Genomic DNA, 115,343 nt, shown 5'->3' on the forward strand with positions numbered 1-115,343 from the left:
ACTGGTGATTCAGGACGTGACCGAGTCGCGCAAAATGCTGCGCCAGCTGAGCTATAGCGCCTCCCATGATGCGCTAACCCGGCTCGCAAACCGCGTCAGTTTCGAGAACCATCTCAAACGTCTGCTGCAAACGGTGCAGGAAACGCACCAGCGCCATGCGCTGGTGTTTATCGATCTCGATCGCTTCAAAGCCGTTAACGATACGGCAGGTCATGCCGCGGGCGACGCCCTTCTGCGGGAACTCTCCTCCCTCATGCTGACCATGCTACGCTCCAGCGATGTTCTGGCGCGACTGGGCGGGGATGAGTTTGGCCTCCTGCTGCCGGACTGCAATCTCGAAAGCGCGCGATATATCGCGGGACGGCTGATTAACACCATCAATAACTATCACTTCACGTGGGAAGGACGGCTGCACCGGATCGGCGCCAGCGCGGGTATCACGCTGATTGATGAGAGTAACCATCAGGCGGCGGAAGTGATGTCTCAGGCAGATATCGCCTGTTATGCCTCGAAAAACAGCGGACGTGGTGTGGTCACGCTCTACGAGCCACAGCAGGAGCGGATCCACAGCAACCGCAGCATGATGTCACTGGACGAGCAGTGGCATATGATCAAAGACAATCACCTGATGATGATAGCCCGCAGCGTCGCCTCCCCGCGCATTCCGGAAAGCGCCAGCTTCTGGCTGCTGTCGCTCCGCCTGTGGACCAGCCAGGGTGAAATGCAGGAAGAGCATGCCTTCCGCTCAGGTCTGGCAGAGCCTGAACTGCTGCACGCCCTCGACAGGCGGATCTTCAACGAGTTCTTCCGTACTTTTGCCGCGCCCGTTGCCGCAAAAGGCATGGGCGTTGCCCTGCCGCTCTCGGAAGCCGGATTAGCCAGCGTCACGCTGGTGGATGAACTGCTCGATTTGCTTGAGAAAAGCCCGCTGCCCGGCCGTCTGCTGCATCTGGTTATCCCGGTTGACGTGGTGCGCAACCCGAATGAAAACGCGCAGCGTAATTTGCAAAAACTCCGCCATGCGGGCTGCCGCGTGGTGTTAAGCCACGTGGGACGCGATATGAATGACGTTAACCACCTGAGCCCCAACATGGCTGATTATCTGATGCTGGATACCGACGTGGTTAACAACGTTCACGGCAATTTGATGGACGAAATGATGGTGACCATTATCCAGGGGCACGCTCAGCGTCTGGGGATGAATACTCTGGCGGGGCCCTGTCATCAGCCGATCGTCATGGATACGCTTTCAGGCATTGGTATCGACTTCATTTACGGCGATACCATCGCTGAAGCGCAGCCGCTGGAGCTACTGCTGAATACCAGTTACTTCGCTATCAATTAAGGGTGACCAGCCGTCGGTATACCAGATGTGTAACAGCGCATAGGAGCGCCACGGCTGCCAGCGTTCGGCATAGCGACGGATTTGCGCGGGCGTCATGCCGGCGAAGCGTTGCTTAATCAGATAATCATCCGGCAGAAAGACATCTTTCGCCTGCCAGCCGCGCAGGGCCAGATAGTTTGCCGTCCAGCGACCAATTCCCGGCCGCTGCTGTAGCGCCTTCATTCCGGCCTCAATATCCGCGGGCGGGGAAAGCGGAAACGTCCCGTCGATCGCCGACTGTGCCAGATGAATCAACGACTCCGCCCGCTTTACCGGCATGCCTAAGGCTTTCAGCGCCATCGGATCCGCTGCCGCCAGCGCGTCCGGCGTGGGGAAACAGAGATAGCCCGGACAATCCGCCACCGGTTCGCCGCACAGCGCCACCACGCGCGACGTCAGTTTCGCCGCCATCGCCACGCTCACCAGCTGTCCAAGAATGGCCCGAACGCCCTGTTCGTAGGCATCCATTGCCCCTGGCAAACGCAAGCCCGGCCGCGCGGCACCGAGATCGCCCAGCGTATCCGCGATGAGCTGTGGATTACAGGCGAGATCGAACAGGCGCGCTATACGCTCAAGGCAGGTCTGCGCAACCGGGATAAGTCCCGGACTGAGCGTCACGACCAGCGTATGGGCCGCGGTATCTGGCGTCACGCGAAAGACACCCCGATGGCCATCGCAGGCGAAACTGCGCTCGTAGTAGTTGCCCGTGACGGTTTCAATGCCCGTGACCGCACGCGCGCCAAGAAAGCTAAACATCCACTGCCAGTCGTAAGGGGGTTGCCAGGTCAGGGTGTACATCATCTCTCCTTTTGGGTTCTCCACAGCATAAACGGAAAGGTCCTGTTTCGCCTTGCTTTCATATTCCTGTTGTCGCCATGAAGACATTTCGTTAAAGTCTCGCCCCTTCTCACTGGCATGGGGATTTATCGTGTTTATTGGATTCGACTACGGTACGGCAAACTGCTCGGTTGCGATTATGCAAAACGGACAGCCGCAGCTCCTGAAAATGGAGAAAGAGAGCACGCTGCTGCCGTCAATGCTCTGCGCGCCAACGCGCGAAGCGGTCAGCGAATGGCTGTTCCGCCATCACCAGGTTCCCGCTACCGCAGCGGAAACCCAGGCGCTGTTGCGCCGTGCGGTCAGCTTTAACCGTGAAGAAGATATCGACGTTACGCCGTCCAGCGTGCAGTTCGGCCTCTCCTCGCTCGGTCACTATATTGAAGATCCGGAAGAGGTTTACTTCGTCAAATCACCGAAATCCTTCCTGGGTGCCAGCGGCCTGAAGCCGCAGCAGGTGGCGATGTTTGAAGATCTGGTGTGCGCCATGATGCTGCACATCCGTCATCAGGCGCAAACCCAGGTGCCGGATGCCATCACCCAGGCGGTGATTGGTCGCCCGATTAACTTCCAGGGGCTGGGCGGCGACGAGGCCAACCAGCAGGCGCAGGGGATCCTTGAGCGTGCGGCGCACCGTGCGGGCTTCCGCGACGTGGTGTTCCAGTATGAGCCCGTTGCCGCCGGGCTGGATTTTGAAGCCACGCTGACGGAAGAAAAACGCGTATTAGTCGTGGATATCGGCGGGGGTACCACGGACTGCTCGCTGCTGCTGATGGGGCCAGAGTGGCATAACCGTCGCGATCGTGAAAACAGCCTGCTGGGGCACAGCGGCTGCCGCGTAGGCGGTAACGATCTGGATATCGCGCTGGCATTCAAGAGCCTGATGCCGCTGCTCGGCATGGGCGGTCAAACGGAAAAAGGCATCGCCCTGCCGATCCTGCCGTGGTGGAACGCGATTGCCATTAACGACGTGCCTGCGCAAAGTGATTTTTACAGCACCGCGAACGGCCGCTTCCTGAACGATCTGGTGCGCGACGCGCAGGACGCCGACAAGGTCGCGCTGCTGTATAAAGTGTGGCGTCAGCGCCTGAGCTACCGCGTGGTACGTACTGCGGAAGAGAGTAAAATTGCGCTTTCCGACCGCGCAGAACATGCGGTCTCGCTGCCGTTTATCAGTGACGATCTGGCTACGGCGATTTCGCAGGATGGGCTGGAAACCGCACTTGCTCAGCCGCTGCAGCGCATCCTGGAACAGGTGCAGCTGGCGCTGGAGAACGGCAAAGAGAAGCCGGACGTGATTTATCTGACCGGGGGTAGCGCAAGGTCGCCGCTGATCAAGAAAGCGCTGGCGGAACAGCTGCCGGGCATTCCGATTGCAGGCGGCGATGACTTTGGCTCCGTTACCGCCGGTCTGGCGCGCTGGGCACAGGTGATGTTTAGGTAGTGCTGCTGTGCCGGGTGCCGGGTGGCGGCTTCGCCTTACCCGGCCTACAAAATCCTCGAACCGTAGGCCGGGTAAGCGAAGCGCCACCCGGCTAAAAAGATCGCCACACTCAGACCATTCCTGACAGTCTTCCATATTTCCTCCATTTTTCCGCTGTGTTAGCTGACTAAACTAGTATCATTCCCCGAAGTGTTTCAGGATGAGAACGTATAACGATGAAAGGCAGTAACAAATCCCGCTGGGCAATCGCCGCTGGCATCATTGTGGTGGTCCTTGCCGCCGCCTGGTACTGGCACAGCCAATCCGCTAACGCCCCGGCACCCGCCGGTGCCACGAGCGCGTCGCAGGGCCCAGCCGCCGGAGGTCGTCGCGGAATGCGCGGCGGTGCGCTGGCACCGGTACAGGCGGCAACGGCGGTAAACAAGGCCGTTCCTCGCTATCTTACCGGCCTCGGGACCATTACCGCCGCCAACACCGTGACGGTGCGCAGCCGCGTCGACGGTCAGCTTCAGGCCATTCACTTCCAGGAAGGACAGCAGGTCAAAGCGGGTGATTTACTGGCGGAAATCGACCCGAGCCAGTTCAAGGTTGCCCTCGCCCAGGCGCAGGGCCAGCTCGCGAAAGACAAAGCTACCCTCGCCAACGCTCGCCGCGATTTAGCGCGCTACCAGCAGCTGGTGAAAACCAACCTCGTGTCACGTCAGGAGCTGGACACCCAGCAGTCGCTGGTCAGCGAAACGCAGGGCACCCTCAAAGCCGACGAAGCCGCCGTCGCCAGCGCACAGCTGCAGCTGGACTGGAGCCGCATTACCGCGCCGATTGACGGACGCGTGGGCCTGAAACAGGTCGATATCGGCAACCAGATCTCCAGCGGCGACACCACGGGCATCGTAGTCATCACCCAGACTCACCCTATCGATTTGGTCTTTACCCTGCCGGAAAGCGAAATTGCCACCGTGGTGCAGGCGCAAAAAGCCGGAAAGGGGCTGGTCGTGGAAGCCTGGGACCGCACCAACAAGCAGAAGCTGAGCGAAGGTACTCTGCTCAGCCTGGATAACCAGATCGACACAACGACCGGCACCATCAAGCTGAAGGCGCGCTTTAACAACCAGGACGATGCTCTCTTCCCGAACCAGTTCGTCAATGCGCGAATGCTGGTCGCGACCGAAGAGAACGCGGTGGTGATCCCAACGGCTGCGCTGCAGATGGGTAACGAAGGTAACTTCGTCTGGGTACTGAACAGCGACAATAAAGTCAGTAAACATCTGGTGAAAACCGGGATTCAGGACAGCCAGACGGTGGTGATCGCCGCCGGGCTTTCCGCTGGCGACCGTGTGGTGACAGACGGCATCGACCGCCTGACCGAAGGTGCGAAAGTGGAAGTGGTTGAACCCGCGAAACAGGGAGCGAAAGCCTGATGCAGGTGATGCCACCAGGCTCTACAGGTGGGCCTTCACGCCTGTTTATTTTGCGACCTGTCGCCACCACGCTGTTGATGGTGGCGATCCTGCTGGCCGGGATTATCGGCTACCGCTTCTTGCCCGTGTCGGCGCTGCCGGAAGTGGATTATCCAACCATTCAGGTGGTAACGCTCTATCCGGGTGCGAGCCCGGACGTGGTGACGTCCGCCATTACCGCACCGCTGGAGCGCCAGTTTGGGCAGATGTCTGGCCTGAAGCAGATGTCCTCGCAAAGCTCCGGTGGGGCATCCGTCGTGACGCTGCAGTTCCAGCTGACGCTCTCGCTGGACGTCGCCGAGCAGGAGGTACAGGCCGCCATCAACGCCGCCACCAACCTGCTGCCGTCTGACCTGCCTAACCCGCCGGTCTACAGCAAGGTGAACCCGGCGGATCCGCCGATCATGACGCTCGCCGTCACCTCCTCCGCCATGCCGATGACGCAGGTGGAAGACATGGTTGAAACACGCGTGGCGCAGAAAATTTCGCAGGTCTCGGGCGTGGGCCTCGTTACGCTGGCAGGCGGCCAGCGCCCGGCCGTTCGCGTGAAGCTGAACGCGCAGGCCATTGCCGCGCTGGGCCTGACCAGCGAAACCATCCGCACCGCCATCAGCAATGCTAACGTCAACTCGGCGAAAGGCTCGCTGGACGGCCCAACCCGCGCCGTGACGCTTTCCGCCAACGACCAGATGCAGTCTGCCGATGAATACCGTCAGCTCATTGTGGCCTACCAGAACGGTGCGCCGATCCGTCTGGGCGACGTGGCGACCGTAGAGCAAGGGGCGGAAAACAGCTGGCTGGGGGCGTGGGCCAACAAGCAGCAGGCGATCGTGATGAACGTGCAGCGCCAGCCTGGCGCGAACATCATCGACACCGCCGACAGCATTCGCACCATGCTGCCGCAGCTGATCGAAAGCCTGCCGAAATCGGTCAGCGTGAAAGTTCTTTCCGACCGCACCACCAACATTCGCGCGTCGGTTACCGACACCCAGTTTGAGCTAATGCTGGCAATTGCGCTGGTCGTCATGATCATCTATCTGTTCCTGCGCAACGTCCCGGCAACCATTATCCCCGCCGTCGCCGTGCCGCTCTCGCTGGTCGGCACCTTCGCGGTGATGGTGTTCCTCGATTTTTCGATCAACAACCTGACGCTGATGGCACTGACCATTGCCACCGGGTTCGTGGTGGATGACGCCATCGTCGTTATCGAGAACATTTCGCGCTATATCGAAAAAGGTGAGAAGCCCTTATCCGCCGCGCTGAAGGGCGCGGGCGAAATCGGCTTTACCATTATTTCGCTGACCTTCTCGCTGATTGCGGTGCTGATCCCGCTGCTGTTTATGGGCGATATCGTCGGACGTCTGTTCCGCGAGTTTGCCGTGACGCTGGCGGTCGCCATTTTGATCTCCGCCGTGGTCTCGCTGACCCTGACACCGATGATGTGCGCCCGCATGCTGAGCCACGAGTCGCTGCGCAAACAAAACCGCTTCTCGCGAGCCTCCGAGCGCATGTTTGACCGGATCATTGCCGCTTACGGTCGCGTGCTGGCGAAAGTCCTGAACCATCCGTGGGCAACGCTCGGCGTGGCGCTGGGTACCCTGGCGCTCAGCGTGATGCTGTGGATTTTCATTCCGAAAGGCTTCTTCCCGATCCAGGACAACGGCATTATTCAGGGCACGCTGCAGGCCCCGCAGTCGGTCTCGTTCGCCAGTATGGCGCAGCGCCAGCAGCAGGTCTCTGAAATCATTATGAAGGACCCGGCGGTGGAGAGCCTGACCGCCTACGTGGGGGTGGATGGTACCAATCCGTCGCTCAACAGCGCACGCCTGCAGATCAACCTCAAGCCGCTGGATGACCGTGACGACCGCGTTAACGCCGTCATTGAGCGTCTGCAAAACGCCGTCGCGCGGGTGCCGGGCATTGCGCTTTATCTGCAGCCCATTCAGGATTTAACCATTGATACCCAGGTCAGCCGCACGCAGTATCAGTTCACCCTACAGGCGACCACGCTGGATGCCCTCAGCACCTGGGTGCCGCAGCTGGTGGAAAAACTGAAAGCGCTGCCGCAGCTCGCGGACGTCAGCAGCGACTGGCAGGATAAAGGGCTGGCGGCGTACGTGAACGTCAACCGTGACACCGCCAGCCGTCTGGGCATTACCATGGCGGACGTGGACAACGCGCTCTATAACGCCTTTGGTCAGCGCCTGATTTCCACCATCTACACCCAGGCAAACCAGTATCGCGTGGTGCTGGAGCACAACACGGATAACACGCCGGGCCTCGCCGCGCTGGACTCGGTGCGCCTGACCAGTAAAGACGGCGGGATCGTGCCGTTAAGCGCCATTGCCAGCGTGGAGGAACGTTTTACCCCGCTGTCAATCAACCACCTGGATCAGTTCCCATCCACCACCATTTCGTTTAACGTGCCGGACGGATACTCGCTGGGCGAAGCGGTAGAGTCCATTCTGAGCGCCGAAAAAGAACTCAGCTTCCCGTCTGACATTCAGACCCAGTTCCAGGGGAGCACGCTGGCATTCCAGGCCGCACTGGGTAACACCGTCTGGCTGATCGTCGCGGCGGTGGTCGCGATGTACATCGTGCTCGGCGTGCTGTACGAAAGCTTTATTCACCCGATCACCATCCTCTCTACCCTGCCGACCGCAGGCGTGGGGGCGCTGCTGGCGCTGATGCTGGCGGGCAGCGAGCTGGACGTCATTGCCATCATCGGCATTATCCTGCTTATTGGTATTGTGAAGAAAAACGCCATCATGATGATCGACTTCGCCCTGGCCGCCGAGCGCGAGCAGGGGATGTCGCCGCGCGATGCCATCTTCCAGGCCTGTCTGCTGCGTTTTCGTCCGATCCTGATGACAACCCTCGCCGCCCTGCTGGGCGCGCTGCCGCTGATGCTCAGCACCGGCGTCGGTGCTGAGCTGCGCCGCCCGCTGGGGATCGGCATGGTTGGCGGTCTGCTGGTCAGCCAGGTGCTGACGCTCTTTACCACGCCGGTGATCTACCTGCTGTTTGACCGCCTGGCGCTGTGGGCGAAAAGCCGCTTCCCGAAACGTGAAGAGGAGGCGTAAGTGAAGTTTTTCGCCCTCTTCATTTACCGCCCGGTGGCGACAATTTTACTCTCCGTCGCCATCACCCTGTGCGGTGTGCTCGGCTTCCGGCTGCTGCCGGTGGCCCCGCTGCCGCAGGTGGATTTCCCGGTGATCATGGTCAGTGCCTCGCTGCCCGGCGCGTCGCCGGAAACCATGGCCTCGTCGGTCGCCACACCGCTGGAGCGTTCGCTCGGGCGCATTGCAGGGGTCAACGAGATGACCTCCAGCAGCTCGCTGGGCAGCACGCGCATTATTCTGGAATTCAGCTTCGACCGGGATATTAACGGTGCCGCCCGCGACGTGCAGGCAGCGATCAACGCCGCACAAAGCCTGCTTCCGAGCGGTATGCCGAGCCGACCGACCTATCGTAAAGCCAACCCGTCCGACGCGCCGATCATGATCCTGACGCTCACCTCGGACACCTACTCGCAGGGTCAACTGTACGACTTCGCCTCTACGCAGCTGGCGCAGACCATCGCCCAGATTGACGGCGTGGGTGACGTTGACGTCGGCGGCAGCTCCCTGCCCGCCGTGCGCGTGGGGCTGAACCCGCAGGCGCTGTTTAATCAGGGCGTGTCGCTGGACGACGTGCGTTCCGCCATCAGCAATGCCAACGTGCGCAAACCGCAGGGGGCGATTGAGGACGGCAGCCACCGCTGGCAGCTCCAGACCAATGACGAGCTGAAAACCGCCGCGGAATACCAGCCGCTGATTATTCACTATAACAACGGCGCGGCGGTGCGCTTAAGCGACGTTGCCAGCGTCACCGATTCGGTGCAGGACGTGCGTAACGCCGGGATGACCAACGCCAAACCGGCGATCCTGCTGATGATCCGCAAGCTTCCGGAAGCCAACATCATCCAGACGGTCAACAGCATCCGCGAGCGCTTGCCGGAGCTGCAGGAGACCATTCCGGCGGCCATCGATCTGCAGATTGCGCAGGATCGCTCCCCGACCATTCGCGCCTCGCTTGAAGAGGTGGAGCAGACGCTGATCATCTCCGTGGCGCTGGTGATCCTGGTGGTGTTCCTGTTCCTGCGCTCAGGCCGTGCGACGCTGATCCCGGCGGTGGCGGTTCCGGTCTCGCTGATTGGCACCTTTGCCGCCATGTACCTGTGCGGCTTTAGCCTTAACAACCTGTCGCTGATGGCACTGACGATTGCCACCGGCTTCGTGGTGGATGACGCCATCGTGGTGCTGGAGAATATCTCCCGCCATCTGGAAGCGGGCGTGAAGCCGCTGCAGGCGGCGCTGCAAGGGACGCGCGAGGTTGGTTTTACCGTGCTCTCCATGAGCCTGTCGCTGGTGGCGGTGTTCCTGCCGCTGCTGCTGATGGGCGGGCTGCCGGGCAGATTACTGCGCGAGTTTGCCGTCACGCTCTCCGTGGCGATAGGTATCTCGCTGGTTATCTCGCTCACGCTCACGCCGATGATGTGCGGCTGGATGCTCAAGCGCAGCAAGCCCCACACCCAGCCGCGCCGTAAAGGCTTTGGTCGTGTCCTGATGGCGATGCAGGAAGGCTACGGTACATCGCTGAAGTGGGTGCTAAACCATACACGTCTGGTCGGGCTGGTGCTTATCGCCACCATTGGCCTGAACGTCTGGATGTATATCACCATCCCGAAAACCTTCTTCCCGGAGCAGGATACCGGGGTGCTGATGGGCGGTATTCAGGCCGACCAGAGCATTTCGTTCCAGGCGATGCGCGGCAAGCTGCAGGACTTTATGAAGATCATTCGTGAAGACCCGGCGGTAGATAACGTCACCGGCTTTACTGGCGGGTCGCGCGTCAACAGCGGGATGATGTTTATTACCCTCAAGCCCCGCGACGAGCGAAATCTTACCGCGCAGCAGGTGATTGACCGCCTGCGCGTGAAGCTCGCCAAAGAGCCGGGCGCGAATCTGTTTTTGATGGCCGTTCAGGATATCCGCGTCGGCGGTCGTCAGGCCAACGCCAGCTATCAGTACACTCTGCTCTCGGATGATTTAGCCGCCCTGCGCGAGTGGGAGCCGAAGATCCGTAAAGCGCTGGCCGCCCTGCCGGCGCTGGCGGACGTCAACTCGGATCAGCAGGACAACGGCGCGGAGATGGCGCTCACCTACGACCGCGAAACCATGTCGCGGCTGGGCATTGACGTGGCAGCGGCTAACAGCCTGCTGAACAACGCTTTTGGTCAGCGCGAGATTTCTACCATCTATCAGCCGATGAATCAGTACAAGGTGGTGATGGAGGTTGACCCGCGCTACACCCAGGACATCAGCGCGCTGGACAAGATGTTTGTCATCAACAGCGACGGCAAGGCCATCCCGCTGTCGTACTTCGCCAGCTGGCAGCCGTCAAATGCGCCGCTGTCGGTTAACCATCAGGGCCTTTCGGCGGCCTCGACCATTTCGTTTAACCTGCCAACCGGCTCGTCGCTCTCAGAGGCCAGCGATGCTATCAACCGCGCCATGACGCAGCTTGGCGTACCGTCCACCGTGCGCGGCAGCTTTGCCGGCACGGCGCAGGTGTTCCAGGAGACGATGAACTCGCAGGTGATTTTGATTCTGGCGGCGATTGCGACGGTTTATATTGTGCTGGGCGTGCTGTATGAGAGCTACGTTCATCCGCTGACCATTCTCTCGACGCTACCGTCAGCGGGCGTGGGGGCACTGCTGGCGCTGGAGCTGTTCGGCGCGCCGTTCAGCCTCATCGCGCTCATCGGGATTATGCTGTTAATCGGTATTGTGAAGAAAAACGCCATCATGATGGTCGACTTCGCGCTGGACGCCCAGCGCAACGGCAACCTGTCGCCGGAGGAGGCGATCTTCCAGGCCTGCCTGCTGCGTTTTCGTCCGATCATGATGACCACCCTTGCGGCGCTGTTTGGCGCGCTGCCGCTGGTGATTTCGGGCGGCGACGGCTCTGAGCTGCGCCAGCCGCTGGGGATCACCATTGTCGGCGGGCTGGTAATGAGCCAGCTGCTGACGCTGTACACCACGCCGGTTGTCTATCTGTTCTTTGACCGCCTGCGGCTGCGCTTTTCACGTAAAAAGAGAACCACGGTGACCGAGTAAATGACCGACCTCCCCAATAACGTTCGCTGGCAGCTGTGGATAGTCGCGTTCGGCTTCTTTATGCAGTCGCTGGATACGACCATCGTTAATACGGCCCTCCCCTCGATGGCGAAAAGCCTGGGTGAGAGCCCGCTGCACATGCATATGGTGATTGTCTCATACGTGCTGACGGTAGCGGTCATGCTGCCTGCCAGCGGCTGGCTGGCGGACAAAGTGGGCGTGCGCAATATCTTTTTTACCGCCATCGTGCTGTTTACCACCGGATCGCTGTTTTGCGCCCAGGCCAACACCCTCGACCAGCTGGTGATGGCGCGGGTGCTGCAGGGCGTCGGTGGCGCGATGATGGTGCCTGTCGGGCGGCTAACGGTGATGAAGATTGTGCCGCGCGAGCAGTATATGGCGGCGATGACCTTTGTGACGTTACCCGGTCAGGTGGGGCCGCTGCTGGGCCCGGCGCTGGGTGGGATTCTGGTGGAGTACGCCTCCTGGCACTGGATTTTCTTAATCAACCTGCCGGTGGGCATCATCGGCGCCATCGCCACTCTGACGCTGATGCCGAACTACAAAATGCAGACGCGGCGCTTTGATTTCTTCGGCTTTATCCTGCTGGCGGCGGGCATGGCCACGCTCACGCTGGCGCTCGACGGGCAAAAGGGGCTGGGTATTTCGTCCCTGACGCTGGGGATGCTGGTCGTTATCGGCATCACCGCCATTCTGTGGTATCTGTGGCATGCTCGCGAGAATGACAAGGCGCTGTTCAGCCTGAATTTGTTTAAAAACCCCACCTACCGTCTTGGTCTGTTCGGCAGCTTTGCCGGGCGTATTGGCAGCGGGATGCTGCCGTTTATGACGCCCGTGTTTCTGCAAATTGGCATGGGTTTTTCGCCGTTCCACGCGGGCCTGATGATGATCCCGATGGTGCTCGGCAGCATGGGGATGAAGCGTATCGTGGTGCAGGTGGTGAACCGCTTTGGCTACCGCCACGTGCTGGTCGCCGCCACGCTGGGGCTGGCGCTGGTAAGCCTGTTGTTTATGGCCGTGGCGCTGATGGGCTGGTATTACGTCCTGCCGCTGGTGCTGTTTTGCCAGGGGATCATCAACTCCATGCGCTTCTCGTCGATGAACACCCTGACGCTGAAAGATCTGCCGGACGAGCTGGCGAGCAGCGGCAACAGCCTGCTGTCGATGGTCATGCAGCTTTCCATGAGCGTCGGCGTGACCATTGCGGGCTTGCTGCTCGGCATGTACGGGCAGCACCATCTCAGCGTGGACACGCCCGTTGCGCATCAGGTCTTTTTATATACCTATCTCAGCATGGCGGTGATTATCGCCTTGCCCGCCGTCATCTTCGCCAGAGTCCCGAATGACACCACAAAGAACGTCGTGATCCGACGCGGCAAAAGGAGTGCACCATGAAATTCTGGCGTCCGGGTATTACCGGCAAACTCTTTGTGGCGATTTTTGCCACCTGTATCGTCCTGCTGATCACCATGCACTGGGCGGTGCGGGTCAGCTTTGAGCGCGGGTTTATTGACTACATCAAGCACGGCAACGAACAGCGCCTGCAGGGGTTAAGCGATGCGCTGGGCGAGCAGTATACGCAGCATGGCAACTGGCGGTTCCTGCGCAATAATGACCGATTTATCTTCCAGATCCTGCGCTCGCTGGAGCACGATAATGACGACGACCGCCCGGGCCCGGGCATGCCGCCACACGGCTGGCGCACCCAGTTTTGGGTGATAGACCAGGAGATGCGCACGCTGGTTGGGCCGCGCGCACCGATACCGCCGGACGGCACGCGGCGCGCCATCACCGCTAACGGCGCCACGGTGGGCTGGGTGATCGCCTCGCCGGTTGAACGCCTGACGCGCAATACCGATATTAACTTTGACCGCCAGCAGCGTCAGACCAGCTGGCTGATTGTCGCCCTGTCGACGCTGCTCGCCGCGCTTGCCACCTTCCCGCTGGCGCGCGGTTTGCTCGCCCCGGTGAAACGGCTGGTGGAAGGCACGCACAGGCTGGCCGCCGGGGACTTTACCACCCGCGTCGACACCCGCAGCCAGGACGAACTGGGCAAGCTGGCGCAGGACTTTAACCAGCTCGCCAGCACGCTGGAGAAGAACCAGCAGATGCGCCGCGACTTTATGGCCGATATTTCCCACGAGCTGCGCACCCCGCTGGCGGTGCTGCGCGGCGAGCTGGAGGCGATTCAGGACGGCGTGCGTCAGTTTACGCCCGAATCCGTGGCCTCGCTGCAGGCGGAAGTGGGTACGCTGACCAAGCTGGTGGACGACCTGCATCAGCTCTCCATGTCCGACGAAGGCGCGCTGGCCTACCAGAAAGCGCCGGTCGACGTGATTAACATTCTGGAAGTGATCAGCGGCGCCTTCCGCGAGCGCTTTGCCAGCCGCAACCTGAAAATCGACCTCTCCCTGCCGGACAGCGCGGTGGTGTTTGGCGATAAAGACAGACTGATGCAGCTGTTCAACAACCTGCTGGAAAACAGCCTGCGCTACACCGACAGCGGCGGCGGGCTGCATATTTCCGGCAGGCAGGAAAACGGACGCTTCGCCCTCACCTTCGCGGATTCCGCCCCCGGCGTGCAGGATGCGCAGCTGGAGAGACTGTTTGAGCGGTTTTATCGCACTGAAGGATCGCGTAACCGCGCCAGCGGCGGCTCCGGGCTGGGGCTGGCGATTTGCGTCAACATCGTCGAAGCCCACAACGGCACCCTCCGCGCCGCCCATTCGCCTTTTGGCGGGGTTAGCATTACAGTAGAGTTACCTCTGGAACGGGATTTATCGAGAGAAGCATGACCGAGTTACCGATTGACGAAAACACGCCACGGATTTTGATTGTGGAAGACGAGCCTAAGCTTGGGCAGTTACTGATCGACTATTTACGCGCGGCAAGCTATGCCCCGTCGCTGATTAACCATGGCGATCGGGTGTTGCCCTACGTACGCCAGACGCCGCCGGACCTGATCCTGCTTGACCTGATGCTGCCGGGTACGGACGGCCTGACCCTGTGCCGCGAAATTCGTCGTTTCTCCGACGTGCCCATCGTGATGGTGACCGCCAAAATAGAAGAAATCGACCGACTGCTGGGACTTGAAATAGGCGCGGACGATTATATCTGCAAACCTTACAGCCCGCGTGAAGTGGTCGCCCGCGTGAAAACCATTCTGCGCCGCTGCAAGCCGCAGCGCGAGCTTCAGGTGCTCGACGCCGAAAGCCCGCTGATTGTCGACGAAAGCCGCTTCCAGGCAAGCTGGCGCAGCAAGCTGCTGGACCTGACGCCTGCGGAGTTCCGCCTGCTGAAAACCCTCTCCCACGAGCCGGGAAAAGTGTTCTCCCGCGAACAGCTGCTGAACCACCTGTATGACGACTACCGCGTCGTGACCGACCGCACCATCGACAGCCATATTAAAAACCTGCGCCGCAAGCTGGAGGCGCTGGATGCCGACCAGTCGTTCATTCGCGCGGTGTATGGCGTGGGGTATCGCTGGGAAGCGGATGCCTGCAGGATTGTGTAACATATCCCCTCTGAAACCCGCCTCTGGCGGGTTTTTCTTTTCTGGAATCAATCCATGAATCAACCATACTCTTTTTACCGGTTCGCTTATTTATAACTGGTGCTGATAATTTTAACTTCGATAAAGGAGTACCTATGTCTGGTTGGTTCGAATTAAGTAAAAGCAGTGATGGTCAGTTCAGGTTTGTGCTGAAAGCTGGCAACGGTGAGATCATTCTCACCAGCGAGCTTTATACCAGCAAAAGCGCGGCTGAAAACGGCATTGCATCCGTACGCACAAACAGCCCCCTGGACGAGCGCTTTGATAAGAAAACGGCTTCGAACGGTAAGTTCCATTTCAATCTAAAGGCGGGCAACCATCAGGTGATTGGCAGCAGCCAGCTTTATGCAACGGAACAATCGCGTGATAAGGGCATAGCCTCGGTCAAAACCAACGGGTCTGCCCAGACGGTAAAAGATAACACCTGACGGTACGAAGCACGCCGGGAGCGCGGTGACGCGACCCGGCGCTTTACCTCCCTGCCCCACAGCGCTACAATGCCCGCCCTTAAAGTGGGGGATCTCCCCTTACCGCTGCACCAGGTGCACGCGGATCTGACCTGTCATCAGAACGAGAACAATCATGTTTAAACCGGAACTCCTTTCCCCGGCGGGAACGCTGCAAAATATGCGTTACGCTTTCGCCTATGGTGCCGATGCGGTGTACGCGGGCCAGCCGCGCTACTCGCTGCGCGTGCGCAATAACGAATTCAACCACGAGAACCTGCAACTCGGCATCAACGAAGCGCATGCCCTGGGCAAAAAATTCTACGTGGTGGTGAACATCGCGCCGCACAACGCCAAGCTGAAAACGTTCATCCGCGATCTGAAGCCGGTCGTGGAGATGGGGCCGGACGCGCTGATCATGTCGGACCCGGGTTTAATCATGCTGGTTCGGGAGCACTTCCCGGAGATGGATATTCACCTCTCCGTGCAGGCCAACGCCGTCAACTGGGCGACGGTGAAGTTCTGGAAGCAGATGGGGCTAACCCGCGTCATTCTGTCTCGCGAGCTTTCCCTCGAAGAGATTGAAGAGATCCGCACCCAGGTGCCGGATATGGAAATCGAGATTTTCGTCCACGGTGCGCTGTGCATGGCCTACTCCGGCCGCTGCCTGCTGTCTGGCTATATCAACAAGCGCGACCCGAATCAGGGCACCTGCACCAACGCCTGCCGCTGGGAATATAACGTCCAGGAAGGCAAAGAGGATGACATCGGCAACATCGTGCACAAGCACGAGCCGATCCCGGTGACCAACGTTGAGCCAACGCTGGGCGTCGGCGCGCCAACCGACAGTGTGTTTATGATTGAAGAAGCCAAGCGTCCGGGCGAGTACATGACCGCCTTTGAAGACGAACACGGCACCTACATCATGAACTCCAAAGACCTGCGCGCCATCGCGCACGTCGAGCGTCTGACCCAGATGGGCGTGCACTCCCTGAAAATCGAAGGCCGCACCAAGTCCTACTACTACTGCGCACGCACCGCGCAGGTGTACCGCAAGGCTATCGACGATGCCGCTGCCGGTAAACCTTTCGATACCACCCTGCTGGAGACGCTGGAAGGTCTGGCGCATCGCGGCTACACCGAAGGCTTCCTGCGCCGTCATACCCACGATGATTATCAGAACTACGAGCACGGCTACTCCATTTCTGAGCGCCAGCAGTTTGTCGGCGATTTCACCGGCGAGCGCAAAGGCGTGCTGGCGGCCGTGGCGGTGAAAAACAAATTCACCAAAGGCGACAGCCTGGAGCTCATGACCCCGCAGGGCAACATGAACTTCCGTCTGGAGCATCTGGAAAACAAAAAGGGTGAAGCGATTGACGTCGCACCGGGCGACGGACACGTCGTCTGGCTGCCGGTTCCTGAAGAGGTCGAGCTGGAGTTCGCACTGCTGATGCGTAATTTTGAAGGTGAAAACACCCGTAATCCGCACAGCAAATAGTCAATCAGCGGGATTTTTTCATATCGGGATAATTCTTAGAATCGGATCACATACCGCTTCGTTCAATACGGGTATTATCCCCAGCGCTGAAAAACATAACCCATAAATGCTAGCTGTACCAGGAACCACCTCCTTAGCCCGCGTAATCTCCCTTACGTGGGCTTATTTTTTGCCTTCTCTTTCCTCAATCCAGGCGATAAGTTCGGCGATTTGCTCCTCTGAAAACACCGCGATGCCATGTTCTGCGAGCAGCGATGCCGCAACCCCCATGCCCGTCTTGCGTATACCGCTGAAAGAACCGTCATAAATAACCTGGCTGCCGCACGTTGGGCTGCCGTCAGTTAACAACGCGGCGCTACAGCCTGATTCCAGAGCGGTACGCAGCGCGAGCCAGGCTGCAAGCTGGTATTGCTCAGTCACATCCAGCCCTGTATTTTCGATTATCCTGGCTTGCCCATGCATCACGTCTTTACCGTCAGCAGAGATAATCTCTGCCGGTGGACGGGGTACAGGCAATCCGGCAGCAAGCTCTGGACAGTGGATAACCAAACGTTCTTCCTGTTGCCAACGTGCGAGTTGCGCGTTCATTCGGGATTTTTCACTACCGTTATAACGGACTTTGAAGCCCATCAAACATGCGCTTACCAGAATTTTATTTATCATCGCTTTTCTGTGATTACATGAATCTCATCGCTGAATTGTAACGCGCTTTCTTGCCTTTTTTGTCCCTTTCATCCTGTTCTTACCCGCTTTTTTCCTCTCTGCTATACACTCTAACTAACGCTAAAAAAGGGAGCAGCGCGGATGGCAACCTATCCAGACAGTTTATTGATTCTCAACGGCAAAAGTGCGGGCAACGATGTGCTTCGCCAGGCCATTGCCGAATTACGGGAAGACGGTGCGCGCATTCACGTGCGGGTGACGTTTGAAAAAGGCGACGCGGCACGGTACATCGATGAAGGCATCCGGCTGGGCGTCAAAACCATTATTTCCGGCGGCGGCGATGGCACCATCAATGAGATCGCCTCCGCGCTTATCGACCTGTCGACGACAGACCGCCCGGTGATGGGGATTTTGCCGCTTGGCACGGCTAATGATTTTGCCACCAGTGCCGGGATCCCAGAAGACTTCGGGAAAGCGCTACAGCTGGCAATTCTGGGTAAAGCGACCGCCGTAGACATTGCGCAGGTGAATGATAAAACCTGCTTTATCAATATGGCGACGGGCGGCTTCGGTACGCGCATTACCAGCGAAACGCCGGAAAAGCTAAAGGCGGCGCTGGGCGGCGTGTCATACCTGATCCACGGCCTAATGCGCATGGACACGCTGAAGCCCGACCGCTGTGAAATCCACGGTGAGAACTTCCACTGGCAGGGCGACGCGCTGGTGATTGGCATCGGCAACGGGCGTCAGGCGGGCGGCGGACAACAGCTTTGCCCGGAAGCGTTGATCAACGACGGCCAGCTCCAGTTGCGGATTTTCACCGGTGACGGCCTGCTGCCTGCGCTGTTCACCACGCTGACGCAACCGGAAGAGAGTCCAAATATCATCGCCGGGAAATCGGCATGGTTTGAAGTGAATGCCCCACACGGGATGACGTTTAACCTTGATGGTGAACCGCTGAGTGGAGAGCGGTTCCGTATTGAGGTTTTACCGGGCGCGCTGCAGTGCCGATTACCGCCGGACTGTGCGCTTTTGCGCTGAGGTTTTGTCGGGGATGTCATTCTCCCTCTCCCTGTGGGAGAGGGCCGGGGTGAGGGCACCAGACCGCCCCCCCCCCTAATACACCGCCACCTCTCGCGCCATCTCGCGGGAATACTGCTGGCTGGCATTGACCAGCATCCGCGTATAGTCGGTTTTGGCCTGTCCGGCCACCAGCGCGTCGACGGTCAGGCTTTCGAGGATTTTGCCGTACTGCATCACCGCCACCTTCTGGCACAGGTGGGCAATCACGCCCAGATCGTGCGTTACCATCAGGTAGGTCAAATTTGACTCACGCTGAAGCTCCGCCAGCAGGTTGAGGATTTCCGCCTGCACGGAGACGTCCAGCGCCGAGGTCGGCTCATCCAGCAGCAGCACCTGCGGCTCCAGAATCAGCGCTCTGGCAATCGCCACGCGCTGGCGCTGGCCGCCGGAAAGCTGGTGCGGATAACGGTCGCGAAAGGCCCGGTTTAACCCCACCTTATCCAGCAACGTATGAATACGTCTGTCGCGGTCTTTTATGCCGTGGATCTGCAGCGGCTCCTCCAGAATATCCCCGATAGTGTGGCGCGGATGCAGCGAGCCGTACGGGTCCTGAAACACCATCTGCACCCGACGGCACCGTTCCCGGCTGATGCACTTTTCCAACGGCCTGCCGCCAATCGCCAGCTCACCGTCCCAGTGGGTAAACAGCCCGGCCAGACATTTCAGCACCGTGGTTTTGCCCGAACCGGACTCCCCCACCAGGCCATAAATCTCACCCTCTTTCACGCTGATATTCACATCGTCCAGTACCTGATTGCGCTTCTCGCCTTCGCCGAACGCCAGGTTGAGGTGGTTAATCTCGATCATCTCTGCTCCTTACTCGGTGAGCCAGCTGGCCTGACGCTGTAATACCGGCAGCGTCGGACGGCGATGGTTGATTTCAGGCAGCGCGCTGATTAAACCCTGCGTGTACGGATGCTTCGCGTTGTGCAGATCCTTCGCGGCAATCGACTCCACCACGCGCCCGGCGTACATCACCAGCACCCGGTCGCAGAAGCTGCGCACCAGGTTGATGTCGTGGCTGATAAAGATCAGCCCGAGCCCGCGGGACTGCACCAGGTCGTCGAGCAGGCCGAGCACCTGTAAACGCACCGACACGTCCAGCGCCGAGGTCGGTTCGTCGGCAATCACCAGCTCCGGGTCGGTGATCAGCATCATGGCGATCATGATGCGCTGCCCCTGCCCGCCGGAAATCTCGTGCGGATAGAGGTGATACACCCGCCCGGGCTGGCGAATGCGCACCACATCGAGCATTTCCAGCACTTTGGCTTTCGCTTCCGCCTTGCGCCCCGGATGATGGGTCAGCCAGGCTTCGGCAATTTGATCGCCCACGCAAACCACCGGGTTAAGCGAGTATTTCGGGTCCTGCATGATCATCGAGATACGCTTGCCGCGAATGCCGCGCATCTGCGCCTCGCTGACAGAGTGTAAATCGACGTCGCCAAACTGCATCCGCGAAGCGCTGATTTGCGCTTTGGCCGGATGCAGGCGCAGCAGCGCCCGCCCGACGGTGGATTTGCCGGAGCCGGACTCGCCGACAATCGCCAGCTTTTCGCGTCCGAGCTGGAAAGAGACGCCGCGCACCGCGTGGGTTACTGCGCCGCCGTTGATGAAATCGACATGGAGGTCGCGCACGTCGAGCAGCGGGTTATTCGCTACGAGGATCGAGGATGTCACGTAGGCCATCTCCTAAGAAGTTGAACGCCAGGCTGTTGATCAGGATCGCCAGCCCCGGAATAGTCACTACCCACCAGCACTCCATCATGTAGGTGCGACCGCTGGAGATCATTGCACCCCACTCCGGCTCCGGCGGCTGTGCGCCAAGGCCGAGGAAGCCCAATCCGGCAGCGGTGAGAATGATCCCCGCCATGTTCATGGTGATACGGATAATCACCGACGGCAGGCACAGCGGCACAATGTGGCGCCACAGCACGCGCACCGATGACGCCCCCTGCAGACGCACGGCGGAGATAAAATCGGCCTGACGCAGGGAGAGCGTTTCGGCGCGCGCCAGACGGGCAATCGGCGGCCAGGCGGTGAGTGTGATCGCAATAACCACGTGCTCCAGCCCGGGCCCGAGCGCCGCCACAAACGCCAGCGCCAACACCAGGCTCGGAAAGGAGATAAAGATATCGGTCACGCGCATCAGCACGGCATCCACCTTGCCGCCGAAATAGCCTGCAGTGACGCCCAGCAGCAGCCCCAGCGGGCCAACGGTCACGGAGACCAGCAGCACGATATAGAGCGTGATGCGCGAGCCGTACACCAGGCGGCTGAAGATGTCGCGGCCAAACTCGTCGGTGCCGAACCAGTGCTGCGCGTTCGGGGCGACCAGCGCGTTATTAAGGTCCTGTACCAGCGGATTGTATGGCGCGATCAGCGGCGCGAAGGCCGCCACAATCAGCAGCAGCAGGATAATCCCGCCGCCGATGGCGGTGAGCGGGTTGCGCGCCATCTTGCCGACAAAACCGGCGGCGCGGCCCAGCGTACGTTTGATACGCTGGCGGTTTTCTGACGGCTCTGCCCCCAGCGGCGTATCCAGAGAAACGGTCATGATTTCGTCCTCGGGTCAAAGAGTTGATAAAGCATGTCGGAGAGCAGGTTGAGCATCACGAAGATAACCCCCACCAGCAGCACGCAGCCCATGACCGCGTTCATGTCCCCAAGCAGCAGGCTGCCGGTGAGGTACGAGCCGAAGCCCGGCCAGGAGAAGACGGTCTCAATCAGCACCGCCCCTTCCAGCAGCGAGCCGTAGGCCAACGCCACCACCGTCAGCAGTTGTACGAGGATATTGCGAAACGCGTGATTCCAGATCACCTGACGCTCGGTTAAGCCTTTTACTCGCGCGGTGATGATGAACTCCTGCGACAGCTGCGCCAGCATAAAGCTGCGGGTCATGCGGCTGATGTAGGCCAGCGAGTGGAAGCCGAGCAGCGAGGCCGGTAAAACCAGATGGTTAACGGCGTTCCAGAACACCGCGCCGTTCCCGGCCAGCAGCGCATCCACCGTCATCAGTCCGGTGCGGCGTGGGACTACCCCCTCCAGTCCGAGATCCAGACGTCCCGCGCCCCCCACCCAGCCAAGCCAGGCGTAGAACAGCAGCAGCCCCATCATCCCGACCCAGAAAATGGGCGTGGAGTAACCCGCGAGGCTGATGATGCGCACCACGTAGTCGGAAACGCTGTTGCGACGCGCCGCCGCCAGCACCCCCAGCGGGATGCCTAAGCCCGCGCCAACGATAATCGCCATCGTCGCCAGCTCAAGCGTCGCCGGGAAAACGCGCAGGATATCGGCGGTCACCGGTTTGCCCGTCAGCAGCGCGTTGCCCAAATCGCCGTGCAGAAGGTTACTGAGGTAAATGCCGAACTGCGTCAGCAGAGATTTATCGAACCCCAGCTGGTGATAGACCTGCTGGTAGGTGCTGTGGTCGGCATCCGGGCCAACAATCGCCAGCACCGGGTCGACGGGCATCACGCGGCCGATGAAAAAGGTCAGCAGCAGCAGGCCGAACAGCGTTACCAGCACCTGCGTGAGCCGCTTTGAGAAGCGCCGGGTCCGGGAGCCGGGCGCGAGGATCGCCACGCTCATTTTTCACCTCCGGTTTTGTAGACGTCGCGCAGGAAGGTCGTGGCCGACGGGTGCGACTGAAAGTTCTTCACCTCGTTACGCACCACCACCGAATCCACCATCTGCGACAGGGGGATCATCGCCGGGATCAGCGCGTCGTAGCGCACCTGGATCTGCTGGTAGTCGGCGACCTGTTTCTTCGGATCGCGCTCCAGCAGGGCCTTGTCGATCATCTCGTTGAGCGGCTTATCGTAAAAACTGGTGCGCCAGCCCTGGAAATTGGTCAGCCGGGCTTCGTCACTGTTGTCCGGGTTATAGACCAGCGCGCGCAGGCTGGAGTGCGGATGTGGCTCTACCCCGCTGCCCCCGCGCCCGACCAGCATGTCGAACCTGCGCTCGCGCATTGCGCCGTAGATCTGGTTCCCGGTGCCGGTGATGATTTTGGCGTTAATCCCCGCCTGCATCAGCGTTGACTGCACCGCAATGGCAATGTTCAGGAACGGCTGATCCGCCAGCACCCTCAGGGTCGTATCAAATCCGTCCGGATAACCCGCCTCTGCCAGCAGTTTTTTGGCACGAGGGATATCGAGCTTATAGCCCGGGTCCGGCAGCGTTGATGGCATACCCGCCTTGATGGGGCGCTGGTGCAGCACACCGTAGCCCGGCATGAGCGCTTTATTGATGCCCTGATAGTCAATCAGGTAGCGCACCGCTTCGCGCACCTTCGGGTTAGCGAAATGGGCCTCCTTCATGCTCATCGCCACGTAGTAGACCGTGCCTTTTTGCACGGCTTCCACGGTGAGCTGGGGGTCTTTACGCAGGGCGTTGATGTCCGCCACCGCCATATTGTTGGCAATGTCGAGGTCACCCTTTTCAATCATCAGGCGCAGGGTTTGCGACTCCTGGAAATGGCGCAGCACCACGCGGCTCATCTTCGGCGCGTCGCGCCAGTAGTGCGGGTTACGCTGCATGCGCAGCACGTCCTTCGCCTGCCAGGTCTCCAGCATAAACGGGCCGGAACCGGCTTCGTTGGTGGTCAACCAGCGGTTGCCCCAGTCGTTGTTGACCGCATGCTGCTGCACCGTTTTGCTGTCCAGCACGCCGAGGTTGCCGAGCGCGCCAAGGGAGTAAATCACCAGCTGCGGGTCGTTGGCCTTTGGCAGGACAATCTGCACCGTGTTCGCATCGGGTGCGCTAATGTGGCTATCGATGTTTTTCTTTGAAAATCCGTAGGATTTCCACACCGACGCCTGCGCAAGGTTGAGGTGCAGCAGGCGGCGCATCGACCAGACCACGTCCTCCGCCGTGAGCGGGTTGCCGGAGTGAAACTTCACGTCATCGCGCAGATGGAAGGTCAGGGTTTGACGGTCCGGCGAAATATCCCATGACTTTGCCAGCGCGGGCCGGACGTTGGTGAGCTCGTTCGGATCCAGCTCCACCAGCGAATCATAGAGATTGACCACAATGCCAACCACTTCGTTACCGGTCATTGCCGCCGGGTCGAGGGTCAGGAGGTTGTTCATATTCATGCCGATGATGAGCTGGTCGGGCGGCGTTTTTGCAACCGCCGCACCGCTCCCCATCATCAGCGAGAGCGCGAGCAAGCACGCCCCGGCTAAAGGAGATCGTTTCATGTATATATCGCCTGTAGGGTACGTTTTTATCTGTCAGTCGTGGCTGACGGTATTGGCTTCGATATATGCAAAATTAATGTCTTCGCCCAGTCCCGGGCGGGTCGGCAGGCTGACCATGCCGTGTTCGTCCATCGGGTCGACCAGGCTGTTGAGGTACGCCGCCGGTTTGTCGTAGTCGAGGAACGGGTGCAGCAGGCCGCGCTCGTACCAACGGCAGTTTTTGATGGCGCCAATCACCGCCAGGCTCGCCGCGCCGTTGCCGTGTACTTCGCAATCCATCCCGAAGGCTTCCGCCAGGTTAGCCACCTTCAGCGTCGGAGAGATGCCGCCCACGCCGTTGGCGCCCGCGCGCAGGATGTCGCACGCCCCGGCTTTGATCCAGTCCGCGCGGCTGTGGTGTTTTCCGCCCAGGCTTTCCGGGCCGATAATCGGGATCGACAGGTTTTCCGCCAGCCAGGCATAGGAGGCCATGCTCTCCTCCTCCATCGGCTCTTCGAACCAGGCGAAGTTGAGTTTTTCCAGCTCCTTGCCGATGTACAGCGCCTCGGTGCGGCTGTACCAGTGATAGCCGTCGATCATGAGATCGATATCCGGGCCAACCGCTTCACGCACGGCGGCGCAGGCTTTGACGTCCATCTTCGGGTTGGGGGCAAAGGAGACCGGCGGCATCCAGGTATGCAGCTTGATGGCCTTGTACCCGCGCGACACCAGCATCTCGGCAAAGCGGGCGTACTCGTCCGGCGTGGATAGCCCCCCCGGCAGATCGTCACCGCACATGGTGCTGCCGTAGGCCGGGACCTTGTCGCGATAGCCGCCCAGCAGCTTCCAGACCGGCATGTTGAGCTTGCGGCCAATCAGATCCCACAGCGCCTGTTCGACGAAGCCCAGCGCGCGCTCGGTCAACTGATGCGCGCTACCGCGCTGCCAGTGCGCCAGATCCTGCCAGATGCGCTCGCGGTTGAACGCGTCCTGGCCGACCAGCACCTTGCGAAAGAAGGTGTTGACCACAAAGGGGCGCACCACTTCCGGCGGCGCGAAGGAATACCCTTTGGTGCCATCGTCTGCCGTAATAGAAAGCATCGCCATTTTAGCCATGCTCTCAGGCCCCGGATGCGAATGCCCGGCAGCGTCGGAAACCCGACGCGTCGGGTACTGGAAGACGGTGACGTTTACAGATTCAATTTTCATTATCAGTCCTTAAGACGACAGAGGTTCAGCGCGATTCGAATTTTGAAAAGCCGTTTCGAAACTAACTTTAAGCGCAAAATTCGTCCGCTGCCTTAGACAAATTCCGCTAAGCGCTGACCATTTTTTGTGCATATGCACGGGAAGGAGTGACAGTTTTCACAAAAGAAGGGGGAAGTGTGAGGTGGATCGGGAGAGGAGTTCTGGAGAAATGAAATACTATTTCAAATATAAAGCTGATTCAGGCTGTAGGCCGGGCAAACAACGTGCCGCCCGGCATTAGCGGCTGAGTGGCCTGAGGCCCTCACCCCGCCCCTCTCCCGGAAGGAGAGGGAGAAATAATGTCTTAAGCAATCGTCACTTTACTGTCCAGATAGACGTCCTGAACCGCATTAATCAGCTTCACGCCGTCGGCCATAGATTTCTTAAACGCCTTACGGCCCAGGATCAGCCCCATGCCGCCCGCGCGTTTGTTGATCACCGCCGTACGCACCGCGTCTGACAGGTCAGTATCACCGCCTGCCGCCCCGCCGGAGTTAATCAGCCCCGCGCGGCCCATATAGCAGTTCGCCAGCTGGTAGCGCACGAGATCGATCGGGTTATCGCTGGTCAGTTTGCTGTAAACGCGATCGTCGGTATAGCCGAAGTTCACCGCCTTATAGCCGCCGTTGTTCTCGGCCATTTTTTGCTTCACGATATCCGCGCCGATGGTCGCCGCCAGATGGTTCGCCTGGCCGGTCAGATCGGCTGCCACGTGGTAGTCCACGCCGTCTTTTTTGAACGCGTTGTTTCGCAGATACGCCCATAGCACCGTCACCATCCCCAGCTCGTGCGCGCGTTCGAAGGCGGCAGAGATCTCTTCAATCTGACGACGAGACTGTTCAGAGCCAAAGTAAATGGTCGCTCCCACTGCCACCGCCCCCATATTGAATGCCTGCTCCACGCTGGCGTACAGGGTCTGGTCATATTCCGTTGGGTAGCTCAGGGTTTCGTTATGGTTCAGTTTGACGAGGAACGGAATGCGGTGGGCATAGCGACGCGAGACGGAGGCCAGCACGCCGTAGGTCGATGCCACGCAGTTACAGCCCGCTTCAATCGCCAGTTCGACAATGTTCTTCGGATCGAAATAGAGCGGATTGGCAGCGAAGGATGCCCCCGCAGAGTGCTCAACGCCCTGGTCTACCGGCAGAATAGAGAGATATCCAGTGCCGCCCAGTCGCCCGGTGTTATAGAGCGTCTGCATGTTTCGCAGCACGGCAGGCGGACGGTTGTTGTCCACCATCACGCGGTCCACGTAGTCGTGCCCGGGCAGGTAGAGCTGGTCAGCTGGAATGGTCATACAACGATGCTGTAAGAGGCTGTCGGCGTCTTTGCCAAGCAACTGCGCAATATCAGTCATAGTGATGCTCCCGTAAGTCCGACGTCGCGTCGGAGCGTGTGATCCAAACCCACATTTTTGCAGGCAGACTAAGCCTGGTACCGACTTAACAGATTTTCCACCGTCTGCAACTTTTTTAAGCACAATCTGCTGGCTCGTTTCATGTACAACAATTTTGTTACACTGATCAAACATTCACCCCAAAGGTATTTAAAAGGTATTATTAAGTGGTATGTTAAAGGCGTACCCTCACTGACATGCAGGATTAAAAAATGAAAACGAAAGTCCAACTGTCATTCATGATGTTTGTTGAATGGTTTATCTGGGGCGCCTGGTTTGTGCCGCTGTGGCTGTGGCTGAGCAAAAGCGGTTTTACCGCCGGGGAAATCGGCTGGTCTTATGCCTGCACCGCGATTGCCGCAATTCTTTCACCGATTCTGGTCGGCTCGCTGACGGACCGCTTCTTCGCCGCCCAGAAAGTGCTGGCGGTGCTGATGTTCGCCGGTGCGATTCTGATGTACTTCGCCGCACAGCAAACCCAGTTCAGCACCTTCTTCCCGTTGCTGCTGGCCTACTCCCTGACCTATATGCCGACCATCGCGCTGACCAACAGCATTGCCTTCGCCAACGTGGATGACGTCGAGGCAGACTTTCCGCGCATCCGCGTGATGGGCACCATCGGCTGGATCGCCTCAGGCCTGGCGTGCGGGTTCCTGCCGCAGATGATGGGCTATAGCGACATTTCCGATACCAATATCCCGCTGCTGATGACCGCAGCCAGCTCCGCCCTGCTCGGCGTCTTTGCCCTGTTCCTGCCAAATACGCCGCCGAAGAGCACCGGCAAGCTGGACTTTAAGGTGATGCTGGGGCTGGACGCGCTGATCCTGCTGCGCGACAGAAACTTCCTGGTGTTCTTCTTCTGCTCGTTCCTGTTCGCCATGCCGCTGGCCTTCTACTACATTTTCGCCAACGGCTATCTCACCGAAGTCGGCATGAAAAACGCCACCGGCTGGATGACGCTGGGCCAGTTCTCCGAAATCTTCTTTATGCTGGCACTGCCGTTCTTTACCAAACGCTTTGGTATTAAGAAGGTCTTGCTGCTGGGGCTTATTACCGCTGCCATCCGCTACGGCTTCTTTGTTTACGGCGGTGCGGAACAGTACTTCACCTACGCCCTGCTGTTCCTCGGCATTTTGTTGCACGGCGTAAGCTACGACTTCTATTACGTGACCGCGTACATCTACGTGGACAAAAAAGCGCCAGCGCACATGCGCACCGCGGCGCAGGGCTTGATCACGCTGTGCTGTCAGGGCTTTGGTAGCCTGCTGGGTTACCGCCTGGGCGGCGTGATGATGGAAAAAATGTTCGCTTACAAAGAGCCGGTGAATGGGCTGACCTTCAACTGGGCCGGAATGTGGACATTTGGTGCAATCATGATTGCCGTGATTGCCGTGCTGTTTATGCTGTTTTTCCGCGAATCGGATAAAGAGATCACCGCAATTGAGGTGGTTGATGGCGATACCGCGCTGACACAAGGGGAAGTTAAATGAAACAAGAACGTGTTCTCGGTGCCCTTTACGGGCAGGCGTTAGGGGATGCGATGGGCATGCCGTCGGAGCTGTGGCCGAGAAAGCGCGTCAAGGCGCACTTCGGCTGGATCGACCGTTTCTTACCCGGCCCGGCAGAGAATAACGCGGCCTGCTATTTCAACCAGGCAGAGTTCACCGACGATACCTCGATGGCGCTCTGTCTGGCGGATGCGATTATCGAGTGCGACGGGCAGATTAACGCGGACGTTATCGGAAAGCATATTCTTCGCTGGGCGCTGGATTTCGACGCGTTTAATAAGAACGTGCTCGGCCCCACCTCGAAAATTGCCCTCAACGCCATTCGCGACGGCAAGCCGGTGAGCGAACTGGAAAACAACGGCGTGACCAACGGGGCGGCGATGCGCGCCTCTCCGCTGGGCTGCCTGCTCCCGGCCACGCGCCTGGAGCATTTTGTTGAGCAGGTGGCGCTGGCCTCCAGCCCGACCCATAAATCCGATCTCGCCATTGCCGGTGCGGTGGTGATTGCCTGGGCGATTTCCCGCGCCGTCGACGGCGAAAGCTGGCAGAACATCGTTGATGCCCTGCCGGGGATCGCCCGCTTTGCGCAGGAGGCGAAAACCACCACTTTCAGCGCATCACTCGCGGCGCGTATTGAACTCGCGCTTAAAACCGTACGAGAAGCCAACGGGATTGAGTCCGCCAGCGAGCAGGTGTATCAGCTCGTGGGTGCCGGAACCAGCACCATAGAATCCGTTCCGACGGCCATTGCGATGGTCGAACTGGCGGGAACCGACCCAAACCGCTGCGCCATTTTATGTGCCAACCTGGGCGGCGATACCGACACCATTGGCGCAATGGCCACAGCAATCTGCGGCGCATTGCACGGCGTGCAGGCCATTGACCCGATACTGAAGGCCGAACTCGACGCCGTTAACCAGCTCGATTTCGGTCACTACTGCGAAAAACTCCTGCACTATCGGGAGCAACGGGAGGGCATATGACGTCTTTGGCTCAGCGCCTTGAAACCTTGCACGCCACGCGCCCGGTGACGGTGCTGGGCGCGGCGGTGATAGACGTCATCGCCGACGCTTACGCCCTGCCCTGGCGCGGGTGCGATATCGAGCTTAAACAGCAGGGCGTCAATATCGGCGGCTGCGCGCTCAATATCGCCATCGCCCTGAAACGGCTCGGCATTGCGGCGCAAAATGCCCTGCCCGTCGGCCACGGCGTGTGGGCGGATATTATTCGCAACGCCATGGCGAAGCAGGATTTGCACAGCGCGGTGGAAGCCGATATGGGTGACAACGGCTGGTGTCTGGCGCTGGTGGAGCCAGACGGCGAGCGCACCTTTATGTCCTTTAGCGGCGTGGAGAACCAGTGGCAGCAGCGTTGGCTGGATGCGCTTCACGTTCCGCAAAACAGCCTGGTCTATTTATCCGGCTATCAGTTGGCCTCACCGAGCGGCGAGCTGCTGACACGCTGGCTGGAGGGGTTGCAGGACGTGACGGCATTTATCGATTTCGGTCCCCGCATCGCGGATATCCCCGATGCGCTGATGGCGCGGATTATGGCCTGCAGACCAATTGTGTCGCTCAATCGCCAGGAGGCGGAGCTTGCCGCAGAAAGACTGGGTGTTGAAGTGGAAACCCTCGGCACGCAGTGGCAGCAGCGTTTCGGTGCCGCGCTGATTGTGCGCCATGATAAAGACGGTGCCGCGTGGTATGAAGGTGACGTCTCGGGCGTCGTTTCGGCATTTCCGGCGACGGTTGTGGATACCATTGGCGCAGGCGACAGCCACGCGGGCGGCACGCTTGCCGGGCTGGCGGCGGGATGGTCGCTGGCAGATGCAGTTCTGCTGGGGAATGCCGTGGCGTCCTGGGTGGTCAGCCACCGCGGCGGCGATTGCGCACCGACTCGCGACGAATTACTCCTCGCACACAAAGACGTATAGATCGCTGCGACAGTAGCTGATGCTGTACTCAATCGGCCGGTGCTGTTGGTCAAGCGCAACCTGCTTGATCACCAGCACCGGTATTTTTTCGTCCATCTTAATGTGCGCCTGAAATTCGCTGTCCGGCATACGGGCGCTTACGCGCGAACGGGTACGCTGCGGGAAGATATTCTGGCTGCGGAAGTAATCGTAAAGCGAGACGCCAATCGCATCAGGGTCGGGGATAAATCCCGTCGGCACCCAGGACTCCTCAATCGAGACGGCGTCATCGTCAACGTAGCGAATACGCTTGAGCAGGAAAACCTCGCTCTCGGGGGGAATTGAAAGATGGTTCGCCACCTCTTCGGGACACTTCACCACCCGCTTGTTGACCCACAGCGTATTGGGTTTTTGACCGCGCAGGACCACCTGTTGAGAGAACCCGCGCGCCTCTTTCAGCGAATACTCGAAGATGTTATTGATTTGCGTGCCATAGCCACGGGAGCGCGTGACCACGCCCTCTTCCTCCAGCGCCTGCATCGCTTTACGCACGGTAATGCGCGACACGCCGGTTAACTGGCTCAGATCGCGCTCGCCGGGCAAAATATTCCCGTGCTCCAGCATGCCGCTTCGCACCGCATTTTTTACCGTTTCGGCAAATTTCAGGTACAGCGGCGTGTTGTCCGGCGCGGCGATCCGTTCATTCAGTTGAGCGATTAACCGGGTATGCGCTTGTTCCATCTCTGTTTTCTCAGGCGTGGTGTTTCCTGCCAGTATACTGGGTTACCACCATGCATGAAAATGATGAACCGGCCCAATACCGTGACCGACTTCCAGAGTATCGGCTTTTGCCAGCGCCGCGGAGAGCCAGATTTTAGCTTCGCCCACCGTATCGGCCCAGCTGTCATGCCGTGGACGCAGCGCAGCAAGCGCGGCAGAGAGCGTGCAGCCCGTACCGTGGGTGTTTTTGGTCTGCACGCGCGGCGCGGTAAAACGCATTTCGCCGTCTCGGGTAAATAGCCAGTCCGGGCTTTCGGCATCATCAAGATGACCGCCCTTCATCAGCACCGCGCCGCAGCCCATCGCCAGAAGCGCGTTCCCCTGCGCTTTCATTTCGCGTTCAGTTTGCGCATGCGATGTGCCCAACAGCGCGGCGGCTTCCGGCAGATTGGGCGTGATCAACGCCACCTGCGGCAGCAGTTTTGTGCGCAGCGTCTCCACGGCGGAGGCGGAGAGCAGCGGGTCGCCACTTTTCGCCAGCATGACGGTATCCAGCACCACGTTTTGCACCTGATAACGCTTAAGCCGTTCGGCCACCGCTTCCACAATGTCCGTTTCAGCCAGCATGCCGATCTTGGTGATATCGATGCGCACGTCGCTGAACACCGAATCCAGCTGCGCGGCAACAAAATCCGGTTCGATACGGTAGACCGACTGCACGCCGCGCGTGTTTTGCGCCACCAGCGCGGTAATGACGGAACAGCCGTATGCACCAAGGGCGGAGAAGGTTTTCAGGTCAGCCTGGATACCCGCGCCGCCGCTGGGATCGGTACCGGCAATGGTCAGTGCGTTAATCCGCTTCATGCCAGCTCCTCCAGCGTGTAGAGCGCATCCAGAAACGCGCTGGCAAAACTGCCCGGGCCACGAGACTGCGCAATAGCGATTGAGCCAGCTCGCTTCATCCATCCGCAGGCAGCAGCGACGTTATCCAGGCGATCACCCGGCAGCGAGCAGCTCGCCGCCACGACAGCCGAGAGCGCACACCCGGTGCCCACCACGCGTGTCATAAGCGGGTCACCGCCCGTTACGGTGCGCGTGCGCTGTCCATCGGTGATGTAATCCACTTCTCCCGTGACCACAACAATTGCATTTGTCTGACGCGCCAAAGCCTGCGCGGCAGGTACCGCGCTGGCTGCTGTGTCGGTGGTATCAACGCCGCGCCCGCCCGCGCTCATCCCTGCAAGGGCAAGGATTTCAGAGGCGTTACCGCGGATCGCGGCTGGTTTAAGGGAGAGAATTTGATGGCAAAAGCGGGTGCGGAACGCGAGCGCGCCAACGGCAACCGGGTCGAGCGTCCAGGGCTTACCCGCCGCCACCGCGCGTTCAATCGCCCGACGCATCGACTGGGCGCGCGGTGCGGTCAGCGTGCCAACGTTAATCAGCAGCGCATCGGCGATTTCAGCAAACTGCTCGGCCTCTTCGGCCTCAATCACCATCGCTGGCGATGCACCGAGAGCCAGCAACACGTTGGCCGTGAAGGTCTGTACAACATCGTTGGTCATACAGTGCGTGAGCGGGGAACGGGTTCGGAACTGATGTAAAACGTGTAAATCGAGCAGGTCAGGCTGCATGGGTTCGCTCCTGCCTTGCGTGAAGAAGCGATGACCGGGAAGGCATCTGACTTCCCTACGCTGGCATTATCCAGATCAGGTAATACGGGTATTTCTCAGCCTTCACAAAGAAGGGCACCCCGAGTCAAAATACTTATAAAACAATTAATTACAAATCAATAGTTTGTGAGTATTTAGTGTAACCGGGGCAGTAGGCAGGGTGCAAGATTTTTCGATTTACCGCATCTGGAATAGCTGAATCACGCACGGCAGGAGCGAACACCAAAGACTAATAGTACCGAAAGGTATTAGTTAGAGCGACGATAAGAAGCAACATAGTAGATACGTATAAGAAGTTAACGATTCTCTTTTATCTTTCCAGTTACATCCCTCTCTCATTGGTTATTCCTAAAACGTAAATTTTAATCACCGCGATTAATCAGCGCGCATTTCAATGTTTACTTTCACCTTTAAAAGCTCTTCGTTTCAAATGAAATGAATCATTAAATAACTCCACTACCTAAGCAGTAAAATAAACCACCTAAAAAAGTGAAATAAAATTCCATTCTAATCATAAACTTAACTAAAGCCTTTTCCGTGAAAACTTTAAATCACTGATAAACAAAGAAAAATTAAAGACTCACCGCAACATACCACTTTAGCTATTGGTGCTTTACTTGACCTAAATCAATAATTTTAAGCGCGAATTATCTATAGTTCACCACCGTTACATAAAACAAATAGATGTTTCTTTACAAAATTTGACATATTTGAACTTACTCTTTTTGCTCTGCCATACCAAACGTTGGTAATAACACTACCGTTTATTTTATCTATAGAATATTGCGAGTCTTTACAATGAAACCACTTAATAAATCAGTGATTACTGTTGCTATTTTTGGTGCTCTTTTTGCTGGTTCAATGAATATTGCTTATGCTGCTACCCCTGCTAGCGATGTTGAAATGGCTACAGGTGAAACGGTAGAAACTGCAATCACTAACTTGCAGGGTAAAACAGACGGCTTATCTAATGATGTAGCTGGTATCGTGTTTACTGATCTCCCTACTCTGCATCAAACTGATAAAGGGCTTCAAAATCAAATCACAGCTACAAACAAAGATGTGAATGATACTAAAGATGCTGTGATTCTGATTAATAATGACCTGCAAGGCGCGAAACAGCTTCTTGCTGATAAAGCACAGATTGCACAAGATACAGCTAATGCTAACTCTACCCGCATTACAGCACTGGAAAACCAGCCTACCCCGAAAGATGGTATTGATGGTAAAAACGGGATCGATGGTAAAGATGGGGCTACAGGTGCGCAAGGTGTACAGGGTATTGCTGGTAAAGATGGTGCTGATGGTAAAAATGGTATTGACGGTAAAGCAGGTAAAGACGGCGTAGACGGGAAAAACGGCGTTAACGGGAAAGATGGTAAGAATGGGTTGAATGGTAAAGATGGTGTGAATGGTAAGAACGGCGTTACGACTACCATCACTAAGAAAGAAGTCGATACTAAAACTATCAATCTGGTTAAGTCACTTAATACACAAACTACAGCACAAGCTAAAGATCTGAAAGCTGCTCAACAAGTATTTGCACAAGCACAATCTTCAAGCAATGCTCAATTCAAAAACCTGAAGGATGAAGTCGACGACAACAAGAAAGAAGCGCGTGGTGGAGTAGCCTCTGCCGTTGCGATTGCATCAATGCCACAGGTCGAAAAAGATCAGGCTATGATGTTCTCTGCTGGTGTAGGGTCATTTAAGAATGAGCAAGCTATCAGCGTTGGTGCGTCTTTCCATGCCGGTGAACATACAGTGATCAAAGCTGGCATTAGCGATTCGACAAATAACGATCTTGCGATGGGCGCGGGTATCGGGATCGGTTTTTGAATAAAACACCGCTGATACATATATAACTCGCTCGTTTCTGGTGAGAATATCGATGATAGCAAAAAACATGTCCAGATATATATTCATCTCAGCCGTGCTGTACCTGATGCTAATTGGCGTAGGGATTTGGATAGGCGTGATGTATTTATCCTATTATCTGTGTAGTTTATAAGGTATAAAATGAAAAAATTAATTATTACCGTGGCGAGTATATTTATGCTTGCGGGGTGCGTATCGCCCGATCAGCGCATCGCTAGCTGCACGGCGAAAGGCGTAAGTTATGACACGTGCTATTTGTCCGAACAGCAAAGACAACAAGGCATTAATAACGCTTCGCTCTCTGCCGCTTATGCGAATGCGGCAAGAACGACAGAAAATGCACATAAACATGCTCACCACAATTAAGGTTTAATGATGAAAGCACAGTTAACAGTGATTACTCTGCTGTTCGCAATCGCTGCGACCCCGGCACATGCCATTAACGCCCACTATCGCGCGCAGCTGGAGCGCTCCGGATGCACCCAGATAAGCGATGGCGATGGCTCTTGCGATATCACTAAAACGAAAGCGGAAAACGCGGCGCAACACGACCAAACGACGACCGTTCACGATCCGATGCGCGCGGCCACCTTTTCGTCATCAACCGTTAATGCCACGATTTCCAACGGCTTTTTTAGCGCGACCATTAATGGCAAGAAGGCCACCGTCAAACGTCTGAATGCGGCGTTCTATGAGATTCATGGAAATGGCGTTGTTATATCATTTAGCCTTGATGAGAACGGTATTACCGATGCCTCCTGGAATAAAACCCAGGGTCGCGACCACGGCATTTTGCAGGTTAAGCAGAAATAACGTGTTCAAGGAGGCCTTCCGCCTCCTTTTTCATCAGCGAAAAGCACGATTTGTCACACTCTTTTCTCTATTTTTACAGTTCTGACAAAACCACTATAAGCGGCTGTTTTTATTGTGCATAAAGTGCAATTTTCTTTCTGAAAACGGGGATAACCCTCCCCCTGTGCCCTCTGTCACAAAACAGTAAACAAATTAACCATTGAGCCCCGTGGCAAAAGGCTCTATATTGGCGGCGTTTTTTTCAGGCCCCCATCTGTTTTTTAACTTTTTATTCAATCGTGGCTCATAACGAAGCGGCGGTTGTAGGAGTGATATGATGACGGATAAAGTCCGTATTGACACCGTAGATGCCCACAAAAGCAACGAAACCTATCTGGCCCGTCAGGCCGAGTTTGAATCTAACGTCAGGAGTTATCCGCGCAAACTGCCTTTAGCCATCACTAAAGCAGAAGGCGTGTGGATCACCGATGCAGATAATAAAGAATACCTTGACTGTTTAGCAGGCGCAGGGACCCTTGCGCTTGGCCATAACCATCCTGATGTGCTGAAAAGCATCCAAAATGTCATTACCAGCGGCTTGCCGTTACATACTCTGGATCTGACGACGCCTCTGAAAGACGCGTTTTCTGAATACCTGCTCTCTCTGCTGCCTGGTCAGGGCAAAGAGTACTGCCTGCAGTTCACCGGTCCATCCGGTGCTGACGCCGTTGAAGCGGCGCTGAAGCTGGCGAAAAAAGTGACCGGTCGTAGCGGTATCATCAGCTTCTCTGGTGGTTACCACGGTATGACCCACGGCGCACTGTCCGTGACCGGCAACCTGTCTCCGAAAGAAGCGGTTGACGGTATGATGCCAGAAGTCCAGTTCATGCCTTATCCGCATGAGTACCGTTGCCCGCTGGGTATCGGTGGTGAAGCGGGCGTGAAAGCGCTGACCTACTACTTCGATAACCTGATCAACGACGTTGAAAGCGGCGTGCGTAAACCTGCTGCGGTGATCCTTGAAGCCGTTCAGGGCGAAGGCGGCGTGAACCCGGCTCCGGCTGAGTGGCTGCAGCGCATCCGTAAAGTGACTCAGGAACACGGCATTCTGTTGATCCTCGACGAAGTTCAGGCTGGCTTTGCCCGTACCGGTAAATTCTTCGCCTTCGAACACGCGGGCATTGAGCCAGACATCATCGTGATGTCTAAAGCTGTCGGTGGCGGTCTGCCGCTGGCCGTACTCGGTATCAAAAAGCAGTTCGATGCGTGGGCGCCAGGCCACCACACCGGCACCTTCCGCGGCAACCAGCTGGCGATGGCAACCGGTCTGACGACGCTGAAAATCCTGAAAGACCAGAACATCGCAGGCAAAGTGGCTGCACAGGGCGAATGGCTGAAAGGCCAGCTGAAAGAGATGGCGAAGCGCTACCCGGTTATCGGACACGTGCGCGGCCTGGGCATGATGATCGGTATTGAGATCGTTAAGCCACACGAAGCGGCTGACCACATGGGTTGCTTCCCTGGCGACGGCGAGCTGTCTGCACTGATTCAGAAGAAGTGCTTCGAAGCCGGTCTGATTCTGGAGCGTGGCGGTCGTAACGGTATCGTTCTGCGTCTGCTGCCGTCTCTGCTGATCAGCGATGAAGAGCTGAAAATCTTCCTGGATAAATTCGAGCAGGCACTGCTTGCTGCGGGCGTTCGCCCGGCGTAACCGGAGTTGTTGATTACGATGTCTGATTCAAACCCAATTTTGTTCTCCTCTGCGCAGAGCATTGAAGCTTACCAGCAGGCGATTGAACAAAGCACTCAGGCTGTGATGCAGTGGCTGAAACAGCCTGAGATGTACCAGGGCAAAACGGTCGCGGAACTGCGCGACCGTATTAAGCTGGATTTCAACCCGAAAGGGCTGGGCAACGAAGCGGCGATTGAACGCGCCGTGGAGTTCTTCCTGAAAGACAGTTTGTCCGTTCATCACCCGCAGTGTGTGGCGCACCTGCACTGTCCAAGCCTGGTCGTAAGCCAGGCGGCGGAAGTGCTGATCAACGCCACTAACCAGAGTATGGACTCCTGGGATCAAAGCCCGTCCGCAACCATTATCGAAATCAAACTGATCGAGTGGCTGCGTACCCGCGTGGGTTATCAGGCTGGCGACGCAGGTGTCTTCACCAGCGGCGGCACCCAGAGCAACCTGATGGGCCTGATGCTGGCGCGCGATGCGTTCTTCGCGCGTCTGGGTCACTCCGTTCAGCAGGATGGCCTGGTAGGCGATCTGCGCAAAATTCGCGTGCTGTGCTCCGAGAACGCCCACTTCTCCGTGCAGAAAAACATGGCGCTGATGGGTCTGGGCTACCAGTCCGTGGTGCAGGTGAAAACTGATGAATTCTCCCGCATGGATCTGACCGATCTGGCGGCGAAAATTGAGAAGTGCAACGCGAACGGCGAGCAGATTCTGGCGATCGTCGCGACGGCAGGTACCACCGATGCCGGTGCTATCGACCCGCTGCGTGCGATTGCAGAACTGGCGGCGAAACAGAACATCTGGGTACACGTTGATGCGGCCTGGGGCGGCGCGCTGCTGATGTCCGAGCAGTATCGTCACTACCTGGACGGCATTGAGCTGGTGGATTCCATTACCCTGGACTTCCACAAGCAGTTCTTCCAGACCATCAGCTGCGGCGCGTTCCTGCTGAAAGAAGCGCGTCACTATGAGCTGATGCGCTATCAGGCGGCTTACCTGAACTCTGAGTTCGACGAAGAAGCGGGCGTGCCTAACCTGGTGTCCAAATCTCTGCAGACCACCCGTCGTTTCGACGCGCTGAAGCTGTGGATGAGCCTGGAAGCACTGGGTCAGGAGCAATATGCGGCGATCATCGATCACGGTGTGACCCTGGCACAGCAGGTTGCAGGCTACGTGAAAGAGCAGTCTGCTCTGGAGCTGGTGATGCAGCCACAGCTGGCGAGCGTGCTGTTCCGCTTCCGTCCTCAGGCGCAGATGGATGATGCAGGCATCGCCCTGCTGAACCAGAAGATTGGTGATGCGCTGCTGGAATCTGGCCGTGCTAACGTCGGCGTGACCGAGCATAACGGTATCACCTGCCTGAAGCTGACCCTGCTGAACCCAACCGTGACGCTGGAGGACGTAAAAGTTCTGCTGTCTCTGGTTGAGCGTACCGCACAGGAAGTTCTGGCTAAGTAATGCTTATCCCTCTCCCGTTCGGGAGAGGGTATTTTCCCCTGCCCTATCCCTCAGTGTGTCCTCAAGGTTTCAACCATTAGCGTAAAGCACGATTCGATAAGCGTCGGTAACGGCTGTGGCGCACGCATCAATGCCACCGTTCGGGCAAGTGCCGGTTGCTGAAGATGAACCACCTTAAGCTGCGGATCCTGAAGATGCGTGGTATAGAGTTGCGGCAGTATCGCCACGGCCAGTCGGGAACGCACCAGGCCGTACAGCGTTTCGATATAATCCACCTGATAACGTGTCTGCAACGACAAACGATGGCTTTCAGCGAGCGCGCCAACCAGGCGTTGGATGTTACCTTTTGAAAACACGGCGATATCTCGCCCAACAAGCTGCTTCCAGGGTAAATGCGCCGACGCCGCCAGCGGATCGTCACAATGAATCACCGCAACAAAAGGATCCTCCTGCAGCGGGAAGACGGACAGTTGTTCCGGCACAGAACTGTCCAGTGCGCCAATGCCAAAATCAATCTGCCCTTTCAGCAACTGCGCCACCAGCGCATCATTGGTTTGATCGTGAAACTCAACCTTAAGACGCGGAAAAGCCTGCGCCAGCGTTTGGGGTAACTGCGGGAACAAGAGCGAGCTGACGGATGGCACCAGCCCAATGCGCACCGTACCGTCACCGCCTGCCTGCACAATCTGCTGCATATCGTCGAAGGCAAGCTGAGCCACGCTAAGCACCCGCTGCGCGTGCGGGAGGATGGCGTTGCCCAACTCCGTCAGCGTCACCGCTGAGGCGGTACGGTTCACCAGCTTGCCGCCGAGCACCGTTTCGATTTGCCGCAATGCGCTGCTGAGCGCAGGCTGGCTGATCGCCAGCTTGCTGGCGGTGTCGGTGAAATGACGCAACTGCGCCAGAGTGACAAAATACTGTAGCTGTCGCAGTGAGAGCGCGGGCAAGCGCTGCCAGGGTTCCATCGTCATTATCGTTTACACGCGTCGCAGAATAAGCCGGGGTTATCGGGTGATAAATTTTATCAGCTGGGCAAACGTTTGCCGCGTGCATAGAGTAACGCCATTATTTTCATGCTGGAACCGTTAATTACATGAGTGCCGAAACCCGACGCCGTGCCGTCCAGGCTGCACGCGGTGAAATGCCGTTCGACCTACTGCTTACACACACCCGCATTGTTGATATGGCCACGGGTGAGATCCGCGACGCCGATGTCGGCATCGTGGGCGGCCTTATCGCCAGCGTTCATCCGCGCGGCAGCCGCAGCGATGCGCGTGAGACGCACGATCTGAACAACCGGTATCTCTCTCCGGGACTGATGGATACGCATGTGCATCTGGAGAGTTCACACCTGCTTCCTGCTCGCTATGCAGAGATTGTGCTGGCACAGGGCACCACCGCCGTATTCTGGGATCCGCATGAGCTGGCGAACGTGCTGGGCATTGCAGGCGTACGTTTTGCCATTGAGGCCAGTCGTAACCTGCCGCTGCAGGTGATGGTCGCTGCGCCATCAAGCGTGCCGTCGACACCGGGGCTGGAGATGTCTGGCGCAGATTTCGCAGGGAAAGAGATGGATACCCTGCTCGGATGGCCGGAAGTGCGCGGCGTGGCGGAAGTGATGGATATGCACGGCGTGCTTAACGGCAGCCAACGCATGCTGGAAATTATGCAGGCCGGGCTGGACAGCGGAAAGTTGATTGAAGGCCACGCGCGCGGGCTTCACGGTGCGGATTTACAGGCTTATCTGGCCGCAGGCGTGACCTCCGATCACGAGCTGACCTCCGCAGACGATGCGCTGGAAAAACTGCGCGCCGGGCTGACGCTGGAGATCCGCGGCTCGCATCCTTATCTGCTGCCCGATATCGTAAGCGCCCTGAAATCCCTGCCCCACCTTTCTTCACAAATTACGGTCTGCACCGACGATGTCCCGCCCGATATACTGCTGGAAAAAGGGGGGATCGTTGCGCTGCTGAACCTGCTGATTGAACACGGATTACCGGCGACGCACGCGCTGCGTTTCGCCACGCTGAACGCCGCCATTCGCCTGCAGCGTAACGATCTGGGGCTGATTGCCGCCGGGCGTCGCGCGGATCTGGTGGCGTTTGACTCGCTTGAAAAGCTGACGGCTCGTCAGGTGTATGTCGCCGGTAAGCTGATTGCGCGCGACGGGGCAATGATTGAACCCATCGTTGACAGGATATTGCCCCTCCCGCGTGATACCGTGCGGCTGTCTGCACTGGCAGACGATGATTTCCGTATGAAAATCGACAACGCGAAACACGGTGTGGCGCGCTTGCGCCATATCAGCGGCGCACGCTTCACGCAGTGGGGTGAAGTTGACGCGCAGGTACGTCACGGCGTAGTAGCGATCCCGGATGGCTTTAGCCTGATCTGGGTTCAGCATCGCCACGCGCGCCATGCGGCGAAACCACAACTCGCCCTGCTCGAAGGCTGGGGTGAACTGCGTGGGGCCATTGCCACCAGCTATTCTCACGACTCTCACAATCTGGTGGTGCTGGGCCGCGATCCGCACGACATGGCGCTGGCTGCCAACATGCTTATCCAGAGCGGCGGCGGGATGGCGCTGGTACAGGATGGCGACGTCATCGCCCACGTCGCCATGCCGATTGCGGGGATGCTTTCGGAACTGCCGCCTGATGAGCTGGCTCGCCAGTTCAGGGAACTGCGCGAGCGTAGCAATTTGATTGCCGACTGGGAACCGCCGTATCGGGTCTTTAAAGCCATAGAGGGCACCTGTCTTGCCTGCAACGCCGGTCCGCATTTGACCGATCTTGGACTGACCGATGGGACGACGCGCCAGATTGTCGATCCGTTAATTTCTTACCGGGAAATCCCGGACAACACACAATAATGCCGAAGGAGAGCCGGATAATGGCCGACAACACCGTTAATTCGCCAGCACCAGGGAGCTGGCTAGAACGCCGTTTTGCACTGCATGCGCGTGGCAGCACCGTACGCACCGAGTGCCTGGCTGGCATCACCGGTTTTCTCGCCGCCGCCTACCTGCTTGTGGTGATCCCGGGGCTACTGGCGGTCGGAGGAATGGATAAAGGCGCGGCAACGACGGGCACCATTCTGGTCTTCGTTGCCGGAACGCTGCTGATGGCTTTCTATGCTAACCTGCCCTTTATCGTCGGGCCCGGTATTGGCGGTTCGGTCCTGGTCGGCGTCACGCTTGCGGGCAGCGAAGGTATTGGCTGGCAAATTGGTCTCGGCATCGCCTGCTGGTCAGGGATTTTATTCTTCCTGCTAACCCGCTTTGGGCTGCGTGAAGTCGTCACCCGCTCGGTCCCGCAATCCATCAAGCTGGGGTTGACGGCCTCCATCGGCCTGTTTGTTGCCGTGCTCGGCTTTCGTAACGCCGGGCTGGTATTGGCAAACGCGAAAACGAATGCCCTGATGCTGGGAGATTTCCTGTCACCGGCGGCGCTGGTCGCGTTAGCGGGTCTCTTCCTCGCCATCGCGTTACAGGCGCGCCGCATTCCAGGGGCAATACTGTGGGCCATTCTATTCGCCACCCTGGTCGGTATTCCGCTGGGCGTGACAAAACTTCCTGGTCAGTTTATTGATATGCCGCATTCTCTGGCCCCGGTTATCGGCCACATTGATATGCTCGGGGCGCTGAACATTGCCTTCCTGCCCTTCCTGTTTGTCTTCTTTGCGTCAGAATTTTTCTCCACCATGGGCACCACGCTGGCTGTTGGTGGTGAGGCGGGATTACTGGATGACGAAGGCAACATGCCGCATATCAACCGTCCGTTTATGGTGGACTCCATTGCCGCTGCGGTAGGTCCGTGGGTCGGTATTCCAGCCGCGACGGCGCTGATCGAATCTTCGGCTGCTGCTGAAGCGGGCGGTAAAACGGGCATGACGGCACTGGCTGCAGCGGTGATGTTCCTGCTGATGTTGCTGTTTACGCCTGTTGCACTTATGATCCCAAAAGAAGCCACCGCACCGGCGCTGATCCTCATTGGACTGAATATGTTTAGCGGCTTACGTAAGGTTGATCTGGCGAACTTCACCGACGGCCTGCCGGTGCTGATGATGGTCATGATAACGCTGATTGCCAACAGCTTCGGGACAGGAATTGCTGGCGGTTTGCTGTTTTACATCGTGATCAAAGCGATCGCCGGGAAATGGCGCGAAATCCCCGTTGGTCTGTGGATCCTTGCCATTCCCCTGGTCTACTACTTCGCTACGCTGGTGAAGCACTAACCCTCACGCTGCTTTTCCTTCGGGGTATAGCCGTAGTCGTAATGGCTGTACCCCGAGTTATAATAGAGCGAGGCGGACTTCACGATATCATTAAGAATAGCGCCATTCACCTGCACGCCCATTTGCTGCAGGCGTTTTAGACAGTGCTCAATCTCTTTCACACTGGTTTTACCAAAGCGTGCAACCAGTAAGGTGATTGCCGCCGCTTTGGCAATCAGTAAGGCATCCGTGACGGCTAGCACCGGCGGGGTGTCAACAATCACGATGTCATAATGCCCGTTCATCTGCGACATGGCGTTGTTAAAGCGCTCCCCCATAAGCAACTCCACAGGAAGCGAAGGCTGTTGACCGCAGGTTAAAACATCAAATCCGCCTTTCTCAAAGCGCTGGATCGCGTCCTGCCATTTAACATCGCCCTCAAGGACTGAGGACAATCCGCAATGGTTGTTCAGTTGACAGATGTTATGCACGTAGCCCTGACGCATATCCGCGTCAATAAAGAGCACCCGCTGGCCGGCCTGAGAAGCCAGCGCTGCCAGTGCGGTACTGACCAGCGTTTTGCCGCAATCCTGTGTGGGGCCAATAAAGACGACAATCTGATTTGTGACGTCCATCATGGTGAAGTGCAGACTGGTACGCAACCCGCGCATTGCTTCGATAAAAATATCTGCTGGCCTTTCGATGGGTAGAAAGGGCACATTCGACGTTTTGTGTCTCCAGCGAGAATCCAGGAAACTCATTTTGCGCAGATGCGTTTTTTTCCAGAGCCATACCGAGCGCGGCAGCGTCGCCAGGACCGGCATCCCCTGCACTTCCAGTTGCTCAGACGAGGTTATTCCCTGTTTAAAGGCAGCAAGAACCAATACAAAGCCGCTGGAGAATATCAGTCCCAACAGCATGCCAAGCACGATAATAATTGCTTTTCGTGGTTTTATGGGTTCAGGTTGCGTAACCGCAGCGTCAATGATCCGCACGTTTCCGATCGCGCTGGAGCGAGAGATATTGAGCTCTTGCTGACGCGTTAATAACTGCAGGTAAATGGCGCGCCCGGATTCAACATCCCGGCTCAAACGCAAAATTTCCTGCTGTGTGGAGGGCATGGTTGATACGCGATCGTTCAGGCGGGCACGCTGCTTCTCAAGGGTTTGGCGCTTTTCGCGTAATGCGCGATAGGTTGGGTGATCCTTTTTGAAAAGCTGTGAGATCTCCGCTTCGCGGAACGTCAGCTCGTTGAGCTGATTCTCCACATTAACAACCTGATCGAGAACGGACTTCGCCTCCAGGGATAAATCGACGGAATCACGCTGCTCACGGTATACATTCAGCCGCGCTTCGGCCTGATCCAGCTCGTGACTGATTTTCGGTAACTGATGCTGTAAAAAGGTCAGGCTGCGGGCATCCCGGGCTTCCTGACGTTCAATATTCTGATTGAGGAAATTTTCTGCAATCGTATTCAGTACCACGGCAATCTTGCCAGGTTCTTCGCCCGTCAGCGTTAACGCGATCATTCCGCTCTGTTTCGCTGATTCCGCAACGGTGAGCCCTTTCTGAAGCGCGTTGATGGCTTCAAGCTTTGTAATGGTTTTGAGCGAAAACTGCGTGCCTGGTGCAGCGCTGAGAGATGTCACCAGAAGAGAGACACCGTCTTTGAGCAGCGTTTTTCCGACCGTGCCCACAGCCTCGAAGCTTTCGCCCTCAAGGTGATACCGTCCCTGCTCCAGCACGGTCAGCATAAGCTCTTGCGGTTTGCCACCCTGTCGGGGGAGGGTAAGTTCACCGATGGTCAGGTGACCTGGCTCGCTGGGGCGAAAACGTGCCCACAGATGCCCCACGTATGGGGTAACGCGGCGCTTAACCCCGTACATTAGCCCCAATTCATCCACGGTCTTCCCGAGGATCATTCGCGATTTTATCAGCAAGATTTCCGGTGCAACGTCTGGCGAAAGATCGGATCCGAACTGGCTTAAGCTTTTCAGCAATGAGTTATCCTGCTTCGCTTCTATCTGCACAAGCGCGTCAGCCTGATAGACAGGGGGGACAGAAAATGCATAGAATCCCGCGCACACCGTAAACAGGAGTGTTACCAGGACTATCATCACCCGATGATCGAATATCTCAGCAAGCAGTTGCAGAAGATTAATTTCATTATTTTGCGGTGCCGCTGCACCATATGTCTCTGAAGTATAAGATGGCATTGCTGCTTTATTCCTTTTGACTCAAACGACGAGCCCATTCCTGACTGGCTTTTCCCAACTGCCCGAAAACATATTCGAAAGCATCACGGCTTTTGCGGTAGGGATCGGGAATATCCTTTGTCTCCAGCCATTGTCCAAATAGCAGTGATTTCCCACGGTTCTCCGGAGCCATAGCAGCAATAAAACGAAGATGTTCAGGCTCCATCACCAGAATCAGATCGGATTTTTGCAGCAAACTGCGCGTCAGCTTGCGCCCCACGTGATCGTCTAGCGAGACACCATGATGCCAGGCAACATCCTGAGCAACCGCATCTGCCGGATGTCCCTCAAGACCGAAAATACCTGCTGAGGTCACCTGTTTCCCGGGTAATTGCTGACGCAACAGGCGCTCCCCCATCGGGGAGCGGCAAATATTGCCCGTGCAAACCACTAAGATTGAGTTGAACATTATTGCGGCCAGGATCGGATGTAACGAACCGTTTCGGTCAGGTCATGTACGCCACTGATGGTCGGCACAAGCTGCGTAATAACGCGATTCCAGCGCGACAACGGTGCCGTTGTCACGTAGACAATGTCATACGGCTCGAGCTGGAATTCAGTGCCCAATACCATCGCCGACGCATCTTTCGCATTGAGCTGATAAATTTTCGCGATGATGTCCGTCTGGCTTTTTTGATGCACCGAGCGAATGACAAAAATGCCGGTTGCATCAGCCATGTTCTGGTTCAGGCCGCCCGCATTGCCCAGCGCCTCCGCCAGCGTCATCCCACTGCGATCCATCTTCAGCGTGCTCTGCTTAACCACTTCGCCCATGACAAAGACTTTCAGGGCATCATTACGCGGTACAAACAGGATATCGCCAGGATAGAGCAGTTTGTTTTGTGTTAAATCGCCGAGTTGCATCAGGGCATACAGCGAAAGGCGGGAATCCTGGCCATTGTGGGTGAGAACGACATTGCGCCAGTCGGCGTCCACTGAAAGACCGCCAGCGGCATTGACCGCGTCCATCACGGTCAAGGGGATGTTGGTGATGGATTGTTGGCCAGATTTCGCGACTTCTCCCGTCACGTAGGCTTTTTGCGAACGGAAAGAGGCGATGCTGACATCCACCTGGGGGCTCTCAATGAATTTATCCAGCCGCGCGGTAATCTCTTCACGTACCTCCGAAACCGTTTTTCCTGCCACATGCAGTTTCCCAACGTAGGGATAAAAGAGCGTACCGTCCGCGTTGACCCAGTTTCCCGCGTCACTTGCGCTACGGTACTGCCCTGCTGGCGTCGTCAACTCAGGATGATCCCAGACGGTGACCGTCAGGATGTCACCGGTGCCGATTCGGTATTCCCAGTTTTTAACCTGCTCATCAAGATTAGGATTTGCCTGAGATTTTGATACGGGCGGGCGTAATTGTTCAATCAATACTGGGGTCAGTGGATAAATTTCCACGTGTTTATCAAGCTGATAATCTTTATCTTCTGTTGCAATAACATTTTTTCCGGTCATGGCTAAATCCTGGCCCGGTGAAAATACACAGCCTGTTAACTGGCTTATTGCAAGAAATAAAAAGGAAAATACCGTTGTGTTTTTCATTTATATAAACATATCTTTTATCATTGTGCTTATCGTATGAACGACAATTTTATTTAATATAAATAACCATATAATTCATTAAATTAAATGAATTACAATGTGTTAATAAAGAGTATTGTCAACGCAGTGACCAGATAATGAATCGTCTAAAGCGACCCGCTCTATTGAGCCGGGAATCAGACGTCATAACAAGTCGTGCCGGGCCGATATTAAACGTTCTACTATGGGAAAGCATTCGCTTAACGGTCCAATTTTGAAGTAGTCATGCGTTTTCAGAATTAATTAATAGATCAATAAATACATTAAATATAAAACACAAATATCATTCACGGCCGCTATGTATTTTCTTTGTTGCGACTACACAAAACCGTTCAGTTTTGTTACATTTTTTTTCAAACACACCATGTTTTGATACTTAAAATGGACCGTCTGCCGCGCATACTAAAACCCGCAGACGAAATGTATCTGTAACGATATCACTGGAGAAAAAATGGCTAAGCGTAAATTGCTGCTTCTGGGTGTACTACTGTCTCTGGCGGGCTCCGCACTTTCTGCTCCGCAAACGGCTGCAGCACCTTCTGGCATCAAAGCCTATGAAGAACAAGAGTTCATCGCTGACTTCACAAAATTCAAGATTGGCGACACGGCGCCAGCTCAGTATCAAACGCCCGAGTACACCATCAAACAGTACCAGCTGCGTAACCTGCCAGCGCCGGATGCCGGAACACACTGGACCTACATGGGTGAGAACTACGTGCTGATTGGCGATGCCGATGGAAAAATCCATAAGGCCTATAACGGAGATATCTTCTATCACCGCTAATACGATCCTGGTTCGTGCCTGGCAGGAGAGCGATCGTCCTTTCCTTCGCACGATTTACCTGCATGCCCGGCGCGACGCCTGGCCATGGTTGAACGGTGCGGAATGGCAGCTTGAGGACTTTGACGCCGCAATCCTCGACGAAGAAGTTTGGGTGGCGGTGCAGGACGGGCATCGACTTGGCTTCGCCTCCGTCTGGACGAACGATAATTTTCTGCACAACCTGTTTGTTGCCCCGCAGTATCAAAGCCTCGGGGTCGGGCATGTGCTCCTGGAACATGTGCAGAAAACGTTTACCAGTACGGGTTCGCTTAAGTGTCTGGTCAAGAATGCGCGTGCTGTTGCGTTTTACCAGCGACACGGCTGGCACATCGAGGCGACGGGTGATTCTCCGGACGGAGAGTATTATCTGATGCATTATCGGCTTGGATAAAGTCAGGTGGCGCTTCGCTTACCTGACCTACAAACCCAAACTTCGTAGGCCGGGTAAGGCGAAGCCGCCACCCGGCACTGAAGCGCAGAGGAATTACACCGCGCGGAACGCGATTTCGCTCGGAATGACTTCGCCCTGCCAGTAAAGCTGCGCCGCAACGCGCCCCGCCAGCTGACGATACATATCCGCAAATTCGCTGTCCGGACGGCTCACCACGGTTGGTTTACCGCTGTCCAGATCTTCACGCAGCGTGATGTGCAGCGGCATCTGCCCCAGCAGCTGAGTGTGATACTGCGCCGCCAGCTTCTCCGCACCACCGGTACCGAAAATAGGCTCATGGTGTCCGCAGTTGCTGCAGATATGCATGCTCATGTTCTCAACGATACCCAGCACCGGTACTTCCACCTTCTCGAACATCACGATGCCCTTTTTGGCGTCGATCAGCGCGATATCCTGCGGCGTGGTCACGACGACCGCTCCCGTTACCGGAATGTTCTGCGCCAGGGTCAGCTGAATGTCGCCCGTGCCCGGTGGCATGTCCAGCACCAGATAATCCAGATCCGGCCACATGGTTTCCTGCAGCATCTGCATCAGCGCCTTGCTGGCCATCGGGCCGCGCCAGACCATCGCGTTATCGTCGGTGACCAGATAACCAATCGAGTTGGTTGCCAGACCGTGCGCCATGATTGGCGCCATGTGAGTGCCGTCCGGCGAGGTTGGACGCTGGTTTTCCGCGCCCAGCATGTTTGGAATGGACGGGCCATAAATGTCCGCATCCAGAATACCGACTTTTGCCCCTTCCGCTGCCAGCGCGAGCGCCAGGTTTACAGCCGTGGAGGATTTACCCACCCCACCCTTGCCCGAGCTGACGGCAATAATGTTTTTTACGCCGTTCACGCCAGGTTGGTTTTTCACGCGCTTCAGCGTGGCGATACTGTGGCTCAGCTTCCAGTCAATCGCCTTCGCACCGGTGATGCGCAGCAGCTCCGAGCTGGTTTGCTCTTTCAGCGTGTCGAAGGCGCTGGTCCAGACGAATGGCATCTGCAGTTCAATGTGCAGCGTATCGTCCAGCCAGGCAACGTGGTGTAACGCTTTCAGCGTCGTAAGATTGTGCTTCAGGGTTGGATGCTGAAAGTTAGCCAGCGTCCCGGCGACCATTGCTCGTAAGGCTTCCGGTGATTTGGCCTGGGATTGAGAACTCATCCCGACTCCTTTGTTCTTGTGAATAAGACCTTAGATGACAAGTTTACCTGAAAGGCCGTGGTTTGTGCTTACTTAATAATGCCCCTTTTGGTAATATCAAAAACCCTTTTCACAGTTAAAAGAAGTAATGCCTACTATGACTCAAGTCGCGAAAAAAATTCTGGTAACGTGCGCACTGCCGTACGCCAACGGCTCAATCCACCTCGGCCACATGCTGGAGCATATCCAGGCTGATGTCTGGGTCCGTTACCAGCGAATGCGCGGCCACGAGGTTAACTTCATCTGTGCGGACGATGCTCACGGCACGCCGATCATGCTGAAAGCGCAGCAGCTGGGGATTTCCCCGGAGCAGATGATTGCCGAAATGAGTCAGGAGCATCAAACTGATTTTGCTGGCTTTGACATCAGCTATGACAACTATCACTCCACGCACAGCGACGAAAACCGCGAGCTGTCGGAGCTGATCTACACCCGTCTGAAAGAGAACGGTTTTATCAAAAACCGCACTATCTCTCAGCTGTACGATCCGGAAAAAGGCATGTTCCTGCCGGACCGCTTCGTCAAAGGAACCTGTCCGAAATGTAAATCCCCGGACCAGTACGGCGATAACTGCGAAGTGTGCGGCGCGACCTACAGCCCGACCGAGCTTATTGAGCCGAAATCCGTGGTATCCGGTGCAACGCCTGTGATGCGTGACTCCGAGCACTTCTTCTTCGACCTGCCGTCCTTCAGCGAAATGCTGCAGGCATGGACCCGCAGCGGCGCGCTGCAGGAGCAGGTCGCGAACAAGATGCAGGAGTGGTTCGAATCCGGCCTGCAGCAGTGGGATATCTCCCGCGATGCGCCGTACTTCGGCTTCGAAATCCCGAACGCGCCAGGCAAATACTTCTACGTCTGGCTGGATGCGCCAATCGGCTACATGGGCTCCTTCAAGAACCTGTGCGACAAGCGCGGCGACACCGTCAGCTTCGATGAATACTGGAAGAAAGACTCCACGGCCGAGCTGTACCACTTCATCGGTAAAGACATCGTTTATTTCCACAGCCTGTTCTGGCCAGCGATGCTGGAAGGCAGCAACTTCCGCAAGCCAACCAACCTGTTCGTTCACGGCTACGTGACGGTGAACGGTGCGAAGATGTCCAAATCTCGCGGTACGTTCATCAAGGCCAGTACCTGGCTGAACCACTTCGACGCGGACAGCCTGCGCTACTACTACACCGCGAAGCTCTCTTCCCGTATCGACGATATCGACCTGAACCTGGAAGATTTCGTACAGCGCGTGAACGCGGACATCGTCAACAAGGTGGTAAACCTGGCGTCCCGTAACGCGGGCTTTATCGCCAAGCGTTTTGACGGCGTGATGGCGGCTGAACTGGCTGACCCTGCCCTGTACCAAACCTTCACTGACGCAGCGGCGACCATTGGCGAAGCCTGGGAAGCGCGCGAGTTCGGTAAAGCGGTGCGTGAAATCATGGCCCTGGCTGACCTGGCGAACCGCTATGTCGACGAGCAGGCCCCGTGGGTTGTCGCGAAACAGGAAGGCCGCGATGCTGACCTTCAGGCCATCTGCTCTATGGGTATCAACCTGTTCCGCGTGCTGATGACCTACCTGAAGCCGGTTCTTCCTCAGCTGGCAGCCCGTGCTGAAGCGTTCCTGAACACCGAACTGACCTGGGATGCAATGGCGCAGCCGCTGCTCGGCCACAAGGTGAACACCTTTAAAGCGCTGTACAACCGCATCGAGATGAAGCAGGTTGAAGCCCTGGTGGAAGCATCAAAAGAAGAAGTGAAGGCGGCTGCGGCACCGGTTACCGGCCCGCTGGCAGACGACCCGATTCAGGACACCATTACCTTTGACGATTTCGCCAAAGTCGACCTGCGCGTGGCGCTGATTGAAAACGCGGAATTCGTGGAAGGCTCTGACAAGCTGCTGCGCCTGACGCTGGATCTGGGCGGCGAGAAGCGTAACGTCTTCTCCGGCATCCGTTCAGCGTATCCGGACCCACAGGTGCTGATCGGTCGTCAGACCGTGATGGTGGCGAACCTGGCACCGCGCAAAATGCGCTTCGGCATCTCCGAGGGGATGGTGATGGCTGCAGGCCCTGGCGGGAAAGATATCTTCCTGTTAAGCCCTGACGAAGGCGCGAAGCCGGGTCAGCAGGTGAAATAACAAAAAAGCCGGAGATAATCTCCGGCTTTTTTTATGGCATTTTATTTTCTCCCTCTCCCCGTGGGAGAGGGTCGGGGTGAGGGCATCAGGCCGCACCTTATCGCCTTTATGCCTTCGGGTGATGCACCCGGTGGGTCAGCCCGCGCAGGAAATTACGCAAAAACTGGTCGCCGCACTCGCGGTAGTTTTTATGGTCCGGCGCGCGCATCATGGCGGTCACTTCCGGCACCGACACGCGGTATTTTTGCTCGGTCATGATCGCGACAATATCGTCCGTTTTCAGCGAGAACGCGATGCGCAGCTTTTTCAGCACCGTGTTGTTATTCACGCGACGCTCCAGCGCCAGCTCGGGCGCGGCCGGATCTTTGCCACGCTTATCGTAAATCAGGCCGTTCAGGAAACCCGACAGAATGATGTCGGGGCAGCGAACAAAGCCCTCTTCGTCTTCTTTGGTCATCCAGGTATCGAAACCCGCAGACGTGGCTTCCATGTCGGACAACGCAAGAATGCGCACCATGTCATTATTGTTTGCTTTCAGGGTGTAGCGCAGGCTACGAAGAATGTCATTACTAATCATGAGTGCCTTTAACTGTCGATGATGCAATGGCGCGCAGTGTACCAGTTTTACAAACCAATCGCCTCTTTCAAACTCTTCAGGTAGCGACGGCTGACGGGCACCGTATGCCCGGCACGCAGCACCAGTTCGGCCTGGCCGTTATCTTCCAGGCGGATCTCCTTCAGGTGCGCCATGTTCACCAGATACTGACGATGGCAGCGGATCAGCGGCGTGCGGCTCTCCAGGGTGCGAAGCGTCAGCTCTGTAAAGCCTTCATTTCCCTCCGCGCTGGTGACATATACCCCGCTCAGACGGCTGCTGACAAAGGCCACGTCATCCATCTGCAGGAGATAAATGCGGCTGTGCCCGGTGCAGGGGATAAACTTCAGCGGCTGCTGGTTTTCCGGCAGCAGCGTCATATCCTGCACGGTGCGCTCCTGGCGTAAACGAGTGAGCGTTTTATCCAGCCGCTTCTCTTCAATCGGTTTCAGCAGATAATCAAAGGCATGTTCTTCAAATGCCTTCACGGCATATTCATCAAACGCTGTCAGAAAGACGATATAGGGGCGGTGCTCAGGATCAAGCATCCCGACCATCTCCAGCCCGCTGATGCGCGGCATCTGAATGTCGAGGAACAACACGTCCGGACGCAGTTTGTGCACCGCACCGATGGCTTCAATGGCATTTGCGCACTCACCCACCACCTCGATATCACTCTGCTCCTGCAATAGCACGCGCAGGTTTTCCCGTGCCAGCGGCTCGTCATCCACAATCAGCACTCTTAACATGCGTTTTCCTCCAGCGGCAGTCGTAAGGTGATACGGGTAAATCGGTCGGGCTCACAGGCGACGGTAATGCCACAGTCGTCACCGAAGTGCGCACGCAGGCGTTTATCCACCAGGCTCATCCCTAACCCACCCGATGCGGAAGGGACGTAGAGTCCAGCGTTATCTTCAATATCCAGCACCAGATGGTGGTTAAACTGGGTAGCAGAAATGGTGATCTCCCCGATGCCCAGCAGCTGCGATGTACCGTGCTTGATGGCATTTTCTACGATAGGCTGCAGGGTAAAGGCCGGAAGATGCTGGTACGCCAGCGCGTCCGGGACGGAGAGCGACACCTGCAGGCGAGACTGGAAGCGTGCCTGTTCAATCTGCAGGTACGCGTTTACGTGTTCAATCTCGTCGGCCAGGGTCACGATTTCGGAAGGCCGTTTTAGGTTCTTGCGGAAAAAGGTCGACAAAAACTGCACCAGCTGCGCGGCCTGATCGCTGTCGCGGCGGATCACCGCCTTCAGCGTATTAAGCGCGTTAAACAGGAAATGCGGATTGACCTGGGCGTGCAGGAGTTTGATCTCTGACTGCGTCAGCAGCGCTTTCTGCCTTTCATACTGCCCCGCCAGAATTTGCGCGGAAAGCAGCTGGGCAATCCCCTCCCCCAGCGTGCGGTTGATCGAGCTGAACAGACGGTTTTTCGCTTCGTAGAGCTTAATCGTCCCCATCACCCGCTGATTTTCACCGCGAAGCGGGATCACCAGCGTCGAGCCAAGCTTGCACTGCGGATGAAGCGAGCAGCGGTAGGGGATCTCATTCCCGTCCGCATACACCACTTCACCGGTTTCAATGGCGCGCAGGGTATAGGTTGATGAGATCGGTTTGCCCGGCAGATGGTGGTCGTCTCCGGTACCGGTAAACGCCAGCAGCTTTTCGCGGTCGGTAATGGCGACGGCACCGATATCCAGCTCCTTGTAGAGCACCTGCGCCACCTTCATGCTGTTTTCTTCGTTAAATCCCTGACGCAGGATCCCCTCCGTTGAGGCTGCAACTTTCAGGGCCGTCGCGGAAAACGCCGAGGTGTATTTCTCAAACATGGCGCGCTTGTCGAGCAGAATACGCATAAACAGCGCCGCGCCCACGGTATTGGTCACCATCATCGGAGCTGCAATATTGCTCACCAGGTGCAGCGCATCGTCAAACGGACGGGCAATCAGCAGGATAATCGCCATCTGCGCCATCTCTGCCACGAAGGTAATCGCACCGGCGGTAAGCGGGCTAAATACCTTATCCGGACGGCCGCGTTTGATCATGTAGCTGTGGACAAGGCCACCCAGTAGCCCTTCGACGATCGTGGAGATCATACAGCTCAGCGCCGTCATGCCGCCCATGGAATAGCGGTGCAGACCGCCGGTAAGCCCAACAAGGCCACCGACAACGGGACCGCCAAGCAGGCCGCCCATCACCGCACCGATGGCGCGCGTATTGGCAATGGAATCTTCGATATGGAGACCAAAGTAGGTCCCCATAATGCAGAAAATGGAGAAGGTCACATAGCAAAGCAGCTTGTGCGGCAGACGGACGGTGACCTGCATCAGCGGAATGAACAGGCGCGTTTTACTCATCAACCAGGCGATGACAAGAAACACACACATCTGCTGAAGCAACAACAGCACCAGATTAAACTCGTACATACAAAAAACCGCACATTCTAAAAACGCGTAACATACACTGATGCAGGTAAACTTTCTTTGAAGCGCGCCAAAAAAGCTGCAAATCGTGTCGGTCATCACAGCTTTTGCCGAACATCGCGCATGCTTCGTATTATTTGTTCAAAAAACGATCAATCCTTCCTGGTTCAGCAAAGTGGGTCTACAGTTAAGCTGGGGACGCGTAAGCCAGGGGGCGAATATGGCGCTTTACACAATAGGTGAAGTGGCACTCCTTTGTGATATCAATCCCGTTACCCTACGGGCGTGGCAGCGACGGTATGGATTACTTAAACCGCAGAGAACGGACGGTGGGCATCGTCTGTTCAACGAGGCCGATATCGACCGGATCCGCGAGATAAAAAGCTGGATCGACAACGGTGTGCAGGTCGGCAAAGTGAAATCCTTGCTTAGCCATGACGATCCGGACACCCAGCATCTCTGGCGTGAGCAACAGGAAGCACTGCTGCGGCTCCTGCAGGCAGGTAACCTGCAGCGCCTGCGCGCGTGGATAAAAGATCAAGGGCGTGATTATCCCGCGCAAACGCTGATCACCCATCTTTTCATTCCGCTCCGTCGACGCCTTCAGTGCCAACAGTCTACCCTGCAGGCGCTGCTCAGCATGCTCGACGGCGTACTGATCAACTATATTGCCGTCTGCCTTGCCTCGGCGAAGAACAAGGCCGGAAAAGATGCGCTGGTGGTTGGCTGGAACGTGCACGACACCACGCGTCTGTGGCTGGAAGCCTGGATTGCCACCCAAAAAGGCTGGCGCGTGGATGTGCTCGCGCACTCGCTGGCCCAGCTGCGGCCCGAGTTTTTTGACGGTCAGACCCTGCTGGTCTGGTGTGGCGAAGTGCCCTCCGCCTCGCAGCAACAGCTGCTGACGGAATGGCGCGAGAATGGTTACCCGGTTTATTCCCTGGGCCCGGATGAGCCATAACGGCATTTAATGGTTCATTAACAGCTGCGCTTCACCGTATAATTGTTCCGTTAACAACAGGAGCACATGATGAAGGCAACTAAACTGGCGGTAATTACCCTTTTTGTCCTGATGGCCGTAAGCGGTATCGGCGGCGTGATGCTGGCGGGTTACTCGTTTATCGTCCGTGGCGGTGTCGGCTGAGATACAGCGCCAGGCGCTCGAAAAGGCGATCGACCACAATCGCCGCCAGCGCAACCAGTAGCGCACCCTGAATAATGTAGGCCGTATTAAATCCGCTTAAACCGATAATAATCGGTGTTCCCAGCGTGTTTGCCCCCACCGTCGAGGCGATAGTCGCCGTACCGATGTTGATAATCACCGACGTGCGGATCCCGGCGATAATGACCGGTGCCGCGAGCGGGAGTTCAACCTTGCGCAACCGCTGCCAGGCGCTCATGCCCATCCCTTCTGCTACGCTCAGCACCGATGCGGGCACCGCCGCAATACCGGCCAGGGTTCCCTGAAGTATCGGCAATACCCCGTATAAAATCAGCGCAATAATTGCCGGCTGCTGCCCAAAGCCAATAACCGGTACCGCAATCGCCAGTACCGCCACCGGCGGAAACGTCTGACCGATCGCCGCAATCGTCTCCACCAGCGGACGAAACTCGCGTCCCGATGGCCTTGTCACCGCGATCCCTGCCCCCACGCCGAGGACGATGGCAATGACGCTTGAGATCGTCACCAGCCAGGCGTGCGCCAGCGCAAGGTTAATAAAACTCTCCTGCTGATAGACCGGTCGCGGCAGGCCAGGAAAGAGCGAACTGAACAGCGCCGCGCTGTGCGGCATCAGAAAGAGCAGACCGACGAAGAGCAGCGCCAGCCAGAGCAGCGGATCACGCATGACCTTCACGCGTCACCTCCCCGGCCAGCAGATCGCGAAAATGCAATGCACCACAGGTTGTTCCCTGGCTGTTGGTCACCGGCAGGATCTCACATTGTCTGGCGACGAAAGCAGACAGCGCATCCCTCAGGCTCATCTGCTCCTGTAACGGTTCTCCGCTTAGCGGCGCATCCTGTCGGCGCATATAATCGCCAACGGTGCGCAAAGAGAGCAGCCTGACGCCCAACTCGCTGCGGCCAAAAAATTCGCGCACAAAGTCGTTCTTCGGCTGGCTCAACAGCGCAAGCGGCGTGCCCTGCTGTACCACCTCACCGTGGTCCATCAGCACCAGATGGTCAGCCAGGCGCAGCGCCTCATCAATGTCGTGCGTCACAAGGATAATGGTGCGCCCCAGAATGCGGTGGATGCGGGTCATCTCCGCCTGCAGCGCACCACGTGTGACCGGATCCAGCGCACCAAAAGGTTCATCCATCAGCAACACCTGCGGATTGGCCGCCAGCGCGCGCGCGACCCCAACACGCTGCTGCTGTCCGCCGGAAAGCTGATGCGGGTAGCGGTCACGCAGTGTCGGCTCTAATCCCAGCAGGGCCATCAGCTCATCCACCCGCGCATGGGTTTTCGCCCGCGTCCATTTTTCCAGCTGCAGCACGGTGGCGATGTTCTGCGCCACGGTCCAGTGGGGGAACAGCCCGATAGACTGAATGGCATAGCCCATACGACGACGCAACTCCAGCACCGGCAGGCTGCGGATCTCTTCCCCGGCAAAGCGAATCATCCCGCTGTCGTGCTCAACCAGCCGGTTGATCATCTTCAGGGTGGTGGATTTTCCCGACCCCGATGTGCCGATCAATACCGAAAATGCCCCCTCGGCAAAATGCAGATTCAGGTGGCTTGCCGCCGGACGACCGGCAAAGGTTTTACTGACATCATGAAATTCAATCATTGGCTCTTCTCCCGAGCAGCGCGAGCCACAGGGCAAATAACGCATCCAAAACAACCGCCAGCGCGATAGTGGGCACAACGCCCAATAAGACCAGGTCCAGCGCGCTGCTGAGCAGCCCCTGGAATACCAGCGCACCAAAACCGCCCGCGCCAATGAGCGCAGCAATCACCGCCATCCCCACGGTTTGCACCGTCACTACCCGCAGGCTGCGAATTAACAGCGGAAGCGCAAGGGGTAACTGTATTTTCCAGAAACACTGCCGCGCGCTCATCCCCATCGCATGGGCACTTTCCAGCACGTCCGGCGCAACCTGGCTTAAGCCCGCCACCACACCGCGCACCAGCGGCAGCAGCGCATAGAGCACCAGCGCGATCAGCGCGGGCGTGAGTCCGGTACCGGCAATGCCGATGTCCCCCAACGCGGGAAATGACCTCGCCAGACCGGCCAGCGGAGCAATGAGCAATCCAAACAGGGCCACGGAGGGGACCGTCTGAATGACGTTGAGAACGGTGAACACGCTCCCCTGTCGCGCCGGATGGCGATAGCACCAGATGCCCAGCGGGACGCCAAGAAGCAGCGCCGGGAAAAGCGTGCCAAAGAGGATCGTCAGATGTTGCGAGAGCGCGTCATCAAACACCTCCTGGCGATTGGCGTACTCTTTTAACAACGAGAGATTATTCAGCTCACCGCTAAACAGGAGGACCAGAGGGATGAGCCAGATTTGCGCGTTCAGCAGCCAACGCCAGACGGGTACTGGCGTCAGGCGGCGAATGGCATCGCTACAGGCCAGCAGGCAGAGCGCCATCCACAGCCACAAACCGCTACCGATGGACGTACGCGCCAGCGGGCTTTCCGCAGACATCATGAGCGTCGCCGACTGCCCTGCGCTCCAGAACAGCACCAAAAAAAGGGCTTCACAGAGGAGCAGCGTCAGCCAGTGCGCGGCACGTCCTGACCAGAGCGACAGGACGACGACCGCGCCCAGCGCCACCGACAGCAGCGCGGGCGAAAACGACCAGATCTGCCAGAGTGCGCGCCCTTCACCCGACATCAGCCGGTTAGGCGCAACGTTCACAAAAGGTAACGCGACCGCCGCGATGGCCACACAGGCCAACAGCAGCAGCACGCGGTTATGACATTGTATTGGCACAGCTTTATCCTGTTACTTCACAAGCCCTTGTTGTTTCAGGAAGTCGGCCGCCACTTTTTTGGCATCCAGTCCCTCAACGGCAATGCTGGCGTTCAGCTGCTGCAGCGTTTTTTCATCCAGTTTTTCAAAGACCGGTTTGAGCCATTCTGCAATATCCGGGTAGGCTTTCAGCACCGCTTCGCGCACTACCGGGGTCGGGGCGTAAATCGGCTGGACGCCTTTCGGGTCGGTCAGGGTTTGCAGTCCAAGGGCCGCAACCGGGCCGTCGGTGCCGTAGGCCATCGCGGCATTCACGCCGGAGGTTTGCTGCGCCGCGGCTTTGATGGTCACTGCCGTATCACCGCCTGCCAGAGAGAGCAGCTGGGCCTGGTCAAGCTTGAAGTCGTAGGCTTTTTCGAACGCAGGCAGCGCGTCAGGACGTTCGATAAATTCAGCCGACGCAGCGAGTTTGAAATCGCCCTTCTCTTTCAGATAGCGGCTGAGATCCGCGAGCGAGGTCAGCTTGCCCTTCTCCGCCACGTCCTTGCGCACCGCAATGGTCCAGGTATTGTTCGCAGGCGCAGGGGTCAACCAGACCAGTTTGTTCTGGTCTGCATCCAGTTTTTTGACTTTTTCATACCCGGCGCTGGCGTTTTTCCATGCCGGATCGTTCTCATCTTTGAAGAAGAATGCGCCGTTTCCGGTGTACTCCGGGTAGATATCCAGCTCGCCGGAGGTAATAGCACCGCGCACGACGGGCGTTGTACCGAGCTGAACTTTGTTGACCGTTTTGACCCCGTGGCTCTCAAGCACCTGCAAAATAATATTGCCGAGCAGCGCCCCTTCGGTATCAATCTTTGATCCCACTTTGACAGGCTCAGCCGCCTGAAGTGGCAGGCTAAGCGCTGCCAGTAACACCGCAGAGCCTAACATCCCCTTTTTAATCGTCATTCCGCTGTCCTCATTTTTTTATCGCCTTTTTCAGAGGCTTGAGAGAAAAGCGTAGCTTAAAACGGCGTGTTTAACCGTCAAAATGCCTTTTTAGCATAAGGTAAGACGCATCCCCCGTGAGGCGGGGGATGCGAAGGAAGGGACGATTACTGCAGTTCGAACTCGCCTTTATTCACCCGGGCGGAATCCACGCCGATGAATACGTTAAACTTGCCGGGTTCCACAACGTATTTCATCTGCTGGTTCCAGAACTTCAGCGCATCGACGTCAATCGGGAAGCTTACGGTTTTGGTTTCGCCAGGCTTGAGTGACACCTTGTCGAAACCGCGCAGCTGCTTCACCGGACGGCTCATGGACGCGGTAACATCCTGAACGTACATCTGGATCACCGTCGCGCCTTCGCGCTTGCCGGTGTTGGTCACGTCCACGCTGGCGGTGACCTTGCCGTCACGCTTCATGGCAGGCGCCGACATTTTCACGTCAGAGACCTTAAAGGTGGTGTAGCTCAGACCGTAACCAAACGGATACAGCGGGCCGTTGGCTTCGTCGAAGTAGCGCGAGGTGTACTTGTTCGGCTTGTCGGCGTTATACGGACGACCGGTGTTCAGGTGGCTGTAGTACACCGGGATCTGCCCGACGGAGCGCGGGAAGGACATCGGCAGCTTGCCCGACGGGTTGTAATCGCCAAACAGCACGTCAGCAATAGCGTTACCGCCTTCAGTACCGGCGAACCAGGTTTCCAGAATAGCATCAGCCTGCTGGTCTTCTTTCACCAGCGCCAGCGGACGGCCGTTCATCAGCACCAGCACCAGCGGTTTGCCGGTGGCCTTCAGGGCGGCGATCAGATCGCGCTGGCTCTGCGGAATGGTGATATCGGTACGGCTGGAGGCTTCGTGCGCCATCCCCTGCGCTTCACCCACGACCGCGACAACGACGTCAGACTGTTTAGCTGTGTTAACTGCTTCGTCGATCATCTCTTTTGGCGTACGCGGATCCACCTTCACCGCTTCCTCGTACTGATTGAGGAAGGTGACGATGTCTTTATCGTCGGTGACGTTTGCGCCTTTGGCGTACACCACTTTCGCGTTTTCACCGACGGCATTTTTAATGCCGGTCAGCACGGTGACGGACTGATCCGCCACGCCAGCCGCAGACCAGCTGCCCATCACGTCGCGCTTGCTGTCGGCCAGCGGGCCCACCACGGCGATGGTGCCGGATTTTTTCAGCGGCAGCGTGTCGAGGCGGTTTTTCAGCAGCACCAGGCTTTCACGCGCGACGTCACGCGCCTCTTTGCGGTGCAGACGGCTTTCGGCATTGGTGTCAGCCGGGTCAGAGTCCTTCGGTCCCAGATGGCTGTACGGATCGTTAAACAGCCCCATGTCATATTTCACGTTCAGCACGTGGCGCGCGGCATCGTCCAGCTCCGCCATCGTCACCTTCCCGCTCTTCACCAGCCCCGGCAGGTATTTGCTGTAGTACTCGTCGCTCATGCTCATGTTGATGCCGGACTTGAGCGCCACGCGCACCGCATCTTCCGGATCGGACGCCGTGCCGTGTTTAATCAGCTCTTTAATCGCGCCGTGGTCAGAGACGGTAATGCCCTTAAAGCCCCACTGGTCGCGCAGCACGTCTTTTAGCAGCCAGGAATCGGACGTCGCTGGCGTGCCGTTCAGCGAGTTCAGCGCCACCATCACCGCGCCGCTCCCCGCATCCAGCCCTGCCTTGTACGGCGGCATGTAGTCGTTGAACAGACGCTGCGGGCTCATGTCGACGGTGTTGTACTCTTTACCGCCTTCAACCGCGCCGTAGGCCGCAAAATGCTTCACGCTGGTCATCACCGAGTAGCGGTCGGCCGGGCTTTTGCCCTGCATCGCTTCCACCATAGTTTTACCCATTGTGGCCGTTAAATACGTATCTTCACCAAAGCCTTCCGACGCGCGGCCCCAGCGCGGATCGCGGGAGACATCGACCATCGGCGCCCAGGTCATGTTCAGGCCATCGTCCGCCGCTTCATACGCCGACACGCGCCCGACGGTTTTCACCGCGTCGAGGTTAAAGGAGGAGGCTAACCCGAGGCTAATCGGGAAGACGGTACGCTGGCCGTGCAGCACGTCATAGGCAAAGAAGAGAGGGATCTTCAGGCGGCTGAGTTCCATCACCTGATCCTGCATTTTACGGATATCCTGACGGGTGACGGTGTTAAAAATCGCCCCCACCTGGCTCTCTTTAATCATCTCACGGATGGCCTCTTTCGGGTTATCCGGGCCGACGCTGATAAGACGCAACTGACCGATTTTCTCATCAACCGTCATCTTTTTGAGCAATTCCGTGACAAACGCGTCGCGAGCTTCAGGCGTGAGCGGGTGATTACCAAACAAATCCTCTGCGAGCGCAGGTTGCAGCGCCAGGCTGACGGCGACACCTACAGAACATAGCCATTTCATGTCGTTATACTCTCTCATCAATAACCGCCGGACGATCTCGGCCATACCGTGCGAAAAGCGCAGTGTGCCACAAACCCTTTGAACCTTGCAGGGTTATTCTCTGATTTTTCTCGTGAATACTCGACCGCTTAACAGTTAATCGCGCTATGCTTTACAGCGAGAAATTTGCCCCACCACAAGGAGTGGAAGATGTCTTCTGTTCGAACTGACGATAACAATACTTTTATTAACGAACTGTCGCGCCTGGTTGGTCACTCTCACCTGCTTACTGACCCGGCTAAAACCGCCCGCTACCGCAAGGGTTTCCGTTCCGGCCAGGGTGACGCGCTGGCCGTGGTCTTCCCCGGCACGCTGCTTGAGCTGTGGCGCGTGCTGAGCGCCTGCGTCGCCGCCGACAAGATTATTTTAATGCAGGCCGCCAATACCGGCCTGACCGAAGGCTCCACGCCGAACGGCAATGATTATGATCGTGACATCGTGATTATCAGCACCCTGCGCCTCGACAAACTTCACCTGCTGGACAAAGGCGAACAGGTGCTGGCCTTCCCCGGCACCACGCTTTACACGCTGGAAAAAGCGCTTAAGCCGCTGGGACGCGAGCCACACTCGGTGATCGGCTCCTCCTGTATTGGCGCGTCGGTGATCGGCGGGATCTGCAATAACTCCGGCGGCTCGCTGGTGCAGCGCGGCCCGGCGTATACCGAGATGTCGCTGTATGCCCGCATCGACGAAAACGGCAAGCTGACGCTGGTGAACCATCTGGGTATCGATCTCGGCGTGACGCCGGAGCAGATCCTGAGCAAGCTTGACGATGACCGCGTGAAGGACGAAGACGTTCAGCACGATGGTCGCCACGCGCACGATCATGATTACGTCACCCGCGTGCGGGATATCGACGCCGATACCCCGGCGCGCTATAACGCTGACCCAGACCGCCTGTTTGAATCCTCCGGCTGCGCAGGCAAGCTCGCTGTTTTTGCCGTGCGTCTTGATACCTTCCCGGCAGAGAAAAAGCAGCAGGTGTTTTACATCGGCACCAATCAGCCCGAGGTGTTGACCGAAATCCGTCGTCATATTCTGGGCGAATTTACCCACCTGCCGGTCGCGGGCGAATATATGCACCGGGATATATACGACATCGCCGAGCGCTACGGGAAAGACACCTTCCTGATGATCGACAAGCTCGGCACCGACAAAATGCCGTTCTTCTTCACCATGAAGGGCCGCACCGACGCGATGCTTGATAAAGTGTCGCTGTTCAAACCGCACTTCACCGACCGCTTTATGCAGAAGCTGGGCAACGTTTTTCCGGCGCACTTACCGGAGCGAATGAAAACCTGGCGCGATAAGTATGAGCACCACCTGCTGCTGAAGATGGCCGGAGACGGGATTGCTGAAGCACAAAACTGGCTGACCGGGTTCTTCAAGACGGCTGAGGGTGATTTCTTTGCCTGCACGCCGGAAGAAGGCAGCAAAGCCTTCCTGCATCGTTTCGCCGCCGCAGGCGCAGCCATCCGTTATCAGGCGGTGCATTCCGACGAGGTGGAAGATATTCTGGCGCTGGATATCGCCCTGCGACGCAACGATACCGAATGGTTTGAGCACCTGCCGCCGGAGATCGACAGCAAGCTGGTTCACAAGCTCTATTACGGCCACTTTATGTGCTACGTCTTCCATCAGGATTACATCGTTAAAAAAGGCGTTGACGCGCACGCGCTTAAAGAGCAGATGCTCGCCCTGTTACATGAACGTGGCGCGCAATATCCTGCAGAACACAACGTCGGGCATCTTTATAAAGCGCCTGACGCACTTAAGCAGTTTTATCGCGAGAATGACCCTACAAATAGTATGAATCCCGGCATTGGTAAGACAACGCGGAAGAAATACTGGAAAGAAGAGACAGATGCGGAGCAGCCCATAACGCAAGCATCTGATTAATTCATACAGCCATATTTGAGAGATTGTTAAGCGCTCCTTAATCGTACTAGAGTAGCGATCTGTCGCCGGAGAGACGTTTCTCCGGCATTCTACGATAAGGAGCGGGCACATCATGTCGGCTGTAGATATTTTATCCGAAACCGAACTGGAGGTGCGTGATGCCCTGCCAGATGATGCGCATGCCATCTCGGCCATCTATGCATGGCATGTACTCCATGGTCGCGCATCCTTCGAAGAAGTTCCCCCCACCGTAGACGAAATGCGTAAGCGTATGAAAAACGTCATCGACAGCGGTTTGCCGTGGCTGGTCGCGCTGTACCGCGGTATCGTCGTCGGCTATTGCTATGCCACTCCATATCGTCCGCGACAGGCTTATCGCTATACGCTGGAAGAATCAATCTATGTGGATGCCAGCACCACGGGCCGTGGATTTGGCTCGACGTTGCTGAGCGCCCTGATCGCACGCTGCGAGCAGGGCCCGTGGCGGCAGATGATTGCCGTTGTGGGTGACGGGAATAACAACTCGGGCTCGCTGCGCTTACATAAAAAGCACGGTTTTGATGTCGTGGGTCAATTGCGAAGCGTTGGGTATAAGAAAGGCGACTGGCGGGATACGTTGATAATGCAGCGCCCGCTCAACGACGGTGACTGGACGCTGCCGGAATAGGCCCAGTGCGGTCTGGTGCCCTCACCCCGGCCCTCTCCCACAGGGAGAGGGTGCAAACACTAAAAACGGCAACCAGGTTGCCGTTTTGCTTTTATCTAATCGTTCTGCGCCGTCGCCATCTGTTCCGCTTTCTGCTTTTTATACGTCAGCGCCGCGGCCGGAACCGGCTGCACTTTCCCGGTCTCAATCCACGTCCGCAGGCGGCTGGCATCCGCGAAGTGGGTATATTTGCCGAAGGCATCCATCACCACCAGCGCAACCGGCTTGCCGTTAAACACGGTGCGCATCACCAGGCAGTGGCCTGCCGCATTGGTAAACCCGGTTTTGGTTAACTGGATATTCCAGTTCTCGCGATACACCAGATGGTTAGTGTTGCGGAATGGCAGCGTGTAGGACGGGTTAGAGAACGTCGCCATATCCTCACGCGTGGTGCTGAGCTGGCCAAGCAGCGGGTACTGCTTGCTGGCAATCAGCATCTTCGTCAGGTCACGCGCCGTTGAGACGTTATGAATCGACAACCCGGTCGGTTCCACATAGCGGGTGTTTGTCATCCCCAGCGATTTGGCTTTGGCATTCATCGCGCGAATAAACGCATCATAGCCGCCCGGATAGTGGTGCGCCAGGCTGGCTGCCGCGCGGTTTTCGGAGGACATCAGCGCCAGCAGCAGCATATCCTTACGGCTGATTTCACTGTTCAGACGCACGCGGGAGTAGACGCCTTTCATTTCCGGCGTGTGGCTGATATCGACCTTCAGTTTTTCATCCAGCGGCAGTCGTGCATCAAGCACCACCATCGCGGTCATTAATTTGGTAATGGAGGCGATCGGACGCACCAGATCCGGGTGGCTGGCATAGATCACTTTGTTGGTGTTGAGATCGACGATCATCGCGCTGCCGGAGGCAATTTGCGGTTGTGCCGCCGCGGAGGTCACCGCAGGCGTTTTGGCGATGGCTGGCGCGGCAGCGGACGCACCCAGCAGCAGCGCCAGGCTCAGTAATGAAACTCGGAATTTCAGCATGGTGAGACTTCTGATAATTATTCACGCACGTAATGACGTACACCGCCTGCGTCAACGGATAAACGCAGGCTGGCATCGGCATCATAGCGGTCACCGTGCGTTGTCGCCAGCGGAGAATCGTGAACAGATGCTGCATTGCTGGCATTTACGCCAGCAATGCAGTGAGCTTAAAAGAGACGGTATCCATAACCCCACAGAATAACCGTCAGAGCCAGTAACGCCTCCAGGACCAGAACCCCGATGGCAAGCGTAGAGCTGGAGAAGCTCAGGCCCTCTTCTTTATTGATATTCAGGAAGGTTGGCACCCCTACATACAGCAGATAACCGGTGTAAAAGAGGGCAACAGTACCGATCAGCGCGCACAGCCAGACCAGTGGATAGAGCGCAACAATACCGCTTAAGAACAGCGGGGTCGCGACATATCCGGCAAAGACCATACAGTGGGCCAGCGACGGACGCTGCGGGTAGTTTCGCGCCATCCAGTGAATAACGCGCCCCATCACCGCCACACCCGCCAGCATCAGGCCGTAAAAAATGACGGCAAGATACAGCCCGGTAAACCAGGAGAGCTGAACCACGGTGCCATCACCAAAGTTCCAGCCGATTTGTGTTGTGCCTATAAACGCACAGATTACCGGCACCGCTGCCATCAGCAGCACATGGTGCGTGTAATGATGCGCGACCGTTTCGTTCTCGCTTCTGATCACGTGCATTTCACGATCGGGATGGGAGAAGAGTCCCCAGACATGGTTCATAGCGCCCCCTTGTTGTCGGCCCGTCAGCGATACTCTAAGTATAATGCAGGCTTTAGATTATTTTATGTACAGCGGGAAAAATCCGTTGATTGCCGCACGGTTGATTCTGGGGGTATATGATTAATGTAGGCTCGAACAGGGAGATAACTCAGACGTAATGGATATCAACGGACTCATTGAACAATATGGATATGCCGCGCTGGTCATCGGTAGCGTGGCAGAAGGCGAAACCATCACGCTGTTAGGCGGCGTTGCGGCGCATCAGGGATTGCTGAAATTCCCGCTGGTCGTCGCCGCGGTCGCGCTGGGCGGGATGATTGGCGATCAGTTGCTCTACTTTTTGGGGCTGCGCTTTGGGCCGACGCTGATTAAGCGTTTCGCAAAGCATCAAAAGAAAATCCGCCGCGCTCAGCGCCTCATTCAGCGTCATCCCTATCTGTTCGTCATTGGCACCCGCTTTATGTACGGCTTTCGCATTATCGGGCCGATTCTGATCGGTGCCAGCCGTCTACCGCCCAAAATATTTCTGCCGCTCAATATTGTAGGCGCGATTGCCTGGGCGCTGATCTTCACCACGCTCGGCTACGTGGGCGGAGAGGTGATCGGACCGTGGCTGCATAATCTCGATCAGCATATTAAACACTGGGCGTGGCTGATTCTGGTGGTTGTGGCGGTGATTGGGGTCAGGCTGTGGATGCGGCACAGGGAGAAGAGGCGGGATGAGGATTAGCTTAGTGCGGTCTGTTCCCTCTCCCCTTGGGAGAGGGTTAGGGTGAGGGGGAAAACTACCCCTCCGGCTTAAACTGCGGATTCGCCAGCATAAATCCGCCGTCAACGATAAAGGATTGCCCCGTCGTGTAACTGGCATCGCTGTCGCACAGCCACGCCACCAGGCTGGCGATCTCTTTGGTATGCCCCGGCCTTGCCAGCGGGATTTCCGGCATTGAGCCTTCTTTCACTTCGCTATCATCCATGTCGTTCATCGGCGTGGCAATCGCCCCGGGCGCAACGGCGTTCACCAGAATCTTGTGCTTAACCAGCTCCAGCGCCATGGATTTGGTTAAGCCACCCAGCGCATGTTTTGCCGCGGTATAGGCGCTGGCGTCAGGCAGCGGCGTGTGCTCATGCACCGAGGTGATGTTCACAATTCGCCCCCCTTCCCCCTGCTTCACCATCTGCCGCGCGGCAATCTGCGAACAGAGAAACGCGCCGTCCACGTCAACGGTGAAAATGTTCCGCCAGTCGTCAAACGGCATCTCAAGGAATGGCGCTTTGGTCATCGCCCCGGCATTGTTGACCAGTACATCAAGCCGACCGAAACGCGCAATCAGCGTATCAATGGCCTTTGCACCGTCCGGCAACGTGCTCAGATCAAGCTGGATAGCCTCTGCACGTTGCCCCCTCGCCTCAACCTCGCGACAGGTTTCCCGCGCGCCGCTTTCATCGGAATGCCATGTGACACCGACATCAAAGCCGCGCTCTGCCAGCATCAGCGCGGTGGTTTTACCGATACCGGAATCCGATGCCGTCACAATTGCTACTCGGGTCATATTCACCTCCTGAAAATGTGCAAAGAGGTAAGTATAGATAATCACCCTTTTTAGCTGTGATGATAGCCACCACCCAGCGCGGACGTCAGCTGTAGCGTGGCATCCATGTACTGCCCTTTCAGGGTTAGCGTAGCGATATGTTCCTTGAGTGCCGGAATTTTAGCCTCGCTGACGCGGGAACCGGCAATAATCCCGGCGCTAAAGCGCGCCTGTGCCAGTGCCACCACGCGCGCAGCATCTTTCTCGACCTGCTGCTGTTGCTGGTTTTTGGCGGTCAGGGTTTCAACTTCACTGGCCGTGCGCGCCACCTGGTTAACGGCATCGACCACCGCTTTGTTGTAGTTCGCCACCGACAGGTTGTTCTGCGCCTGGGCGATATCCAGATTCGCATTCAGCCTGCCGCTGTCGAAGATCGGCAGCGTCAGCCCCGCGGTGACGCCCATTTGCTGAGCGGAGGAACGGAACAGATCGCTCAGATGCAGGGCATCCTGCTGCAGGAATGCCATCAGGTTCACGTCGGGATAGAAGGCGGCTTTGGCGGCATCCACTTCGCTCAGGGAAGCTTCAATGTACCAGTGCGCCTCCTGCAGATCAGGGCGGCGAGCCAGCAGTTCGTATCCCAGCGTGGCGGGCAACGCCGCTTCCGCTGTCGGTAAAGCATGGCGAGTCAGCTTCATCGAGGAGGTATTGGTCAGGGCCTGAAGACGTGCCTCAACGGCTTTCATTTTGCCTTTTACCCCGGCAAGCTGCTCTTCGGTTTTGCTGGCATTGATATCGGTTTCAACACCTTCTACGGAGGAGGTGATCCCGTGCTGATAAAGCTCGCGGTCGGCACCGATGATATTTTCCTGCTCGTGTTTAATCTCTGCGAGAACCTCCCCCACCGCGGCCTGGGTCTGCCACTCCCAGTACAGCCGCGCGACGCTGCTGGCCAACAGCTGACGCGTCTGCTCCATCTCGGCTTTCTGGGCGTTGACCTTGCCGATGCGGGCTTCAACCTGCGCGCGGTTTTTGCCCCACAAATCGAGATCCCAGCCCGCTGTCAGGCCAAATGTTCCGTTGGTGTACCACGGCCCGGTCGTACCCGCGGCCGGATCGGTAATGGCGAAAGGCCCCATCAACCCTTCTGCAGACATTTTTTGCCGTTCCGCATCGGCTGAAAAATCAATCTGTGGGCCATCTGCCGCCATGGTGGCTTTCGCCTGCGCTTCCGCGAGCGTAATACGCTGTCGGGCAATTTGCATATCCGGCGCATCATTTAGCGCCTTCGCGATCAGCGAATTTAGCTGCGGATCGTTATAGTCTTTCCACCATTCGTTTTTCGGCCAGTTGGTTCGACTTAGCTGTGTATTCACCGACGCCGCAGTGGCTTGCGCTTTAATTGGCGACACGCTGGCATGTTCCGGCGCGCAGGCAGCCAGCATTAAGACAAGAGGGGCACTCAGAGATAAAATAAGAGAAGGTTTCATGACGCCATAACTCAAAAAATTAAAGGCGCAAATTACGCTTGATGCCATTCTGTTTTTTAGTAACGCGTGGCAATCCGCAAATTGTCATACATTTTCATATTCGGCAATTTATTCCCAATCACAATGAATAAATTCAACATATTCATACCAATTATGAATTGACTGCTACACTTATTCAGTGTCATACACGGGCAGGAGAAGGGAATGAAAATATTACTGTGGGTTATTTTAATTATATTTTTGATAGGGCTGTTAGTGGTTACCGGCGTATTCAAAATGATTTTCTGATCTATTTGCCCGGCACTGCGCCGGGCGACGTTATTCCTTTCAGGCTTTCAGCGATGCCCCTTTTGTGGCAATCACCTCTTTATACCAGTAAAAACTCTTTTTGCGGCTGCGGGCCAGGGTGCCTTTACCGCTGTCGTCGCGGTCTACGTAAATAAAGCCGTAGCGCTTGGACAGTTCCGCTTTGGACGCGCTCACCAGATCGATCGGCCCCCAACTGGTGTAACCCATCACCTCGACACCGTCGTCAATGGCCTCACGCACCTGCACCAGGTGGTCATTAAGGTAGCTGATGCGGTAGTCGTCCTGCACCACGCCGTCGGCGTCCGGTTTGTCCTTCGCGCCAAGGCCGTTTTCTACAATAAACAAGGGCTTCTGATAACGATCCCAGAGCACATTCAGCAGCGTGCGCAGGCCCACCGGATCAATCTGCCAGCCCCACTCGGAGCTTGCCAGATGCGGGTTTGGCACCATGCTCAGGATGTTGCCCCGCGCCTGCTTGTTCAACTCTTCATCGGTTGTCACGCAGCCAGTCATGTAATAGCTGAACGAGATAAAATCGACGGTGGATTTCAGCGCATCACGGTCGGCGTCGGTGATATCAATCTGGATGCCGCTGTCGCGGAAGAAGCGCAGCATATAGCCTGGGTACGCCCCGCGGCACTGCACGTCGCCAAAGAACTGCCAGGCGCGGTTCTCCTGCAGCGCTTCCAGCACGTCTTCCGGCCTGCAGGTCAGCGGGTACATCAGGCCGCCCAGCAGCATGTTGCCAATTTTTGCATCCGGGATAATCTCGTGGCAGGCTTTCACCGCCAGCGCGCTGGCCACCAGCTGATGGTGGATCGCCTGATACACTTCCCCTTTGCTGCTGGTTTCGGGCAGGCCCACGCCGGTCATCGGCGCATGCAGGGACATATTGATTTCGTTGAATGTCAGCCACAGCTTCACCTTCTCCCTGTAGCGCGCAAACACGGTGCGGGCGTAGCGCTCAAAGAAGGTAATCGTCTGACGGCTGCCCCAGCCGCCGTACTGCTTCACCAGCCCCCACGGCATCTCATAGTGCGATAGCGTGACCAGCGGAGTGATGTCGTGCGCAGCCAGCTCGTCAAACAGCCGGTCGTAAAACGCCAGACCCGCTTCGTTTGGCGTCTGCTCGTCGCCATTCGGGAAGATACGCGTCCAGGCAATGGAGACGCGCAAGCAGCTAAAGCCCATTTCGGCAAAGAGTTTGATGTCTTCCGGGTAGCGGTGATAGAAGTCGATGGCGACATCCTTAATGCCGCTGTCACCCGCCACGCGCTCCACCACCGGGCCAAACACCCCCTGCGGCTGGACGTCTGAGGTGGACAGCCCTTTGCCATCCTCCAGCCAGGCGCCTTCTACCTGGTTCGCGGCAACCGCGCCGCCCCATAAAAAATCATCCGGGAAAGTTTTCATCACGTTCTCCTGTTATTGATGGCTTACGCTGAGCAGCGGTGCACCGGCGTTAACGGACGTTGCCGCCACGGTCGCCACCTCGCGATACTCGTCGCTGTTACTGATAATGATTGGCGTCGCCAGGTCGTATCCGGCATCGATAATCGCCTGACGATCAAACTCCAGCATCAGGTCGCCAGGCTGCACCCTGTCGCCCACCTTCACGTGGGCGGTAAACGGTTTACCATCGAGCTTCACGGTGTCGATTCCCACGTGGATTAACACTTCAATCCCGCTGTCGCTGAGCAGGCCAATGGCGTGTTTGGTCTGGAAAAGAGAGGCAACAACGCCCGCAAACGGGGCAACCACCCTGTTGTCGGAGGGAATGATGGCAGCTCCGCTGCCCAGCAGGCCGCTGGCAAAGGTGGTATCGGGCACCTGATCGAGCTCCAGCACGGTACCGGTCATCGGAGCCAGCACATCGTTTTCACCCGCTGGCGCAACCACCTCGAGCGCTGAGCGTGCTGGCATGCCCGCCACCAGCGTCAGGACGCAGCTCAGCACCAGCGCCACCACGGTGCCGATAATGCCGCCCCACAGCGTGGCATCTACCCCACCCGGCGGGATCATCTGGGCGATGGTAAAGACGTTAGCAAAGCCGAAGGAGTACACGTGGGTGTCGCTGAAGCCGACAATCGCGCCGCCGATTGCCCCCGCCACGCAGCCGAAAATAAAGGGTCTGCGCAGCGGCAGGTTAACGCCATAGACTGCCGGTTCGGTGATGCCGAAAATCCCCGCCGTCACGGACGATCCGGCCAGCATTTTCTGACGCGCATCGCGAGTGCGCAGGAAAATCCCCAGCGCCGCGCCGACCTGGCCGAACACCGCAGGCAGCAGCATCGGCAGCATGGAATCATGCCCCAGCACCGCCAGGTTGTTGATCATCAGCGGCACCAGTCCCCAGTGCAGGCCGAAGATGACGCAGACCTGCCACAGCGCGCCCATCGCCGCGCCCGCCAGCCACGGTGCCAGGACGTAAATCCACTGGTAGCCGTTGGCCAGCAACTGGCTGAGCCAGGTTGCCAGCGGGCCAATCACCAGGAAGGTCAGCGGCACGGTAACGCCTAAGCAGATCAGCGGCGCGAAGAAGTTTTTCATTGAGGATGGCAGCAGCCTGGTACTCTGTTTTTCCAGCCAGCAACTGACCCACGCGGCAAGAATGATGGGGATCACCGACGAGCTGTAGTTGAACCAGGTCACGGGGATGCCGAGAAACGCCTCGGAAACCGCCCCTGGCTGCTGGCTGGCGTTAAACGCCGCAATCATCATCGGGTGGGTGAGTGCCCCACCGATCACCATGGTAATAAAGGGGTTGCCGCCGAATTTCTTGCCCGCGGTATAGCCCAGCACCAGCGGGAAGAAGAAGAACAGCGCGTCGCTGGCCGCGAACCAGATTTTATAGGTGCCGCTTTCAGGTGTGAGCCAGCCGCAGACAACCGCCAGCGCCAGCAGCCCTTTCAGAATACCGGAGGCTGCCAGAATGCCGATAAACGGGGTGAAAATTCCGGAGACGATGTCGATCAGGCGGCCCAGCAGGTTGCCCTTGTCGCCCTTCTCTTCCACGGCTGGCGCATCGTCAGTGAGCCCGGCCTCTTTGCGCACCGCCTGCCAGACGTCATGCACGTGGTTGCCAATCACCACCTGGAACTGGCCGCCGCTTTCGACCACCATAATCACGCCCGGATTTTTCTTCAGCCCTTCGGCATCCGCTTTCTGGTTATCTTTCAGTTTAAAGCGAAGCCGGGTCGCGCAGTGGACAAGGCTGACAATGTTCTCTTTTCCGCCAACGTGGCCGAGAATATCCGTCGCTAAAGCCTGGTATTCCATCTCGATTTCCTTACATCCGATGCCCGCAGGCACCTGTTGACTGAGTATAAAAATAAAAAAACCCGAGAACGTCCTCCATTCGAAGGCCGCGCTCAGGTTTTGCCTGCGTTATGCAGTAACAATCCAGATTTGAGGCTTAACGCCCCTCTTTTCTCACCCGTTCAATATGAATGGCGAGGAACATAATTTCTTCGGTCGTCAGCTCGCGCTGATAGCTTTTGTTCAGGTGCTGCGCGATTTTCTCGGCGCATTTCCATGCTTTCGCGTAGTTGTCCTTTACCGCGGTATGCAGCGAGATATCGTCATCGTCCACCACGGTGCGGGTGAGCATCCGCTGGGCAAAAAACTTCAGATGCGTGACAAAACGCTGATAGCTGAGCGACTCTTCGTCGTACTCCAGCTGCAGCTGATACTTCACCAACTGCAGGATCTCCTGCATCACCCTTGTCACATGCATCACTTCCGGCATTTCGCTGTTCAGCTGCGCGGTGACCAGATGCAGCGCGATAAACCCCGCTTCGTCCTCAGCCAGCTCGACGTTCAGGCGTTTGGCGATAATGGCCCTCGCCTCCTGCCCCAGCTCAAATTCCTTCGGATAGAGGCGCTTAATGTCCCACAGCAGCACGTTTTTGATCGCCAGCCCTTTCTTCTGGCGCTCAATCGCGAAGTAGCAGTGATCGGTCAGGGTGATATACAAACTTTCCTGCAATTTCCCCAGCCGCTGCGCCGCCAGCACGATGATGCGGTCGCAGGTGGTCATCACCTCCAGCGGGATCTGGCTCAGCAGCTCACCGAGACGCTGCACCAGCTCATCGCTCTGTAACGCAAACACCTTTTCAATCAGCGCGGTATCCAGCGCGTCACCCACGCGCCTCTGAAAGGCCAGCCCGCGGCCCATCACCACCTGTTCGCGCCCGCGCTCATCCTGAACAACCACCACGTTATTATTGAGTATCTTGGCGATTTTCATCGGAACCCCAGAAACAAAAAAACCTGACCTCCGGCAGAAGCCAGAAAATCAGGTTTTGCCTGCCGAAGCAGTAACAATCCAGTTCTGGCACTCTATCAGTTTCATTCGTAGCCTCAATGCATCACGGGTAAAAAACGTGACGCAGATCGACATTGCTAGAACGTCACAACGGTTTTCAGCTCCGTTACCCAGGCATCCTGCGTCCGGGATACGCCGCCCGGATGGTGCCAGTACTGAATGCCCGGCTGCAGCTGCAGCCACGACACCGGACGGAAGCGATAGTAAAACTCACCGTTCAGGGAGTGGCCCGGCACCGGGTGATACGCCGGATCGTTATAGTCCGACACGCCGTTCAGGCTGTTCATGTAGCGCTGGTTGCGGGCGTACTGGCTGCTCATATCAATCCAGGTTAGCCCGAAACCAATCCAGTCTTCCGGCCGGGCGTCAAACAGCCCGCGGTAGCGCAGCGAGGCGGCATACACCTGATGCATGTAATTGCTGCGCTGATCCGCAAGGCTCATGCTGACCGAGGTGCTTAACCCGCGATTCGGATCGTCCTTGTGCTGCGTGATCTGCTGGTTAAGCCCGGCGTACATGAACCACGTGCGGTTATGCTTCTCGTAACCGTCCGGATCGCTCGCCCCAGCCCCGCCGGATTTTCCGCGGTAGAGATCGGTTTGCGGCGCGTTGGTAAACACCACGCCGAGGTTATAGGCGCCCGGCAGACCGTTAATCAGCGGACGCGCTTCGATTTCGACCGGGAGCAAGACCCCTTTGCTGCCCTTCGTCGACCAGCTCCATGCGTGGCTGCGGCTGGAGGCGTCCGGGTTTTGCTCCATCACGCCGCCTTTTAAGGTGACGGCTGGCGTGAGCTTATACTCCAGCGTGGTGCCCCAGGTGTGAACGTTCCAGTTGTTCCAGGTCAGCGAGTTGGCCGATTTCCCGCCGCACTGGGAGAGCAGCTGAAAGTCGCATGGGATGATCTGGTCGAAGGTCTGCACCTTGTTCATCATGCCGATACGCCAGGTGAGGCGTCGGTCATCAAAGCTGCGGGCAAACGTCAGCCAGCCCAGACGGGTAATGGATTGCCCGCCCCAGCTTTCCTGGGTCAAATCGTTGAAGTTCACGCGCGGATCCTGCACACGTTTGGTGGTAAGGTCGTCGTTGTGGTTGCGGTTGACGATGTTCCCCTCGATACGCGCATCCGGGATGCCCGTCCAGCGCTCCAGATCCTGGTTGAAGGTCAGCGCGAACTGGTCAATATAGGCCACGTGGGAGTCGTGGTTATATCCGCCACCGCCGTTCCAGCCAATTTCATTCAGGTATCCGAGGTTATAGGTAAAACCGTTATCGTTGAGGATTTTACGTATGCCGAGCATTTCGCCCAGAACAGGCTCCGGCGGGGCTTCAAACCCTAATACCGTTCCATTCCACTCCTGCGCCATTGTTAAAGGCGATATCATCAATAAAGCGAGGGCATAGAGATTATTTTTATTTGTCATAATAGCAACCTGTAGCTGAGTATTAGTGCGTAACCGTTCGCAGGAAATTTTTCTATTTCCCGTCGTGTTTTAATTATTCGTTCCAGCAAAAAGCGTTAGGCCAAATGGTTCTCCTGCGTGAATGACAGGCAAAAAAAAACCTAAGCGCTCCACAGCGGTTAATGCTGTGAAACGCTTAGGTTTTGCCTGTTAACCAGTAACAATCCTGCGTTGAAAACAGTGGCACCTTAACACCGTCGCGCCACCTTGAAAACCTGCATCGTTTTATATTTTAAAAAAGTGTGAGCAAATTAACGCTTATTATTTTGACTGGATCACGCGCGCAATATCCGCAGAGGTCTGTAGCGTACGGATCTCCTGAAATAAACCTAACGCTTCGCTATATTCCTTGCGCAAATAACTGAGCCACTGCTTAATACGCGCAACGTGATACAAACCGGTGTCGCCCTGCTTTTCCAGACGGCTGTATTTTTGCAGCAGCGTGACCACGTCTGCCCACGGCATGCGCGGTTCATTATATTTCACCACCCGGCTGAGGTTCGGCACGTTCAGCGCGCCGCGGCCTATCATCACCGCATCACAGCCCGTCTCCTTCATGCACGCCTGCGCACTTTCGTAGTCCCAGATTTCGCCGTTGGCGATAACCGGCATGCTGAGGCGTTTGCGGATCTCACCGATTGCCTGCCAGTTAATGCGGTCCGCTTTGTAGCCGTCCTCTTTAGTACGCCCGTGCACCACCAGCTCGGTGGCACCGGCCTGCTGCACCGCATCGGCAATTTCAAACTGCCGCGCGTCGCTGTCCCAGCCCAGGCGCACCTTTACCGTCACCGGCAGATGCGACGGCACGGCCTCACGCATCGCCTTCGCGCCGCGATAAATGAGTTCAGGATCTTTCAGCAACGTCGCCCCGCCCCCGCTGCCGTTCACCATCTTCGACGGACAGCCGCAGTTGAGATCGACGCCATAAGAGCCCAGCTCAACCGCACGGGCGGCGTTCTCCGCCAGCCATTCTGGGTACTGCCCCAGCAGCTGAATACGCACCAGCGTACCGGAGGTCGTCCGGCTCTGGTTGTGCAGCTCGGGGCACAGACGATAGAAGGATTTTACCGGCAACAGCATATCGACCACGCGCAAAAACTCCGTCACGCAGAGATCGTAATCGTTCACCTCGGTCAGAAGCTCGCGCACGAGGGAGTCGAGCACGCCTTCCATAGGGGCCAGTAAAACACGCATAGCAGTACCTGTGAAAAAAGACGCGCTATAGTAGCTGCTCTCTATATCGCTGGGAAGCGCTTCTGTTCAGGGAGAAAGTCAGCTGGCGTTGCTCCCACTACAGCACGAAACGCCTCCGCAAATGCCGCCGGGCCGGAAAATCCCAGCATCCAGGCCACCTGCTTAACGGGGTATCCGTTTGCGAGCAGGTCCAGCGAGGCACAAATCCTTGCGCGCTGTCGCCAGGTCCGGAAGCTAAAGCCTGTATCTTTGATAAACGCGCGTGAAAATGTGCGTTCAGACATGGCGGCCTGCTCCGCCAGCCTTTCCATAGAAACACCCCATAGATTGTTGGCAATAATGTCACAGGCAACACGATGTAACCGTTCATCAATAGGCATCGGCAATTCGGCCGAGATCTGCTGCGTTTCACTAAGAATGTCGAGCAGCAAAACAGCCATGCTTCGCTGACTTGCCGGTCGGTATTCCGAACTGAACAGTCCAGCAATCAACTCTTTGAACAACGCAGTCGCCTTAATCACGTGAATATCTTCTTTCCGCTTAAACGGTTTGCATTGCGTTATTAATTCCGGGCTAAACCAGACCGCGCGGAGTTCTGTTGCGGATAACACGCTGTAGGTGTGTTCCTGAAAGGGAGGGATCCACAGCGCACGCTGTGGCGGTATTACCCAGCGTTTGCTGCCGGTTTCGACCAGCATGACGCCTTTGATGGCAAACAAAAGTTGACCTTGTGAATGCTGGTGGGGCGGATCCACTTCGCCGCGCGTATAGCTAATTGCCCCTCTCGACCATCCGATGGCATCGTCGTGATTTGGCGTTTTATCGATAACGGTTGGCATTTCACATTCCTCCCTTCCTCTTATGATGCTGCTTGTACACATAACCGGAGAGAGAAGCAATGCACATTCATTTTATCATTCATGAACATTTCGAAGCGCCAGGCGCCTATGAAATCTGGGGGAAAAGCCGCGGCTGTAGTCTGAGCTACACCCGGGTTTATCAGGATGAGCCTTTACCTGAGGAACTGGAGAGCACAGACATGCTTATCATTATGGGAGGCCCACAATCACCTGCCACCACGCTTAAGGAGTGCCCCTGGTTTGATGCGCAAGCGGAAATGCGACTCATCGGCCGCGCAATAGAGGCGGGTAAAACGGTGATTGGCGTTTGTCTGGGCTCGCAGCTTATCGGTGAAGCGCTGGGCGCAGCGTTTTGCCACAGCCCGGAAAAAGAGATCGGTAAATTTCCCGTCAGGCTCACAGATGCAGGCAAGACGAACCCCCTTTTTGAGAATTTTGGCGGTGGGCTGGACGTCGGTCACTGGCATAACGACATGCCAGGGTTGACGCCGCAGGCAAAGGTGCTCGCTTACAGCGAGGGCTGTCCTCGTCAGATCGTGCAATACGGCGAACGGGTTTACGGTTTTCAGTGCCATATGGAGCTAACGTCGGAGGTGGTTGAGCTGCTTATCGAACATTCGCAGAACGATCTCCGCCGTGCGGGAGAATTCCGTTTTGTCGAAACGGCTGAAAAATTACGCTCGCATGATTACCGTGAAATGAATCAAGTGCTGTTTTCTTTTCTGGATAAACTCACTGCCCAACGCAATGCCTGACTCAGAGGCATTTCTCAGGCTCGTCACTTCGCCACTGTAACTCCTTTCCTCTAAACTGTAGCCTGTCCCTGTGCGGTGATACCAGACGTTCCATTCTGGAATGTCTGGTATGCTCAAATTTCATGATGTGATCCGTGGCACATTTCTGGGTTTAATTGTATGATGAATGCGTTTCATCAAGGACTTTCACCATGAGCAAATCACTGAATACAATCTGGCAGTATCTGCGCGCATTCGTCCTGATTTACGCCTGCCTGTACGCCGGGATTTTCATCGCCTCGCTGCTGCCGATCGTCATTCCCGGCAGCATTATCGGGATGCTGATCCTGTTTGTGCTGCTTGCGTTACAGGTGCTGCCCGCGAAGTGGGTCAATCCTGGCTGCTTCGTCCTTATCCGCTACATGGCGCTGCTTTTCGTGCCCATCGGCGTAGGTGTCATGCAATATTACGACGTGCTCAAAGCGCAGTTCGGCCCGATTGTCGTCTCCTGTGCGGTCAGTACGCTGGTGGTATTCCTGGTAGTGAGCTGGAGTTCGCACATCGTGCATGGCGAACGTAAAGTGGTCGGGGAGAAAACAAAAAAATGATGGCCAATATCTGGTGGTCGCTGCCGTTAACCCTGGCGGTGTTCTTCGCTGCACGAAAACTTGCCGTACGCTTCAAAATGCCTTTGCTCAACCCGCTGCTGGTGGCGATGGTGGTCATTATTCCGTTCCTGCTGCTCACCGGCATTCCCTACGAACGCTACTTCGCAGGGAGCAAAATTTTAAACGATCTGCTGCAGCCTGCCGTTGTCGCGCTGGCATTTCCTTTATATGAACAGCTGCACCAGATCCGCGCCCGCTGGAAGTCCATCATCACCATCTGCTTTATCGGTAGCCTGGTGGCGATGATCACCGGCACCTCGGTGGCCCTGTTGATGGGCGCCTCTCCGCAGATTGCCGCCTCTATTCTGCCGAAGTCCGTCACCACACCGATTGCGATGGCCGTGGGCGGCAGCATCGGTGGCATTCCGGCTATCAGTGCGATGTGCGTGATTTTCGTCGGGATCCTGGGCGCGGTGTTTGGCCATACCCTGCTGAATCTGATGAAGATCCGCACCAAAGCTGCACGTGGTCTGGCTATGGGGACTGCGTCTCACGCCCTGGGCACCGCGCGCTGCGCCGAAGTGGACTATCAGGAAGGGGCGTTTAGCTCGCTGGCGCTGGTGATCTGCGGGATTATCACCTCCCTGATTGCACCCTTTGTCTTCCCGATTATTCTGGCGGTGATGGGCTAAAATTTGCGATGCGTCGCGCAATTTTCATTTTGTTTTCATAAGTTGCATACATAATGAGAAGTGGATCACATATAAAGCCCCAACGGCTCCGTACACTACCGATCCATTAACCTTTATGAGGCAAACGCCATGCACCCACGTTTTCAAGCTGCTTTCGCCCAGCTTGCAGAGAATTTGCAATCAGCCCTGGCTCCGGTTCTGGCGGATGCGCATTTCCCCGCCCAGCTGACGGCGGAGCAGGTCACGACGCTGAAACAGGCAACGGGACTGGATGAAGACGCGCTGGCTTTCGCACTGCTGCCCCTGGCTGCTGCCTGCGCGCGTGCCGACCTTTCCCACTTCAACGTCGGCGCCATTGCACGCGGCGTAAGCGGAACCTGGTACTTCGGCGGAAACATGGAGTTCCTCGGTGCGACCATGCAGCAGACCGTTCACGCCGAGCAAAGCGCCATCAGCCACGCCTGGCTGCGCGGTGAAAAAGCGTTGAGCGCCATCACCGTTAACTACACCCCTTGCGGTCACTGCCGTCAGTTTATGAACGAGCTGAACAGCGGGCTGCAGTTGCGCATTAACCTGCCGGGCCGCGCGCCGCATACGCTGGGGGATTACCTGCCGGACGCCTTCGGTCCGAAAGATCTCGAGATTAAAACGCTGCTGATGGACGAGCAGGATCACGGTTTCGCCCTGTCCGGCGATGACCTGAGCGAAGCGGCCATTCGGGCGGCGAACAAGAGCCATACGCCGTACAGTCAATCGCCAAGTGGCGTGGCGCTACAGTGCCGTGATGACCGCATCTTTACCGGCAGCTATGCGGAGAACGCCGCGTTTAACCCTACGCTGCCTCCGCTGCAGGGCGCACTTAACCTGCTGAGCCTGAACGGCTACGACTATCCGGACATTCAGCGCGCCATTCTGGCAGAAAAAGCCGATGCGCCGCTGATTCAGTGGGACGCCACCGCCGCGACGCTGAAAGCGCTGGGCTGCACCACAATCGACCGCGTGCTGCTTGCCTGAACCTTCCGGCGGGCAGAAATGCCCGCCAGTTTGCTGAAAAAGCCCTCAGTTGATTCACCGTTTCTTGCGCTAACCAGGCGGGTACAGTAGCCTGAGTGAACTTTCATCCACGAACGAGCCATCTCCATGTTAAAGCGCGTTTTTTACAGCCTGTCTGTCCTGGTCGGCATACTGCTGTTGATCGTGCTCGGTCTCGACCGCTGGATGAGCTGGAAAACCGCCCCCTACATTTTTGACGACCTCCAGGATCTTCCCTACCGTCAGGTTGGCGTGGTGCTCGGCACCGCCAAGTATTACCGCACCGGCGTGATCAACCAGTATTACCGCTACCGCATACAGGGTGCGCTGAACGCCTATAACAGCGGCAAGGTGAATTACCTGCTGCTGAGCGGCGATAACGCCCTGCAAAGCTACAACGAACCGGTGACGATGCGTAAGGACCTGATTGCCGCAGGCGTCGATCCTGCCGATATCGTGCTCGACTACGCCGGGTTCCGCACCCTGGACTCCATCGTGCGCACCCGCAAGGTGTTCGACACTAACGATTTCATCATCATCACCCAGCGCTTCCACTGCGAGCGCGCGCTGTTTATTGCGCTGCACATGGGTATCCAGGCTCAGTGCTACGCCGTGCCGTCGCCAAAAGACATGCTGAGCGTGCGCGTGCGCGAGTTCGGTGCCCGCTTTGGCGCATTAGCCGATCTCTACATCTTCAAACGTGAACCGCGCTTTCTAGGCCCGCTGGTGCCGATCCCGGCAATGCACGAGGTGCCAGAAGATGCGCAGGGTTATCCGGCGGTGACGCCAGAACAGCTGCTCGATCTGCAGAAAAAAGAGAAAAAATAGCCTCCGTTTATAGTTTCTTTACGCCGGGTGCTACGCTTTTTATCCCCTCTTTACACCTGACCTTTTACGCTGAGTTCATTGCCGCTACGGCTTCATTGAAGACTGACTATGAACTCGATAATGAACGCGTTTTTCCTGAAAAGTATCCGCCCGTACTTTAATTTCCCGGGTTTATCGCTGCCGACCGCGCTAAATTCCGGCCTCTATCTTGAGGAGAAGCTTGCCACTCTGAAACAGAGCCTGTCGGTGGAAGTGGCGGATTATCTCGAGCGTTACCCACAAACCAAACACATCGATGTCTGTCTCAACGATATCAACGGCATTATGCGCGGTAAGCGACTTTCCGTAGACAGCATGCTGAGTCTGGAGAAAGGCTGCTATTTTCCTCTCTCGGTCTATTCGATGGATCAAAAAGGGAAAGTCGCCGCGTCACGTGACGATGAGCCAGACCGACTTTGCATGCCGGTTGCCGGTTCCCTCCGCCCCTCTTCACACGATCCGCTGCATACCGCGCAGATCCTCCTGACGATGAAGGACAGCGACGGGCAACCTTGTCCCCTTGAGCCACGCGTCATATTGCAGAACGTTCTGGCGCGTTTTCATCAGCATGGGCTGTACCCGGTTATGGCACCGGAAATTGAGTTCTACCTGACGGGGCCTGGCACTCAGGAGCTTCAGAATCAGGGCTGCTTTCATATGGATACGTCATCAGCCCACGCTGCGCTGTTTGACGAGCTGGAACAGCTGGCACACCGGCAGCATATCCCCCTGACCGGAATTGTAGCAGAGGCTGAATCAGGTCAGTTCGAGTTAAACCTGAAGCACAGTCATCGGGTCGTGGAGGTATGTGACAATATCCTGGCACTGCGTCGGTTAACGCGGTTTGTCGCTGAAAAGCACGGCCTTCAGGCTAACTTTATGGCCAAGCCGTTCAGCCTCTTGTCCGGCAGCGGCCTGCATTTTCATTTCAGCCTGAATGATATTCACGGTGAAAACGTATTTGCCTCACCGGCTGATGAACTCAATAGCATGATGCGCTTATGCATCGCAGGTCAGCTGGCGCTGATGCCCGCCTCCATCGCCATTCTGGCCCCCGGCGTTAACGCTTTCCGGCGCCTTCGTAAAAACCTCACAGAGCCATTATTCCATTCATGGGGTTATAACACCCGCACTGCCGCGCTGCGTATCCCCTGCTCTGATGAGAGCAACCGTCGTATTGAGTACCGTCTGGCGGGCGCTGATGCCAACCCGTATCTCGTTGCGGCAACCATCCTGACCGGCATGTTGTACGGTCTGGAAAATTTTGATGAGGATGATTTACCGGAACCGCAGCGTGATGAGCCAGAACTTCCACTGTTCCAGCAGCAGGCAATCGAGGCGTTTTCCCGCTGCCAGTATCTCACCGACAGCTTAGGCGAAGCCTTTTCAGAACAGTGGATAGCCTGCAAGCTTTCTGAACTTGACTGGTTCGAGAGCATAGTCACCGGACAGGAATCCACGCTAGCGTAAAAAAAAGCCCGCTCAATGAGCGGGCCGGATAATGCGAGATGCCGTTATTTTTTACGTGCGTATTTCAGTGAATCCAGCGCAACCGCGAAGATGATGATGGCGCCTTTAATGATGTACTGCCAGTAAGGGTTCACGCCGATGTAGGTGAGACCGTAGTTGATGACGGTAAAGATGATCACACCGGTGACCACGCCGAGCACGGTACCCACGCCGCCGCTGAAGGAGACGCCGCCCACCACGCAGGCCGCAATCGCATCCAGCTCGTACATGAAGCCAAGGTTGTTGGTGGCAGAGCCGATACGGCCCGCTTCCAGCATCCCGCCGAAGGCGTAGAACACACCGGACAGCGCATAAATCATCAGCAGGTTCAGGGCAACGTTAACGCCGGAGACTTTCGCCGCTTCCGGGTTACCGCCGATGGCGAAAATGTTTTTACCAAAGCGGGTTTTGTTCCACAGCACCCAAACGAAGGCCACGGCAATCAGCGCATAGAAGGTGATATAGGACAGGCGGAAGCTGCCCAGCGCGATAAATCCTTGCGTAAAGGTCGAGAAGCCGCTGTCAAAGCCCGAGATTGGCGACGCGCCCACGAAGTCGTAGTACAGGGAGTTGATACCGTAAACGATGATCATCGTACCCAGCGTGGTGATAAATGGCGTCACGTTCAGGTAAGCAATGATGATGCCGTTGATCAGGCCGATCACCGCACCGATGGCGCAGACAATCAGGATCACCACGAAAATCGGCATGGTGGCCATTTCCGGGAACACCTTGTTGGCGTTTTCCATCGACTGCAGCAGCGTTGCCGCAATAACCGCCGCCAGCCCTACCTGACGTCCTGCTGACAGGTCAGTCCCCTGGGTGACAATCAACCCCGCCACGCCCAGCGCGATGATGATACGCACGGAGGACTGAGTCAGAATGTTACTCAAGTTCAGCAGGCTTAAGAACGTAGGGTCCTGGAAGATAATAATGGCTAGTAATACTAAAAGAACAACGTAAATACCGCCTTCTTTCAGATAAGTGAGAAAACTTTTCTTATTTAACGCACTCATGAGGAGCCCCTGATCTTAAAGGTGCAAAGACGCAAGACGCAAAATTTCGTTTTGCGTTGTCGTTTTGGTGTCAACAATACCGGCAACGAGACCATTGCTCATAACCAGAATACGGTCTGTGATCCCTAACAGTTCCGGCATTTCGGAAGAAATAATAATGATCCCTTTATTCTTTTTCGCCAGCTCAGCAATCAGCTGATAAATTTCAAATTTTGCACCCACATCAATACCGCGGGTTGGTTCATCCAGCATCAGAATTTCGGGCTGGGTCAATAACCAGCGGCCAATAATGACTTTTTGCTGGTTCCCACCCGAAAGCGAACCAATTTGCGTACGGTGGCCTGGCGTTTTGACGCGCATGGAGTCAATTACCCACTGGGTATCGCTCTTCATGCGGGAATTATCCAGCAGACCGATTTTACTTTTATAGTTACGAATGTTCGAAATTAACGAGTTAAAGTTAATATCGAGATAGGCATAAATACCGGTCGAGCGACGCTCTTCCGTCACCAGCGCGAAACCGTTATTAATGGCTTCGTTGGCGTTATGGTTGTTAATTTTTTTACCGTGCAGCGTAATGGTGCCGCCCGATTTTTCCCGGATACCAAACAGGGTTTCCACGATATCGGTACGTTTGGCCCCCACCAGTCCGGCAATGCCCAGAATTTCGCCTTTGTGCAGGTCGAACGAGATATCGCGAATGGACGGCTGGCGCAGCGAGGTGAGATTGCGCACTTCCAGAATCACTTCGCCCGGCTTGTTTTCTTTGTCCGGGAAGCGCTGGTTCAGGGAACGGCCGACCATCATGGCGATAATCTTGTCCATGTCCAGCCCTTCCAGCGGCTGAGTGGCAATCCACTGGCCGTCGCGAAGGATGGTAATTTCATCGCACAGCTGGAAGATCTCTTCCATTTTATGCGAGATATAGACGATGCCACAGCCGCGATCTTTCAGTTTGCGAATAATGGTAAAAAGGTGATTAACCTCTTTTTCCGTTAATGACGACGTGGGTTCATCCATGATGACGATCTTCGCATCATAGGAGAACGCTTTGGCAATTTCGATCATCTGCATCTGGGAAACGGATAATGTCCCCACGCGGGCGCGCGGATCGATATCAATATCCAGCTCATCGAAAATCGCTTTGGTGTCGCGATACATTTTATCCTGATCGACAAACACACCTTTGGTTGGGTAACGTCCCAACCACATGTTATCCATTACCGAGCGTTGCAGTACCAGGTTTAATTCCTGGTGAACCATCGAGATACCGTTTTCCAGTGCTTCTTTCGCTGAATGGAAATCGATCTCTTTCCCCTGAAAAAGAATGCTGCCAGAATCTTTTTGATAGATCCCAAAAAGACATTTTAATAATGTTGATTTACCCGCACCGTTCTCCCCCATCAAGGCATGAATAGAGTGAGGACGCACTTTTAAATTAACATTATCGAGTGCCTTAACACCGGGGAAAGACTTGTTAACACCGGTCATTTCCAACAAGTATTCACCGGACGACTGAGTAGTTGTGCTGACCATAATTATACCTTGTTGGCCTCGCATATCGCGTTATAAAAGGGCGCAACGAATTGCGCCCAGTGAAGACAAAACAAAGATCTTATTTACCGATAAACTCAGCCAGGTTGGACTGGTCTACGCCCACGTATGGCACGCGAACGATTTTGTTTTCAATTTTCCAGGTCGTGCCGTCAGCAGCACCTTTACCGTCGGCCAGGTTTTTCGCCAGGTCGAAGGTGGCTTTCGCCTGGTTGTTGGCATCGTTCAGAACGGTACCGGCCATCGCGCCGGATTTAACCAGCGCCAGCGCTTCTGGCAGCGCATCTACGCCGAACACAGGAATGGAGGATTTGTTGTGTGCTTTCAGGGCTTCAACGGCACCCATCGCCATCGCATCGTTGTTCGCGATCACGACTTCGATTTTGTTGGCGTTCGGGCCAGACAGCCACGCGTCCATCTTATCTTTCGCCTGAGCGGTATCCCACATGGCGGTATCTAACGCCAGCTGCTGGGTTTTCAGGCCCTTGTCGTTCAGCTCTTTAATAACGTAGGTGGTACGGGCTTCAGCATCCGGGTGGCCTGGTTCGCCTTTCAGCAGAACGAACTGAATTTGACCGTCTTTGTTCAGGTCCCAGTTCGGGTTCGCCGCCCAGTGTTTCGCGATCAAATCGCCCTGAATAATGCCGGACTCTTTGGAGTCAGTACCGACGTAAAACGCTTTGTCGTAGCTATCCAGCGCCTTACGGGAAGGTTCTTTGTTGAAGAAGACGATTGGCACGTTCTGGCCGCGCGCTTTCTCAATAACCGTGCCTGCTGCAGCCGGGTCAACCAGGTTGATCGCCAGGGCTTTCACGCCTTTCGCCAGCAGAACATCGATCTGGTCGTTCTGTTTGGACTGGTCGTTCTGGGAGTCGTTCATCAGCAGCTGAACGTCTGGCGCTGCTTTCGCATCTTTCTCAATTGCTTTACGCACAACGGACATGAAGTTGTCGTCGTATTTATAGATGGTCACGCCAATACGGGTATCCGCAGCGTGCGCTGCTGCACCAAAAAGCATGCTTGCCATTACAGCAGACAGAGTCAACACCTTCTTATTCATGGTATCTCCGGTTTTTTTTTATGCAGGGTAGTTCTTGTGAATAACGGTCGGCGGGCAGGTGTTAATAAAACGTTACTGATCGCCGAAGTTCACTTATAAAATTTCTATCTTCCGTGTTCGGTAACGCTCCAGAAATGCGTTTTATTCGTTGTTTTCGGCTCACTGGCTATGGTGAAAATGATTAATCACCGTTACATAGCGTTTCAGCCTCTAAAACGCTGACATCATAGTCAGCGGCTTGTTAAGATACTGTGAATTTACTCACAGATTGAAAACGGTTACATCACGCCACATAATTAGTTAGTGATCGGAGCCACAGTTTGCCGAATAGAGACAGAATGCCGCCTGACTAAAGTTGGCATGAAACAGTGTGTTGCATCCGGATCCAGCAGGCCTGCGGCACCCTGTAACGCCAGTTCTGTCGCCAGTTTTGCCATCGAGGCAATGGGGTAACGCACGGTGGTTAACTGCGGGTCGGTGTAACGGGCAATCGGGATATCATCGAAGCCAATCAGCGACAAATGCTGTGGCACCGCAATTCCGTTGTCTTTCAGCGCAGTCAGCGCCCCCGCCGCCATGCTGTCGTTATAGGCAAACACGGCGGAAAGCTGCAGATTACGGCCCAGCAGCTCGACCATTGCGGCTTCCCCACCCTGCATATCCGGCGTACCGGTTCCTACCCAGCTTTCAAGCGGGACAATGCCGTGCTCTTTCAACGCATTCTGCCACCCTTCCCGACGCATTCCGTCGTCTTCAATCTGGTGGCTGGAAGCAAGATACCCGATGCGCTGATGGCCGTTGCTGATGAGCATCCGCGTCGCCATCATCGCGCCGCTGACGTTATCCAGCCCAACGCAGCGGTGCGCGTAGCCTGGCACAATCCGGTTGATTAACACCATTCCGGGGATCTGCTCCATAAACCCGGCCAGCTCTTCGTCGCTTAACGCTTTTGAATGCACAATCAGGGCATTGCAACGCTGGCGTATCAGCACCTCAATGGCATGACGCTCTTTTTCCGCCTCGTGATAGCTGTTGCCAATCAGCACGTATTTCTGGTGCTGCTGGGCGACAACGTCCACCGCTTTAACCAGCGCGCCAAAGAAGGCATCGGACACATCCATCACCACGACGCCAATGGTATCGCTCACCTGCGTCGCCAGCGCCTGCGCGTTGGCATTTGGCCGGTACCCAAGCTGGGTCACGGCTTTCATTACGGTTTCACGGGTTTCAGGGCTGACCAGCGCGCTGTTGTTCAGCACGCGAGAGACGGTAGCCACGGAAACGCCCGCCAGGCGGGCGACGTCACGAATGGTGATCATGTTCACCATCCTTCATAGGATTGCAGCAACTCACAGACACCCCCTGTGTTTAGCAAGGAGGCTATTTTGGCAGCGAGAAAGAGGGGACTACGTGAAGAAGCTCACACAGATGAAAACGCTTACATCCGTTTTGTTAATGATTGTGATCCAGATCGTTATCCGGATGTATTACGCAATGATACACCCGAAGCATGTGCGGTTAATTTTCGCCAGACCCACTCCAGCGGTCCCTGGCGGAAATAACGCAGCCAGATAACGGAAAACGCCAGGTTAACCATCCAGACCGGAATAACAAACGCCAGCAGCGTGAGTCGGTCGAATTTCATAAACAGGCCAAATCGGTAGAACAGCGTGGTGCAGATCAGCGTTTGCAGGATGTAATTGCTTAACGCCATGCGGCCAACGCAGGCCACGGCGCTGACAATCCACAGGCGGGAAAGCTGCGGCCAGAAGCCGTAGATCAGCGCCGCGTAGCCAATGGTCTGGAACGGAGCGCTAAGCTCACGTGGCACCTGAAGCAGGAAGGCGCACCAGCGGTAATCCCAGTGAAGATGCCACTGCATTATCACCGCCGGGAGATTAATCAGCACGCCGAGCAGGAGCAGACCCGCGCCCGTGCGGCGATAGTGGCGCAGGCTGAATTCGCCCTTCAGCCAGCCGGTGCGCATCAGGGATGCCCCCATCAGCATCATCCCTGCCAGCTGCCAGCCGTACTGCGCGCCCAGCGCAAGGAGATTATCACCGAGCATATCGGCACGATTACCGATCGCCTCAGCCCCCCCTTTCAGCTTCCAGAACTGCTCATACTGCAGGTTGGCCGCGTCGGGGATCCACGAGCGGTTTGTTGAATCGCCAGAGATAACGCCCAGCAGAAACAATACGCAAAGCCCCATGACATAGAGCATCACGCCGGTGTTGAACAGGCTTTTTACGCTGGGCGCATCGCGGATAAGACGCCAGCAAATGAGCCCAACTAACCCGTAGGCGAGCAGAATGTCACCATCCCAGAAAAACAAACCGTGAATAAAGCCGAGGATCGCCAGCAGCGTTAAACGAGACTGGATCCAGCGCGTGCCGCGTTTGAGCAGAAGCTGTAACCCTGCGCCAAACAGCAGCGCAAACAGCGTCAGGAATTTAACCTGCGCAAAGAGATCGAGGATCGCCCATGTCCAGGCATCGCTTCGGGTGATATCGCCGTACCAGGCGGGATTGAGATAAGCGGCCTTCGGCAAACCGAAGGCGCTAATATTGAGCAGCAGGATACCGAGAATGGCGACGCCGCGAACAAAATCGAGCGTGACGTTTCGCTCCATGGTCCCTGCCCTGTCTGATTAATTGTGGTGACGCACGGCGCGCAGAAACTCCTGGCGGGTGTTCTGGCTCGATTTAAACAGACCGCCCAGCGACGTGGTGGTGGTTGCGCTGGTCGCATCACGCACGCCACGCGCTTTCACGCAATAGTGCACAGCGTCGATAGAGACCGCCACGTTACTGGTGCCCAACAGCGTTTGCAGCGCGGTCAGGATCTGCTGCGTCAGACGCTCCTGCACCTGCGGACGCTGGGAGAAGAATCGCACGATACGGTTGATTTTGGACAGGCCGATTACCGTATCTTTTGGAATATACGCCACGGTCGCTTTGCCATCGATGGTCACGAAGTGGTGCTCGCAGGTACTGGTGAGCGTGATATCGCGCACCGTCACCATCTCATCGACCTTCATTTTGTTTTCAATGACGGTGATTTTCGGGAAATTGGCGTAATCAAGGCCAGAGAAGATCTCGTCTACGTACATTTTCGCGATGCGCTGAGGCGTCTCCATCAGGCTGTCATCGCTCAGATCGAGATTCAGCAGTTGCATGATCTCGGTCATATGCCCGGAAATCAGACGTTTACGGGTTTCATTATCCAGTTCCTGAACCGGGGGACGCAGTGGCGTTTCAAGACCGCGCGCAACCAGGGCTTCATGGACCAGAGCAGCTTCTTTACTGAGTGATGACATTCTTTTCTCCTGCAGGTGTGGCGTCTTTTGCCCTCGTTGTGGCAAAAGTGTGCGCTCATTGTGCGTGAGGCGGCGCACATAATCCAGTATTCACGACGATAATTATTGCAATTGCTGCTGCCTTTCAGCCTGACGGTTCCAGACCAGTGCCCCGCCGATGAACAGCGCGATGCCCGCCAGCCCCAGCGCAGGCTCCAGCCGATGCGTTAACCAGGTGGAGAGCGCGGACGTCACAGGGCCAATCAGCTGGCCGATGGCATAGCCGGTGGTGAGCAGTCCCGCCATATAGCGCGTGTGGTTCGGTGCCAGCTCGCGACCGTAGAGCAGAGAAAGCTGCACGGCACATAAGAACCCGCCGCCGACCAGCAGACCGCCCGTCAGCAAACCGCCAATGCCCGGCAGCAGCCAGGCGGCCAGCACGCCTGCACCCTGTAACCACAGAACAATCGCCAGCCTGCGGTTAGCCGTGGATGTATGACGCAGTAGGATGCTGAGCACGATGCCGATGACGGCAGCGAAACCGAAAATCGGCCAGACAAACTGGGCAAACAGGCTGCCTGGAAAACGCACCGCCGCCATTTGCGACAGGAAGGTCGCCGGGAGGATATAGCCAAACCCCGCGAGGCTGTAGCTCCAGACCAGGCGCTTTAAATCCGCCGTCAGCACCAGCGGCTCCGGTGCGGTTCCAGGCCGATGGAGTTGCCCGGATCGCGGCAGGTAGCGTGCTACCAGTGCAATCAGCACCAGCGCCAGCACGCCGTAAATCTGCCATGCCGCCCCGGCAGAGAGCGCCTTCGCCTGAATATAGACCGCGAGCAGCCCGCTCAGGGCAATGCCTGCGCCCGGCCCGGCAAAGACAGCGGCGCTAAGCCCCGGTTTACCCAACTGACCCAGCCGTTCGTTGGTCCAGGCGGCTATCAGTACCATAGACCAGCCGCTCATGCAGCCAATCACGAAGCGCAGTAAACCATGAACCATGGCGTTATCCGCCGCAGCCGAGAGCAGCGTCAGCGCAACCGCGCCAGTGATGCCCAACCAGAGGCGTGTTTCCACAAAGCGATGGGCGCGCATGGCATCCCACGCCCCGACCAGATAGCCCAGATAGTTCATCGCCGCCACCAGACCCGCACTGGTTAGCGTCAGTTGCCCGGCGGCAATCATCAACGGTACCTGAGGCGTAAAGGCAAAGCGCCCGATCCCCATTGCCACCACCAAAACCACAAATCCGCTGAGCGCGATACGCAGCGCCATGACCGCTCCAGTTGTTAAAGAAAAGTAAATTTATGATGCAGTATCTGAGCGTAAGGGGAAAGTGAAAGTTACTCACAGGTCAATGAAAACTCTGTATTATGGATTTTATGAATACGTATCATCATTAAGGAGCCTTGCATGGAACTGCTCGAAGAGCACCGTTGTTTTGAAGGTCGACAGCAGCGCTGGCGGCACGACTCCACCGTACTGAACTGTGCGATGACGTTCAGCATTTTCCTGCCGCCGACGGAAAAACCGCCGGTTCTGTTCTGGCTTTCTGGCCTGACCTGCAACGACGAAAACTTCACCACCAAAGCGGGTGCGCAGCGTATTGCGGCAGAGCTTGGCATTGCGCTGGTGATGCCAGACACCAGCCCGCGTGGGGATGAGGTCGCCGACTATGCCGGATACGATTTAGGCAAAGGCGCCGGATTTTATCTCAACGCGACCGAGCAGCCGTGGGCGAGCCACTACCGCATGTATGACTACATTCGTGACGAGCTGCCTGCGCTGATTCAGGCGGAGTTTGCTGTGAATGACCGTTGCGCCATCAGCGGGCACTCAATGGGGGGTCACGGTGCGCTTATCATGGCGCTGAAAAACCCTGGGAAATACACCAGCGTGTCGGCGTTTGCGCCGATTGTGAACCCAACGCAGGTACCCTGGGGGCAAAAAGCCTTTACCCACTATCTGGGCGATAATGCAGAAACCTGGCAGGAATGGGACAGCTGCGCGCTGATGCTGGCAAGCCAGACAGAGGATGCGATCCCAACGCTTATCGATCAGGGTGATGCGGATCAGTTCCTCGCCGGACAGCTACAGCCTGCGGTGCTGGCTGAAGCGGCTCGCCAGAAAGACTGGCCGCTGACGCTGCGCATTCAGCCGGGGTATGACCACAGCTATTTCTTCATCGGGTCTTTTACTGAAGATCATCTCCGCTTCCATGCGGAGCACTTGTTCGCATAAGTGCGTGCGATTGCCGGGTGGCGGCTTCGCCTTACCCGGCCTACGTTTATGGTTTTTGTAGGCCCGGTAAGCGAAGCGCCACCGGGCATAAAGGTTACATCAGAACGTATAATCCACGCCTACAAAGTAGCGACGACCATCTTCCGTATAGCTGTAATCGTCACGGCTCAGGTCTTTATCCAGCAGGTTCTGCACGCCTGCGCGCAGCTTAACGGCTTTCGTTGCCTGCCATGCCGCACCGGTGTTCCAGATAACGTAGCCGCCCGGCGTCGGTTCACCGCTGGTAAGCGCGCGTTTCTCGCCTTTATAGTTACCCTGCACATAGAACGACCAGTCCTGAGTTGCCTTCCAGTCAACGGTTCCGTTGGCGGTGTGGAACGGCAGTTCGGAGAGCGGCTTGTTGCCGCCGTTGCTGATATCACGACCATCGTTGTAGGTGTAGTTCAGCGTGACTTTCCAGTCTTCCGCAATCGGGAATTTCAGCTCGGTTTCCACCCCACGGATACGCGCCTTGTTGACGTTGTAATAGCGGAAAATGGGTTCGCCGTCGGCGTTCAGCCCAACATAGTTCGGGTAGCTTTGCGCCTGGTTCACGTTAGCCGTACGGCTGATGCTGATGCGGTCGTCCACGTCGTTCTGGAAGGTGGTGATGCTGGCCTGCACGCCTTCTAGCCAGCCCTCTTCCCCGCTGTAGTAGAGTCCAAGCTCGAAGCTTTCGCTGGTTTCTGGCTTCAGATCCGGGTTACCGACAATCTCGCAGGCGCCGCGGCAGGAACCGGTGATCCAGTCCGGGCTGAGCTGCAGCAGCGATGGCGCTTTAAACGCGGTGGCCCAGCCCCCTTTCACCGTGACGGTGTCGGTCGCGTTGTAGACCAGATAGGCACGCGGGCTCCAGTGGTCGCCGTAGGTTTCATGGTCATCCATACGGATGCCGGTGGTCAGCGCCAGCGGCTCGAAGATACGCCATTCATCTTCAAGGAACAGCGCGTACTGGCTTGCCGAGGTCGTGCTGCTGGTACTCCCTGTCAGGTTGACCGGATCCTTCAGCTTATCGTGACGCCACTCGCCGCCGAAGGTCAGCAACTGATTGATTTCGCCCAGCGGCAGGACGTATTTCCCGTCAACCGCGTTACTCTCGGAGGTAATCGGACTGCTGTTGCCCGGGTTTTTGTTGTCGACCTTCTCGCCGTACACCTTCAGTTCACTGTTGCCAACGCCCCAGCGGCCGTTGTGGCTCAGGGAGTAGTTCTGGCGCTCAAGGCGGTTTTTGTCGAGGGAGTCAGAGTCGCGATCCTGGCGGTCGAAGCCGTATCCCGCGGTAAAGTCATGATTTTCCGTCGGCGTCCAGGCGAATTCGACGTTGGCATCGCGGCTGGTGAAGCCTTCGATACGCGGCGTTTCACCGTTCGCAGAAGTAGAGGAGCGTTGCTGATCGTCTTTTTCACGTTTAGACACGCTGCCGTAGGCTTTAAGCCCCAGCACGCCGTCCACCAGCGGACCGCTGGTGTAGAACTGACCGTTGTTGGTGTCACCGCGGTCGCGGTGTTCCTGAATGGTTGAATCCGCGCTCAGGGTTCCGGTCCATTTCTGACCGATTTTTTTGGTGATGATGTTGACCACGCCACCCAGCGCATCGGAACCGTAGAGGGAGGACATCGGGCCGCGCACCACTTCGATCCGCTCGATGGCGTCGACAGGCACCCAGTTCAGGTCAAAATCATTGTGGCGGAATACCGCATTGCGGGAGCTAACGCGTTTGCCGTCGACCAGAATCAGCGTGTAGCTGCTGTCCAGACCGCGAATACTGACCCCTTTGCGGTTGTCCCCTTCGTTTGTGAGCTGCACGCCTGGCACATCCTGTAACACATCTTTCAGGTTCTGAACGGGCTTACGCTTTAAGTCTTCCTGAGTAATGACGCTAATGCTCGCCGGTGCGTCTTTCAGGTTTTGCTCGGTCGCGGAGGCCGTTACAACCAGTGTGTCGCCAGATTCCGCAGCGATGACAGGCAGTGCCAGGGACATTGCGGACGCACAAAGTCCTCCCCTGACGAAGGGATTCAACCTAAACATTCCATATCTCCATGAGGTAAATACAACTAAATCAACTAATTATTGCTCACAACGCCTTAGGGGCCGCCCGCATCTTCGGCAGGTCGGTGTGCTGCTTATTATTTCGTAACGATAAAGCAAACGATAACTATTATCAATTCAATTGTTAAAAATTATATCCGTTCTGCATACTGTGGAGATAAAAAAGCCCGCTCAGGTGAGCGGGCTAAAAGAGAGGAACTGCGGTTATTGTTTAAATCGTTCCGGGAAATCCATTTCACTGTAGCGAACGAAGTGGGTTCCTTTCGTCAGTTTGTAGCCAAACCAGATGATCAGGAACAGCGGAATACCGATGTAGGTGGCCGTAACAGCGCCCCAGTCAATGGAATCCGCAAGGAAGGCTTCATAGTTCTGCCCCAGGGTAATAATCAGGCACAGAATGAAGGCGAAAATCGGCCCCAGCGGGAAGAACCCTGAGCGGTACGGCAGATTATTCAGGTCATGGCCCTGCATCACATACCCGCGACGGAAGCGGTAGTGGCTGATGGCAATCCCCAGCCAGGCGATAAAGCCCGTCATGCCGGAGGTATTCAGCAGCCACAGGTATACCGTCTGATTACCAAACATAGAGGTCAGGAAGCACAGACCGGCAATCACCGTAGTTGCATACAGCGCATTACGCGGTACGCCGCCACGTGACAGTTTGGCGAAAATACGCGGGGCTTTACCGTCGCAGGCCAGGGTGTACAGCATACGGGTGGATGCGTACATACCGGAGTTACCCGCAGACAGCACCGCCGTCAGGATCACCGCGTTCATTACCGCCGCCGCCGAGAGCAGACCCGCGTGCTGGAAGACCAGCGTGAACGGGCTGACGCTGATGTCTTTGACATCGTTACGCAGCAGGCTCGGGTCGGTATACGGAATAATCAGGCTGATAATCAGAATAGCGAACACATAGAACAGCAGAATACGCCAGAACACCTGACGCACCGCGCGCGGAATGTTCTTCTCCGGGTTTTCAGACTCGCCGGCCGCAATACCGATAAGCTCGGTTCCCTGGAAGGAGAAGCCGACAATCATCGCCACGCCAATCATCGCCGAGAAGCCCCCGGCAAACGGCGCTTCGCCTATCGTCCAGTTACTCCATCCGGCAGGCTGAGCGCCTTTAAAAATACCCACGATCATCGCCACACCGACAACGATAAAGATGATGACGGTAGCCACTTTAATTAAAGAGAACCAGTATTCTGCTTCACCGAAACCGCGCACGGAGATGTAGTTCAGCAGGAAGATGACGGCCAGGAACAGGGCGCTCCAGATCCAGCCCGGCGTATCCGGGAACCACCAGTTCATCACCAGCTGTGCGGCGACCAGGTCAACGGCGATAGTGACCGCCCAGTTGTACCAGTAGTTCCAGCCCAGCGCGAAGCCGAAACCTTCTTCAACGTATTTTTGCCCGTAGGTTGAAAACGAGCCGGACACCGGCATGTAAGCCGCCAGTTCGCCCAAACTGGTCATCAGGAAGTAGACCATCAGGCCAATCAGGATATAAGAGAAGAGTGCCCCACCCGGGCCTGCTGCCGAAATCGTTGCGCCAGAGGCAACGAAAAGACCTGTACCGATTGAACCGCCGATAGCGATCATCGTCAGGTGACGCGCCTTAAGTTCGCGACGTAGCGCGGGCGCTTCTGTGGTTTTAGTTTCTGAAACCATGTGAAAATGCTGTCCATTTATTAAATGAGGCGCGATTGTAGCAGACGATCTCCGTTCCTTCCGGCAGAAATACCCAGTTATAAGAGAGCTTCATGACTCGGCCAGGATTATAAGTAAAGCATAATTTTTCCCTCTCCCCTTTGGGGAGAGGGCCATGGTGAGGGGAAGATTACATCTCGCAATAACGCAGAAAACGCTGCAGAGCGCTGGAAAGGTGTTTCTGGCGATGGTGAATGCACCACAGCGTGCGCACCAGCTTCGGCAGAGGAATGGGAATTTCGACCAGCGATCCGACCTCAAGCTGTTCAGCGATCACGCGCCGCGAAAGACAGCTGATGCCCAGTCCATGACGCACCGCATGCTTAATGGCCTCTGAGTTGCCCAGCTCCATGCCCAGCTGGAACTGCGGCAGATGGGAGAGCAGCAGGTAATCGACGATTTCACGCGTGCCAGAACCCTGCTCGCGCAGGATCCACTGCGCCTGCGCCAGACGTTCCAGCGTCACCTCGCCCTGTAATAAAGAAGAGGCCGGGGAGGCAAACACCACCAGTTCATCTTCCAGCCAGGGTTCGGCAATGATATCCACGTTGTGGCACGGCCCTTCAATCAGGCCGATATCGACGCGGAAATCGATCACCGCGTTAATCACGTCCTGGCTATTGCCCACACTCATCTCCAGCGGCAGCGTCGGGAAATCACGGCGGTAGCGGGCAATCACCTCCGGCAGGATGTAGTTACCAATGGTGCTGCTGGCAAACACGCGGATCGCGCCGTTGTCTTCGCGGAACAGCTGTTCAATTTCGATGGCCTGTTCAAGCAATGCCAACGCGCGCGGGTAAAGCAGACGTCCATGTTCGTTGACCACCAGCCGCTTCCCTACCCTGTCGAACAGCTGCACGCCCAGCTGCCCTTCGAGATCGGTTAGCGCCGCACTGACCGCAGACTGCGAGAGCGCCAGCATCTGCGAGGCCTGGGTCGTCGATCCACTCTTCAGCACTTCAGCGAAGACTTCCAGTTGACGCAATGTAATGTGCATGGTTGTTTACCACTTATATAGATTAATTATAAATATATAATCAATTTTATTTTTAAGCCAGTGCGCCGTAACCTTTAAGCCAGACAAAGGAGAAGGTTATGTCAGAACTCACCTTACAACATCATCGTACAGTGTGGCACTTCGTGCCGGGTCTTGCGCTCAGCGCCGTGATAACCGGCGCAGCATTATGGGGCGGCAGCATTCCCGCTGTTGCGGGCGCAGGTTTCAGCGCCCTAACGCTGGCCATTTTGCTCGGCATGGTGGTCGGGAATACCCTATACCCGCACATCTGGAAATCCTGCGACGGCGGTGTAATTTTCGCCAAGCAGCATCTGCTGCGTCTCGGGATCATTCTTTACGGCTTTCGCCTCACCTTTTCGCAGATTGCGGATGTGGGTGTGAGCGGGATTGCCATTGACGTCCTGACCCTGACCAGCACCTTTTTACTGGCCTGCTTTATCGGCCAGAAAGTCTTTGGGCTGGACAAGCACACCAGCTGGTTGATCGGTGCCGGGAGCAGTATCTGTGGGGCAGCGGCGGTGCTGGCAACAGAACCCGTCGTTAAAGCCGAAGCCAGCAAGGTAACCGTGGCGGTGGCGACGGTGGTGATCTTCGGTACGCTGGCGATCTTCCTCTACCCGGCGATGTATCCCCTGGTCGCCCACTGGTTTAGCCCGGAAACCTACGGCATCTATATCGGTTCGACCATGCACGAAGTGGCTCAGGTAGTCGCAGCAGGACACGCCATTAACCCGGAAGCCGAAAACGCGGCGGTGATTGCCAAAATGCTGCGCGTGATGATGCTGGCCCCGTTCCTGATTTTCCTGGCCGCGCGGGTTAAACAGTTGGCTCCGGCTGGCGGCAGCGAGAAGAGCAAAATCACCATTCCGTGGTTTGCTATCCTGTTCATCGTGGTGGCAATCTTTAACTCCTTCCACCTGCTGCCGAAAGCGGTAGTGGATATGCTGGTGACGCTGGACACCGTGCTGCTGGCGATGGCGATGGCGGCGCTGGGTGTGACCACTCACGTCAGCGCGCTGAAAAAAGCCGGTGCGAAACCGCTGCTGATGGCGCTGGTGCTCTTCATCTGGCTGATTGTCGGCGGTGGCGCGATTAACCTCGCCGTGCACAGCCTGATGGCATAAACCACTACATCCTTCTCCTGTTAACCCGCTATCATAAGCATTTCGGGTTAACAGGAGTCCCTTTATGAAATACGTTGGAGCGCACGTTAGCGCCGCCGGTGGCCTTGCGAATGCCGCCATTCGCGCCGCCGAAATCGAGGCAACCGCTTTCGCCCTGTTCACCAAAAACCAGCGCCAGTGGCGCGCCGCAGCGCTTACCGCTGAAGTGATTGATGATTTCAAAGCCGCCTGTGAGAAATACCACTACGGGCCTGGCCAAATCCTTCCCCACGACAGCTACCTGATTAACCTCGGGCACCCGGTTCAGGAAGCGCTGGATAAATCACGCGAGGCGTTTCTTGATGAAGTGCAGCGCTGCGAACAGCTGGGGCTGACGCTGCTGAACTTCCATCCCGGCAGCCATCTGATGCAGATTGACGAAGATGCCTGTCTGGCGCGCATTGCCGAGTCCATCAACATGACGCTGGACAAGACCAAAGGCGTCACCGCGGTGATTGAAAATACCGCCGGTCAGGGCAGCAACCTCGGCTTTAAGTTCGAACATCTGGCGGCGATTATTGACGGCGTGGAAGACAAATCCCGCGTGGGCGTGTGCATTGATACCTGCCACGCGTTTGCGGCCGGGTATGACCTGCGCACCACCGAGGCAACGAAAAACACCTTCGAAGAGTTCGAGCGCATCGTGGGCTTTCAGTACCTGCGCGGCATGCATCTGAACGATGCAAAAAGTGCGTTCGGCAGCCGCGTTGACCGCCACCACAGCCTGGGCGAAGGCAACATCGGCCATGATGCGTTCCGCTTTATCATGCAGGACGCCCGCTTCGACGGTATTCCGATGGTGCTCGAAACCATTAACCCGGATATCTGGGCGGAAGAGATTGCCTGGCTGAAGGCGCAGCAAACTGCTGAACAAGCGGCATAAAAAAAGCCGGGTGCGTAATGCAACCCGGCTTTTTTGTTGTTTATCGCTTACGCTGCTTTTGCCACAACTTCCGCTTCCGGACGTTTCAGCACCGCATAAGACAGCCCCGCCACCAGCGTACCGGCAACAATCGCCAGCAGATAGCCCAGTACCGGAGTGATTGCGCCAGGGATCAGCAGCACGAACAGACCACCGTGTGGTGCCATCAGCTTAGCGCCAATCGCCATAGAGATTGCACCCGTTACCGCGCCACCGACGATACAGCATGGCAGAACGCGCATTGGGTCACGTGCTGCGAACGGAATCGCGCCTTCGGTAATGAAGCAGAGGCCCAGAACCAGCGCCGCTTTGCCGCCTTCCTGCTGTGCTTTATCGAACTTACGACGGGCAATGATCGTTGCCAGACCGAGCGCTAGCGGTGGCACCATACCTGCCGCCATGATCGCCGCCATCGGCGCGTAGGTCTGGGTACTCAGCAGGCCAACGCCAAAGGCGTACGCCGCTTTGTTCACCGGGCCCCCCATGTCGGTACACATCATACCGCCGAGGATTGCGCCCAGCAGAACCGCGTTAGCGGTGCCCATGGTTTGCAGCCAGTGGGTCAGACCCGCCAGAATGCCCGCAACCGGCTTACCAATCAGGTAAATCATCGCCAGACCGACCACCAGGCTGGAGATCAGCGGGATAATCAGGATCGGCTTCAGCGCTTCCATACTCTGTGGCAGCTTCAGCTTAGCGCTAATCAGCTTCGCGACGTAACCCGCCAGGAAACCGGCAATGATACCGCCGATAAAGCCAGAACCGGTGCTCACCGCCAGCATACCGCCGATAAGACCCGGCGTCAGACCCGGACGGTCAGCAATGGAGAAGGCGATAAAGCCTGCCAGTACCGGTACCATCAATGCGAACGCGGAGCCGCCGCCGATCTGCATTAACGCAGCCGCCAGCGTGCCTTCTTCTTTAAACGCGGTAATACCAAATGCGAAGGAGAGCGCGATACACAGACCGCCAGCTACCACCATCGGCAGCATGTAGGACACGCCGGTCAGCAGGTGGCGATATGCGCCAGCAGACTCTTTTTTCCCTTCGGTCGGGGTTTTCGCTGCACCGGTCGCCTGATACGGCCTGGCTTCCACCAGCGCCTTATCAAATTCCTGAGCGGTCTTTTTCAGCGCCAGACCGGTAGAGGTGCGGTACATTGGCTTACCGGCAAATTTCGCCAGATCCACTTCGATATCCGCCGCCACGATCACCAGATCGGCTTCCGCCACTTCTTCAGGGGTAATCGCATTGCCCGCGCCAACCGAGCCGCGCGTTTCAACTTTCACCCACCAGCCGCGTTTTTTCGCTTCGGTTTCAATGGCTTCAGCCGCCATAAAGGTGTGCGCCACGCCTGTCGGACAGGCCGTAACCGCGACAACGCGTTTCGGACCGGAAGCCGCAGCCGGGGCCGCCGCCACAGGCGCACTGTACACAGTGGCGTGACCTTTCGCTTCGCTCAGGAACAGCTCAGGATGTGCCACCGCGCGATTAATATCGCCCAGCCACACTTTTTTGCCGTTCAGCGCGCTGTCTGCGGGGATTTTATCGCCCAGGACAATCGCCAGTTCGGCATCGCCTGGGTTATCAATGATGTCCAGGTGTGCTTTTTGTGCCGCCGCGCCCAGCAGGGTCTTCGCCATGTAGGCGCGAGCCTGTCCGAGACCGGAGTCAATGATCAGCAGCGTTTTCATTATTCCTCTCCTGCTGTTAGTTAAAAGGTTTTAAGTCAACGCGCGCCATCATCGCGGCTAACTGGGTACGATCGGTAATACCGACATTGCTCTGGCTCACGGCCAGGGCAGCAACAGCGGTGGCAAGACGTAACGTATGTTCACTGGATTCACGCATCAGCAGACCGTAGATCAGGCCACCAACCATGGAATCCCCCGCGCCAACCGTACTCACGACTTCCATTGACGGCGGCTTGGCAATCCATTCACCTGAAGCGTTAACCCACAACGCCCCTTCTGCACCCAGCGAAATCACCACGTGAGCGATACCCTGCTCGCGCAGCGCATGGGCAGCTTCAATCACATCCTTTAATTCTGGCAGCTTACGGCCTGCCCAGATCTCCAGTTCGCGACGATTTGGTTTCACCAGCCACGGAGAGGCTTTAAGACCCGCCACCAGCGCATCGCGGCTGCTGTCAAAAATAATGCACGGGCACTGGCTGCGCAGGCGCGTCATCCAGTCGGTGAAGGCTTCCGGGCTCACGCCGGACGGCAGACTGCCGCTGACGCATACCATGTCGAACTGGCCAAGCCAGGTCAGGGAGTCGGTGACAAAGCGTTCCCAGTCAGCAGGCGTCACTTCGAAGCCAGAGAAGTTGAGATCGGTGACTTCGCCGTCTTTCTCCGTCAGCTTAACGTTGATGCGGGTACGGCCCTGAACGACCTGGAAACGGTTGGCAATGCCCAGCTCGCTGAACAGCTGCTGGAAACCGTCCTGGTTATCTTTTCCGAGGAAGCCGCCGACGGTGACGTCGATACCGAGGTCTTTCAGCACCTTCGCGACGTTAATCCCTTTACCTGCCGCATGCAGGCCAGTGGTACGCACGAGGTTCACTTCGCCGCGTTCAATTTCCGGGCAAAAGCCCACCAGGTCGTAAGCCGGGTTCAGCGTAATAGTCGCAACACGTCTGCTCATTATGCGCCCTCCCCCAGACCTGCCGCGATGGCATCGCCAATCGCTTTCAGCGCCTGTTCAGCATCGGCGCCCTGTGCGGTGAAGCGCAGACGGTGGCCTTTCTTCACGCCCAGCGCGACAACTTTCATCAGGCTTCGGCCATTCGCCGGTTTGCCTGAGCCATCCAGGTTGGTCACGGTAATCTCGCTTTCAAATTGTTTAATGGTGTTCACCAGCATGGTGCCCGGACGAGCGTGCAGGCCGTGTTCATTACGCACCACGAACTCTGCGTTCAGCACGTCATCGGTCAGCGCATCGTCACTGGTCAGCAGCGCAAGCACGGTGGCTGCATCAGCGTTCAGCAGTTTTTCAGCTTTGTTGTTCAGCAGCAGATCGCTCAGGCGCTTCAGTACCGCAACCGGCTGGTCATCGACCATGGCCACGGTGACCAGCATCGCGGCGCGCTCGCCATCTACGTCAAACGCAGTCGCGGCGCGGCTGACAGCAACTGCGCTGCGCAGGTTGCCTTCAGCACTGTCGTTCAGCCAGACACCCTGGCCCAGATTCAGCGGCTTATCATTGATAGCGCGCGTAACGAATGTCGCATCGGCCGCACCGGCCTCCTTCAGGCGACCCGCGTTCAGCGCTTGCAGGGTCACCAGGTCAGAGGCTGCAACATCCAGGGTCAGGGTTTCATTATCCAGTTTCAGCGCTTCGCTCTGTTTTTCACCCATCAGCAAGGCGCGCAGCTCTTCAGCCGTGGTCACAGACTTCAGCTGTTCCGCCACCGAGTCATCGCTCAGCACGTGCGTCAGCTGGCGCAGCAGGCCCAGGTGTTCGTCGCTGCTGGCGGCGATACCGATAGCCACATAAGCCACCTGACCGTCACCCCAGAGCACGCCCTGCGGGAACTGATAAACCTGCACGCCCGTTTTCAGCACCTGGTCGCGGGTGTCGGTGGTGCCGTGTGGAATAGCGATGCCATTGCCGAGGAACGTTGAGGTCTGCTGCTCGCGGGCCAGCATGCCGTTAATGTAACCCTCTGCCACGTTACCTGCCTGCACGAGGGCAGCGGCAACCTGGCGAATAGCCTCTTCTTTCGTCCCGGCCTGTGCGCCCGGGTGAATATCCTGAACAGATAACTGGAACATGGTTCTCCTCTCCTGCTGAACTTGAATCGTTTCAGCCTTAATGAGAAAAAATGCGCTAGCCTGCTCCGTCAGTTAAAACAAGATAGCGCTGAAACGTTTCAAAAAGTCTTGCTCTTTCTGTAAAGCGTTGCAAGGAAAGTTACATTTGGCTGTTCAGAATTTAGAGTTACAGCACATTTCTCCTTTCTTCAGCTGAATAGTGCTGACGTTCAGCACGTCAGTTTCAGCTAAGTTCAGCAACCATTTTCAAATTGAAATGCCATTTTGATTTTTTGTAGCAAAAGTGACCGCACCCTCTGTTTATTTAATGACTGGCGGCGTAAACTCCGCGTCTTTCTGACCCACGCTGATCCTGATACGAAAACATGCATAACACCCCCGCAGCCGCCTCACCAAAGCCCCTTGATTTGACGTCAACGGCGTTTTTGATCGTTGCTTTCCTTACCGGGATCGCCGGGGCCTTACAAACGCCCACGCTGAGTTTATTTCTGACAAATGAAGTCCACGTCCGTCCGGCGATGGTCGGCTTCTTCTTTACCGGCAGCGCCATCATCGGCATCCTGGTAAGCCAGTTTCTGGCAGGACGTTCCGACAGAAAGGGCGATCGCAAAAGCCTGATTGTCTTTTGTTGCCTGCTGGGGGTATTCGCTTGCGTGCTGTTTGCCTGGAACCGTAACTATTTCATTTTGCTTTTTGTTGGGGTATTTCTGAGCAGTTTTGGCTCTACCGCCAACCCGCAGATGTTTGCCCTTGCCCGTGAGCATGCTGACCAGACCGGACGCGAGGCGGTGATGTTCAGCTCAATCCTGCGTGCCCAGGTGTCGCTGGCATGGGTCATTGGTCCACCACTGGCTTATGCGCTGGCGATGGGCTTTGGCTTTACGGTGATGTACCTGAGTGCGGCGGTGGCCTTTGTCGTGTGCGGCACAATGGTGTGGTTCTTCCTGCCCTCAATGCGTAAAGAGCCGAAACTGGCGACAGGCGCGCTGGAAGCACCGCGTCGTAACCGCCGCGATGCTTTGCTCCTCTTCATCATCTGTACGCTGATGTGGGGCACCAACAGCCTTTATATCATCAACATGCCGCTGTTTATTATTGATGAACTGCACCTGCCGGAGAAGCTGGCGGGCATCATGATGGGGACGGCCGCTGGCCTTGAGATCCCGACCATGCTGATTGCTGGCTATTACGCAAAGCGCTATGGGAAACGTTTTTTAATGCGCATCGCGGCGGTCGCCGGGCTGCTGTTCTATGTCGGGATGCTGACGGTGCATACGCCCGCGCTGCTGCTGGCTTTACAGCTCCTGAACGCCATCTATATCGGCATTCTCGCCGGGATTGGCATGCTCTACTTCCAGGATTTAATGCCGGGTCAGGCAGGCTCTGCCACCACCCTTTATACTAATACCACCCGCGTGGGCTGGATTATTGCGGGCTCGATGGCCGGTGTCGTGGCGGAGATCTGGAACTACCACACGGTATTCTGGATTGCCCTGGTAATGTGCGTCCTGACGATAACCTGTCTCACGCGGATCAAAGACGTTTAGGGCGCGGTGAGCGCTTCCAGCTCAAGCAGGTACGTCATCGCCTGCGCTCGCGTACTGCCGCACATGTCCGCGGAAGGCTGAAGCCCGGAGCACACCTTCGGGCGCAGGGGCGACCCAAAGATCATACAGAGATTAGCGTCAGAAAGCTGAACGCAGCGGGTATTGGCAGGCTTGCCCTCCGGCATTCCTGGAATGGGGCTTGAAATGGACGGTGCAGTACAGCACGCGCCACAATCTGAACGACAATCCATAAATGCTCTCAGTCAGTGATGAACGCCCGCGCAGTCGGGCATTGGGCGCACAGTAACACCTTTTTTGTATTGATAGCAAAAGCCGCGAATTCCGCTTGCCTGAAAGGCCGCGCGCGAGTAATTTGGCGCGATATTTTTTACCTCCCGTAAACAGGATTACTGCAATGCCAAGAGCGAACGAAATTAAGAAAGGTATGGTACTGAATTACAACGGCAAACTGCTGATTGTGAAAGATATCGATATTCAGGCACCTAGCGCCCGTGGTGCAGCGACGCTGTATAAAATGCGTTTCGCCGATGTGCGTACCGGTCTCAAAGTGGAAGAACGCTTTAAAGGTGACGATATCGTCGATACCGTGACTCTGACCCGTCGCTATGTTGATTTCTCCTACATCGACGGCAACGAATATGTGTTCATGGACAAAGAAGATTACACCCCTTATATCTTCACTAAAGATCAGATCGAAGAAGAGCTGCTGTTTATCCCTGAAGGCGGTATGCCGGATATGCAGGTGCTGACCTGGGACGGCGTGCTGCTGGCGCTGGAGCTGCCTCAGACCGTGGATCTGGAAATCGTGGAAACCGCACCGGGCATCAAAGGCGCGTCAGCCAGTGCGCGTAACAAACCGGCTACCCTGACCACCGGGCTGGTTGTGCAGGTGCCAGAATACCTGTCTGCTGGCGAGAAGATCCGCATCCATATCGAAGAAAAACGCTATATGGGTCGCGCTGACTGATTGCGGCGTTTGTCGGGTGGCGGCTTCGCCTTACCCGACCAAAAAAACACAAAAACCGGCTCGCAGGCCGGTTTTTTTATTGCAGGCCCGGTAAGCGCAGCGCCAGCGGGCAACAGAGCTTACAAAAGCTCCGGATACTTCGTCATCTTCAGCGCCAGCTCAACGCCGCGCACTTCTGCCATCCCTTTCAGGCGACCAATCGCCGAATAGCCTGGATTGGTTTTCTTACGCAGATCGTCCAGCATCTGGTGTCCGTGATCCGGACGGAACGGGATAGGACGCACATCGCCCGCGTGCTTACGGCGCACTTCTTCCGCCAGAATGGCGTCCACCACCGCCACCATATTCACGTCACCGTTCAGGTGCGCGGCTTCGTGGAAGGTTTTTGGGTTCTCTTCGCGGCAGGTTGCACGCAAATGCGTGAAGTGAATACGATCGCCAAAGGTTTCAATCATCCGTACCAGGTCATTATCCGCACGCACGCCGTAAGAACCGGTACACATCGTAAAGCCGTTATAGATACTGTCTACTGTCTCTTTCAGCCACTGCATATCTTCAATTGTCGATACGATACGCGGCAGGCCGAGGATAGGACGCGGAGGATCGTCCGGATGAACAGCAAGACGCACGCCGGACTCTTCTGCCACCGGTACTATCGCGCGCAGGAAGTACGCCATGTTTTCGCGCAGCTGGTTTTTATCGATATCACCGTATTCCGCCAGACGCGCGCGGAACTGGTCCAGCGTGTAGCCTTCTTCAGCACCCGGCAGCCCGGCAATGATGTTGCGGGTCAGTTTTTCAATATCCGCTTCACTTGCCGCGTGGAACCACGCGAGCGCCTGCTGCTGCTCTTCTGCGGTGTAATCCGCTTCAGCACCCGGACGCTTCAGAATGTGCAGTTCAAACGCCGCAAACGCGATCTGGTCGAAACGGAGCGCTTTTGAACCATCCGCCATCTGGTATTCAAGATCGGTACGCGTCCAGTCCAGGATAGGCATAAAGTTATAGCAGACCGTATCAATGCCGCAGGCCGCCAGATTACGGATACTCTGCTGATAGTTGGCAATCCAGGTCTGGTATTCACCCGAATGGGTTTTGATATCCTCGTGGACCGGAATACTTTCCACGACTGACCAGGTTAACCCCTTCTCCGCCAGCAACGCCTGACGCTTTTGAATTTCCTCAACCGGCCACACTTGCCCGTTAGGAATATGATGCAGTGCCGTGACAACGCCCGTCGCGCCAGCCTGACGCACATCATCAAGAGAAACCGGATCGTTCGGCCCGTACCAACGCCAGGTTTGTTCCATTGCCTCACCCTCTCAAGTTGTTATACCAATATAATTTACTGCAATGACGACTACCATACATGTTTACCGCGAAGGGTCAACACAGCGCCACACATTGATTGATCAAACTCACAGAACGGGGATATTTAAGGCTTACCAATTCAATTTGTTGTCATATAACTTTACACTGCCATTGTTAATTAATGGTTAATCAGGTGTATATTTCATGAAGACAATTGCTTCCACCTCGCTTCCTGCCCGCGTGCAGCAGCCTCGCTACGATCGCCAGCAATTACGCTCGCGCATTGTCCATTTTGGCTTCGGCGCATTTCACCGCGCGCATCAGGCGTTGTTAACAAACCGGGTGCTGAATGAGAAAGGAGGCGACTGGGGTATTTGTGAAATTAGCCTCTTCAGCGGTGATGTACTGATGAGCCAGCTACGCGCGCAGGATCATCTCTTTACCGTGCTTGAGAAAGGTGCGGAGGGGAACCAGGCTATTGTTGTCGGCGCGGTACATGAATGTCTGAATGCCAAACTCGATTCGCTGGCGGCCATTATTGAGAAATTTTGCGAACCGCAGGTTGCGATTGTCTCCCTCACCATCACGGAAAAAGGCTATTGCATCGATCCGGCGACCGGCAAGCTGGATATGCACAATACCCGCATTCTACACGATCTGGAAAACCCGACCGAGCCGCATTCCGCACCGGGGATCCTGGTCGAAGCCCTTCACCGCCGTCGCGAACGCGGCCTGCCGCCGTTTACCGTTCTCTCCTGCGACAATATCCCGGACAACGGCCACGTCGTAAAAAACGCCGTGCTCGGGATGGCGCAAAAACGTTCCGCTGAGCTGGCCGGGTGGATTGATGCCCACGTGAGTTTCCCGGGCACGATGGTCGACAGAATTGTCCCCGCCGCAACGGAGACCTCGCTTGCGGAAATCACGCAGGAACTTGGCGTTGAAGATCCCTGCGCCATCAGCTGCGAGCCGTTTATCCAGTGGGTGGTCGAAGATAACTTTGTCGCCGGACGCCCTGAGTGGGAAGCTGCAGGCGTGCAGATGGTGAAGGATGTTCTCCCGTGGGAACAAATGAAGTTGCGGATGCTCAACGGCAGCCACTCTTTTCTGGCTTATCTGGGATACCTCGCCGGATACGCGCATATCAATGAATGCATGGAGGATGCGAGCTTCCGCGAAGCCGCCCGCCGCGTAATGCTGAACGAGCAGGCTCCCACTTTGCGCATCACAGACGTGGATCTCACGGCCTATGCCGACAGCCTGATCGACCGTTTTGCGAATCCCGCATTGCAGCATCGAACCTGGCAAATCGCGATGGACGGCAGCCAGAAGCTGCCTCAGCGCATGCTGGATGGGATCCGTGTCCATCTCGAACGTAAAAGCGCGTGGCCGCTGCTGGCGCTGGGGGTTGCAGGCTGGATCCGCTACGTCAGCGGCACGGATGAGCGCGGAGACGCGATTGATGTTCGCGACCCGCTTAGTGATAAAATCCAGTCAATCGTCAAGGCCAGCAGTGAAGCGGAGCGCGTGAACGCCCTGCTGACGCTGAGCGAAGTCTTTGGACAGGATCTGCCTCACAATAGCGTCTTTGTAAATGCGGTAAACGAAGCATATCAGCGCCTGACCCGCTACGGTGCGCGTCAGGCTGTTATTGAAACGTTAAATATTTAACCATTCTTGCCCTTAAGGCGAACGGAAAACCTCTCCGTTCGCCCTTCCCCCTTCTCATGACGCTTTTTTTTCGCCAGGATGATGGCTAATTGTTATAGCATCACAGTAAGTCATGGGAGCGCATGTGACCAAAACCAACCTCATCACCGGTTTTCTCGGCTGCGGAAAAACCACCTCAATTTTGCACCTGCTCGCGAATAAAGACCCGGCAGAAAAGTGGGCCGTACTGGTCAACGAATTTGGCGAAGTGGGCATCGATGGCGCATTGCTGTCTGACAGCGGGGCAATGATCAAAGAGATCCCGGGCGGCTGTATGTGTTGCGTGAATGGATTACCCATGCAGGTCGGGCTGAACACGCTGCTGCGCCAGGGTAAACCGGACCGTCTGCTGATAGAGCCGACCGGGCTGGGCCACCCTAAGCAGATCCTCGATTTGCTGACCGCCCCGGTTTACGAGCCGTGGATCGACCTGCGCGCCACGCTGTGTCTTCTGGATCCGCGCCTGCTTCTGGACGAGAAGGCCGTGGCCAATGAAAACTTCCGCGATCAGCTCGCCGCGGCAGATATCATCGTGGCGAATAAAGAGGATCGTGCAACGGCTGAAAGCCAGGCCGCGTTTGATGCCTGGTGGCAACATTTCGGCGGCGATCGTCAACGGGTTCACTCCACTCAGGGCAAAATTGACAATGCCCTGCTCGATCTCCCCCGTCTGAACCTGGCGGAACTGCCCGTCAGCGCGGAACATGCGCATAGCCACGCGGTGAAGCAGGGTCTGGCGGCCCTGAGCCTGCCGGAACATCAGCGCTGGCGTCGTAATCTCAACAGCGGTCAGGGCTACCAGGCTTGCGGATGGATCTTCGATGCCGATACGGTTTTCGACACCATCGGGATTCTGGAATGGGCCAGACTTGCTCCGGTCGATCGCGTCAAAGGCATTATGCGAACCCCGGACGGGCTGGTACGCATCAATCGCCAGGGCGCAGATTTCTTTATCGAAACGCAAAATGTTGCCCCCCCGGACAGCCGGATAGAGTTAATTAGTGCGGTTAACGCCGACTGGAACACGCTGCAGACCAACCTGTTGAAGCTTCGTTTAAGTTTCGACGGCTAACGTTGCCCCAGATTTCAAACGATGCTGAACGTTATGACGACTCGATTTCCCTTAATACTGCTGCTGAATGCTGCCGGTCTGGCACTCTTTTTATCCTGGTATCTGCCGGTGAACCATGGTTTCTGGTTCCCGCTGGATTCCGGTATTTTCCACTTCTTCAACCAGGCGCTGGTGAAGAGTGAAACCTTCCTGTGGCTGGTCGCGATTACCAACAATCGCGCCTTCGACGGCTGTTCACTGCTGGCCATGGGCTGCCTGATGCTCTCTTTCTGGCTGAAAGAAGATAAAACAGGACGTCGCCGCATAGTGCTCACAGGCCTGGTCATGCTGCTGACTGCGGTAGTGATTAACCAGCTGGCGCAACATTTGATGCCGGTAAAACGCGCAAGTCCTTCGCTCTATTTCCCGGATATTCACCGCGTCAGCGAATTACTGCATATCCCGACTAAAGATGCGTCTAAGGACAGTTTCCCCGGCGATCACGGTATGATGCTGCTTATTTTTTCAGCATTCATGCTGCGCTATTTTGGCAAAAAAGCCTTTGCGACGGCGCTGGTAATTGTGGTGGTGTTTGCTTTCCCGCGCGTCATGATCGGCGCTCACTGGCTGACAGATATTGTTGTGGGTTCGCTCTCTGCGGTGCTGATTGGTTTGCCATGGGTGCTGATGACGCCGTTAAGCGATCGATTAATAGCCATTTTTAATCGTTACCTGCCTGGCGATAAGTAACAAGTTCTAAACAAATAACCCATCGTAATTAACGCAAACTATCGGGGATCATTTCGTTCCCTGATAGTCCCCTCTCTTCAATTGCCCCGCGCCGTCATATTCTTGTCATCTCATTCATGTTGAAAATGAAGCAATTGCCTGAGTTGGAGCCGCTTCTGACGGCATTTTGGGGCATTTACGTTTTTTTACTCTCGGTATCACAATTTCTTATAAAAAATCGGACTTTTTTGCTCGCAATGCCCCTTGCAATCGGTTAATCTCGAACTCGTTTTGCCCCACTGAGATAATTATTATCATGGTGAATAAATTTGTGCACTGCGCCACAAATCTGACCAGAAAGAATTGTCTCAATGTGAACAGCTAATTAGTCTCGTCACGTTTGGCATTTTTATAACGATATTTATCGTTAAGGACTTCAAGGGAAAATAAACAAAATGGTCAAATCTCAACCGATTTTGAGATATTTCATGCGGGGGATCCCGGCGATAGCAGTAGCGGTTCTGCTTTCGGCATGTAGTACATCGAACACCGCTAAGAATATGCATCCTGAGACGCGTGTTGTGGGAACAGAAGATTCCTCGTCACTGCAAGCCTCTCAGGATGAATTTGAGAATATGGTGCGTAATCTGGACGTGAAGTCCCGTATTATGGACCAGTATGCTGACTGGAAAGGCGTGCGTTATCGTCTTGGCGGCAGCACGAAAAAAGGCATTGATTGTTCCAGTTTCGTACAACGAACCTTCCGCGAACAATTTGGGTTAGATCTTCCGCGTTCAACCTATGAACAGCAGGAGACGGGCAAGTCGATTTCGCGTTCCAAACTGCGTACCGGTGATTTAGTTCTGTTCCGTGCGGGTTCTACGGGTCGACATGTTGGCATCTACATTGGCAACGACCAGTTCGTTCATGCTTCCACCAGCAGCGGTGTGACCATTTCCAGCATGAATGAACCATACTGGAAGAAGCGCTACAACGAAGCGCGCCGTGTATTGACCCGCAGTTAATATGATGATTGTATCGTTGGTTATCCCTTGGCTGGCGATATAATAAAAAAAAGCACTGCTTCGGCGGTGTTTTTTTTTGCCCGTTACACTGAATACATTCAGCGGCTACTCAGGAATCACGATCTCTATGTTCACCCGCTACTTTTCCAGTCATCGCAAGATACTGTTTCTCAGTATTGTCACAGGGCTCTTTGTCGCCCTGCTCCTGGGCTCATTGCAGTTTTTCTGGAGTTACCACAAGCGGGAAGTCAGATTCGATACCCTGATTGAAGATGTGAGCATCTACATGGAGAGCTACTTCGGAGAGCTAAAAGAGTCTATCGATCTCCTCCAGCCGCTTACGCTGAACAATTGCCGTGAGGTTAACGCTGAACTGACTTCACGCGCTGCCTTCAGTATTAATGTGCGCGCCTTCCTGCTGGTCAGAGACAAAATAGCGTTCTGCTCTTCCGCCACAGGGTCGATGAATTCCCCTATGGAAGCGCTTATACCCGAGCTGCACATCAACAAACCGATCGATATTGCCCTGCTGTCCGGCACGCCCATGCTGCCGAATAAACCGGCCATTGCCATCTGGTACCGTAATCCGTTGGTTAAGGACGGCGGCGTCTTTACCTCGGTGAATCTCAATCTGACACCGTACCTGCTCTATGCCGCGCGTCAGGACGAGTTCGCGGGTATTGCTATCATCATTGGCGACAACGCGTTGTCGACAATGTCCAGCACGCTGGTTAAGGCGGAAGATCTCCATGAACACGCCGCCCGCACCGCCACGCTGAAAGACATTCCTCTGACCATCAAGATCTATGCCGAAGCCTGGACCAGCGAGGAAATCCTCTTCGCCCTCTTCTTCGGGCTGGTGTGCGGCATAGCCGCCGGAACGCTCAATTTTTATATCCTGACCATACGTCTGAATCCGGGTAAGGAAATTTTAACCGCGATTAAGCACAATCAGTTCTATGTGGTGTATCAGCCCGTGGTCGATGCTAAAGAGCTGAAAATGCGCGGTGTGGAAGTGCTGATGCGCTGGAAACACCCGACGATGGGCGAAATCCCACCGGATGCGTTTATTAACTTTGCTGAAGCGCAAAAGCTGATTGTTCCTCTGACGCTGCATCTTTTTGATCTCATTATTCGTGACGCACCGATATTACAAAGCGTATTGCCTGCGGGAGCCAAGCTGGGGATAAACATTGCGCCAGGGCATTTGCATGCGGAGAGTTTTAAAGAAGATATGCAACGCTTCAACGCCTCGCTGCCGCCCGATCATTTCCAGACGGTACTGGAAATCACCGAGCGCGACATGATTAATCAGCGCGAGGCCAACCAGCTTTTTGAATGGCTGCACAATGAAGGCTTTGAAATCGCGATTGATGATTTCGGGACCGGCCACAGCGCCCTGATTTATCTCGAGCATTTCACAATGGACTACATCAAAATCGACCGGGGTTTTGTCAATGCCATTGGAACCGAAACCGTTACATCGCCCGTACTTGATGCCGTATTGACCCTCGCAAGGCGACTGAACATGTCCACCGTCGCCGAAGGGGTGGAAACGCCCGAGCAGGCGGCCTGGCTGCGCGAGCATGGCGTTAACTTCCTGCAGGGATACTGGATCAGCCGCCCTATGCCGCTGGCGCAGTTTCGCACATGGCAACCCGATATGATGTCCGGTGAATAATTTCACAATGGCGGCGACGTCACTTATTATTCAGTTTTAATGTGAACGAAGGATCCGCCACGAGATGTTTATGCGCGTCGTAGTGATGTTAATGGCAGTGGTGAGCCTGTCCAGCCAGGCGCAGACCATCAAAGAGAGCACGGCATTCGCAGTGATTGGCGAACCTAAATACGCGGTTAATTTTACCCACTACGATTATGTCAACCCCGCCGCGCCTAAAGGCGGAAACGTGACGCTCTCGGCCACGGGCACCTTCGATAACTTTAACCGCTTTGCCCTGCGCGGCGTGGCGGCGGCGCGTACGGAGTCCCTCTATGACACGCTGTTTGTGACGTCAGACGATGAGCCGGGCAGCTACTACCCGCTGGTGGCGGAAAACGTACGGTACGCGGATAACTTCGCATGGGCCGAAATTTCACTCAACCCGCAGGCGCGTTTTCATGATGGCACGCCGGTAAGCGCCCGCGACGTGGCCTTCACGTTTCACAAGTTTATGACCGAAGGGGTCCCGCAGTTCCGTCTGGTGTACAAAGGCACCACCGTGAAAGCTATCGCCCCGCTCACCGTGCGTATCGAACTGAGCGAACCAAACAAAGAGAATATGCTGAGCCTGTTCTCCTTGCCCGTCATGCCTGAGTCCTTCTGGAAAAACCACAAACTGAGCGACCCGCTCTCCACGCCGCCGCTGGCGGGTGGCCCGTATCGCATTACCGACTGGCGAATGGGGCAGTATGTGGTCTATTCCCGGGTCAAAGATTACTGGGCTGCAAATCTTCCGGTAAACCGTGGCCGCTGGAACTTTGACACCCTTCGCTATGATTATTACCTTGACGATAACGTGGCGTTTGAGGCGTTCAAGGCAGGTGCGTTTGATTTGCGCGTGGAGAGCAGTGCCAAAAACTGGGCTACGCGCTATATCGGGAAAAACTTTGCCAACGGTTACATCGTTAAAGACGAGCATAAAAATGAATCGGCCCAGGATACCCGCTGGCTGGCGTTTAACATCCAGCGCCCGGTATTCAGCGACCGTCGGGTGCGCGAGGCGATTACCCTGGCGTTCGATTTCGAGTGGATGAACAAGGCGCTGTTTTACGGCGCCTACAGCCGCGCTAACAGCTATTTCCAGAACACTGAATATGCCGCTCGTGACTATCCTGATGCCGATGAGCTGGTCTTGCTGGCTCCGCTGAAGGCGGAACTCCCGCCAAAAGTGTTTACGAGCGTGTTTGAACCGCCTAAATCCGACGGTAAGGGTTTTGACCGTGACAACCTTCTGAAAGCCAGCGCGCTGCTGGATGAGGCGGGATGGCACCTGAAAAATCAAAAACGGGTGAACGTGCAAACGGGCAAACCGCTGAGTTTCGAGCTCCTGCTCGCTTCAGGGGCAAATGACCAGTGGGTACTGCCGTTTAAGCAGAATCTCGCCCGGCTGGGGATTACTCTGAATATCCGCCAGGTGGATATCGCTCAGCTCACCAACCGCAAGCGCAGCCGGGATTACGATATGATGCAGAGCCTGTGGGCCGCGCAGCCGTGGCCCAGCGGCGATTTGCAAATTTCATGGGCCTCCAGCTATATCAACTCCTCCTACAATGCCCCCGGCGTTAAGAGCCCGGCGATCGACGCGCTGATTGAGAAAATCGTGGCCGCGCAGGGCGATAAAGAAAAATTGCTTCCGCTTGGCCGCGCGCTCGACAGGGTGTTAACCTGGAACTACTACATGCTGCCAATGTGGTACATGGGCGAAGATCGCCTTGCCCGTTGGGACAAATTCTCGCTGCCCTCTGTACGCCCTGTCTATACGCTGGGTTTCGATACCTGGTGGTATGACGTGAACAAAGCCGCCAAACTGCCCGCAGAGCGGCGTTAAGGAATAACAATGGGTGCTTATCTGATCCGCCGCTTGCTGCTGGTTATCCCGACGCTGTGGGCCATCATCACGATTAACTTTTTCATCGTCCAGATTGCCCCTGGCGGACCGGTGGATCAGGCTATCGCCGCCGTGGAATTTGGCCACAGCGGGGGAGTGCCCGGCGGCGGCGGTGAAGGGATGGGCGCGAGTCACGCAAGGACCGGCGTGGGTAATATCAGCGAAAGCCACTACCGCGGCGGGCGCGGGTTGGATCCAGAGGTGATCGCCGAGATCACCCATCGCTACGGCTTTGATAAACCGCTGCATGAGCGTTATTTCAAGATGCTCTGGGATTACGTCCGCTTTGATTTTGGCGATAGCCTGTTTCGCAGCGCATCCGTGCTGACGTTAATTAAGCAAAGCCTGCCGGTTTCCGTCACCCTTGGTCTGTGGGGAACGTTGATTATCTATCTGGTCTCCATTCCGTTGGGCATTCGAAAAGCGGTCTACAATGGCAGCCGCTTTGATATCTGGAGTAGCACCTTCATCATCATCGGCTATGCGATTCCGGCGTTTCTGTTTGCGGTTCTGCTTATCGTCTTTTTCGCCGGGGGGAGTTATTTCGATATTTTCCCGCTCCGGGGATTGGTGTCAGCTGATTTCAGCACTCTGCCGTGGTATCAAAAAATCACCGATTATTTCTGGCACATCACGCTGCCTGTGCTCGCGACGGTTATTGGCGGTTTTGCAGCGCTGACGATGCTGACCAAAAACGCCTTCCTTGATGAAATCCGTAAACAGTATGTTGTCACCGCGCGCGCAAAGGGCGTGGGTGAAAAACAGATCATGTGGAAGCATGTTTTCCGCAACGCGATGCTGCTGGTGATTGCCGGATTCCCGGCCACCTTCATCAGTATGTTTTTTACCGGCTCGCTGCTGATAGAGGTGATGTTCTCCCTGAACGGTCTGGGACTGCTGGGCTATGAGGCCACCGTCTCGCGCGATTACCCGGTAATGTTTGGCACACTCTATATTTTCACCCTGATTGGTCTGCTGCTGAATATTATCAGTGATATCAGCTATACGCTGGTCGATCCCCGAATCGATTTTGAGGGCCGCTGATGCCGCGTTTAAGCCCCGTCAACCAGGCCCGCTGGGCACGCTTTCGCCACAACCGCCGCGGCTACTGGTCGCTGTGGATCTTCGCCGTGCTGTTTATCTTAAGCATGTGCGCCGAGCTGATTGCGAACGATAAGCCGCTGCTGGTGCATTTTAACGACCGCTGGTATGTGCCTGTGTTGAACAACTACAGCGAGAGTGATTTTGGTGGCCCGTTTGCGACCCCGGCTGAATATCAGGATCCGTGGCTTCGCGATCAAATCGACAGGCACGGCTGGGCGCTCTGGGCCCCCATTCGCTTTGGCGCAAACAGCATAAACTTTGCCACCTCAACCCCCTTCCCTTCGCCTCCCTCCGCGCAGAACTGGCTGGGAACCGACGCGAACGGCGGTGACGTGCTGGCGCGCATTCTTTACGGCACGCGGATCTCTCTGCTTTTCGGGCTGATGCTGACGCTCTT

At 56.4% G+C, this 115,343-nt stretch carries 97 protein-coding genes, 1 pseudogene and 1 riboswitch (2 of these 99 cut by a window edge); of the genes and pseudogenes, 48 read left to right on the top strand and 50 right to left on the bottom strand.

Going from position 1 to position 115,343, the window contains the following annotated elements; all coding sequences use genetic code 11:
* A protein-coding gene (locus tag KW829_RS03970; RefSeq protein ID WP_218307645.1) for a diguanylate cyclase crosses the window boundary here: on the top strand, positions 1-1,345 show its end. Its footprint begins 1,985 nt before the window's first position; 1,345 of the gene's 3,330 nt are visible here — the last part of the coding sequence; its start codon lies beyond the left edge, outside the window; the stop codon is at positions 1,343-1,345.
* Here KW829_RS03970 and alkA read toward each other — a convergent pair.
* Positions 1,310-2,182: a DNA-3-methyladenine glycosylase 2 gene (gene alkA, locus KW829_RS03975; protein ID WP_218307807.1), complete on the bottom strand. Its 873-nt coding sequence runs from the start codon at positions 2,180-2,182 to the stop codon at positions 1,310-1,312. The two genes, KW829_RS03970 and alkA, sit on opposite strands and share 36 nt — an antisense overlap.
* Positions 2,183-2,312: 130 nt before the next feature.
* Between alkA and yegD the strand changes: the two genes are divergently transcribed.
* From yegD to yegQ, 9 genes are all read left to right on the top strand, one after another.
* Positions 2,313-3,665 carry a molecular chaperone gene (gene yegD, locus KW829_RS03980; RefSeq protein WP_218307646.1) on the top strand — a complete coding sequence of 451 codons (1,353 nt, stop codon included), beginning with the start codon at positions 2,313-2,315 and terminating at the stop codon, positions 3,663-3,665.
* 215 nt (positions 3,666-3,880) lie between these two features.
* Positions 3,881-5,083, top strand: a complete 1,203-nt coding sequence (locus KW829_RS03985) for an MdtA/MuxA family multidrug efflux RND transporter periplasmic adaptor subunit (protein ID WP_108416552.1) — start codon at positions 3,881-3,883, stop codon at positions 5,081-5,083.
* Positions 5,083-8,205, top strand: a complete 3,123-nt coding sequence (locus KW829_RS03990) for an MdtB/MuxB family multidrug efflux RND transporter permease subunit (protein WP_218307647.1) — start codon at positions 5,083-5,085, stop codon at positions 8,203-8,205. Before KW829_RS03985 ends, KW829_RS03990 begins: the two co-directional genes overlap by 1 nt.
* Positions 8,206-11,283, top strand: a complete 3,078-nt coding sequence (gene mdtC / locus KW829_RS03995; RefSeq protein ID WP_211449588.1) for a multidrug efflux RND transporter permease subunit MdtC — start codon at positions 8,206-8,208, stop codon at positions 11,281-11,283.
* A complete protein-coding gene (locus KW829_RS04000) occupies positions 11,284-12,699 on the top strand; it encodes an MFS transporter (RefSeq protein ID WP_120157856.1) in 1,416 nt (471 codons plus the stop codon).
* Positions 12,696-14,099: a two-component system sensor histidine kinase BaeS gene (gene baeS / locus KW829_RS04005; protein ID WP_218307648.1), complete on the top strand. Its 1,404-nt coding sequence runs from the start codon at positions 12,696-12,698 to the stop codon at positions 14,097-14,099. The genes KW829_RS04000 and baeS overlap by 4 nt, the downstream gene beginning before the upstream one ends.
* The gene (baeR, locus tag KW829_RS04010) at positions 14,096-14,818 is read left to right on the top strand and encodes a two-component system response regulator BaeR (RefSeq protein WP_010433713.1); all 723 of its coding nucleotides are present in this window, start codon (positions 14,096-14,098) and stop codon (positions 14,816-14,818) included. The genes baeS and baeR overlap by 4 nt, the downstream gene beginning before the upstream one ends.
* 134 nt (positions 14,819-14,952) lie before the next feature.
* A complete protein-coding gene (locus KW829_RS04015) occupies positions 14,953-15,285 on the top strand; it encodes a YegP family protein (RefSeq protein WP_010433711.1) in 333 nt (110 codons plus the stop codon).
* Between the two features lie 154 nt (positions 15,286-15,439).
* Entirely contained in the window at positions 15,440-16,801 is a 1,362-nt protein-coding gene (gene yegQ / locus KW829_RS04020; RefSeq protein WP_218307649.1) for a tRNA 5-hydroxyuridine modification protein YegQ, read from the top strand.
* 162 nt (positions 16,802-16,963) lie between these two features.
* Here yegQ and KW829_RS04025 read toward each other — a convergent pair whose 3' ends face one another.
* Positions 16,964-17,464, bottom strand: a complete 501-nt coding sequence (locus KW829_RS04025) for a DUF523 domain-containing protein (protein WP_042715021.1) — start codon at positions 17,462-17,464, stop codon at positions 16,964-16,966.
* 141 nt (positions 17,465-17,605) lie between these two features.
* Here KW829_RS04025 and yegS point away from each other — a divergent pair, with 141 nt between their 5' ends.
* Entirely contained in the window at positions 17,606-18,505 is a 900-nt protein-coding gene (gene yegS / locus KW829_RS04030) for a lipid kinase YegS (RefSeq protein WP_089599854.1), read from the top strand.
* A gap of 75 nt (positions 18,506-18,580) precedes the next feature.
* Here yegS and KW829_RS04035 read toward each other — a convergent pair whose 3' ends face one another.
* The 7 genes from KW829_RS04035 to fbaB form a co-directional block, all read right to left on the bottom strand.
* Positions 18,581-19,354 carry an ABC transporter ATP-binding protein gene (locus tag KW829_RS04035; RefSeq protein WP_218307650.1) on the bottom strand — a complete coding sequence of 258 codons (774 nt, stop codon included), beginning with the start codon at positions 19,352-19,354 and terminating at the stop codon, positions 18,581-18,583.
* 9 nt (positions 19,355-19,363) lie between these two features.
* A complete protein-coding gene (locus tag KW829_RS04040; RefSeq protein WP_218307651.1) occupies positions 19,364-20,224 on the bottom strand; it encodes an ABC transporter ATP-binding protein in 861 nt (286 codons plus the stop codon).
* Positions 20,196-21,101, bottom strand: a complete 906-nt coding sequence (locus KW829_RS04045) for an ABC transporter permease (protein ID WP_218307652.1) — start codon at positions 21,099-21,101, stop codon at positions 20,196-20,198. Before KW829_RS04045 ends, KW829_RS04040 begins: the two co-directional genes overlap by 29 nt.
* Positions 21,098-22,135 carry an ABC transporter permease gene (locus KW829_RS04050; RefSeq protein ID WP_218307653.1) on the bottom strand — a complete coding sequence of 346 codons (1,038 nt, stop codon included), beginning with the start codon at positions 22,133-22,135 and terminating at the stop codon, positions 21,098-21,100. The genes KW829_RS04045 and KW829_RS04050 overlap by 4 nt, the downstream gene beginning before the upstream one ends.
* Entirely contained in the window at positions 22,132-23,748 is a 1,617-nt protein-coding gene (locus KW829_RS04055; protein WP_042715015.1) for an ABC transporter substrate-binding protein, read from the bottom strand. Before KW829_RS04055 ends, KW829_RS04050 begins: the two co-directional genes overlap by 4 nt.
* Positions 23,749-23,781: 33 nt before the next feature.
* Positions 23,782-24,936: a mandelate racemase family protein gene (locus KW829_RS04060; RefSeq protein ID WP_218307654.1), complete on the bottom strand. Its 1,155-nt coding sequence runs from the start codon at positions 24,934-24,936 to the stop codon at positions 23,782-23,784.
* A gap of 343 nt (positions 24,937-25,279) precedes the next feature.
* Complete coding sequence (fbaB, locus tag KW829_RS04065; RefSeq protein ID WP_218307655.1) at positions 25,280-26,332, bottom strand: class I fructose-bisphosphate aldolase; 1,053 nt, start codon at positions 26,330-26,332, stop codon at positions 25,280-25,282.
* Positions 26,333-26,583: 251 nt separating this feature from the next.
* On the opposite strand from fbaB, the gene KW829_RS04070 reads away from it, so the two are divergent.
* The 3 genes from KW829_RS04070 to KW829_RS04080 are packed head-to-tail and all read left to right on the top strand — an operon-like array spanning position 26,584 to position 29,812.
* Positions 26,584-27,861: a nucleoside permease gene (locus KW829_RS04070; RefSeq protein ID WP_089599315.1), complete on the top strand. Its 1,278-nt coding sequence runs from the start codon at positions 26,584-26,586 to the stop codon at positions 27,859-27,861.
* Complete coding sequence (locus tag KW829_RS04075) at positions 27,858-28,862, top strand: ADP-ribosylglycohydrolase family protein (protein ID WP_218307656.1); 1,005 nt, start codon at positions 27,858-27,860, stop codon at positions 28,860-28,862. Before KW829_RS04070 ends, KW829_RS04075 begins: the two co-directional genes overlap by 4 nt.
* Positions 28,859-29,812, top strand: a complete 954-nt coding sequence (locus tag KW829_RS04080; protein WP_218307657.1) for a PfkB family carbohydrate kinase — start codon at positions 28,859-28,861, stop codon at positions 29,810-29,812. Before KW829_RS04075 ends, KW829_RS04080 begins: the two co-directional genes overlap by 4 nt.
* On the opposite strand, the gene KW829_RS04085 is transcribed toward KW829_RS04080, so the two are convergent.
* Genes KW829_RS04085 through thiM form a run of 3 tightly spaced genes read right to left on the bottom strand, consistent with a single transcriptional unit; the run spans position 29,786 to position 32,142 of the window.
* Positions 29,786-30,532, bottom strand: coding sequence for a GntR family transcriptional regulator (locus KW829_RS04085; RefSeq protein ID WP_218307658.1), 747 nt, complete (start codon positions 30,530-30,532; stop codon positions 29,786-29,788). The two genes, KW829_RS04080 and KW829_RS04085, sit on opposite strands and share 27 nt — an antisense overlap.
* A gap of 42 nt (positions 30,533-30,574) precedes the next feature.
* Positions 30,575-31,375 carry a bifunctional hydroxymethylpyrimidine kinase/phosphomethylpyrimidine kinase gene (gene thiD, locus KW829_RS04090; RefSeq protein WP_218307659.1) on the bottom strand — a complete coding sequence of 267 codons (801 nt, stop codon included), beginning with the start codon at positions 31,373-31,375 and terminating at the stop codon, positions 30,575-30,577.
* Positions 31,372-32,142: a hydroxyethylthiazole kinase gene (gene thiM, locus KW829_RS04095; protein WP_218307660.1), complete on the bottom strand. Its 771-nt coding sequence runs from the start codon at positions 32,140-32,142 to the stop codon at positions 31,372-31,374. The genes thiD and thiM overlap by 4 nt, the downstream gene beginning before the upstream one ends.
* 35 nt (positions 32,143-32,177) lie before the next feature.
* Positions 32,178-32,274, bottom strand: a riboswitch (TPP riboswitch).
* A 705-nt stretch (positions 32,275-32,979) separates the two neighbouring features.
* Here thiM and KW829_RS04100 point away from each other — a divergent pair.
* From KW829_RS04100 to KW829_RS04120, 5 genes are all read left to right on the top strand, one after another.
* On the top strand, positions 32,980-34,020 hold the full coding sequence (locus KW829_RS04100; protein ID WP_218307661.1) for a YadA C-terminal domain-containing protein: 1,041 nt from the start codon (positions 32,980-32,982) through the stop codon (positions 34,018-34,020).
* Positions 34,021-34,200: 180 nt separating this feature from the next.
* Positions 34,201-34,425, top strand: coding sequence for a hypothetical protein (locus KW829_RS04105; protein WP_041951437.1), 225 nt, complete (start codon positions 34,201-34,203; stop codon positions 34,423-34,425).
* Between the two features lie 9 nt (positions 34,426-34,434).
* Positions 34,435-34,872, top strand: a complete 438-nt coding sequence (locus tag KW829_RS04110; protein ID WP_010433665.1) for a hypothetical protein — start codon at positions 34,435-34,437, stop codon at positions 34,870-34,872.
* A 313-nt stretch (positions 34,873-35,185) separates the two neighbouring features.
* Complete coding sequence (locus KW829_RS04115; RefSeq protein ID WP_014884533.1) at positions 35,186-36,562, top strand: diaminobutyrate--2-oxoglutarate transaminase; 1,377 nt, start codon at positions 35,186-35,188, stop codon at positions 36,560-36,562.
* Between the two features lie 18 nt (positions 36,563-36,580).
* A complete protein-coding gene (locus tag KW829_RS04120; protein WP_010433659.1) occupies positions 36,581-38,047 on the top strand; it encodes an aspartate aminotransferase family protein in 1,467 nt (488 codons plus the stop codon).
* 50 nt (positions 38,048-38,097) lie between these two features.
* On the opposite strand, the gene KW829_RS04125 is transcribed toward KW829_RS04120, so the two are convergent.
* Positions 38,098-39,018: a LysR family transcriptional regulator gene (locus tag KW829_RS04125; protein WP_211449615.1), complete on the bottom strand. Its 921-nt coding sequence runs from the start codon at positions 39,016-39,018 to the stop codon at positions 38,098-38,100.
* 122 nt (positions 39,019-39,140) lie between these two features.
* Here KW829_RS04125 and KW829_RS04130 point away from each other — a divergent pair, with 122 nt between their 5' ends.
* Positions 39,141-40,919 (top strand): adenine deaminase, encoded by a 1,779-nt coding sequence (locus tag KW829_RS04130; protein WP_010433653.1) that lies wholly within the window; start codon positions 39,141-39,143, stop codon positions 40,917-40,919.
* A 20-nt stretch (positions 40,920-40,939) separates the two neighbouring features.
* The gene (locus tag KW829_RS04135; RefSeq protein WP_010433650.1) at positions 40,940-42,283 is read left to right on the top strand and encodes an NCS2 family permease; all 1,344 of its coding nucleotides are present in this window, start codon (positions 40,940-40,942) and stop codon (positions 42,281-42,283) included.
* On the opposite strand, the gene KW829_RS04140 is transcribed toward KW829_RS04135, so the two are convergent.
* The 3 genes from KW829_RS04140 to KW829_RS04150 are packed head-to-tail and all read right to left on the bottom strand — an operon-like array spanning position 42,280 to position 46,065.
* Positions 42,280-44,478, bottom strand: a complete 2,199-nt coding sequence (locus KW829_RS04140; protein ID WP_218307662.1) for a polysaccharide biosynthesis tyrosine autokinase — start codon at positions 44,476-44,478, stop codon at positions 42,280-42,282. The two genes, KW829_RS04135 and KW829_RS04140, sit on opposite strands and share 4 nt — an antisense overlap.
* A gap of 7 nt (positions 44,479-44,485) precedes the next feature.
* Positions 44,486-44,926 carry a protein-tyrosine-phosphatase gene (locus KW829_RS04145; RefSeq protein WP_010433643.1) on the bottom strand — a complete coding sequence of 147 codons (441 nt, stop codon included), beginning with the start codon at positions 44,924-44,926 and terminating at the stop codon, positions 44,486-44,488.
* Positions 44,926-46,065 (bottom strand): polysaccharide export protein, encoded by a 1,140-nt coding sequence (locus tag KW829_RS04150; protein WP_029485154.1) that lies wholly within the window; start codon positions 46,063-46,065, stop codon positions 44,926-44,928. Before KW829_RS04150 ends, KW829_RS04145 begins: the two co-directional genes overlap by 1 nt.
* Positions 46,066-46,555: 490 nt before the next feature.
* On the opposite strand from KW829_RS04150, the gene KW829_RS04155 reads away from it, so the two are divergent.
* Positions 46,556-46,888, top strand: coding sequence for an RcnB family protein (locus KW829_RS04155; protein ID WP_010433637.1), 333 nt, complete (start codon positions 46,556-46,558; stop codon positions 46,886-46,888).
* Positions 46,839-47,318 (top strand): GNAT family N-acetyltransferase, encoded by a 480-nt coding sequence (locus tag KW829_RS04160; RefSeq protein WP_029485153.1) that lies wholly within the window; start codon positions 46,839-46,841, stop codon positions 47,316-47,318. The genes KW829_RS04155 and KW829_RS04160 overlap by 50 nt, the downstream gene beginning before the upstream one ends.
* Before the next feature lie 93 nt (positions 47,319-47,411).
* Here KW829_RS04160 and apbC read toward each other — a convergent pair whose 3' ends face one another.
* Positions 47,412-48,521: an iron-sulfur cluster carrier protein ApbC gene (apbC, locus tag KW829_RS04165; protein WP_010433631.1), complete on the bottom strand. Its 1,110-nt coding sequence runs from the start codon at positions 48,519-48,521 to the stop codon at positions 47,412-47,414.
* 136 nt (positions 48,522-48,657) lie between these two features.
* Between apbC and metG the strand changes: the two genes are divergently transcribed.
* Entirely contained in the window at positions 48,658-50,691 is a 2,034-nt protein-coding gene (gene metG, locus KW829_RS04170) for a methionine--tRNA ligase (protein ID WP_218307663.1), read from the top strand.
* A 106-nt stretch (positions 50,692-50,797) separates the two neighbouring features.
* On the opposite strand, the gene KW829_RS04175 is transcribed toward metG, so the two are convergent.
* From KW829_RS04175 to KW829_RS04185, 3 genes are read right to left on the bottom strand one after another with little or no spacing between them, the layout of a single operon-like run.
* Entirely contained in the window at positions 50,798-51,268 is a 471-nt protein-coding gene (locus KW829_RS04175; protein WP_010433625.1) for a DUF1456 family protein, read from the bottom strand.
* Between the two features lie 47 nt (positions 51,269-51,315).
* Complete coding sequence (gene btsR / locus KW829_RS04180) at positions 51,316-52,035, bottom strand: two-component system response regulator BtsR (RefSeq protein WP_010433622.1); 720 nt, start codon at positions 52,033-52,035, stop codon at positions 51,316-51,318.
* Positions 52,029-53,714, bottom strand: a complete 1,686-nt coding sequence (locus KW829_RS04185) for a sensor histidine kinase (RefSeq protein ID WP_042718811.1) — start codon at positions 53,712-53,714, stop codon at positions 52,029-52,031. The genes btsR and KW829_RS04185 overlap by 7 nt, the downstream gene beginning before the upstream one ends.
* Positions 53,715-53,931: 217 nt before the next feature.
* On the opposite strand from KW829_RS04185, the gene mlrA reads away from it, so the two are divergent.
* Positions 53,932-54,672, top strand: coding sequence for an HTH-type transcriptional regulator MlrA (gene mlrA, locus KW829_RS04190; protein WP_010433616.1), 741 nt, complete (start codon positions 53,932-53,934; stop codon positions 54,670-54,672).
* A gap of 69 nt (positions 54,673-54,741) precedes the next feature.
* On the top strand, positions 54,742-54,855 hold the full coding sequence (locus tag KW829_RS04195; RefSeq protein ID WP_010433613.1) for a protein YohO: 114 nt from the start codon (positions 54,742-54,744) through the stop codon (positions 54,853-54,855).
* On the opposite strand, the gene KW829_RS04200 is transcribed toward KW829_RS04195, so the two are convergent.
* From KW829_RS04200 to bglX, 5 genes are all read right to left on the bottom strand, one after another.
* On the bottom strand, positions 54,830-55,567 hold the full coding sequence (locus KW829_RS04200) for an ABC transporter permease (protein ID WP_010433609.1): 738 nt from the start codon (positions 55,565-55,567) through the stop codon (positions 54,830-54,832). The two genes, KW829_RS04195 and KW829_RS04200, sit on opposite strands and share 26 nt — an antisense overlap.
* Positions 55,551-56,501, bottom strand: a complete 951-nt coding sequence (locus KW829_RS04205) for an ABC transporter ATP-binding protein (RefSeq protein WP_089597976.1) — start codon at positions 56,499-56,501, stop codon at positions 55,551-55,553. The genes KW829_RS04200 and KW829_RS04205 overlap by 17 nt, the downstream gene beginning before the upstream one ends.
* Complete coding sequence (locus tag KW829_RS04210; RefSeq protein WP_218307664.1) at positions 56,494-57,651, bottom strand: ABC transporter permease; 1,158 nt, start codon at positions 57,649-57,651, stop codon at positions 56,494-56,496. The genes KW829_RS04205 and KW829_RS04210 overlap by 8 nt, the downstream gene beginning before the upstream one ends.
* Before the next feature lie 12 nt (positions 57,652-57,663).
* Entirely contained in the window at positions 57,664-58,581 is a 918-nt protein-coding gene (locus KW829_RS04215; RefSeq protein ID WP_089597974.1) for an ABC transporter substrate-binding protein, read from the bottom strand.
* A gap of 146 nt (positions 58,582-58,727) precedes the next feature.
* Positions 58,728-61,025, bottom strand: coding sequence for a beta-glucosidase BglX (gene bglX, locus KW829_RS04220; protein ID WP_218307665.1), 2,298 nt, complete (start codon positions 61,023-61,025; stop codon positions 58,728-58,730).
* Positions 61,026-61,214: 189 nt separating this feature from the next.
* On the opposite strand from bglX, the gene dld reads away from it, so the two are divergent.
* Together dld and KW829_RS04230 are read left to right on the top strand one after the other, a co-directional pair.
* Complete coding sequence (dld, locus tag KW829_RS04225) at positions 61,215-62,963, top strand: D-lactate dehydrogenase (protein WP_218307666.1); 1,749 nt, start codon at positions 61,215-61,217, stop codon at positions 62,961-62,963.
* Between the two features lie 112 nt (positions 62,964-63,075).
* Positions 63,076-63,630, top strand: a complete 555-nt coding sequence (locus tag KW829_RS04230; RefSeq protein WP_126544436.1) for a GNAT family N-acetyltransferase — start codon at positions 63,076-63,078, stop codon at positions 63,628-63,630.
* A gap of 95 nt (positions 63,631-63,725) precedes the next feature.
* On the opposite strand, the gene pbpG is transcribed toward KW829_RS04230, so the two are convergent.
* Together pbpG and KW829_RS04240 are read right to left on the bottom strand one after the other, a co-directional pair.
* Positions 63,726-64,649, bottom strand: a complete 924-nt coding sequence (pbpG, locus tag KW829_RS04235; protein WP_010433590.1) for a D-alanyl-D-alanine endopeptidase — start codon at positions 64,647-64,649, stop codon at positions 63,726-63,728.
* Positions 64,650-64,816: 167 nt separating this feature from the next.
* Positions 64,817-65,404: a Yip1 family protein gene (locus KW829_RS04240; RefSeq protein ID WP_010433589.1), complete on the bottom strand. Its 588-nt coding sequence runs from the start codon at positions 65,402-65,404 to the stop codon at positions 64,817-64,819.
* 157 nt (positions 65,405-65,561) lie between these two features.
* Here KW829_RS04240 and KW829_RS04245 point away from each other — a divergent pair, with 157 nt between their 5' ends.
* Complete coding sequence (locus KW829_RS04245; protein ID WP_218307667.1) at positions 65,562-66,134, top strand: DedA family protein; 573 nt, start codon at positions 65,562-65,564, stop codon at positions 66,132-66,134.
* Positions 66,135-66,189: 55 nt separating this feature from the next.
* Here the strand turns inward: KW829_RS04245 and KW829_RS04250 are convergent, their stop codons facing one another.
* From KW829_RS04250 to KW829_RS04285, 8 genes and pseudogenes are all read right to left on the bottom strand, one after another.
* Positions 66,190-66,954 (bottom strand): SDR family oxidoreductase, encoded by a 765-nt coding sequence (locus KW829_RS04250; protein WP_089597971.1) that lies wholly within the window; start codon positions 66,952-66,954, stop codon positions 66,190-66,192.
* Positions 66,955-67,004: 50 nt separating this feature from the next.
* Positions 67,005-68,423, bottom strand: a complete 1,419-nt coding sequence (mdtQ, locus tag KW829_RS04255) for a multidrug resistance outer membrane protein MdtQ (RefSeq protein ID WP_218307668.1) — start codon at positions 68,421-68,423, stop codon at positions 67,005-67,007.
* A gap of 327 nt (positions 68,424-68,750) precedes the next feature.
* Positions 68,751-70,145 (bottom strand): glycoside hydrolase family 1 protein, encoded by a 1,395-nt coding sequence (locus tag KW829_RS04260; RefSeq protein ID WP_010433582.1) that lies wholly within the window; start codon positions 70,143-70,145, stop codon positions 68,751-68,753.
* 12 nt (positions 70,146-70,157) lie between these two features.
* A pseudogene (gene bglF, locus KW829_RS04265) lies at positions 70,158-72,123 on the bottom strand (PTS beta-glucoside transporter subunit IIABC).
* Between the two features lie 24 nt (positions 72,124-72,147).
* The gene (gene licT / locus KW829_RS04270; RefSeq protein ID WP_218307669.1) at positions 72,148-72,981 is read right to left on the bottom strand and encodes a BglG family transcription antiterminator LicT; all 834 of its coding nucleotides are present in this window, start codon (positions 72,979-72,981) and stop codon (positions 72,148-72,150) included.
* Between the two features lie 155 nt (positions 72,982-73,136).
* A complete protein-coding gene (locus KW829_RS04275; protein ID WP_371317568.1) occupies positions 73,137-74,444 on the bottom strand; it encodes a carbohydrate porin in 1,308 nt (435 codons plus the stop codon).
* A 339-nt stretch (positions 74,445-74,783) separates the two neighbouring features.
* Positions 74,784-75,716: a tRNA dihydrouridine(16) synthase DusC gene (dusC, locus tag KW829_RS04280; protein WP_218307671.1), complete on the bottom strand. Its 933-nt coding sequence runs from the start codon at positions 75,714-75,716 to the stop codon at positions 74,784-74,786.
* A 41-nt stretch (positions 75,717-75,757) separates the two neighbouring features.
* Positions 75,758-76,555, bottom strand: a complete 798-nt coding sequence (locus KW829_RS04285; RefSeq protein ID WP_218307672.1) for a helix-turn-helix domain-containing protein — start codon at positions 76,553-76,555, stop codon at positions 75,758-75,760.
* A 59-nt stretch (positions 76,556-76,614) separates the two neighbouring features.
* Between KW829_RS04285 and KW829_RS04290 the strand changes: the two genes are divergently transcribed.
* The 6 genes from KW829_RS04290 (at position 76,615) to KW829_RS04315 (ending at position 81,979) form a co-directional block, all read left to right on the top strand.
* On the top strand, positions 76,615-77,331 hold the full coding sequence (locus KW829_RS04290) for a type 1 glutamine amidotransferase (RefSeq protein WP_218307673.1): 717 nt from the start codon (positions 76,615-76,617) through the stop codon (positions 77,329-77,331).
* A 191-nt stretch (positions 77,332-77,522) separates the two neighbouring features.
* Positions 77,523-77,918 carry a CidA/LrgA family protein gene (locus tag KW829_RS04295; protein WP_042715956.1) on the top strand — a complete coding sequence of 132 codons (396 nt, stop codon included), beginning with the start codon at positions 77,523-77,525 and terminating at the stop codon, positions 77,916-77,918.
* Positions 77,915-78,610, top strand: a complete 696-nt coding sequence (locus KW829_RS04300) for a CidB/LrgB family autolysis modulator (protein ID WP_042715955.1) — start codon at positions 77,915-77,917, stop codon at positions 78,608-78,610. Before KW829_RS04295 ends, KW829_RS04300 begins: the two co-directional genes overlap by 4 nt.
* A gap of 129 nt (positions 78,611-78,739) precedes the next feature.
* Positions 78,740-79,624: a cytidine deaminase gene (gene cdd / locus KW829_RS04305; RefSeq protein ID WP_218307674.1), complete on the top strand. Its 885-nt coding sequence runs from the start codon at positions 78,740-78,742 to the stop codon at positions 79,622-79,624.
* Between the two features lie 126 nt (positions 79,625-79,750).
* Entirely contained in the window at positions 79,751-80,470 is a 720-nt protein-coding gene (gene sanA, locus KW829_RS04310; RefSeq protein ID WP_010433553.1) for an outer membrane permeability protein SanA, read from the top strand.
* A gap of 120 nt (positions 80,471-80,590) precedes the next feature.
* The gene (locus KW829_RS04315; RefSeq protein WP_218307675.1) at positions 80,591-81,979 is read left to right on the top strand and encodes a glutamine synthetase family protein; all 1,389 of its coding nucleotides are present in this window, start codon (positions 80,591-80,593) and stop codon (positions 81,977-81,979) included.
* Positions 81,980-82,023: 44 nt separating this feature from the next.
* On the opposite strand, the gene mglC is transcribed toward KW829_RS04315, so the two are convergent.
* The 7 genes from mglC to KW829_RS04350 form a co-directional block, all read right to left on the bottom strand.
* Entirely contained in the window at positions 82,024-83,034 is a 1,011-nt protein-coding gene (gene mglC / locus KW829_RS04320; RefSeq protein WP_010433547.1) for a galactose/methyl galactoside ABC transporter permease MglC, read from the bottom strand.
* A gap of 15 nt (positions 83,035-83,049) precedes the next feature.
* Positions 83,050-84,570 carry a galactose/methyl galactoside ABC transporter ATP-binding protein MglA gene (gene mglA, locus KW829_RS04325; protein ID WP_010433543.1) on the bottom strand — a complete coding sequence of 507 codons (1,521 nt, stop codon included), beginning with the start codon at positions 84,568-84,570 and terminating at the stop codon, positions 83,050-83,052.
* Positions 84,571-84,649: 79 nt separating this feature from the next.
* Entirely contained in the window at positions 84,650-85,648 is a 999-nt protein-coding gene (mglB, locus tag KW829_RS04330; RefSeq protein ID WP_010433541.1) for a galactose/glucose ABC transporter substrate-binding protein MglB, read from the bottom strand.
* A gap of 296 nt (positions 85,649-85,944) precedes the next feature.
* On the bottom strand, positions 85,945-86,967 hold the full coding sequence (gene galS / locus KW829_RS04335; protein ID WP_010433539.1) for an HTH-type transcriptional regulator GalS: 1,023 nt from the start codon (positions 86,965-86,967) through the stop codon (positions 85,945-85,947).
* Positions 86,968-87,122: 155 nt separating this feature from the next.
* Complete coding sequence (gene yeiB / locus KW829_RS04340) at positions 87,123-88,280, bottom strand: DUF418 domain-containing protein YeiB (RefSeq protein WP_218307676.1); 1,158 nt, start codon at positions 88,278-88,280, stop codon at positions 87,123-87,125.
* Between the two features lie 18 nt (positions 88,281-88,298).
* Positions 88,299-88,967 (bottom strand): GTP cyclohydrolase I FolE, encoded by a 669-nt coding sequence (gene folE, locus KW829_RS04345; RefSeq protein ID WP_010433535.1) that lies wholly within the window; start codon positions 88,965-88,967, stop codon positions 88,299-88,301.
* Between the two features lie 102 nt (positions 88,968-89,069).
* On the bottom strand, positions 89,070-90,218 hold the full coding sequence (locus KW829_RS04350) for a YbfB/YjiJ family MFS transporter (RefSeq protein ID WP_218307677.1): 1,149 nt from the start codon (positions 90,216-90,218) through the stop codon (positions 89,070-89,072).
* A 138-nt stretch (positions 90,219-90,356) separates the two neighbouring features.
* On the opposite strand from KW829_RS04350, the gene fghA reads away from it, so the two are divergent.
* Positions 90,357-91,184 carry an S-formylglutathione hydrolase gene (gene fghA / locus KW829_RS04355; RefSeq protein ID WP_218307678.1) on the top strand — a complete coding sequence of 276 codons (828 nt, stop codon included), beginning with the start codon at positions 90,357-90,359 and terminating at the stop codon, positions 91,182-91,184.
* Positions 91,185-91,283: 99 nt separating this feature from the next.
* Here the strand turns inward: fghA and cirA are convergent, their stop codons facing one another.
* The 3 genes from cirA to yieE all read right to left on the bottom strand — a co-directional run bounded on the left by cirA (position 91,284) and on the right by yieE (position 95,985).
* Complete coding sequence (gene cirA / locus KW829_RS04360) at positions 91,284-93,254, bottom strand: catecholate siderophore receptor CirA (protein ID WP_182400980.1); 1,971 nt, start codon at positions 93,252-93,254, stop codon at positions 91,284-91,286.
* Positions 93,255-93,479: 225 nt separating this feature from the next.
* Positions 93,480-94,949, bottom strand: a complete 1,470-nt coding sequence (gene lysP, locus KW829_RS04365; protein WP_218307679.1) for a lysine-specific permease — start codon at positions 94,947-94,949, stop codon at positions 93,480-93,482.
* A 169-nt stretch (positions 94,950-95,118) separates the two neighbouring features.
* Positions 95,119-95,985: a DNA-binding transcriptional regulator YeiE gene (gene yieE / locus KW829_RS04370; protein WP_100165868.1), complete on the bottom strand. Its 867-nt coding sequence runs from the start codon at positions 95,983-95,985 to the stop codon at positions 95,119-95,121.
* A gap of 98 nt (positions 95,986-96,083) precedes the next feature.
* On the opposite strand from yieE, the gene KW829_RS04375 reads away from it, so the two are divergent.
* Together KW829_RS04375 and nfo are read left to right on the top strand one after the other, a co-directional pair.
* Positions 96,084-97,130: a YeiH family protein gene (locus KW829_RS04375; RefSeq protein WP_089597957.1), complete on the top strand. Its 1,047-nt coding sequence runs from the start codon at positions 96,084-96,086 to the stop codon at positions 97,128-97,130.
* A 64-nt stretch (positions 97,131-97,194) separates the two neighbouring features.
* Positions 97,195-98,052 (top strand): deoxyribonuclease IV, encoded by an 858-nt coding sequence (gene nfo, locus KW829_RS04380; protein WP_089597956.1) that lies wholly within the window; start codon positions 97,195-97,197, stop codon positions 98,050-98,052.
* A gap of 47 nt (positions 98,053-98,099) precedes the next feature.
* Here nfo and fruA read toward each other — a convergent pair whose 3' ends face one another.
* The 3 genes from fruA to fruB are packed head-to-tail and all read right to left on the bottom strand — an operon-like array spanning position 98,100 to position 101,870.
* Complete coding sequence (gene fruA / locus KW829_RS04385; protein WP_218307680.1) at positions 98,100-99,785, bottom strand: PTS fructose transporter subunit IIBC; 1,686 nt, start codon at positions 99,783-99,785, stop codon at positions 98,100-98,102.
* A 16-nt stretch (positions 99,786-99,801) separates the two neighbouring features.
* Positions 99,802-100,740, bottom strand: coding sequence for a 1-phosphofructokinase (gene fruK, locus KW829_RS04390; protein ID WP_010433510.1), 939 nt, complete (start codon positions 100,738-100,740; stop codon positions 99,802-99,804).
* Positions 100,740-101,870, bottom strand: a complete 1,131-nt coding sequence (gene fruB, locus KW829_RS04395; RefSeq protein WP_218307681.1) for a fused PTS fructose transporter subunit IIA/HPr protein — start codon at positions 101,868-101,870, stop codon at positions 100,740-100,742. The genes fruK and fruB overlap by 1 nt, the downstream gene beginning before the upstream one ends.
* Positions 101,871-102,235: 365 nt before the next feature.
* Here fruB and setB point away from each other — a divergent pair, with 365 nt between their 5' ends.
* Positions 102,236-103,417, top strand: a complete 1,182-nt coding sequence (gene setB, locus KW829_RS04400) for a sugar efflux transporter SetB (protein ID WP_218307682.1) — start codon at positions 102,236-102,238, stop codon at positions 103,415-103,417.
* On the opposite strand, the gene KW829_RS04405 is transcribed toward setB, so the two are convergent.
* A complete protein-coding gene (locus tag KW829_RS04405; RefSeq protein WP_108416608.1) occupies positions 103,414-103,668 on the bottom strand; it encodes a YkgJ family cysteine cluster protein in 255 nt (84 codons plus the stop codon). The genes setB and KW829_RS04405 overlap by 4 nt on opposite strands.
* A 164-nt stretch (positions 103,669-103,832) precedes the next feature.
* Here KW829_RS04405 and yeiP point away from each other — a divergent pair, with 164 nt between their 5' ends.
* Positions 103,833-104,405 (top strand): elongation factor P-like protein YeiP, encoded by a 573-nt coding sequence (yeiP, locus tag KW829_RS04410; RefSeq protein ID WP_008500940.1) that lies wholly within the window; start codon positions 103,833-103,835, stop codon positions 104,403-104,405.
* 119 nt (positions 104,406-104,524) lie between these two features.
* On the opposite strand, the gene uxuA is transcribed toward yeiP, so the two are convergent.
* Positions 104,525-105,715, bottom strand: a complete 1,191-nt coding sequence (gene uxuA, locus KW829_RS04415; protein ID WP_042715826.1) for a mannonate dehydratase — start codon at positions 105,713-105,715, stop codon at positions 104,525-104,527.
* 205 nt (positions 105,716-105,920) lie between these two features.
* Between uxuA and KW829_RS04420 the strand changes: the two genes are divergently transcribed.
* The 8 genes from KW829_RS04420 to KW829_RS04455 all read left to right on the top strand — a co-directional run.
* Positions 105,921-107,387: a mannitol dehydrogenase family protein gene (locus KW829_RS04420; RefSeq protein ID WP_010433495.1), complete on the top strand. Its 1,467-nt coding sequence runs from the start codon at positions 105,921-105,923 to the stop codon at positions 107,385-107,387.
* Between the two features lie 124 nt (positions 107,388-107,511).
* Positions 107,512-108,498: a GTP-binding protein gene (locus tag KW829_RS04425; RefSeq protein WP_218307683.1), complete on the top strand. Its 987-nt coding sequence runs from the start codon at positions 107,512-107,514 to the stop codon at positions 108,496-108,498.
* Between the two features lie 33 nt (positions 108,499-108,531).
* Positions 108,532-109,227, top strand: a complete 696-nt coding sequence (locus KW829_RS04430; RefSeq protein ID WP_029485150.1) for a phosphatase PAP2 family protein — start codon at positions 108,532-108,534, stop codon at positions 109,225-109,227.
* A gap of 434 nt (positions 109,228-109,661) precedes the next feature.
* Positions 109,662-110,231 (top strand): bifunctional murein DD-endopeptidase/murein LD-carboxypeptidase, encoded by a 570-nt coding sequence (gene mepS, locus KW829_RS04435; protein WP_010433488.1) that lies wholly within the window; start codon positions 109,662-109,664, stop codon positions 110,229-110,231.
* Between the two features lie 127 nt (positions 110,232-110,358).
* The gene (locus KW829_RS04440) at positions 110,359-111,912 is read left to right on the top strand and encodes a cyclic di-GMP phosphodiesterase (RefSeq protein ID WP_218307684.1); all 1,554 of its coding nucleotides are present in this window, start codon (positions 110,359-110,361) and stop codon (positions 111,910-111,912) included.
* A gap of 64 nt (positions 111,913-111,976) precedes the next feature.
* Positions 111,977-113,782, top strand: a complete 1,806-nt coding sequence (locus tag KW829_RS04445) for an extracellular solute-binding protein (RefSeq protein WP_218307685.1) — start codon at positions 111,977-111,979, stop codon at positions 113,780-113,782.
* Between the two features lie 9 nt (positions 113,783-113,791).
* On the top strand, positions 113,792-114,886 hold the full coding sequence (locus KW829_RS04450) for a microcin C ABC transporter permease YejB (RefSeq protein WP_218307686.1): 1,095 nt from the start codon (positions 113,792-113,794) through the stop codon (positions 114,884-114,886).
* Positions 114,886-115,343 carry the beginning of an ABC transporter permease gene (locus tag KW829_RS04455; RefSeq protein ID WP_010433477.1) on the top strand. 568 nt of this gene lie beyond the right edge of the window, so the window shows 458 of its 1,026 coding nt (coding positions 1-458); the start codon lies at positions 114,886-114,888; its stop codon lies beyond the right edge, outside the window. The genes KW829_RS04450 and KW829_RS04455 overlap by 1 nt, the downstream gene beginning before the upstream one ends.

Origin of the sequence: Enterobacter sp. ENT02 (genome assembly GCF_019219165.1) — a bacterium.
Taxonomy (GTDB): Bacteria; Pseudomonadota; Gammaproteobacteria; order Enterobacterales; family Enterobacteriaceae; genus Enterobacter; species Enterobacter mori.

What these genes read in the sequence shown, in the direction of transcription:
- alkA (WP_218307807.1), bottom strand. Translation starts at nt 2,182, where the DNA reads ATGTACACCCTGACCTGGCAACCCCCTTACGACTGGCAGTGGATGTTT.
- KW829_RS03985 (WP_108416552.1), top strand. Translation starts at nt 3,881, where the DNA reads ATGAAAGGCAGTAACAAATCCCGCTGGGCAATCGCCGCTGGCATCATT.
- KW829_RS03990 (WP_218307647.1), top strand. Translation starts at nt 5,083, where the DNA reads ATGCAGGTGATGCCACCAGGCTCTACAGGTGGGCCTTCACGCCTGTTT.
- KW829_RS04000 (WP_120157856.1), top strand. Translation starts at nt 11,284, where the DNA reads ATGACCGACCTCCCCAATAACGTTCGCTGGCAGCTGTGGATAGTCGCG.
- baeS (WP_218307648.1), top strand. Translation starts at nt 12,696, where the DNA reads ATGAAATTCTGGCGTCCGGGTATTACCGGCAAACTCTTTGTGGCGATT.
- baeR (WP_010433713.1), top strand. Translation starts at nt 14,096, where the DNA reads ATGACCGAGTTACCGATTGACGAAAACACGCCACGGATTTTGATTGTG.
- KW829_RS04015 (WP_010433711.1), top strand. Translation starts at nt 14,953, where the DNA reads ATGTCTGGTTGGTTCGAATTAAGTAAAAGCAGTGATGGTCAGTTCAGG.
- yegQ (WP_218307649.1), top strand. Translation starts at nt 15,440, where the DNA reads ATGTTTAAACCGGAACTCCTTTCCCCGGCGGGAACGCTGCAAAATATG.
- KW829_RS04025 (WP_042715021.1), bottom strand. Translation starts at nt 17,464, where the DNA reads ATGATAAATAAAATTCTGGTAAGCGCATGTTTGATGGGCTTCAAAGTC.
- yegS (WP_089599854.1), top strand. Translation starts at nt 17,606, where the DNA reads ATGGCAACCTATCCAGACAGTTTATTGATTCTCAACGGCAAAAGTGCG.
- KW829_RS04035 (WP_218307650.1), bottom strand. Translation starts at nt 19,354, where the DNA reads ATGATCGAGATTAACCACCTCAACCTGGCGTTCGGCGAAGGCGAGAAG.
- KW829_RS04045 (WP_218307652.1), bottom strand. Translation starts at nt 21,101, where the DNA reads ATGACCGTTTCTCTGGATACGCCGCTGGGGGCAGAGCCGTCAGAAAAC.
- KW829_RS04050 (WP_218307653.1), bottom strand. Translation starts at nt 22,135, where the DNA reads ATGAGCGTGGCGATCCTCGCGCCCGGCTCCCGGACCCGGCGCTTCTCA.
- KW829_RS04055 (WP_042715015.1), bottom strand. Translation starts at nt 23,748, where the DNA reads ATGAAACGATCTCCTTTAGCCGGGGCGTGCTTGCTCGCGCTCTCGCTG.
- KW829_RS04060 (WP_218307654.1), bottom strand. Translation starts at nt 24,936, where the DNA reads ATGAAAATTGAATCTGTAAACGTCACCGTCTTCCAGTACCCGACGCGT.
- fbaB (WP_218307655.1), bottom strand. Translation starts at nt 26,332, where the DNA reads ATGACTGATATTGCGCAGTTGCTTGGCAAAGACGCCGACAGCCTCTTA.
- KW829_RS04070 (WP_089599315.1), top strand. Translation starts at nt 26,584, where the DNA reads ATGAAAACGAAAGTCCAACTGTCATTCATGATGTTTGTTGAATGGTTT.
- KW829_RS04075 (WP_218307656.1), top strand. Translation starts at nt 27,858, where the DNA reads ATGAAACAAGAACGTGTTCTCGGTGCCCTTTACGGGCAGGCGTTAGGG.
- KW829_RS04080 (WP_218307657.1), top strand. Translation starts at nt 28,859, where the DNA reads ATGACGTCTTTGGCTCAGCGCCTTGAAACCTTGCACGCCACGCGCCCG.
- KW829_RS04085 (WP_218307658.1), bottom strand. Translation starts at nt 30,532, where the DNA reads ATGGAACAAGCGCATACCCGGTTAATCGCTCAACTGAATGAACGGATC.
- thiD (WP_218307659.1), bottom strand. Translation starts at nt 31,375, where the DNA reads ATGAAGCGGATTAACGCACTGACCATTGCCGGTACCGATCCCAGCGGC.
- thiM (WP_218307660.1), bottom strand. Translation starts at nt 32,142, where the DNA reads ATGCAGCCTGACCTGCTCGATTTACACGTTTTACATCAGTTCCGAACC.
- KW829_RS04100 (WP_218307661.1), top strand. Translation starts at nt 32,980, where the DNA reads ATGAAACCACTTAATAAATCAGTGATTACTGTTGCTATTTTTGGTGCT.
- KW829_RS04105 (WP_041951437.1), top strand. Translation starts at nt 34,201, where the DNA reads ATGAAAAAATTAATTATTACCGTGGCGAGTATATTTATGCTTGCGGGG.
- KW829_RS04110 (WP_010433665.1), top strand. Translation starts at nt 34,435, where the DNA reads ATGAAAGCACAGTTAACAGTGATTACTCTGCTGTTCGCAATCGCTGCG.
- KW829_RS04115 (WP_014884533.1), top strand. Translation starts at nt 35,186, where the DNA reads ATGATGACGGATAAAGTCCGTATTGACACCGTAGATGCCCACAAAAGC.
- KW829_RS04120 (WP_010433659.1), top strand. Translation starts at nt 36,581, where the DNA reads ATGTCTGATTCAAACCCAATTTTGTTCTCCTCTGCGCAGAGCATTGAA.
- KW829_RS04125 (WP_211449615.1), bottom strand. Translation starts at nt 39,018, where the DNA reads ATGACGATGGAACCCTGGCAGCGCTTGCCCGCGCTCTCACTGCGACAG.
- KW829_RS04130 (WP_010433653.1), top strand. Translation starts at nt 39,141, where the DNA reads ATGAGTGCCGAAACCCGACGCCGTGCCGTCCAGGCTGCACGCGGTGAA.
- KW829_RS04135 (WP_010433650.1), top strand. Translation starts at nt 40,940, where the DNA reads ATGGCCGACAACACCGTTAATTCGCCAGCACCAGGGAGCTGGCTAGAA.
- KW829_RS04140 (WP_218307662.1), bottom strand. Translation starts at nt 44,478, where the DNA reads ATGCCATCTTATACTTCAGAGACATATGGTGCAGCGGCACCGCAAAAT.
- KW829_RS04145 (WP_010433643.1), bottom strand. Translation starts at nt 44,926, where the DNA reads ATGTTCAACTCAATCTTAGTGGTTTGCACGGGCAATATTTGCCGCTCC.
- KW829_RS04150 (WP_029485154.1), bottom strand. Translation starts at nt 46,065, where the DNA reads ATGAAAAACACAACGGTATTTTCCTTTTTATTTCTTGCAATAAGCCAG.
- KW829_RS04155 (WP_010433637.1), top strand. Translation starts at nt 46,556, where the DNA reads ATGGCTAAGCGTAAATTGCTGCTTCTGGGTGTACTACTGTCTCTGGCG.
- KW829_RS04160 (WP_029485153.1), top strand. Translation starts at nt 46,839, where the DNA reads ATGGAAAAATCCATAAGGCCTATAACGGAGATATCTTCTATCACCGCT.
- apbC (WP_010433631.1), bottom strand. Translation starts at nt 48,521, where the DNA reads ATGAGTTCTCAATCCCAGGCCAAATCACCGGAAGCCTTACGAGCAATG.
- metG (WP_218307663.1), top strand. Translation starts at nt 48,658, where the DNA reads ATGACTCAAGTCGCGAAAAAAATTCTGGTAACGTGCGCACTGCCGTAC.
- KW829_RS04175 (WP_010433625.1), bottom strand. Translation starts at nt 51,268, where the DNA reads ATGATTAGTAATGACATTCTTCGTAGCCTGCGCTACACCCTGAAAGCA.
- btsR (WP_010433622.1), bottom strand. Translation starts at nt 52,035, where the DNA reads ATGTTAAGAGTGCTGATTGTGGATGACGAGCCGCTGGCACGGGAAAAC.
- KW829_RS04185 (WP_042718811.1), bottom strand. Translation starts at nt 53,714, where the DNA reads ATGTACGAGTTTAATCTGGTGCTGTTGTTGCTTCAGCAGATGTGTGTG.
- mlrA (WP_010433616.1), top strand. Translation starts at nt 53,932, where the DNA reads ATGGCGCTTTACACAATAGGTGAAGTGGCACTCCTTTGTGATATCAAT.
- KW829_RS04195 (WP_010433613.1), top strand. Translation starts at nt 54,742, where the DNA reads ATGAAGGCAACTAAACTGGCGGTAATTACCCTTTTTGTCCTGATGGCC.
- KW829_RS04205 (WP_089597976.1), bottom strand. Translation starts at nt 56,501, where the DNA reads ATGATTGAATTTCATGATGTCAGTAAAACCTTTGCCGGTCGTCCGGCG.
- KW829_RS04215 (WP_089597974.1), bottom strand. Translation starts at nt 58,581, where the DNA reads ATGACGATTAAAAAGGGGATGTTAGGCTCTGCGGTGTTACTGGCAGCG.
- bglX (WP_218307665.1), bottom strand. Translation starts at nt 61,025, where the DNA reads ATGAAATGGCTATGTTCTGTAGGTGTCGCCGTCAGCCTGGCGCTGCAA.
- dld (WP_218307666.1), top strand. Translation starts at nt 61,215, where the DNA reads ATGTCTTCTGTTCGAACTGACGATAACAATACTTTTATTAACGAACTG.
- KW829_RS04230 (WP_126544436.1), top strand. Translation starts at nt 63,076, where the DNA reads ATGTCGGCTGTAGATATTTTATCCGAAACCGAACTGGAGGTGCGTGAT.
- pbpG (WP_010433590.1), bottom strand. Translation starts at nt 64,649, where the DNA reads ATGCTGAAATTCCGAGTTTCATTACTGAGCCTGGCGCTGCTGCTGGGT.
- KW829_RS04240 (WP_010433589.1), bottom strand. Translation starts at nt 65,404, where the DNA reads ATGAACCATGTCTGGGGACTCTTCTCCCATCCCGATCGTGAAATGCAC.
- KW829_RS04245 (WP_218307667.1), top strand. Translation starts at nt 65,562, where the DNA reads ATGGATATCAACGGACTCATTGAACAATATGGATATGCCGCGCTGGTC.
- KW829_RS04250 (WP_089597971.1), bottom strand. Translation starts at nt 66,954, where the DNA reads ATGACCCGAGTAGCAATTGTGACGGCATCGGATTCCGGTATCGGTAAA.
- mdtQ (WP_218307668.1), bottom strand. Translation starts at nt 68,423, where the DNA reads ATGAAACCTTCTCTTATTTTATCTCTGAGTGCCCCTCTTGTCTTAATG.
- KW829_RS04260 (WP_010433582.1), bottom strand. Translation starts at nt 70,145, where the DNA reads ATGAAAACTTTCCCGGATGATTTTTTATGGGGCGGCGCGGTTGCCGCG.
- licT (WP_218307669.1), bottom strand. Translation starts at nt 72,981, where the DNA reads ATGAAAATCGCCAAGATACTCAATAATAACGTGGTGGTTGTTCAGGAT.
- KW829_RS04275 (WP_371317568.1), bottom strand. Translation starts at nt 74,444, where the DNA reads ATGATATCGCCTTTAACAATGGCGCAGGAGTGGAATGGAACGGTATTA.
- dusC (WP_218307671.1), bottom strand. Translation starts at nt 75,716, where the DNA reads ATGCGTGTTTTACTGGCCCCTATGGAAGGCGTGCTCGACTCCCTCGTG.
- KW829_RS04285 (WP_218307672.1), bottom strand. Translation starts at nt 76,555, where the DNA reads ATGCCAACCGTTATCGATAAAACGCCAAATCACGACGATGCCATCGGA.
- KW829_RS04290 (WP_218307673.1), top strand. Translation starts at nt 76,615, where the DNA reads ATGCACATTCATTTTATCATTCATGAACATTTCGAAGCGCCAGGCGCC.
- KW829_RS04295 (WP_042715956.1), top strand. Translation starts at nt 77,523, where the DNA reads ATGAGCAAATCACTGAATACAATCTGGCAGTATCTGCGCGCATTCGTC.
- KW829_RS04300 (WP_042715955.1), top strand. Translation starts at nt 77,915, where the DNA reads ATGATGGCCAATATCTGGTGGTCGCTGCCGTTAACCCTGGCGGTGTTC.
- cdd (WP_218307674.1), top strand. Translation starts at nt 78,740, where the DNA reads ATGCACCCACGTTTTCAAGCTGCTTTCGCCCAGCTTGCAGAGAATTTG.
- sanA (WP_010433553.1), top strand. Translation starts at nt 79,751, where the DNA reads ATGTTAAAGCGCGTTTTTTACAGCCTGTCTGTCCTGGTCGGCATACTG.
- KW829_RS04315 (WP_218307675.1), top strand. Translation starts at nt 80,591, where the DNA reads ATGAACGCGTTTTTCCTGAAAAGTATCCGCCCGTACTTTAATTTCCCG.
- mglC (WP_010433547.1), bottom strand. Translation starts at nt 83,034, where the DNA reads ATGAGTGCGTTAAATAAGAAAAGTTTTCTCACTTATCTGAAAGAAGGC.
- mglA (WP_010433543.1), bottom strand. Translation starts at nt 84,570, where the DNA reads ATGGTCAGCACAACTACTCAGTCGTCCGGTGAATACTTGTTGGAAATG.
- mglB (WP_010433541.1), bottom strand. Translation starts at nt 85,648, where the DNA reads ATGAATAAGAAGGTGTTGACTCTGTCTGCTGTAATGGCAAGCATGCTT.
- galS (WP_010433539.1), bottom strand. Translation starts at nt 86,967, where the DNA reads ATGATCACCATTCGTGACGTCGCCCGCCTGGCGGGCGTTTCCGTGGCT.
- yeiB (WP_218307676.1), bottom strand. Translation starts at nt 88,280, where the DNA reads ATGGAGCGAAACGTCACGCTCGATTTTGTTCGCGGCGTCGCCATTCTC.
- folE (WP_010433535.1), bottom strand. Translation starts at nt 88,967, where the DNA reads ATGTCATCACTCAGTAAAGAAGCTGCTCTGGTCCATGAAGCCCTGGTT.
- KW829_RS04350 (WP_218307677.1), bottom strand. Translation starts at nt 90,218, where the DNA reads ATGGCGCTGCGTATCGCGCTCAGCGGATTTGTGGTTTTGGTGGTGGCA.
- fghA (WP_218307678.1), top strand. Translation starts at nt 90,357, where the DNA reads ATGGAACTGCTCGAAGAGCACCGTTGTTTTGAAGGTCGACAGCAGCGC.
- cirA (WP_182400980.1), bottom strand. Translation starts at nt 93,254, where the DNA reads ATGTTTAGGTTGAATCCCTTCGTCAGGGGAGGACTTTGTGCGTCCGCA.
- lysP (WP_218307679.1), bottom strand. Translation starts at nt 94,949, where the DNA reads ATGGTTTCAGAAACTAAAACCACAGAAGCGCCCGCGCTACGTCGCGAA.
- yieE (WP_100165868.1), bottom strand. Translation starts at nt 95,985, where the DNA reads ATGCACATTACATTGCGTCAACTGGAAGTCTTCGCTGAAGTGCTGAAG.
- KW829_RS04375 (WP_089597957.1), top strand. Translation starts at nt 96,084, where the DNA reads ATGTCAGAACTCACCTTACAACATCATCGTACAGTGTGGCACTTCGTG.
- nfo (WP_089597956.1), top strand. Translation starts at nt 97,195, where the DNA reads ATGAAATACGTTGGAGCGCACGTTAGCGCCGCCGGTGGCCTTGCGAAT.
- fruA (WP_218307680.1), bottom strand. Translation starts at nt 99,785, where the DNA reads ATGAAAACGCTGCTGATCATTGACTCCGGTCTCGGACAGGCTCGCGCC.
- fruK (WP_010433510.1), bottom strand. Translation starts at nt 100,740, where the DNA reads ATGAGCAGACGTGTTGCGACTATTACGCTGAACCCGGCTTACGACCTG.
- fruB (WP_218307681.1), bottom strand. Translation starts at nt 101,870, where the DNA reads ATGTTCCAGTTATCTGTTCAGGATATTCACCCGGGCGCACAGGCCGGG.
- setB (WP_218307682.1), top strand. Translation starts at nt 102,236, where the DNA reads ATGCATAACACCCCCGCAGCCGCCTCACCAAAGCCCCTTGATTTGACG.
- KW829_RS04405 (WP_108416608.1), bottom strand. Translation starts at nt 103,668, where the DNA reads ATGGATTGTCGTTCAGATTGTGGCGCGTGCTGTACTGCACCGTCCATT.
- yeiP (WP_008500940.1), top strand. Translation starts at nt 103,833, where the DNA reads ATGCCAAGAGCGAACGAAATTAAGAAAGGTATGGTACTGAATTACAAC.
- uxuA (WP_042715826.1), bottom strand. Translation starts at nt 105,715, where the DNA reads ATGGAACAAACCTGGCGTTGGTACGGGCCGAACGATCCGGTTTCTCTT.
- KW829_RS04420 (WP_010433495.1), top strand. Translation starts at nt 105,921, where the DNA reads ATGAAGACAATTGCTTCCACCTCGCTTCCTGCCCGCGTGCAGCAGCCT.
- KW829_RS04430 (WP_029485150.1), top strand. Translation starts at nt 108,532, where the DNA reads ATGACGACTCGATTTCCCTTAATACTGCTGCTGAATGCTGCCGGTCTG.
- mepS (WP_010433488.1), top strand. Translation starts at nt 109,662, where the DNA reads ATGGTCAAATCTCAACCGATTTTGAGATATTTCATGCGGGGGATCCCG.
- KW829_RS04440 (WP_218307684.1), top strand. Translation starts at nt 110,359, where the DNA reads ATGTTCACCCGCTACTTTTCCAGTCATCGCAAGATACTGTTTCTCAGT.
- KW829_RS04445 (WP_218307685.1), top strand. Translation starts at nt 111,977, where the DNA reads ATGTTTATGCGCGTCGTAGTGATGTTAATGGCAGTGGTGAGCCTGTCC.
- KW829_RS04450 (WP_218307686.1), top strand. Translation starts at nt 113,792, where the DNA reads ATGGGTGCTTATCTGATCCGCCGCTTGCTGCTGGTTATCCCGACGCTG.